Source organism: Nitrospirillum amazonense (assembly GCF_007828045.1).
Classification (GTDB): Bacteria; Pseudomonadota; Alphaproteobacteria; order Azospirillales; family Azospirillaceae; genus Nitrospirillum; species Nitrospirillum amazonense_C.
In genome coordinates this window covers 56493-171835 of sequence record NZ_VITN01000008.1, presented here as the reverse complement: position 1 = coordinate 171835, position 115343 = coordinate 56493, and the positions used below count along the sequence as shown (strand labels likewise).

General features: G+C 69.1%; 91 protein-coding genes, 1 CRISPR repeat array and 1 riboswitch (2 of these 93 cut by a window edge). Of the genes, 54 read left to right on the top strand and 37 right to left on the bottom strand.

What is annotated here, in order from left to right:
• On the top strand, positions 1 to 1293 hold the 3' portion of the coding sequence (locus tag FBZ89_RS14825; protein ID WP_145750745.1) for a tryptophan halogenase family protein. 366 nt of this gene lie to the left of the window's left edge; 1293 of the gene's 1659 nt are visible here — the last part of the coding sequence; the start codon falls outside the window, past its left edge; it ends in the stop codon at positions 1291 to 1293.
• A 159-nt stretch (positions 1294 to 1452) separates the two neighbouring features.
• On the opposite strand, the gene FBZ89_RS14820 is transcribed toward FBZ89_RS14825, so the two are convergent.
• Positions 1453 to 2502 (bottom strand): LacI family DNA-binding transcriptional regulator, encoded by a 1050-nt coding sequence (locus FBZ89_RS14820; RefSeq protein ID WP_004274201.1) that lies wholly within the window; start codon positions 2500 to 2502, stop codon positions 1453 to 1455.
• A 280-nt stretch (positions 2503 to 2782) separates the two neighbouring features.
• Here FBZ89_RS14820 and FBZ89_RS14815 point away from each other — a divergent pair, with 280 nt between their 5' ends.
• Positions 2783 to 4309, top strand: a complete 1527-nt coding sequence (locus FBZ89_RS14815) for an MFS transporter (protein WP_186457374.1) — start codon at positions 2783 to 2785, stop codon at positions 4307 to 4309.
• On the opposite strand, the gene FBZ89_RS14810 is transcribed toward FBZ89_RS14815, so the two are convergent.
• The gene (locus FBZ89_RS14810) at positions 4253 to 4756 is read right to left on the bottom strand and encodes a PaaI family thioesterase (RefSeq protein WP_246172224.1); all 504 of its coding nucleotides are present in this window, start codon (positions 4754 to 4756) and stop codon (positions 4253 to 4255) included. The genes FBZ89_RS14815 and FBZ89_RS14810 overlap by 57 nt on opposite strands.
• Positions 4757 to 4955: 199 nt before the next feature.
• Between FBZ89_RS14810 and ppk2 the strand changes: the two genes are divergently transcribed.
• The 3 genes from ppk2 (at position 4956) to FBZ89_RS14795 (ending at position 6702) form a co-directional block, all read left to right on the top strand.
• The gene (ppk2, locus tag FBZ89_RS14805) at positions 4956 to 5939 is read left to right on the top strand and encodes a polyphosphate kinase 2 (RefSeq protein WP_246172222.1); all 984 of its coding nucleotides are present in this window, start codon (positions 4956 to 4958) and stop codon (positions 5937 to 5939) included.
• A 116-nt stretch (positions 5940 to 6055) separates the two neighbouring features.
• A complete protein-coding gene (locus tag FBZ89_RS14800) occupies positions 6056 to 6301 on the top strand; it encodes a type II toxin-antitoxin system Phd/YefM family antitoxin (RefSeq protein WP_145750742.1) in 246 nt (81 codons plus the stop codon).
• Positions 6301 to 6702 (top strand): type II toxin-antitoxin system VapC family toxin, encoded by a 402-nt coding sequence (locus FBZ89_RS14795; RefSeq protein WP_145750741.1) that lies wholly within the window; start codon positions 6301 to 6303, stop codon positions 6700 to 6702. The genes FBZ89_RS14800 and FBZ89_RS14795 overlap by 1 nt, the downstream gene beginning before the upstream one ends.
• A 30-nt stretch (positions 6703 to 6732) precedes the next feature.
• Here the strand turns inward: FBZ89_RS14795 and FBZ89_RS14790 are convergent, their stop codons facing one another.
• Complete coding sequence (locus FBZ89_RS14790; RefSeq protein ID WP_246172220.1) at positions 6733 to 7521, bottom strand: class II aldolase/adducin family protein; 789 nt, start codon at positions 7519 to 7521, stop codon at positions 6733 to 6735.
• A 141-nt stretch (positions 7522 to 7662) separates the two neighbouring features.
• On the opposite strand from FBZ89_RS14790, the gene FBZ89_RS14785 reads away from it, so the two are divergent.
• The 11 genes from FBZ89_RS14785 to FBZ89_RS14735 all read left to right on the top strand — a co-directional run bounded on the left by FBZ89_RS14785 (position 7663) and on the right by FBZ89_RS14735 (position 19818).
• Positions 7663 to 9444 (top strand): ankyrin repeat domain-containing protein, encoded by a 1782-nt coding sequence (locus tag FBZ89_RS14785; protein ID WP_145750740.1) that lies wholly within the window; start codon positions 7663 to 7665, stop codon positions 9442 to 9444.
• Between the two features lie 3 nt (positions 9445 to 9447).
• Positions 9448 to 10143, top strand: coding sequence for a Crp/Fnr family transcriptional regulator (locus FBZ89_RS14780; RefSeq protein ID WP_145750739.1), 696 nt, complete (start codon positions 9448 to 9450; stop codon positions 10141 to 10143).
• Positions 10144 to 10173: 30 nt separating this feature from the next.
• Complete coding sequence (locus tag FBZ89_RS14775; RefSeq protein ID WP_145750738.1) at positions 10174 to 11088, top strand: LysR family transcriptional regulator; 915 nt, start codon at positions 10174 to 10176, stop codon at positions 11086 to 11088.
• Between the two features lie 198 nt (positions 11089 to 11286).
• Positions 11287 to 12711 carry a 3-isopropylmalate dehydratase large subunit gene (gene leuC / locus FBZ89_RS14770; RefSeq protein WP_145750737.1) on the top strand — a complete coding sequence of 475 codons (1425 nt, stop codon included), beginning with the start codon at positions 11287 to 11289 and terminating at the stop codon, positions 12709 to 12711.
• Positions 12711 to 13325, top strand: coding sequence for a 3-isopropylmalate dehydratase small subunit (gene leuD, locus FBZ89_RS14765; RefSeq protein ID WP_145750736.1), 615 nt, complete (start codon positions 12711 to 12713; stop codon positions 13323 to 13325). Before leuC ends, leuD begins: the two co-directional genes overlap by 1 nt.
• A gap of 266 nt (positions 13326 to 13591) precedes the next feature.
• A complete protein-coding gene (locus FBZ89_RS14760) occupies positions 13592 to 14623 on the top strand; it encodes a retroviral-like aspartic protease family protein (RefSeq protein WP_186457373.1) in 1032 nt (343 codons plus the stop codon).
• Positions 14624 to 14968: 345 nt separating this feature from the next.
• Positions 14969 to 16057, top strand: coding sequence for a retroviral-like aspartic protease family protein (locus FBZ89_RS14755; protein WP_186457372.1), 1089 nt, complete (start codon positions 14969 to 14971; stop codon positions 16055 to 16057).
• A 438-nt stretch (positions 16058 to 16495) separates the two neighbouring features.
• A complete protein-coding gene (locus tag FBZ89_RS14750; protein WP_145750733.1) occupies positions 16496 to 17077 on the top strand; it encodes an RDD family protein in 582 nt (193 codons plus the stop codon).
• Positions 17078 to 17161: 84 nt separating this feature from the next.
• Positions 17162 to 18577, top strand: a complete 1416-nt coding sequence (locus FBZ89_RS14745; RefSeq protein ID WP_145750732.1) for a short-chain fatty acid transporter — start codon at positions 17162 to 17164, stop codon at positions 18575 to 18577.
• Positions 18578 to 18687: 110 nt separating this feature from the next.
• Positions 18688 to 19116, top strand: coding sequence for a hypothetical protein (locus FBZ89_RS14740; protein ID WP_145750731.1), 429 nt, complete (start codon positions 18688 to 18690; stop codon positions 19114 to 19116).
• An 84-nt stretch (positions 19117 to 19200) separates the two neighbouring features.
• On the top strand, positions 19201 to 19818 hold the full coding sequence (locus tag FBZ89_RS14735; protein WP_145750730.1) for a GNAT family N-acetyltransferase: 618 nt from the start codon (positions 19201 to 19203) through the stop codon (positions 19816 to 19818).
• A gap of 36 nt (positions 19819 to 19854) precedes the next feature.
• Here FBZ89_RS14735 and FBZ89_RS14730 read toward each other — a convergent pair whose 3' ends face one another.
• Entirely contained in the window at positions 19855 to 20337 is a 483-nt protein-coding gene (locus FBZ89_RS14730; protein WP_145750729.1) for a glutathione peroxidase, read from the bottom strand.
• 115 nt (positions 20338 to 20452) lie between these two features.
• A complete protein-coding gene (locus FBZ89_RS14725; protein ID WP_145750728.1) occupies positions 20453 to 20665 on the bottom strand; it encodes a hypothetical protein in 213 nt (70 codons plus the stop codon).
• On the opposite strand from FBZ89_RS14725, the gene FBZ89_RS14720 reads away from it, so the two are divergent.
• The 4 genes from FBZ89_RS14720 (at position 20655) to modC (ending at position 23759) form a co-directional block, all read left to right on the top strand.
• Entirely contained in the window at positions 20655 to 20837 is a 183-nt protein-coding gene (locus tag FBZ89_RS14720) for a hypothetical protein (protein ID WP_145750727.1), read from the top strand. The genes FBZ89_RS14725 and FBZ89_RS14720 overlap by 11 nt on opposite strands.
• A gap of 280 nt (positions 20838 to 21117) precedes the next feature.
• Complete coding sequence (gene modA, locus FBZ89_RS14715) at positions 21118 to 21933, top strand: molybdate ABC transporter substrate-binding protein (RefSeq protein ID WP_246172219.1); 816 nt, start codon at positions 21118 to 21120, stop codon at positions 21931 to 21933.
• Positions 21934 to 21957: 24 nt separating this feature from the next.
• Positions 21958 to 22659 (top strand): molybdate ABC transporter permease subunit, encoded by a 702-nt coding sequence (gene modB / locus FBZ89_RS14710; RefSeq protein WP_145750726.1) that lies wholly within the window; start codon positions 21958 to 21960, stop codon positions 22657 to 22659.
• Complete coding sequence (modC, locus tag FBZ89_RS14705) at positions 22659 to 23759, top strand: molybdenum ABC transporter ATP-binding protein (protein WP_145750725.1); 1101 nt, start codon at positions 22659 to 22661, stop codon at positions 23757 to 23759. The genes modB and modC overlap by 1 nt, the downstream gene beginning before the upstream one ends.
• 54 nt (positions 23760 to 23813) lie before the next feature.
• Here the strand turns inward: modC and FBZ89_RS14700 are convergent, their stop codons facing one another.
• Positions 23814 to 24161 (bottom strand): winged helix-turn-helix domain-containing protein, encoded by a 348-nt coding sequence (locus FBZ89_RS14700; protein WP_145750724.1) that lies wholly within the window; start codon positions 24159 to 24161, stop codon positions 23814 to 23816.
• Between the two features lie 136 nt (positions 24162 to 24297).
• On the opposite strand from FBZ89_RS14700, the gene FBZ89_RS14695 reads away from it, so the two are divergent.
• The 5 genes from FBZ89_RS14695 to FBZ89_RS14675 all read left to right on the top strand — a co-directional run bounded on the left by FBZ89_RS14695 (position 24298) and on the right by FBZ89_RS14675 (position 28873).
• Complete coding sequence (locus tag FBZ89_RS14695; protein WP_145750723.1) at positions 24298 to 24993, top strand: PadR family transcriptional regulator; 696 nt, start codon at positions 24298 to 24300, stop codon at positions 24991 to 24993.
• Between the two features lie 9 nt (positions 24994 to 25002).
• Positions 25003 to 26382: an MFS transporter gene (locus FBZ89_RS14690; RefSeq protein ID WP_145750722.1), complete on the top strand. Its 1380-nt coding sequence runs from the start codon at positions 25003 to 25005 to the stop codon at positions 26380 to 26382.
• 124 nt (positions 26383 to 26506) lie between these two features.
• Complete coding sequence (locus tag FBZ89_RS14685) at positions 26507 to 26836, top strand: hypothetical protein (RefSeq protein ID WP_145750721.1); 330 nt, start codon at positions 26507 to 26509, stop codon at positions 26834 to 26836.
• A gap of 136 nt (positions 26837 to 26972) precedes the next feature.
• Entirely contained in the window at positions 26973 to 27836 is an 864-nt protein-coding gene (locus FBZ89_RS14680; RefSeq protein WP_145750720.1) for a substrate-binding periplasmic protein, read from the top strand.
• Between the two features lie 83 nt (positions 27837 to 27919).
• On the top strand, positions 27920 to 28873 hold the full coding sequence (locus FBZ89_RS14675) for an NAD-dependent epimerase/dehydratase family protein (protein WP_145750719.1): 954 nt from the start codon (positions 27920 to 27922) through the stop codon (positions 28871 to 28873).
• Here the strand turns inward: FBZ89_RS14675 and FBZ89_RS14670 are convergent.
• Complete coding sequence (locus FBZ89_RS14670; protein ID WP_145750718.1) at positions 28863 to 29750, bottom strand: LysR family transcriptional regulator; 888 nt, start codon at positions 29748 to 29750, stop codon at positions 28863 to 28865. The two genes, FBZ89_RS14675 and FBZ89_RS14670, sit on opposite strands and share 11 nt — an antisense overlap.
• A 145-nt stretch (positions 29751 to 29895) precedes the next feature.
• On the opposite strand from FBZ89_RS14670, the gene FBZ89_RS14665 reads away from it, so the two are divergent.
• The 4 genes from FBZ89_RS14665 (at position 29896) to FBZ89_RS14650 (ending at position 33355) form a co-directional block, all read left to right on the top strand.
• Positions 29896 to 30636 carry an SDR family oxidoreductase gene (locus FBZ89_RS14665; protein ID WP_145750717.1) on the top strand — a complete coding sequence of 247 codons (741 nt, stop codon included), beginning with the start codon at positions 29896 to 29898 and terminating at the stop codon, positions 30634 to 30636.
• Positions 30637 to 30669: 33 nt separating this feature from the next.
• Positions 30670 to 31566 carry an SDR family oxidoreductase gene (locus FBZ89_RS14660; RefSeq protein WP_211115239.1) on the top strand — a complete coding sequence of 299 codons (897 nt, stop codon included), beginning with the start codon at positions 30670 to 30672 and terminating at the stop codon, positions 31564 to 31566.
• Between the two features lie 269 nt (positions 31567 to 31835).
• Positions 31836 to 32117 carry a hypothetical protein gene (locus FBZ89_RS14655; RefSeq protein ID WP_145750715.1) on the top strand — a complete coding sequence of 94 codons (282 nt, stop codon included), beginning with the start codon at positions 31836 to 31838 and terminating at the stop codon, positions 32115 to 32117.
• A 275-nt stretch (positions 32118 to 32392) separates the two neighbouring features.
• Positions 32393 to 33355, top strand: coding sequence for an NAD(P)H-dependent flavin oxidoreductase (locus FBZ89_RS14650; protein ID WP_145750714.1), 963 nt, complete (start codon positions 32393 to 32395; stop codon positions 33353 to 33355).
• Between the two features lie 67 nt (positions 33356 to 33422).
• Here FBZ89_RS14650 and FBZ89_RS14645 read toward each other — a convergent pair whose 3' ends face one another.
• From FBZ89_RS14645 to FBZ89_RS14635, 3 genes are all read right to left on the bottom strand, one after another.
• Positions 33423 to 33767 (bottom strand): hypothetical protein, encoded by a 345-nt coding sequence (locus FBZ89_RS14645; protein WP_145750713.1) that lies wholly within the window; start codon positions 33765 to 33767, stop codon positions 33423 to 33425.
• Between the two features lie 117 nt (positions 33768 to 33884).
• Complete coding sequence (locus tag FBZ89_RS31940) at positions 33885 to 35288, bottom strand: O-antigen ligase family protein (protein ID WP_145750712.1); 1404 nt, start codon at positions 35286 to 35288, stop codon at positions 33885 to 33887.
• Between the two features lie 101 nt (positions 35289 to 35389).
• Positions 35390 to 36364, bottom strand: coding sequence for a glycosyltransferase family 9 protein (locus FBZ89_RS14635; protein ID WP_145750711.1), 975 nt, complete (start codon positions 36362 to 36364; stop codon positions 35390 to 35392).
• A 183-nt stretch (positions 36365 to 36547) separates the two neighbouring features.
• On the opposite strand from FBZ89_RS14635, the gene ygfZ reads away from it, so the two are divergent.
• On the top strand, positions 36548 to 37468 hold the full coding sequence (gene ygfZ / locus FBZ89_RS14630) for a CAF17-like 4Fe-4S cluster assembly/insertion protein YgfZ (RefSeq protein ID WP_145750710.1): 921 nt from the start codon (positions 36548 to 36550) through the stop codon (positions 37466 to 37468).
• On the opposite strand, the gene FBZ89_RS14625 is transcribed toward ygfZ, so the two are convergent.
• Positions 37437 to 38621: a glycosyltransferase gene (locus tag FBZ89_RS14625; RefSeq protein WP_186457371.1), complete on the bottom strand. Its 1185-nt coding sequence runs from the start codon at positions 38619 to 38621 to the stop codon at positions 37437 to 37439. The two genes, ygfZ and FBZ89_RS14625, sit on opposite strands and share 32 nt — an antisense overlap.
• Positions 38622 to 39004: 383 nt before the next feature.
• Here FBZ89_RS14625 and FBZ89_RS14620 point away from each other — a divergent pair, with 383 nt between their 5' ends.
• Positions 39005 to 41377, top strand: a complete 2373-nt coding sequence (locus tag FBZ89_RS14620; protein ID WP_145750708.1) for a HAMP domain-containing protein — start codon at positions 39005 to 39007, stop codon at positions 41375 to 41377.
• Between the two features lie 77 nt (positions 41378 to 41454).
• Here the strand turns inward: FBZ89_RS14620 and FBZ89_RS14615 are convergent, their stop codons facing one another.
• Together FBZ89_RS14615 and FBZ89_RS14610 are read right to left on the bottom strand one after the other, a co-directional pair.
• Positions 41455 to 41901 (bottom strand): hypothetical protein, encoded by a 447-nt coding sequence (locus tag FBZ89_RS14615; RefSeq protein WP_145750707.1) that lies wholly within the window; start codon positions 41899 to 41901, stop codon positions 41455 to 41457.
• Positions 41902 to 42032: 131 nt separating this feature from the next.
• Positions 42033 to 42470, bottom strand: a complete 438-nt coding sequence (locus tag FBZ89_RS14610; protein WP_145750706.1) for a winged helix-turn-helix transcriptional regulator — start codon at positions 42468 to 42470, stop codon at positions 42033 to 42035.
• A 173-nt stretch (positions 42471 to 42643) separates the two neighbouring features.
• Between FBZ89_RS14610 and FBZ89_RS14605 the strand changes: the two genes are divergently transcribed.
• Positions 42644 to 43258 carry an NAD(P)-dependent oxidoreductase gene (locus FBZ89_RS14605; RefSeq protein WP_145750705.1) on the top strand — a complete coding sequence of 205 codons (615 nt, stop codon included), beginning with the start codon at positions 42644 to 42646 and terminating at the stop codon, positions 43256 to 43258.
• Between the two features lie 233 nt (positions 43259 to 43491).
• Positions 43492 to 44235 (top strand): acetoacetate decarboxylase, encoded by a 744-nt coding sequence (locus FBZ89_RS14600; RefSeq protein WP_145750704.1) that lies wholly within the window; start codon positions 43492 to 43494, stop codon positions 44233 to 44235.
• Between the two features lie 53 nt (positions 44236 to 44288).
• On the opposite strand, the gene FBZ89_RS14595 is transcribed toward FBZ89_RS14600, so the two are convergent.
• From FBZ89_RS14595 to FBZ89_RS30895, 3 genes are all read right to left on the bottom strand, one after another.
• Entirely contained in the window at positions 44289 to 45047 is a 759-nt protein-coding gene (locus FBZ89_RS14595; protein WP_145750703.1) for a LysE family translocator, read from the bottom strand.
• 24 nt (positions 45048 to 45071) lie between these two features.
• Positions 45072 to 45170, bottom strand: a riboswitch (ZMP/ZTP riboswitch).
• Between the two features lie 20 nt (positions 45171 to 45190).
• Entirely contained in the window at positions 45191 to 46468 is a 1278-nt protein-coding gene (locus FBZ89_RS14590) for an MFS transporter (RefSeq protein WP_145750702.1), read from the bottom strand.
• 365 nt (positions 46469 to 46833) lie between these two features.
• The gene (locus FBZ89_RS30895; RefSeq protein ID WP_186457370.1) at positions 46834 to 47010 is read right to left on the bottom strand and encodes a hypothetical protein; all 177 of its coding nucleotides are present in this window, start codon (positions 47008 to 47010) and stop codon (positions 46834 to 46836) included.
• Positions 47011 to 47313: 303 nt separating this feature from the next.
• On the opposite strand from FBZ89_RS30895, the gene FBZ89_RS14585 reads away from it, so the two are divergent.
• The 5 genes from FBZ89_RS14585 (at position 47314) to FBZ89_RS14565 (ending at position 53229) form a co-directional block, all read left to right on the top strand.
• Positions 47314 to 47880, top strand: a complete 567-nt coding sequence (locus FBZ89_RS14585; protein WP_246172218.1) for a RidA family protein — start codon at positions 47314 to 47316, stop codon at positions 47878 to 47880.
• 82 nt (positions 47881 to 47962) lie between these two features.
• Positions 47963 to 49564, top strand: coding sequence for a flavin monoamine oxidase family protein (locus tag FBZ89_RS14580; RefSeq protein WP_246172216.1), 1602 nt, complete (start codon positions 47963 to 47965; stop codon positions 49562 to 49564).
• A gap of 12 nt (positions 49565 to 49576) precedes the next feature.
• Positions 49577 to 49999, top strand: coding sequence for a c-type cytochrome (locus tag FBZ89_RS14575; protein ID WP_211115238.1), 423 nt, complete (start codon positions 49577 to 49579; stop codon positions 49997 to 49999).
• A gap of 292 nt (positions 50000 to 50291) precedes the next feature.
• Positions 50292 to 52742 (top strand): TonB-dependent receptor plug domain-containing protein, encoded by a 2451-nt coding sequence (locus FBZ89_RS14570; protein ID WP_246172215.1) that lies wholly within the window; start codon positions 50292 to 50294, stop codon positions 52740 to 52742.
• A 124-nt stretch (positions 52743 to 52866) separates the two neighbouring features.
• Positions 52867 to 53229, top strand: a complete 363-nt coding sequence (locus tag FBZ89_RS14565; protein WP_145750701.1) for a DUF1304 domain-containing protein — start codon at positions 52867 to 52869, stop codon at positions 53227 to 53229.
• Between the two features lie 23 nt (positions 53230 to 53252).
• Here FBZ89_RS14565 and FBZ89_RS14560 read toward each other — a convergent pair whose 3' ends face one another.
• Positions 53253 to 54266 carry a DUF6607 family protein gene (locus FBZ89_RS14560; RefSeq protein WP_211115237.1) on the bottom strand — a complete coding sequence of 338 codons (1014 nt, stop codon included), beginning with the start codon at positions 54264 to 54266 and terminating at the stop codon, positions 53253 to 53255.
• 128 nt (positions 54267 to 54394) lie between these two features.
• Positions 54395 to 56683: a TonB-dependent hemoglobin/transferrin/lactoferrin family receptor gene (locus FBZ89_RS14555; RefSeq protein ID WP_145750807.1), complete on the bottom strand. Its 2289-nt coding sequence runs from the start codon at positions 56681 to 56683 to the stop codon at positions 54395 to 54397.
• Positions 56684 to 56931: 248 nt separating this feature from the next.
• On the opposite strand from FBZ89_RS14555, the gene FBZ89_RS14550 reads away from it, so the two are divergent.
• Genes FBZ89_RS14550 through pnuC form a run of 3 tightly spaced genes read left to right on the top strand, consistent with a single transcriptional unit; the run spans position 56932 to position 60927 of the window.
• Positions 56932 to 59106, top strand: a complete 2175-nt coding sequence (locus tag FBZ89_RS14550) for a TonB-dependent siderophore receptor (protein WP_145750700.1) — start codon at positions 56932 to 56934, stop codon at positions 59104 to 59106.
• A gap of 17 nt (positions 59107 to 59123) precedes the next feature.
• A complete protein-coding gene (locus tag FBZ89_RS14545) occupies positions 59124 to 60323 on the top strand; it encodes a phosphotransferase enzyme family protein (protein WP_211115236.1) in 1200 nt (399 codons plus the stop codon).
• A gap of 25 nt (positions 60324 to 60348) precedes the next feature.
• Complete coding sequence (gene pnuC, locus FBZ89_RS14540; protein ID WP_145750698.1) at positions 60349 to 60927, top strand: nicotinamide riboside transporter PnuC; 579 nt, start codon at positions 60349 to 60351, stop codon at positions 60925 to 60927.
• Between the two features lie 60 nt (positions 60928 to 60987).
• Here pnuC and FBZ89_RS14535 read toward each other — a convergent pair whose 3' ends face one another.
• Both FBZ89_RS14535 and FBZ89_RS14530 read right to left on the bottom strand, forming a co-directional pair.
• On the bottom strand, positions 60988 to 61272 hold the full coding sequence (locus tag FBZ89_RS14535) for a hypothetical protein (protein ID WP_145750697.1): 285 nt from the start codon (positions 61270 to 61272) through the stop codon (positions 60988 to 60990).
• Positions 61269 to 61628: a hypothetical protein gene (locus FBZ89_RS14530; protein ID WP_145608790.1), complete on the bottom strand. Its 360-nt coding sequence runs from the start codon at positions 61626 to 61628 to the stop codon at positions 61269 to 61271. The genes FBZ89_RS14535 and FBZ89_RS14530 overlap by 4 nt, the downstream gene beginning before the upstream one ends.
• 138 nt (positions 61629 to 61766) lie before the next feature.
• Between FBZ89_RS14530 and FBZ89_RS14525 the strand changes: the two genes are divergently transcribed.
• Both FBZ89_RS14525 and FBZ89_RS14520 read left to right on the top strand, forming a co-directional pair.
• On the top strand, positions 61767 to 62255 hold the full coding sequence (locus FBZ89_RS14525) for an Lrp/AsnC family transcriptional regulator (RefSeq protein ID WP_088873899.1): 489 nt from the start codon (positions 61767 to 61769) through the stop codon (positions 62253 to 62255).
• A 61-nt stretch (positions 62256 to 62316) separates the two neighbouring features.
• Entirely contained in the window at positions 62317 to 63108 is a 792-nt protein-coding gene (locus FBZ89_RS14520; RefSeq protein WP_145750696.1) for a substrate-binding periplasmic protein, read from the top strand.
• Positions 63109 to 63218: 110 nt separating this feature from the next.
• Here FBZ89_RS14520 and ppdK read toward each other — a convergent pair whose 3' ends face one another.
• From ppdK to FBZ89_RS14505, 3 genes are all read right to left on the bottom strand, one after another.
• Entirely contained in the window at positions 63219 to 65903 is a 2685-nt protein-coding gene (ppdK, locus tag FBZ89_RS14515; RefSeq protein ID WP_186457369.1) for a pyruvate, phosphate dikinase, read from the bottom strand.
• A gap of 253 nt (positions 65904 to 66156) precedes the next feature.
• Positions 66157 to 68301 carry a glycine--tRNA ligase subunit beta gene (gene glyS, locus FBZ89_RS14510; RefSeq protein WP_145750695.1) on the bottom strand — a complete coding sequence of 715 codons (2145 nt, stop codon included), beginning with the start codon at positions 68299 to 68301 and terminating at the stop codon, positions 66157 to 66159.
• A gap of 3 nt (positions 68302 to 68304) precedes the next feature.
• Positions 68305 to 69219 (bottom strand): glycine--tRNA ligase subunit alpha, encoded by a 915-nt coding sequence (locus tag FBZ89_RS14505; protein ID WP_145750694.1) that lies wholly within the window; start codon positions 69217 to 69219, stop codon positions 68305 to 68307.
• 360 nt (positions 69220 to 69579) lie between these two features.
• Here FBZ89_RS14505 and FBZ89_RS14500 point away from each other — a divergent pair, with 360 nt between their 5' ends.
• From FBZ89_RS14500 to adhP, 4 genes are all read left to right on the top strand, one after another.
• Positions 69580 to 71274: a bifunctional aminoglycoside phosphotransferase/ATP-binding protein gene (locus tag FBZ89_RS14500; protein ID WP_145750693.1), complete on the top strand. Its 1695-nt coding sequence runs from the start codon at positions 69580 to 69582 to the stop codon at positions 71272 to 71274.
• A gap of 6 nt (positions 71275 to 71280) precedes the next feature.
• Positions 71281 to 72255: a DnaJ C-terminal domain-containing protein gene (locus tag FBZ89_RS14495; RefSeq protein ID WP_145750692.1), complete on the top strand. Its 975-nt coding sequence runs from the start codon at positions 71281 to 71283 to the stop codon at positions 72253 to 72255.
• Positions 72256 to 72258: 3 nt separating this feature from the next.
• A complete protein-coding gene (locus FBZ89_RS14490; RefSeq protein ID WP_145750691.1) occupies positions 72259 to 72624 on the top strand; it encodes a chaperone modulator CbpM in 366 nt (121 codons plus the stop codon).
• Positions 72625 to 72716: 92 nt separating this feature from the next.
• Complete coding sequence (adhP, locus tag FBZ89_RS14485; RefSeq protein WP_145750690.1) at positions 72717 to 73745, top strand: alcohol dehydrogenase AdhP; 1029 nt, start codon at positions 72717 to 72719, stop codon at positions 73743 to 73745.
• Positions 73746 to 73823: 78 nt separating this feature from the next.
• Positions 73824 to 75642: a CRISPR direct-repeat array (repeat unit 36 nt; unit sequence GTTGCGGCTGGACCGCAAATCCCTATCGGCTAAACT).
• Between the two features lie 74 nt (positions 75643 to 75716).
• On the opposite strand, the gene cas2 is transcribed toward adhP, so the two are convergent.
• From cas2 to FBZ89_RS14455, 6 genes are all read right to left on the bottom strand, one after another.
• The gene (cas2, locus tag FBZ89_RS14480) at positions 75717 to 76013 is read right to left on the bottom strand and encodes a CRISPR-associated endonuclease Cas2 (protein WP_246172213.1); all 297 of its coding nucleotides are present in this window, start codon (positions 76011 to 76013) and stop codon (positions 75717 to 75719) included.
• The gene (gene cas1, locus FBZ89_RS14475; RefSeq protein WP_246172211.1) at positions 75997 to 76977 is read right to left on the bottom strand and encodes a type II CRISPR-associated endonuclease Cas1; all 981 of its coding nucleotides are present in this window, start codon (positions 76975 to 76977) and stop codon (positions 75997 to 75999) included. Before cas1 ends, cas2 begins: the two co-directional genes overlap by 17 nt.
• Before the next feature lie 42 nt (positions 76978 to 77019).
• Entirely contained in the window at positions 77020 to 80307 is a 3288-nt protein-coding gene (cas9, locus tag FBZ89_RS14470; RefSeq protein WP_145750687.1) for a type II CRISPR RNA-guided endonuclease Cas9, read from the bottom strand.
• Positions 80308 to 80906: 599 nt separating this feature from the next.
• Entirely contained in the window at positions 80907 to 81155 is a 249-nt protein-coding gene (locus FBZ89_RS14465; RefSeq protein ID WP_145750686.1) for a hypothetical protein, read from the bottom strand.
• Positions 81156 to 81341: 186 nt separating this feature from the next.
• Complete coding sequence (locus tag FBZ89_RS14460; RefSeq protein ID WP_145750685.1) at positions 81342 to 82820, bottom strand: class I SAM-dependent methyltransferase; 1479 nt, start codon at positions 82818 to 82820, stop codon at positions 81342 to 81344.
• A 68-nt stretch (positions 82821 to 82888) separates the two neighbouring features.
• Positions 82889 to 83845: a glycosyltransferase family protein gene (locus FBZ89_RS14455; protein ID WP_145750684.1), complete on the bottom strand. Its 957-nt coding sequence runs from the start codon at positions 83843 to 83845 to the stop codon at positions 82889 to 82891.
• Between the two features lie 342 nt (positions 83846 to 84187).
• Between FBZ89_RS14455 and FBZ89_RS14450 the strand changes: the two genes are divergently transcribed.
• Positions 84188 to 86074 carry a glycosyltransferase gene (locus tag FBZ89_RS14450; RefSeq protein ID WP_186457368.1) on the top strand — a complete coding sequence of 629 codons (1887 nt, stop codon included), beginning with the start codon at positions 84188 to 84190 and terminating at the stop codon, positions 86072 to 86074.
• A 67-nt stretch (positions 86075 to 86141) separates the two neighbouring features.
• Here the strand turns inward: FBZ89_RS14450 and FBZ89_RS14445 are convergent, their stop codons facing one another.
• Both FBZ89_RS14445 and FBZ89_RS14440 read right to left on the bottom strand, forming a co-directional pair.
• A complete protein-coding gene (locus FBZ89_RS14445; protein WP_186457367.1) occupies positions 86142 to 89756 on the bottom strand; it encodes a ligand-binding sensor domain-containing diguanylate cyclase in 3615 nt (1204 codons plus the stop codon).
• Positions 89757 to 89954: 198 nt separating this feature from the next.
• The gene (locus tag FBZ89_RS14440; RefSeq protein WP_145750681.1) at positions 89955 to 92450 is read right to left on the bottom strand and encodes a tetratricopeptide repeat protein; all 2496 of its coding nucleotides are present in this window, start codon (positions 92448 to 92450) and stop codon (positions 89955 to 89957) included.
• Positions 92451 to 92577: 127 nt separating this feature from the next.
• On the opposite strand from FBZ89_RS14440, the gene FBZ89_RS14435 reads away from it, so the two are divergent.
• Positions 92578 to 93483, top strand: a complete 906-nt coding sequence (locus FBZ89_RS14435; RefSeq protein ID WP_145750680.1) for a hypothetical protein — start codon at positions 92578 to 92580, stop codon at positions 93481 to 93483.
• Between the two features lie 3 nt (positions 93484 to 93486).
• On the opposite strand, the gene FBZ89_RS14430 is transcribed toward FBZ89_RS14435, so the two are convergent.
• From FBZ89_RS14430 to FBZ89_RS30890, 4 genes are all read right to left on the bottom strand, one after another.
• The gene (locus tag FBZ89_RS14430; protein ID WP_145750679.1) at positions 93487 to 94695 is read right to left on the bottom strand and encodes an MFS transporter; all 1209 of its coding nucleotides are present in this window, start codon (positions 94693 to 94695) and stop codon (positions 93487 to 93489) included.
• Positions 94696 to 94818: 123 nt separating this feature from the next.
• Complete coding sequence (locus tag FBZ89_RS14425; RefSeq protein WP_145750678.1) at positions 94819 to 95406, bottom strand: nucleotidyltransferase family protein; 588 nt, start codon at positions 95404 to 95406, stop codon at positions 94819 to 94821.
• A 150-nt stretch (positions 95407 to 95556) separates the two neighbouring features.
• Positions 95557 to 97827: a TonB-dependent receptor gene (locus FBZ89_RS14420; RefSeq protein ID WP_145750677.1), complete on the bottom strand. Its 2271-nt coding sequence runs from the start codon at positions 97825 to 97827 to the stop codon at positions 95557 to 95559.
• A gap of 185 nt (positions 97828 to 98012) precedes the next feature.
• Positions 98013 to 98153: a hypothetical protein gene (locus FBZ89_RS30890; RefSeq protein ID WP_186457366.1), complete on the bottom strand. Its 141-nt coding sequence runs from the start codon at positions 98151 to 98153 to the stop codon at positions 98013 to 98015.
• 173 nt (positions 98154 to 98326) lie between these two features.
• Between FBZ89_RS30890 and FBZ89_RS14415 the strand changes: the two genes are divergently transcribed.
• From FBZ89_RS14415 to FBZ89_RS14405, 3 genes are all read left to right on the top strand, one after another.
• Positions 98327 to 99523: a glycosyltransferase family protein gene (locus tag FBZ89_RS14415; protein ID WP_145750676.1), complete on the top strand. Its 1197-nt coding sequence runs from the start codon at positions 98327 to 98329 to the stop codon at positions 99521 to 99523.
• A gap of 380 nt (positions 99524 to 99903) precedes the next feature.
• Entirely contained in the window at positions 99904 to 102204 is a 2301-nt protein-coding gene (locus FBZ89_RS14410) for a TonB-dependent receptor (RefSeq protein WP_186457365.1), read from the top strand.
• A 65-nt stretch (positions 102205 to 102269) separates the two neighbouring features.
• Positions 102270 to 103412 (top strand): metallophosphoesterase family protein, encoded by a 1143-nt coding sequence (locus FBZ89_RS14405; protein WP_145750674.1) that lies wholly within the window; start codon positions 102270 to 102272, stop codon positions 103410 to 103412.
• Positions 103413 to 103419: 7 nt separating this feature from the next.
• Here the strand turns inward: FBZ89_RS14405 and FBZ89_RS14400 are convergent, their stop codons facing one another.
• Complete coding sequence (locus FBZ89_RS14400) at positions 103420 to 111954, bottom strand: tetratricopeptide repeat protein (RefSeq protein WP_145750673.1); 8535 nt, start codon at positions 111952 to 111954, stop codon at positions 103420 to 103422.
• Between the two features lie 247 nt (positions 111955 to 112201).
• Here FBZ89_RS14400 and pseB point away from each other — a divergent pair, with 247 nt between their 5' ends.
• A complete protein-coding gene (pseB, locus tag FBZ89_RS14395; protein WP_145750672.1) occupies positions 112202 to 113224 on the top strand; it encodes a UDP-N-acetylglucosamine 4,6-dehydratase (inverting) in 1023 nt (340 codons plus the stop codon).
• Positions 113224 to 114453, top strand: coding sequence for a UDP-4-amino-4,6-dideoxy-N-acetyl-beta-L-altrosamine transaminase (gene pseC, locus FBZ89_RS14390; RefSeq protein ID WP_145750671.1), 1230 nt, complete (start codon positions 113224 to 113226; stop codon positions 114451 to 114453). The genes pseB and pseC overlap by 1 nt, the downstream gene beginning before the upstream one ends.
• 33 nt (positions 114454 to 114486) lie before the next feature.
• Here pseC and FBZ89_RS14385 read toward each other — a convergent pair whose 3' ends face one another.
• A protein-coding gene (locus FBZ89_RS14385; protein ID WP_145750670.1) for a tetratricopeptide repeat protein crosses the window boundary here: on the bottom strand, positions 114487 to 115343 show its 3' portion. 385 nt of this gene lie beyond the right edge of the window; only the last 857 of its 1242 coding nucleotides appear in the window; its start codon lies beyond the right edge, outside the window — the gene reads right to left on this strand; its stop codon occupies positions 114487 to 114489.

The following is a 115343-nucleotide window of genomic DNA, read 5'->3' as shown; positions in this document are numbered from 1 at the left end:
CCCCATATCGGTAACGGACCGGGGGGCAACGGGCCGGAATTGCTGCCCTACTGGCTGCTGGGCGGGGCCGGTGACCTGCCCTTCGCCGAGGCGGTGACCCTGCAGAAGGCGGTGGCGGACGCCTCGCGCGGGCCCAAGCGGCCCGTCGACCCGCCCTATGCGGCGCCACTGAACTACGCCTATCACTTCGACGCCAACCGCCTGGCCGTGCTGCTGCGCACCGTGGCCACCGAGTTGGGCGTGCGCCACCGGGTGGGCACCGTCACCGACGTGGCGCTGGACGGCAGCGGGGCGGTGGCGCGGGTGGAAACGCGCGAGCATGGCAGCCTGAGCGCCGACCTCTACATCGACTGCAGCGGCTTCCGGGCGGAGATCATCGGGCGGGCGCTGAAGGTGCCCTTCAAATCCTATCAGGACGTGCTGTTCAACGACCGGGCGGTGGCGCTGCAGGTGCCCTATGACCGGCCGGACGCGCCCATTCCTTCCTACACCGTGGCCACGGCGCATGAGGCGGGGTGGACCTGGGACATCGGCCTGAACGACCGCCGGGGCACCGGCTATGTCTATTCCAGCCGCCACACCGACGATACCCGGGCGGAACAGGTGCTGCGCCGTTACCTGGGCCCGGCGGCCGAGGGGCGCGACGTCCGCCTGCTGAAGTTCGACTCGGGCTGCCGGACGGCCCAGTGGGTGGGCAACTGTGTGGCCGTGGGCCTGTCCGGCGGCTTTTTCGAGCCGCTGGAATCGACCGGCATCATGCTGATCGAGGTGGCGGCCCACATGATCGCCCAATACTTTCCCTGGGGCGAAACGGGCCTGGACAGCGCCGGGACGGCCGCGTCCATGGCCGCCACCGCCCGCACCTACAACGCGCTGATGGGCAAGCGGTATGAGCGCATCGTCGATTTCCTGAAGCTGCACTACTGCATCACACGGCGTACCGACAGTGCCTATTGGCGGGACAACGCCGACCCGGCCACCATACCGGAGAGCCTGCGCGACCGCCTGGCCGTCTGGGCCCACCGGCCGCCCGGGCGCTTCGACTTCGTGGCCGACCACGAGACCTTCCTGCCGGCCAGCTACCAATACGTCCTGTACGGCATGGGCTTCAAAACCGACCTGGAGCCGGCGCGCGCCCTGCACCGCCGCATGGATGAGGCGCGGCACGAGTTCCGCGGCCTGCGCACGGTGGCCCCCCAGGCCGTATCCAGCCTGCCCACCCATCGCGAGCTGGTGGAGGAGGTCTATAGCACCGGCTTCCGCCCGCCCCAGGCCGCGCCAGGACGGAGGTAAAGCCCGCGGTATGGGACGCAGTCTCGTGCCGTTGTGGGACGCGACTGGGGCCGCCGGAGCACTGCAGGGCGCGGCGGAGAAGCCTATCCGCCGGATGGCGGCGCCCGGCGATTGAGGGACGGCATTTGGGCGGCGCGCTCAAATGCCGTTGGAAACAATTCACGCCTTGCCGGGCGGGCGGGCCGTGGACTGGCGCAGCAGGATGGTGTGGGCCAGCACCTGGTGCGGCACGGGCTTGGGCCAGTCCACCTTACCGCGCTGGGACAGCAGGCCGATCAGGATGTCGGCCGCCGTTTCCGCCATTTCCCGCACCGGCTGGCGCACCGTGGTCAACGGCGGCCACATCATCTCGGCCAGCGGCGTATCGTCGAAACCCACCACCGACAGGTTGGCCGGCAGGCTGAAGCCGCGGTTGTGCGCCTCCGCCACCACGGCGGCCGCCATTTCGTCGTTGCTGGCGAAGATGGCGGTGGGGCGGTGCGGCTGGTCCAGCAGGCGGCGGGCGCAGGCCACGGCGGAGGCGTAGGTGAACTCCCCCTGCTCCACCAGCACCGGGTCCACCGTGACGCCGGCGTCGGTCAGCGCCTCGCAATAGCCGGTGTAGCGCAGGATGGTGGCGGTGTGGTTGGCCTTGCCCTTGATGAAGCCGATGCGCCGGTGGCCCAGGGCCAACAGGTGCTGGGTCAGGGTGTAGGCCGCCTGCCGTTCATCGATGCGGACGGAGGGGGAGGTTTCCGATTCCTGCTGCGGCGTCACGCGGACGTAAGGCACGCCCGCCTCCTCCAAAATCCGCAGCACGATGGGGTTGTCGGTCACAGGGGCCGTCAGCACCACGCCGTCCAGGCGCATCTGGTTCACGATGGCGCTGGCCCGCTGTTCCACGTTGGGGCTGCGATAATCGATTTCCTCGATCATCAGGTGGTAGCCGTGGGCGCGGCAGCGGTTCAGCAGACCCACCTGGATTTCCAGGGTGTAAGGGCCGCCGGCGTCGCCGTAGAGGTGGCCGATGAGGTTGGAGCGTTCGCTGGCCAGGCTGCGGGCCATCATGTTGGGCTGATAGCCCAGCTCGGCCACCGCCTTCTCGATGCGCTCCTGCATGTCGGGGCTGACATAGCGTTCCTTGTTGATGACCCGCGACACCGTCTTGATGGACGCCCCCGCCAGGCGCGCCACATCGATGATCGTCGGCTTGCGGTCAGGCCCCGCCATATGTCCACTCCCATCCCTATATCGGTGCCGCTTCCCCATCCCTGGGGCCGGCGCGGGCTCACAATCGCCCAAAGCGCCGGGCTGCGGCAATCCTGCATCGATGGCGCAAAAAAGCGCGCCCGTCCATCATTTGACCGCCACCGCCCGAAAGGCATGCTGGCGTCACCGCCACCGGATGTTGTTTCCTGGGGTTGGCCTGGGGCGGAAGCGGGAGGACGGCACCGCTGTCATTTCCGCCGCCGCCACCCTGGCCCCAAGAGAAGAATTCCCCGGGGGGAAGATGGCATACGGACAGGCGCCCGTCGCCTTGAAGACCAAGCTGGGCTACGCCATCGGCGACTTGGGCCTGAACCTGCACTGGCAGGCGATGACCCTGTTCCTGGCCTATTTCCAGACGGATGTGCAGGGCGTGCCCCCGGTGTGGGTGGGCGTGGGTTTCCTGGTGGCCGCCATCGCCGACGGCCTGGCCAACCCCCTGATGGGCGTGTGGGCCGACCGCACCAGCACGCGATTGGGCCGCTACCGCCCCTTCATCCTGTGGGGCGGCGTGCCGCTGGGCGCCGTCATGGCGGCCTGCTTCACCGCGCCGGGCCTGGGCCAGGGCGGTCTGATCGCCTACGCCATCCTGAGCCACATGGCCTGGCGCGGCGTCTACACCATCGTTTCCATCCCTTACGCCTCGCTGTCCGCCCGCATCACCCAGGACGCGGAGGAACGGTCCAGCCTGACCGGCTATCGCATGACCTGCGCCTTCATCGGCGGCATCACCGTGTCCTTCCTGCTGCCGGCCCTGGCCACACGCATCGACCGGATGGCGACGGGGGGACATGGCGGCGCCTATGGGGGGTTGGGCTACAGCATCAGCGGCCTGGTGGTGGGCACCCTGTCCGTCGCCTTGTTCTGGCTGTGCGCCAGCGTGATGAAGGAAGAGCCGTACCCGGCCCTGACGCCCGCCTCACGCGCCACGCTTGACAGCGATGTCACCGGCTTCCTGCGGACGCTGGGCCGCTCCGGCCCGCTGATGCGCCTGCTGGTGTCCATCGGCCTCATCCAGGTGGCGGGCGCCCTTCAGTTCCGCAACCTGGTCTATTTCTTCAAGTACGACGTGGGCGACATGGACCTGGCCGCCTACGCCATGCCCGCCTTCTCCGCCGCCAGCGCCGTGAGCGTGCCTTTCTGGGTATGGCTGTCCCGCCGCACCAGCAAAAAGGTGTCGTGGCAGATGGGAACCGGCCTGGCGGCGTTGTCCTCCCTGGCCTTCCTGATGGCGCCCAGCGACCAGCCCGCCCTGGCGGTGGCGGCCATCGCCGCCCTGTTCGTGGGCTGTACCGTCCACGCGGTGGGCTTCTGGGCCATGCTGCCCGACCTGGTCGATTACAACGAATGGCGCTTCGGCCGGCGGGACGAGGCCAAGATATTCGGCGTGGCCTCGCTGGCGCAGAAGGTGGCGCTGGGCCTGGCCGGCGCCCTGCTGGGGTGGCTGCTGTCCGCCATCGGCTTCGTACCCAACGCCACCCAGTCAGCGGAAACCTTGAGCGGCCTGCGCCTGCTGATGTCCCTGCTGCCCTGCGGCCTGTTCGCCGGCACCCTGGCGCTGATGGCGGGTTACCCGCTGGACGGCGCCCTGCACCGGCGCATCGTGGAGGAACTGGGCCAGCGAGCGGCGGGCGACGTTCCACCCCAGCCCCCCATGCCTGCCTCCCCCCTGCCTGCCTCCCCCTTGCCGGCCAACCATCCGGGTGCCGGCGGCTCAGCCCTTGGGCGGCCGGGGGTCGAACACCAGGCACGTGGTGGTGCCGTGGGCTAGCAGCCGGCCGTCGGCGTCGATCAGGCGGCCTTCGGAGGTGGCGGTGCGGCCGCCGGCATGGATGATGCGGCCCTCGGCCCGTACCGGGCCGGTGGCCGAGGTCACCGCGCGGATGTAATTGATCTTCAGTTCCAGCGTGGTATAGGCCCGCCCGTTGGTCAGCGTGGTCTGCACGGCGCAGGCCATGCAACTGTCCAGCAGGGTGGCGATCCACCCGCCATGGACCGAGCCGATGGGGTTGTAATAGGCGTGGGCGGGCGTGCCGGTGAAGACGGCGTAGCCGTGCTCGGCATGGCTGAGCGTGAAGCCCAGTGTGTGGGAGATGGGCGGCGGCGGCAGGTCGCCCGCCATCATGGCGCGCAGGAAATCCAGCCCGTCCATGCGGGCCAGCGCCGCCATGCGTTCCGCCCCGCCCACCTGCTTGTCGGCGTCACCCAGGGCAACCATCGTTGATCCTCTTGATCGTATCCGTGTCACCGCCATCTTGCCCCTGTGACTTTCATTATGCAATCCGCATAACCGAAGGGCACATTGACATGGCGCAAGGATGGGGCGCCCATTCAGGGACAAGGTGCCTGGCAAGGAACCGCAACGGTTCACCAGCGCATATGACTGGCGCGCACATCACGGGGAGGCCTGAGACGCCATGGCCGGCAAGTCCAAGAAGCATGCGAATCAGAACACGCAGCACACGAATGGCGCCGCCCAGCGCGGCGAGGCGGGCGAGCCCACACCGGAAGAGATGGCGGACATCAGCCCGGCCCCGCCGCTGGACGGCGAGATCCTGCGCAACGCCAAGGAACATAAGCGCATCGAGGACCGCTGGAACATCCTGGGCCCGGGCAAGCCGGGCCGACCAGCCAAACACTACAAGTATATCGATGAGCTGGCGCGCCTGCAGTTCGAGCTGTTGAAGCTGCAGGAATGGGTGCGCATCCAGGGCCTGAAGGTGGTAGTGCTGTTCGAGGGCCGCGACGCCGCCGGCAAGGGCGGCGTGATCAAGCGCATCACCGAAAGCCTGAACCCCCGCATCTGCCGCGTGGTGGCCCTGGGCACGCCGACGGAACGGGAAAAGGGCCAGTGGTACTTCCAGCGCTATGTCCAGCACCTGCCGGGCCCCGGCGAGATGATCCTGTTCGACCGCAGCTGGTACAACCGCGCCGGTGTCGAGAAGGTCATGGGCTTCTGCACCGAGGATGAGTACCAGGAGTTCCTGCGCGCCTGCCCCCTGTTCGAGGAGATGCTGGTGAAATCCGGCGTCATCCTGATCAAGTACTGGTTCTCGGTCAGCGATGAGGAGCAGGAGAAGCGCTTCACGGAGCGCATGCACAACCCCATGAAGCGCTGGAAGCTGTCGCCCATGGACCTGGAGTCGCGCGGCCGCTGGGTGGAGTATTCCAAGGCCAAGGACGTGATGCTGGCCCACACCGACCATGCCCACGCGCCCTGGTACATCGTGGACGCCGACAACAAGAAGAAGGCGCGCCTGAACTGCATCGCCCACCTGCTGCACCAGATCCCCTACAAGGATTTGAGCCCGGTGGAATTGCCCCTGCCCCCGCGCCAGCCGGACAACGGCTACAAGCGCCCGAAGAAGTCCACCCAGCACTGGGTGGACGAGGGGTATTGATGGGGGGCAGGCTTGGCGACGGTCTGCCGCCCAGCTTGATCGCGCAAGGCCGATTGATGTTCCGTCGCTTTCCTATAAGATGAATTGGTCGATTCGACTGGTCGAAAGAGAAGGTCATGCGCGAGGTTCAATCGTCGGAAGCGAAAACCCACCTGCCCCAAATCCTGGATGAGGTGGAGCGGGGGGAGACCATTATCATCACCCGGCACGGCCGCCCCATCGCGCGGCTCATTCCTGAAGCGGAAAGCCGGCAGGAGGAGATCGACCGGGCCATCGAGGGCATCCGCGACCTTCAGCAGAAGACCGGCCCGATTTCCCTGGACGACTTGCTGTCGGCCCGTCACGAAGGGCACAAATATTAATGCCCTTCGTGATCGACGCCTCGGTCGCCGCCTGTTGGGCCTTCAGGGATGAGGATCATCCCGTCGCCACGCGCGCGCTTGAGCGAATTCGCACGGATCGCGCGCACGCCCCCAGCCTCTGGTGGTTTGAAGTCCGCAATACCTTGATCATCAGCGAACGCCGGCGGCGGCTTACTCCGGAGGATACGGCGGCCTTCCTGTATCGGCTCGCCAAACTGGGCGTGATGGTGGACCGTTCCCCGGATGAAACCGCCGTGCTGACCCTCGCGCGCCAGCACCGGCTGACCGTCTATGACGCAGCCTACCTGGAACTGGCGCAACGGCAGGCTCTGCCTTTGGCCACCCTTGACCACGCCCTTACCGAGGCCGCCCGCGCCGTTGGCCTGGACCTGATTTCCTGAGCCGTAGCCACTGCCTGGCATTGTCCAGGATCAGTCCGCATACCCCGGCATCTGGCGGCCCAGGCGGCGCAGCAGGGCCGGCCAGACCAGCAGGTTGGCCGCCTGGGACACACCCATGCGGCTGATCTGGATGTTGCGCTCGATGGCCTCATGCGGGGCGGGATAGAGCGGCCGGCCCATGGTCAGGGTGCGCACCTGCATGGTGCAGGACCGTTCCAGGAAATACATGCGGGTGAAGGCCTCCGCCACCGTGCGGCCCACGGTCAGGGTGCCGTGATTGCGCAGCAGCATGGTGTTCTTGGCGCCCAGGTCGCGCTGCAGGCGCGGGCGTTCGTCATGCTCGAACGCCACGCCCTCGTAATCGTGATAGGCCAGGTCGTCGATCACCAGCTGCGCCGTCTGGTTCAGGGGGAGCAGCCCTTCCTCCAGGGTCGAGACCGCCGTGCCGTCGGCGGTATGCAGGTGAAGCACACAGCCCGCATCCTCGCGCACCTGATGCACGGCGGAGTGGATGGTGAAGCCCGCCGGGTTCACGGGGAAGCCGGTGTCCAGCACCACCTTGCCGTCCATGTCCACCTTCACCAGGCTGCTGGCGGTGATTTCCTCGAACAGCATGCCGTAGGGGTTGATCAGGAAATGATGCTCCGGCCCCGGCACGCGGGCGGAGATGTGGGTGAACACCAAATCGTCCCAACCGAACAGGGCCACCAGGCGATAGGCCGCCGCCAGATCGACGCGCAGCCGCCATTCCTCGACCGAGACGCGGTCGCGTAACGGCGGCTGGTCGGCGGGAGCCAGCGTGGGCGCGGTGTCGAACATGGAATCCTCCCGGTGTTTTTATGATGCGGATACCCTACGCCCGGATGGCTTTCAAGAATGTCGCGGATTTGACAATTACCCCCGTTGTCCCCAGACCGCACTTGCGCTAGCCATGGCAGGCCACAACCTGGGTTTGAAGCCATGCGTCGCCTGTGGGCCCTCACCGCCGTTCTGCTGCCCCTGTCCGTCGCGAGCGTGGGAAAGGCGACGGACGGCCCCAGCTTCGACTGCGCCAAGGCGGCAAGCCCCATCGAGCAGCGCATCTGCGCCGACCCGGACCTGGCGGCGCGGGACCGGCAGATGGCCGACGCCTACAAGCGTCTGCTGAATATCAGCGGCCCCTGGCATGACCGCCTGGTCCTGAATCAGCGGATGTGGCTGAAGGCGCTGCAGCTGTCCTGTGGGCTCGGGGACATGGACCCAGCGGTCATGTCCGCCTGCGTGGGAACGGCTCACCAGAACAGGCTGGAGACCCTCACCCAGTGGATGGAGGGTCTTCGGGGCGGCCAGGACGCCGCCAAGATCGATGAAGATCTGGCCGCCCAGGATGACAAAATCATCAACGCCGCGTTCTCCGAGATGGCGGAGTCGCCGGCCACCGCGACGGCCATCCTGCGGGCCTATCACACGCCGTCGGCCAAGATCGGCTTGGCGACGGCCCTACGGCTAACGTCACGAAACCCCGCCGTCCATGCCGCCGAGGTGCGCCGGCTGTTGCGGGAGGTCGTGGTCGATTTCGGGAAGGATGCCTTCCCCTATCTGCGCGAAGACGCGGAAAAGGACCAAGGCGACGCCAAAAGCCTTATCCCCTTCCTGCATGTGGCGGGAAACGACATCAACCTCTCCTGCAGGCTGTTGTATCAGCACCCGGAATTGATGCGAGCCTTGTCCCCTGAAATCTACACGGCTGAAGCCCGCTACACGCCGATAGCAACGTGCGAGGAGAGCGACTTCCCCAGCACCAGCATCGCCAAATTCCAGGAATTGGTTGGCGCCCATGATGGCGGGGGCTTCAGCATGCCGTGCGGCGGTTCAGAAGGCACCCGGCTCGACGCCCTGATGACAGCGTTCAATTCCCGGGCAATGACCGCCGCCCCTCAGTACCTTGCCCTCAACGTGTCTGCTGGCGGCGGCGAGGTGGACGACGGCCGGGCGTGGCAGCCCCCTCCGGTGCCACTTGAGGCATGGTCCTACCTCAGCGCCTGGAACCGGACGAAATTCCAGGTGATACGAGCCCAGTTCCAGACGGCCACGCGGGAGGTGGCGGCCTACTACCAGCGGCATTTTAATATGCCGGCCGAACAGGCGCGACGCTATGCCTACATCAATTTAAGCGCTGGATACGGCTGGGCCTACGTCAGCGCTCCAGACATCAATGTGGCCATCATGGATGCCAATGCCCAGCCGTCCTTGGCCGACCTGCTGGCGAAAGGCGAGCCCGTGGAGGTGCCGGCGGAGCAGAAGGGCGAACCGCTACTATCCCTTGCCGTCGCACGGCCGGCGGCCATCGCCCCCCTGCTAGCGGCGCACGCCCCAGTGAATGCCGTGAACCCCATGGGCAAGACGCCGCTGATGACGGCGGCGCAGTTCAACAGCCTGGAGGCTCTGAGCACCTTCATCCAGGCGGGAGCCGAGGTGAACACTCAGTCCCTGGCACCGGACAAGATCGCCGACAACTACGAGTGTGCCGCCTATCACATCACCCACGGCCAACGCACCGCCCTGATGTACGCGGCGGCCAATGCCGGGTTGCCGGTCATCCAGGCCCTGCTGGCGGCCGGTGCCGACACCAGGCCACGCGACAGCCAGGGCGCCACGGCGCTGGATTACCTGGAGGGGCGCGGGCCCGTGCCCGCCAACCCGGTGCTGACCGCGGAGGAGCGGGAGACGGCCCGCCGACTGCTGACCCCACCGGCGCATTGACCCATGGACAAGCGGGACGCCGCAGCGGTTTTGGAAACCCGGGGTTGGCTGGCGGAGCAGCCGGCGGACCTGCGCGCCGAGATCCTGGCGCGGGGGCGGCTGCGGGCCTATGCCGACGGCCAGGCGGTGTATCGCGGCGGCGACGCGCCGGATGGGCTGTATGCCCTGGTCGCGGGCCGCATGCGCCTGGCCACGGTGCAGGAGGACGGGCGGGAGGTGGTCATCCTGCATGCAGGGCCCGGCCATTGGTTCGGCGAGGTGTCCATGGTCGATGGCCTGCCCCGGGGGCAGACGGCGGTGGCGCGGGGGGACAGCCTGGTGTTGCATCTGCCGGCCCAGGCCTTCGCCCGGATCGTGGAAGCCGATCCCCGCCGCTGGGCCAATTTCGCCGGCATCCTCAGCCGTCATCTGCGCCAGGCCACGCACTACTTGGGCGAGGTGCTGGCCCTGCCCACGCCCCAGCGCACCGCCCGCCTGCTGGCCCTGCTGTGCCGGCTGGAGGAGGCGCCGCCAGGGGACACGGGAAGCGCGCCCATGCTTCTGCCGTTGTCGCAGGAGGATCTGGCCGGCATGCTGGGTCTCAGCCGCCAGACGGCAAACCGCGCCCTGGGCCGGCTGGAACGGGCCGGCCTGGTGCGCCGGGGCTATGGCGGCATCGAGGTGCGCGATGCCGGCGCGTTGGAGCGTTTTATCGATTAGGGATGGGCCGACTGGGGGCGGGAACCGGATATGGAAGTGGCGTGGCTGGAGGATTTCCTGGCGGTGGTGGCGCACGGCGGCTTTTCCCGCGCGGCGGAGAACCGCAACATCACCCAGCCGGCGTTGAGCCGCCGCATCCGCTCGCTGGAGGACTGGGTGGGCACGCCCCTGTTCCACCGTACCACCCACACGGTGGAGCTGACCGCCGCCGGCGAGTCCTTCCAGGTGACGGCGGAGGAAACGTTGCGCCGCCTGGCCAGCGGCCGGGATGAGGCGCGGGAGGTGGCGCAGGGCCATGCCGAGCTGCTGCGCTTCGCCGCCACCAACGCCCTGTCGCTGACCTTCTTCCCCGCCTGGCTGCGCCGGGTGGAGGCGACGCTGCCCTTCAACATCAATGTCCAGATGGTGGCCAACCATATGGAGATCTGCGAACGCATGATGATCCAGGGCCAGTCGCAGTTCCTGCTGTGCCACCATTATCCGGCGGCCAGCACCCTGCTGGCACCCGCGCAGTTCCGCTCCGTTCATATCGGCGACGACATGCTGGTGCCGGTCAGCGCGCCGGACGGGAACGGGCGGCCGCTGCATACCCTGCCGGGCAGGGCCGACGCGCCCGTGGCCTATGTCGCCTACCGCCCCGAATCCGGCATGGGGCGCATCGTGGCGGCGGCGCTGGAAACGGCCCTGCCCCCCACGCATCTGAAGCCCACCTTCACCTCGCACCTGGCCAAGCTGCTGGTGACCATGGCGCTGGACGGGCGCGGCCTGGGCTGGTCCCCCCAGAGCCTGGTGGCGGAACATCTGGAGCGGGGCGAGCTGGTGCGCGCCGGCGACGCCGGCTGGGACATCCCCATGGAAATCCACCTCTACCGGTCGCGCGCGCGACAATCCGCCGTGGCGGAAAAGTTCTGGTCGCACGTGGCCGGGGGTGCCCCGACGGCATGAGATACAGGCTCATGCCGTTGTAGGCCGCGACTGCGGCCGCCGCAGGTTTCTGGGGGGCGAAGCAGACTGGAAACCGAGGAAGCCAAGCGGCCGGATGGCCGCGCCCGGCGCTTGAGGGGACTTGCATAAGCTTATTACAAGACGGCATTGGGCGGGTGGCGAGCCGGCTTTCATAGTGCGTCCATAGGGAGAAGAGAGATGCCCCGGACGCTCTACGACAAGATCATCGACGCCCATACCGTCTGTCCTCTGGATGACAGCGGACAATTGCTGCTGTACGTCGACCGCACCATCCTGAACGAGTACACCAGCCCCCAGGCCTTCACCGGCCTGCGCGAGGCGGGACGGCCGGTATGGAATCCGGCGGCCGCCTTGATGGTGGTGGACCATGTCAACCCCACCGCCAGCCACCGCACCCTGGAGGTGGCGGATAAAGAGGCGGCGGCGCAGATCGCCTATTTCCGTGACAACGCCCGCGATTTCGGCATCGAGCTGTTCGACATCCTGGACCCGCGCCAGGGCATCGAGCATGTGGTGGCACCGGAGCAGGGGCTGGTCATGCCCGGGATGGTGGTGGCGGCCGGCGACAGCCACACCACGGCCTATGGCGCCCTGGGCGCCCTGGGCTTCGGCATCGGCACCTCGGACATCGAGCATTACCTGGCGACCCAGACGCTGGTGTACCGGCGGCTGAAAACCTTGCGCGTCGTGGTGGGCGGGGCGCTGGCCCCCGGCGTGACGCCCAAGGACCTGGTGATGGAGGTCATCCGCCGCATCGGCGCCGACGGCGCCACCGGCTATGCCGTGGAGTTCGCCGGGCCCGCCATCGACGCCATGAGCGTGGAGGGGCGCATGACCGTCTGCACCATGATCGTGGAGGCGGGGGCCAGGGGCGCCGTCATCGCGGCGGATGAGAAGGTGCTGGCCTATATCCATGGCCGCCCCCGCGCCCCCAAAGGCATGCTGTGGGAGCAGGCGGCGCAGGCCTGGCTGGCCCTGAAAAGCGACGCGGACGCCCTCTTCGACCGCGAGGTCCAGCTGGCGGCGGAGGATGTGGCGCCCATGGTCACCTGGGGCACCAGCCCCGATCAGGCGGCGGTCATCACAGCGACCGTGCCGGCGCCGGAGGGCGAGGCCGATCCCGGCCGCCGCGCCGCCCTGACCCGCGCCCTGGATTACATGGGCCTGGCGCCGGGGGTGGCGCTGGACGGCATCGCCATCAGCCACGCCTTCATCGGGTCCTGCACCAACGCCCGCATCGAGGATTTGCGCGACGCCGCCCGCATCCTGCGCGGCCGGCGGGTGGCGGCGGGCGTGCGCGCCATCATCGTGCCGGGATCGACCCAGGTGCGGGCGCAGGCGGAGCGCGAGGGGCTGGACCGCGTCTTTACCGACGCCGGCTTCGAGTGGCGGCAGTCCGGCTGTTCCATGTGCCTGGCCATGAACGACGACGTGCTGCAACCCGGGGACCGCTGCGCCTCCAGCACCAACCGCAATTTCGAGGGCCGGCAGGGCAAGGGTGCCCGTACCCACCTGATGAGCCCCGCCATGGTGGCCGCCGCCGCCATCGCCGGCCATCTGGCCGACGTCCGCACCTTCAACCCCCAAGAGGAGGTCGCCTGATGCAGCCCTTCATCCGCGTCGCCGGCCCCGCCGCCCCCCTGCCCCAGCCCAATGTCGACACCGACGTCATCATGCCCAAGCAGTTCCTGAAGGGCGTGGACCGCACGGGGCTGGACCGGGGCGTGTTCCATGACCTGCGTTTCGCCGCCGATGGCCGGCCGCGCCCCGACTTCATCCTGAACCGACCCAGTTGGCGGGGCGTCCGCTTCCTGGTGGTGGGGCCCAACTTCGGCTGCGGCTCCTCCCGTGAGCACGCCGTGTGGGGCTTGGCCCAGCTGGGCATCCGCGCCCTGATCGGCACCAGCTTCGCCGGCATCTTCAACGACAACTGCCAGCGCAACGGCATCCTGACGGTGACGCTGCCGGCCGATGTCATCGCGGATTTGATGGCCCAGGTCAGCCGGCCGGACGCCAATGGCCTGATCGTCGACCTTCCCGGACAGACCATCACCGTGGAGGCCGACGGCCGCACTATCCCCTTCGCCGTCGAGGCCTTGCGCCGCGACGCCCTGATCCAGGGCCTGGACGGGGTCAGCGCCACGCTGGCCCGCCATGCCGAGGCCATCCGCGCGTTCGAGGCCAGCCACCGCCAGGCCAACCCCTGGTTCTACTGACCTATCGACCACCGCCTGTCTTGCCGCCCGGGTCCCACCGTGGGGGCGCCTGGCCGCCCTGCACATCGGGCCGCTGCCCCTGCCGATGTTCGCGGCCAAGGGCTGACCCCGCCCCGCGACTCCCTGGTGCGCCGGGGCCGTGCCGTACTATCCTGGCGCCAGAAAACGGCGCCGGGGGGCGCGGCGGCGTCCGGTGGACGGGGATGGGGGCATCTATGGTTCTGACTGTAAGGGGGACGGGACCGGCCGGAGGGGCGGGTCCGGCGATGGCGTGGCGTCGGCTCGCCCTGCTGGTGAAGGCCGGGGTTCTGGTGTGCCTGGGCTTGGCGGCGTCACCCGCCGCGGCGGAAAAGTCGAAATGCCAGCTGCAGCCGGTGAGCAACCTCACCCTCACCATGGACCGGAACATGCCTCTGGTGGACGTGGGCATCAACGGCCAGCAGGTGCACATGCTGCTGGACACCGGCGCCGACACAAACTTCATCACCAGGCCGGCCGCCGAACGGTTGAAGCTGCGCCACGGGTGGGAGCCCGGCATGCATGCCGAGGGTGTGGGCGGCCACGTCGCCCTGTATTCCACCCAGATCGACGACATGACGCTGGGCAACTGGCTGGTCCACCGGGTGGAGATGCCGGTCTTGAGCAACCACGACGTTGGCGACGGGCCGGACGTCGTCGGCGTGTTGGGCGAACGCTTCCTGTCGAACTTCGACCTGGACATCGACATCGCCCACAACCGCCTGGTCCTTTTCCATCCCGAGGATTGCGAACACACCGCCCTGGCCTCCTACTGGGGGGTGCCCTACGACTACACGAAGATCGAGCGCATGCGGGAGGACGGGTCGCCCATCTGGCTGACCGTCCTGGTGAATGGGCAGCCGGTGCGCGCCATCCTGGACACAGGTGCAGAGACCTCGGTCATGACCTTGCAAACGGCGGCGCGGGTGGGCATGACGCCGCAAACTCCGGGCGTCGCGCCCGCCGGCAAGTCCGGCGGCATCGGCAATGACGCGGTCGATGACTACGTCGGCCTGTTCGACAGCTTCAAGCTGGGGGATGAGGAAATACGCCGCGTCCACCTGCGCTTTGGCGAAATGTTCGGCAACGGCGGATGGGACGTGCCGGAGATGCTGCTGGGCCTGGACTTCCTGCGGGCCCACCGCGTGTTCATCTCGCACAGCCAGCACCGGCTCTATTTCGCCTATGTCGGCAGCGGCCCCATCTTCCAGGTCATGGGCCCCCGCCTGCCCCGCGCCGACCAGGCGGCCGACACGGCGGCGGAGACCCAGGGGCGCTGAGGTCCACCGGCCGGAACTTTACGAATCAGAAAAGCGGAGGCGGTACCTCTCGCGGCGTCCGCGATTTGGCAGGTTCCATCTTCCACAACCAACGAGCGTCATGGCATTGTTTGCGCAATGGCCGCGCGTGGTGCGACGGTCCTGGGGATGTCTGACGGTGATGATGGGAAGACCGGCCCCGGGTGGGGATCGGCATGGCTCTGGTGCCGGGGGGCACCGGGCCGACCGCTTGACGGCGACGCCGGCGCGAACCCGCCCGGTGATGAAGACCATCGACGCGATGGCCGGCCCAGGCTGCTCAGCCACCCGGCCAGACCGCCCGCGCCCTTCAATGCAGAAAGAAGCATGACCATGACGACGCAACGCCGTCGCACCCTCCGCCGCCTCGCGGCGGCAACCCTGGGCCTGACCCTGGCCTGCGTCACCTTGGGGACACACGGCGATGCCCGGGCAGGGGAAGACAAGCGCAAGTGCCAACTGCTGCGCGTCGGCACCCTGGCCTTGACCATGGACGCCAACATGCCCTTGCTGGACGTGGGCGTGAACGGCCACGACGGTTACCTGATCATGGACACCGGCGCCGCGTTCGGCACGATCACCAAGCCGGCGGCGCAAAGGCTGCAGTTGTCCGGCCACTGGATACCCGGCATCTATATGGAAGGCGTCGGGGGCCGGGTCACCGTCGAGGAAGCCAGAATCGAGGAATTGCGGTTGGGTGACTGGAAAGCCCATCATATCGACTATCCGGTGTTCACCAACCACGACCTGTCGGACAATCAGAAAATCTTCGGCCTGATGGGGGAGAACTTCCTGTCGAAGTTCGACCTGGAAATCGATATCGCACATAACAAGGTCGGTCTGTTCCAGCCCCAGAACTGCGACGACGTTGCTTTGGCCTATTGGAGTGACACTTACAACGAGGCGGAATTCAGCCGCTTCTCGAAAGAGAACCCGAAGATCTGGCTGAAGGTCTTGATCAACGGCGAGGAAATCCGCGCCATCCTGGATACCGGTGCGTCCACATCAGTTTTGACCGAACGGGCCGCTGCACGGGCTGGCCTGACGCCGGACAGCCCAGGCGTGACGCGCAGCGGCAAGGCCAGTGGCATCGGTGATGACCAGGTGCAGGACTATATCGGCGTCTTCGACAGCTTTCGCCTGGGGGATGAGGAGATCAAGCACGTCCGTCTGCGCTTTGGCGAACTGTTCAGCCATGGCGGGCGCGAGATGCCCGAAATGCTGCTGGGCCTGGACTTTTTGCGTGCCCACCGCATGTTCGTCTCCCACAGCCAACGCAAGATTTATTTCTCGTATGTCGGCGGTCCGGTTTTCCAGGTGATGGGTCCACGCCTGCGCCGAGTGATGCCGGAGGCGGAACCCGCAGCGGACGGCGAATCACCCGGCGCACAGCCGGGCGACAAAAAGCAGCCCTGAGCCATATGCCGGTCACCGCCCAGGGGCATGCCCATCCCTGGCGTTTATGGCGAGTTGCCCGCGAGCGTCCCTCAGGAATTGAAATGCGCCAATTCAGCGCCCCTGGGCGTTGCGCAATCCGTCACAACTTGTCACAAGTCGCCGCACAGTCAACAAATCGTAACGCTCACCCTCTTGCCCTATTGGATAGAGGGTGATAAGAGTCGTCACACAATAATCACAGCGCCATTTACTTGGGATGAACGGCCAATTAACTCGGCAAATCACCCTGATTTAATGTGAACGGCGCTTTAATGGCGACAATATTTCAGGCACTGCCGCCGCCTTCACCGGCCCCGTCTCATTCAAGACGGTGACACTTGTTGTGGCGGCATTGTCCTCGTGCTCCGATGGGCCTACCCTCATGGACCCGCCCCTCCACCAACGGATAGAGGGTACATGAGCGTCGAGACGACCGACCCCACCCTTCCCTTGCAAAACAGTACCATCCCCGTTGGCTGGACCTACGGCGGCTTTTGGCGCCGGGCGCTCGCGGCCCTCATTGACATGTTGGTCCTGCTGGTGGCCTCGCTGACCGCCTCCTTGATCTTCGGCTATCCCCTGACGACACAGGCAACCGCCGCCGGCGAGGCATACCGGGGGGCATTGGGCCTGCCCACGGCAACCGTGGTGAATATCGCGCTGTACCTCACATACCACACGCTGTTCGTCGCCAGCGGCATGCGGGCCACGCCGGGCAAGCGCTTCATGACCCTGGTGGTGGGCCGGCCCGATGGCGGGCGGGTGGGCCCCGGCACCGCCTTCGCCCGCATCGGCGTGCAGGAGCTGTTGCCCCTGCCGCTGCTGCTGATGCAACCCCAGGCCAAGACGGCACCCCTGCTGTACCTGGCGGTGGCGCTGGTCGTCTGCGTGGCCCTGCTGGTCAACTACCTGATGGTGGCCTTCACAGATCAGAAAACCGCCGGCCACGACCGCATCTGCGGCACCCGGGTGTTCAAAACCCCGGACGAGGGGGTATGACGCCCCACCTTCCCGCTGGTTTTCCCCGCCCCCGCCGCTAAGGTTAATGGTGGCCGGGGAAGACCCCGTGTGGAGGAAACGTGAATGGCAATCAATAAGATGGAAAGCGCCGGGGCGGGCGGCGAGGGGGTGCTGGCACGCGGCGCCATCGCCTTCACCCGCTGGGCGGAGAAGTGGTTCCCCGATGCCTTCGTGTTCGTTGTCCTGGGCGTCATCATCGTCGCCGCCGGCAACCTGGCCACGGGCGCACCGGTGGGTGCCGTCGCCACCGGCGTGGGCGACGGGTTCTGGTCCCTGATCCCCTTCACCATCCAGATGTCCATGGTGGTGATCACCGGCTATGTCGTGGCCAGCTCGCCCCCCGTGCTGCGGCTGATCGAATGGCTGGCGCGGGTGCCGGCCACCGGCCGGGGAGCGGTCGCCTTCACCGCCTTCGTCAGCATGGCGGCCTCTTACCTGAACTATGCCCTCAGCCTGGTGCTGGGCGCCCTGCTGGTGCGGGCGCTGGCCCGGCGCCAGGACATCCGCGTGGATTACCGCGCGGCGGGGGCGGCCGCCTATCTGGGCCTGGGCGCCACTTGGGCCCTGGGCCTGAGCTCGTCCGCCGCCATGCTGCAGGCCAACCCGGCCAGCCTGCCCAAGGCGGTGGCGGACATCACCGGCATCATCCCCCTGAGCCAGACCATCTTCCTGTGGCAGTCCATGGTCATGGGCCTGGCGATCCTGCTGGCGTCCGTCGCCATCGCCTATTATTCCGCCCCCGGCGACGCGCGGGCCCGCACCGCCGCCGACCTGGGCGTGGACGTGACGGAGGCCGCCGCCGAGACAGGTGCCGCCACCCGGCCGGGCGATTGGCTGGAGCTGACGCCCATCCTGCCGCTGGTCATCGTGGCGCTGGGCGCCGGCTTCCTGGTGCATGAGTTCCAGAACAAACCGGCCCTCGGCGTCATCTCCAACCTCAACACCTACAACTTCTTCTTCATCATGCTGGGCCTGCTGCTGCACGGGCGGCTGCGCAGCTTCCTCACCGCCGTGTCCAAGGCTGTGCCCAGCACCGCCGGCGTGCTGATCCAGTTCCCCTTCTATGGCGCCATCGCCCAGTTGCTGACCCAGGTGCCGGGGTCGGACGGGCAGTCCATCTCCCACCACCTGGCACACCTGTTCGTCAGCCTGGCCAGCGGCGGCACCTTCCCCGTGGTCATCGGCGTCTATTCCGCCATCCTGGGCTTCCTGGTGCCATCAGGCGGCGGCAAGTGGATCATCGAAGCGCCCTATGTCATGCAGGCCGCCATCGACGTGAACGCCCACAAGGGCTGGGCAGTGCAGGTCTACAACGCGGCGGAAGCCCTGCCCAACCTGATCAACCCCTTCTGGATGCTGCCGCTGCTGGGCGTGCTGGGCCTGAAGGCCAAGGATATCGTGGGCTTCAGCTTTACCCAGCTGCTGTTCCACCTACCTTTGGTGCTGTTCCTGCTGTGGCTGCTGGCACCGGCGGCCTGACAGCGCCACCGGCCCGGTTGCAAGAACGTCGCAGGGTCGCCGTGAAATTGAAGGAGGGCGCCGGCCTGGAGTATCCTGCCGGCGCGCTTCATCTTGCCAAGGGTATTCCCATGAAGACCGCCGCCCTGCTGATGTTCGGTTCCGTCCTTCTGGCCGGCTGCGCCACCCAGCCGCTGACCACAGAGGACGCCGTGCACTACGCCGCCGCCGTGGCCCCGGACGTCTATTCCGACACCTACATCCTGGACGTGGTCGCGACCGGCCGGGAGAATGGCCGCATCTTCCTGAATTCGCAGGAGGATTACCGCGACCCGCATACCCTGACCATCGAGATCCTGCCCAGCGCCGTGCCCGCCTTCCGCCAGACCTACGGCCAGGATGCCGACGCCTATTTCAAGGGCCACCGCATCACCGTGCTGGGTGAGGCACGGCGCGTCACCATCTGGTACCTGAACCAGAGCGGCGAACGCACCGGCCAGTCCTACTACCAGACCCACATCGTGGTATCCGATCCGGACCAGATCAAGATCGAGTCTTGACGGCCCCATATCGCCTTAGCCTTGCCAGGCCCGCGTCCCGTCGGGGAAGGTGGACACGGGACTTGGTGATGGAAGGATGCCTTCATGGCGGATACGGACGCGATACCCGCCCCGATGATCGTGCCTACCCTGGGCGATGGCGTCGTCATCCTGCGGCCCTTGCGCCTGGACGATGTCGTCGCCCGCCTGGCCCTGGCGCGTGATCCGGAAATCCACCACCTTATGGGCTGGGACGGCAGCGGCGCGCCGGCGGGCTATACCCAGGCCGACGCCGATCTATGGATGACCGACCAGTTGAAGTTCCCCTACAGCTGGGCCATCGCCCTGCCGGAACCGGGGGTGACGGGGCCGGACGGTCCCCTGCCCGACCGGATGATCGGCAGCGTGCGCCTGGGCGGGGTGAACGACGCGCTGGCGCCAGGCCTGCGCGCCGCCAGCTTAGGCATAGGGCTGCTGGATCCGGGCGTGCTGAACCGGGGCCTGGGCATGCGCGCCATGCGCCTGTTGTTCCCCCACGCCTTCGGACCCCTAGGGCTGCACCGCATCGGCCTGCGGGTGCTGGCCACCAACACCCGCGCCGTCCATTGCTATGAAAAGCTCGGATTCCAGATCGAGGGGCGGGAGCGGCAGACCTATTCCCTGCTGGGCCAGTGGCACGACAGCCTGGTCATGGGCCTGCTGGCCCAGGAATACCGGGTCTAATGCCAAGTCCAATGCCGCTGGCACCCCGAAGGAGGTTCAACCCCCCAGGGCCGCCTGGATGGCCTGTTCCAGCTGCTCCGGCTTGGCCAGGGGGGCGTAGCGCCTCACCTTGCCATCCTTGCCCACCAGGAACTTGGTGAAGTTCCACTTGATGGACTTGCTGCCCAGGAAGCCGCGGGCGCGACCCTTCAGGTGTTCATACAGCGGCTCGGCCTTGGCGCCGTTAACCTCGACCTTGGCCAGCACCGGGAAGGTCACGTCGTAGGTCAGGGAGCAGAAGTTCTGGATTTCCCGGGCATCGCCCGGTTCCTGCTGGCCAAACTGGTTGCAGGGGAAGCCCAGGACGACCAAGCCCTGGTCCTTGTACTTGCGGTGCAGGGCCTCCAGCCCCTTGTACTGCGGGGTGAAGCCGCACTTGCTGGCGACGTTGACCACCAGCACGACCTTGCCCTTGTAGGCCGCCATGTCCACCGGGCCGCCGGCCGCGTCCCGCACCGTGTAATCGTAAACCGTGGCCATGGCCTTCCCCCGTTTTCCGCGCTGGCGGGAAGGCCATGGAGTCCTGTGCCTCCAGGGATTCCCGATCGTCCCGCGAGGCTACAGGAATAATTATATTGTGCGCAAGGTAATTTGATTACACCAACATGTTGACGGAACTGATCTGCCCGCCCTGGCCGCCACTGTTGCTGGCGTCGCTGTCGCTGCCCGAACCGCTCTTCCCGGACGATCCACCGCCACTGGCCGACTGGGTGGCCGGAGTGGTGGTCGTGGTGGTGGAACCGTCGGAATAGGTGACGGTGGTGGTGGTCGATCCGTCCGGCGCCGTGGTGGTGACCGTGCTGGTCACCGTCTTGGTCGAGGAGCTGCCGCTGGCGCCGCCGGCCGACCCGCTGCTGTCGGAGGACGCCGTGGCCGAAGACGAAGACGACGCGCCGCTGGAGGCCGCCCCGCCGCCCTGTAGCAAGGAACTGAGCGAGACGGTCATGTTGGTGCCGGATGAAATGCTGGTCATGGCGTAAGCCCCCGATTGGACATGAGACAGGCGCGGAAGAAGTCTCTGCAGAATGGCAGGAGGCCAGGGTGATGCCGCCTCTGAGCCGCCGCCAGCGGCAAGAGGGCATGCGGTCCGCTTGCAAATCGCGCGACAGCCTTTGGCCCGTTCGCCGTTGCGGAAGGCGATGGTCGCACCACCGCGATGAAATGATCGATCCGGGCGGCGGATACGCGTGGCGACGGCCCCAATCACACGCTATATTCATCAGGATATAGCGTGTGATTGCAACGCGAGGGGGCAAGACAATGCGTGAAATGTGGAGCCGGCGGATGCTGGGGCGGCTGGCGATGGCCGGCGCCCTGGCGGTGGCGATTGGCCTGGGCACCGCTCCCGCCCTGGCCCAGGGCGCCGGCCCCCTGGTGTTCGCGGCCGCCAGCCTGAAGAACGCGCTGGACAACGCCAACGCGGCTTTCGTCGCCGGCGGCGGGGCCAAGGCCACCGTCACCTATGCCGCCAGTTCCGCGCTGGCCAAGCAGATCGAGGCGGGCGCCCCCGCCGACGTGTTCATCTCGGCCGATGAGGACTGGATGGACTATCTGGCGGGCAAAGGGCTGATCCAGCCGGCCACCCGGCGGGACCTGCTGGGCAACGAGCTGGTGCTGGTGGCCCCCGCCGACGCCAAGACCACCATCGAGGTCAAGCCCGGCTTCGCCCTGGACCAGGCGCTGGATGCCGCGCAGAAGGGGGGCCGCCTGGCGGTGGGCGACCCGGCCGCCGTGCCCGCCGGCAAGTACGCCAAGGCCGCCCTGCAAAAGCTGGGCGCCTGGGACAAGGTGCAGGACCGCCTGGCCCCGGCGGAGAATGTACGCGCCGCCCTGGCGCTGGTGGCCCGGGGGGAGGCGCCGTTCGGCATCGTGTACAAGACCGACGCGGTGGCGGAACCGGGCGTGCGCATCGTCGCCACCTTCCCCGCCGACAGCCACGCGCCCATCCTCTATCCCATCGCCCTGGCCAAGGAGGCCACCAACGCCCAGGCGGGGGCCTTCCTGGATTTCCTGGCCGGCCCCAAGGCGCGCCCCCTGTTCGAGGCGCAGGGTTTCACCGTACTGTCGGCGAAGTGATTCCTTCCTGACCGCTCGGCCCTCATGAACGACTTCGGTTTTGGTCCGGACGAGGTGGCGGCCATCCATCTCAGCCTGAAGGTGGCCATCTGGGCCACCCTGGCGTCGCTGCCCCCCGGCATCGCCGTGGCCCTGGCGCTGGCCCGCGGCCGGTTCTGGGGGCGGGACCTGTTGAATGGCGTCGTCCACCTGCCCTTGATCCTGCCACCGGTGGTGACGGGCTACGCCCTGCTGCTGCTGATGGGGCGCCAGGGCTGGGTGGGCAAGCCCCTGGCCAGCATCGGCATCGTTTTCGCCTTCAATTGGACGGGCGCGGCGCTGGCCGCCGGCGTCATGGGCTTCCCCCTGATGGTGCGGGCCATCCGCCTGTCCATCGAGGCGGTGGACACCAGGCTGGAGCAGGCGGCCGGCACCCTGGGGGCACCACCGGTGTGGGTGTTCGCCACCGTGACCCTGCCCCTGATGCTGCCTGGCGTGCTGGCCGGCGCGGTGCTGGCCTTCGCCAAGGCGCTGGGCGAATTCGGCGCCACCATCACCTTCGTCTCGAATATCCCTGGCCGCACCCAGACCCTGTCGGGTGCCATCTACGCCTATACCCAGTCGCCCGGTGGCGACGCCGGCGCCTTGCGCCTGGTGGCGGTATCGGTGGTGCTATCGCTGATGGCATTGCTGCTGTCGGAAACGCTGGCGCGTAGCGTCAGCCGGCGCATCGGCGGGATGTCGTGATGAGCGCGCCCCCCGCCCTTGACCTTGATGTCACCCTGCGCCAGGGCGACTTTGACCTGCAGGCGCAAGTGACGGCCGGCCGGGGCCTGACCGTGCTGTTCGGCCAGTCAGGCTCAGGCAAGAGCACCCTCATCGACCTGGTGGCGGGGCTGAAGCGCCCGGACCGGGGCCGCATCGCCGTGGACGGCGTGCCGCTGGTGGACACCGCGGCCGGCCTGTGGCTGCCACCCCACCGCCGCCGCGTCGGCTATGTCTTCCAGGAGGCGCGGCTGCTGCCCCACCTGACAGTGCGGCAGAACCTGCTGTACGGCCGCTGGTTCGCCCGCCGGCACGTGACGGCGGAGGCGCCCACGCTGGACTCGGTGACCGATCTGCTGGGCATCGCCCCCCTGCTGGCCCGCCGCCCAGCCGGCCTGTCGGGCGGAGAAAAGGCGCGCGTGGCCCTGGGCCGCGCCCTGCTGGCCGCCCCGCGCATCCTGCTGATGGATGAGCCGCTGGCCGCATTGGATGAGGCACGGAAGGCCGAGATCCTGCCCTATCTGGAACGGCTGCGCGACCATGCCGGCCTGCCCATCCTGTACGTCACCCACGCGGTGGCGGAGGTGGCGCGCCTGGCCACCACCGTGGTGATGATGAACCAGGGGCGGGTACGCGCGGTGGGCGCCCCCGGCACCCTATGGTCCCGTCCCGACCTGATGGACCTGACGGGCGGGGCGGAGGCGGGGTCGCTGCTGGACGCCGTGGTGGGGGGACGTACCGCCGATGGGCTGTTTCAACTGGACACGGCCGCGGGTCGCATCCTGGTGCCCCACCTGCCGCCCCACCTGGCGTCGGGCGCCCGCACCCGCCTGCGCATTCCCGCCCGCGACGTGCTGCTGTCCGACAGGGCGCCGCAGGGCCTGTCGGCCCTGAACATCCTGCCCGGCATCGTCGCCGACGTGCGGGAGGACGCGGACGGCAGCCGCGTGGTGCGCCTGGAATGCGTGGGCGCACCGGTGCTGGCCCGCGTCACCCGCACCAGCGCCGACGCGCTGAGCATCACCCCCGGCCAACCGCTGTGGGCCATCGTCAAGGCGGTGGCGTTGGATCGGGGGAGCTGAGGCGGCCAACCGGGCGGCACACGGCCTCCGCCCCCCCCCACACGGGCCCCGCCTCTAAGTGCCGGGTGGCCGCAGGCGGCCGGCCAGGCCGGCGCGGATGTCGGCCGTGGCCTCGGCCGCTGCCTTTTCCATGGCGCGATAGGCCGCCACCAATTCCTGCCCGAACTCCGTCAGGGCGGCCCCGCCGCCCCCGCCGCCGCCCACCTGGGTGGTGACCGAGGGCTGGGCGAAGGTCTGGTTCAGGGCGTCCACCAGCTGCCAGGCGCGGCGGTAGGACATGCCCATGGCCCGCCCGGCGGCGGAGATGGAGTGGTGCTCGGCGATGGCTTCCAGCAGACGAATCTTGCCGGGGCCGACGGCGCCCTGATCACCGAAATCGATGCGGAGGGTGAGGCGGTTCATGGGTGCGCATTGAATCGCGGGCGGCGCCCGCCCGCAAGGGGGATGCGCGGAGCCGAACGGAAAACCGTCACGGCCATAAAACCCGGATAAAAAGCCGATTGATAGTTTAATCCAACTAAATTAGTTTGTTTAAACTATGAAAGCGGAACTCCTCATCCTGGGCGTGCTGCAGGGCGGCGACCTGCACCCCTATGAAATCAAGCGGCGTCTGACGGCGGCCCACGTCAACCATTACATCGACGTGGACGTGGGCACGCTGTACTACGCCGTGCGCAGCCTGGCGCGCGACGGCCTGATCGAGGCCAAGGGGGTGGAGGCGGTGGCCCGTGGGGGCGAGCGCACCACCTATGGGCTGACGCCCGCCGGCCGCGCCCGGTTCCATGCCCTGATGGCGGAACGGCTGGCCGACGTCTCGCCCCGCTATCACCCGCTCTATCCCGCGCTGATGTTTCTGCACCACGCCGATCCCGATGCGGTGGCGGACGCGCTGCGCCAGCGCCTGGCCATGCAGCGGGACTATCACCGTCCCCTGAAGGCGCTGGCGGACTATCTGGCGCCCGTCCAATCGACGGGCATGCGGGCCATCCTGGAAAACGGCCTGGCCCATCTGGAAACGGAAAACGCATGGCTGGCCAAGCTGGTCGAAACCATCGAGGCCGGCGACATCCGTCCGCCCGACTATGACCGGGCGCGCCTGATGGGCCTGTTTCCAGCGGGCCAGCCGCCCCTACCGCCGGGATACGCCCAGGCGCCACCGCCAGTACCCCCGCCACCCGCGGCCAAGACCAGACGTCCCCGGGCGGCCAAGCCCGCCAAACCCCTGTTGTCCTGAGGCAAGCCCATGTCCGCCACGACAAAGCCGAAGCGCCCGCCCAATCCCCTGATGCGCAACCGCAATTTCCTGTGGCTGCTGGGTGGCGGCGTCATTTCCATGCTGGGCGATCAGTTCAGCCTATTGGCCATGCCGTGGCTGGTGCTGGCCGTGACCAACGACACCCTGGCCATGGGCCTGGTGCTGGGCTTGATCAGCCTGCCGCGCGCCGTGTTCCTGCTGGTGGGTGGCGCCCTGGTGGACCGCTATCCCGCGCGCAGCGTGCTATTGCTGACCAAGTACGTGAACGCGGTGCTGTTGGGCGGATTGGGCGCTGGGGTGCTGACCGGCACCCTGACCATTCCCGTGCTGTGCGTGGTGGCCTTCGGCATCGGCCTGGCCAGCGCCTTCAGCATTCCGGCCGGCACCACCATCCTGCCCCGGGTGGTTCCGGGCGATCAGTTGCAGGCCGCCAACGGCATGATGATGGGCCTGCGCCAGGCCACCCTGCTGCTGGGCCCGCTCATGGCCGGCGGCCTGATCGCCATGGTGGGCGGCAGCGGCAAGGCCGCCGCCGGCGCACAAGCCCCTGGGGCGCCCAGCGACTTGGCCGGCCTAGGCGCCGCCTTCCTGGTGGATTGCGCCACCTTCGTCATCTCCGCCCTGACCCTGTACCAGGTGCGCATGCTGACCCTGCCGGGTGACGGCCCGGCGCGGAAGGGGGAAAGCCTGGGCGCCGTCTTCCGCTCCATCGGCGACGGCATCCGCCATTTCTGGCGGGATCCGGAGCTTAGGGCCCTGTGCCTCTATTTTTCCGCCACCACCTTCTTTATCGGCGGCCCCTTGCAGGCGGTGCTGCCCGTCTTCGCCCGCGACCGGCTGGCGGATGGCGCCGACGGTTTCGGGCTGATGATGGGGCTGCACGGTGTGGGCACCCTGGTGGGCATGACGGTGTCGGGCGCCCGGCCCAACTTCCGCCTGCGCACCCTGGGCGCCACCATCCTGCTGATCGACAGCCTGGTGGCCCTGGTGTTCATGCCCATGGGCCTGGCCCAGCACACCTGGCAGGCGGCCCTGCTGATGGCCATCGCCGGCAGCCTGGCGGGCTTCATCCAGATCGGCGTCTTCACCTGGATCCAGCGTCGCATCCCGCCCGCCATGCTGGGCCGGGGCATGAGCCTGTTCATGTTCATCGTCATGAGCCTGGCGCCCCTGTCGTCCGCCCTGTGCGGCTGGCTCATGCGCTACGTCCCGCCGCAGGTCATGTTCCTGGGCAGCGGCTTGGCGCTGTGGGGCATCGTGGCCCTGGGCCTGACATCGAAGTCGCTGCGCGCCATCGCCATGCCGGCCCGCACCCCACCGGCGGCGGCACCGGCGGAAACGCCCATCGAAAACCCCGCGGCGGTGTAGCGCCCCGCCGGCGGGCGGCTAGCCCGAACGGCCCTCTCCGTTTGGCAGCCTCCCCCCGGCCGGGGGCCGATGTTAGGGTATCCGCCGTCCCGACCGACCTCTTCTTCCCCGAAGGAACGGCCAGATGACGCCACCCGATATCCCCGATACCGACCTTCAGGCCATCGACCCGGCGCGCGCCCTGTACAGCCAGGATCCCGATGGGGCGGCCGCCCGCATGCGCCATCTGTTCCAGGCCGGCACGGCGGGCCAGGCGGCGGACTGCCGCGCGCTGGCGGAACTGCTGCTGAACGCCGCCACCGATATGACGGCGGGTGACGCGCTGGCGGTGGAGGCCATCCTGGACCGTCAGCCGCCGGAAATGCGCGGCTGGCTGTTGCAGCGCGCGACGGCCCTGGCGGCGGCCAGCGGCGTTGTGCGGCACAAGATCGCCAGCGCCGCAAACCTGCAATGACGCGGGCGGTGGCCGTGCCCCGCCATCGTTAAGAAATTGGAAGGTAATCCCGGCGGACAATGGTTTATTCCGCCCGGCCTCCCTTGTTAGCCCTTCCCGGCGCGGATCTTCCCCGCAGCGTCGCCGCCAGGAAGCGATGTCCCATCCCTCCGCCGCAGTCCGTTCCCCCCAAGCCCGTTCCCCCCAAGTCCGTTCCCTCGGCGCGCGCCGCCCTGTGCGGCTGGCGGCGCTGTGCCTGGGTGCCTTGCTGGGGATGGCGTCGGCGGCCCTGGCAGGAGAGGCGGCGGTGTCCCTGACGTTGATCACCGAGGAAAACCCGCCGCTGAACTATACCGACCCCGCCACGGGGCGGCTGACGGGCATCATGGGCGATTTGCTGCCGTCGCTGATGACGGCGGCGGGCATCGCCTACCAGGTGCAGGTCATGCCGTGGCGCCGCGGCTATCACACGGTGCAGGAGGTACCGGGAACCTGCCTGTTCGCGGTGAACCAGACGCCGGAGCGGCAGACCCAATTCCAGTGGGTGGCGCCCATCGCGCAAGGCGGCGCCGCCCTGTTCGCCCGGGCGAACTGGCTGCACTACGATCGCGCCCATCCCGACGGCACCCACCCCCTGGCCAGCCTGGACGAGGTGAAGACCCTGGCGGCCGAGGCCCAGGCGCGGGGGACGCCGCTGTCCATCCTGGTGCCGGTGGGCACCATGCTCGCCACCACCCTGCGCGACCAGGGGCTGGACATCACCGAGGTGTCACTGGCCAACCAGATGCCCATGCTGGCCGCCGGGCGCGCCGACCTGGCCGCCGCCGGCGCCATCAGCGGCCGCTGGCTGGCCCGCCAGGCGGGGGTGGCGATCGAGCCGGTGCTGACCTTCAGCGTGGCCCCGGTGGGCATCGCCTGCAACCTGGGCACCGACCCCGCCCTGGTGGCCCGTCTGCGCACAGCGCTTGACGGCTTGCGGCGCGATGGCACACTGGATCGCGTTATCCGGAACTATCAGTAAAGCTTGGCGGTTTCCCCCGTTGCCCTGCCGCCCGCGTCCGTGTCATTGAGGCGGAATCCAGGGGCGGACACGAGGAAACGGACATGGCCAAGATCGTGGTGACAGGAGCCACCGGGTTCGTGGGCCGCGCCCTGCTGCCCCGCCTGCTGGCCGGCGGGCATGAGGTCATCGCGGTGGTGCGCAATGCCGGCGTGGGCCTGGCCGCGGGCGTGACCCCGGTAGCCGTGGGCGACCTGGCCGGCCCGGTGAACTGGGCCCCGGTGCTGGAGGGGGCGCAGGCCCTGGTTCACCTGGCGGGCCTGGCGCATCAGCGCAACGTCACGCCGACCGCGCTGCAGGCCCTGAACGTCACCGCCACCGTGCGCCTGGCCCAGGCGGCGCAGGCGGCGGGGCTGCGTCGCCTGGTCTATGTCAGCAGCGTCAAGGCGCAGGGCGACCACAGCCCCGGCCGCCCCCTGACGGAACTGGATCCCGCCTTGCCGGAGGACGCCTATGGACAGTCCAAGCGGGCGGCGGAAGAGGCGCTGACCACCCTGTGCCCGCCGGACGGCCCCCTGTCGCTGGCCATCTTGCGGCCGCCTTTGGTTCACGGGCCGGGGGTGAAGGCCAACATGGCGGCCTTGCTGCGCCTGGCCACGCACTGGCCCGTGGTGCCCCTGGGCGGCATCGTCAACCGGCGCAGCCTGGTCAGTCTGGACACACTGGCCGACGCCATCACCCGGGCGGTGGAGCGAGCCGAAATCACCGGCACTTTCCTGGTGGCCGACCAGCCCGCCCTGTCCACCAGCGCCCTGGTGGCCACCCTTGCCGCCGCCGCCGGCAAGCGGCCATGGCTGGTCTCCCTGCCGGCGGCGTTCTGGAGCCTGGCCGGCCGCCTTCCCCGCCTGTCCGGCATCGCCGACCGGCTGACGGGATCGCTGGAGGTCGACGACGCGGCCTTCCGCGCCGCCTTCGACTGGCAGCCGCCCCTGAACCAGAACGAGGCCCTGGCCCGCACGGTGCGGGCCTATTTGCACGAGACCCGGTCTAGCCTTTGAACAACCCGGCCGCCCAGTCGACGAATACCCGCACGCGCGGCGATAGCTGACGGTTGTGGGGATAAAGGACCGAGACGGGAATGGGCGGCGGCGGATAGAGGGACAGCACCTCCACCAGCCGTCCCGACGCCAAGTCCGGGCCCAGGTGATAGCGCGGCGTCTGGATCAGGCCCAGGCCCAGGCGGGCAACCTCCGTGAAGCTTTCCGCGCTGGCCACGCTGACCCGGCCCGGCAGGGTGAGGCTGCGCATCTCCTCCCCCACCATGAATTCGAAGGGAAAGGGCCGGCCGGTGGCGGAGGAGACGAAGTTCACCGCCTGATGCCCGTTGGCCAGGTCGTCGGGCGTGGCAGGCACGCCGTGCCGCTCCAGATAGGCGGGGCTGGCCACCGTGGCCTGGGGCATCAGGCCGACGCGGCGGGCGATCAGGGCACTGTCGCGCGGCTCACCCGCGCGCAGCACGCAGTCCACGCCCTCGCGCACCAGGTCCACCAGACGGTCGCCCTCGCTGATGTTCAGCTCAAGGCCGGGGTGGCGGGCCAGGAAATCCGGCAGGGCGGGAAACAGGAAGTGCCGCGCCAACTTGCCATGCACGTCCACCCGCAGCAGGCCCTTGGGATCGGTGGCGCGGAAGGCGTCCTCCGCCTCTTCCACATCGGCCAGCAGGCGCAGGCAGCGCTGGTAGAAGGCCTCGCCATCCAGCGTGGGGCTGACGTGCCGCGTGGTGCGGTTCAGCAGCCGCGTGCCCAGCCGTCCCTCCAGCTGTTGCAGGGTGTGGGTCACGGTCGCCCGGGGCATGCCCAGATCCTCCGCCGCTGCGGTGAAACTGCGCCGTTCCACGATACGGGTGAAGACGCGCATGGCGTCGAAGCGGTCCATGGGTCTGCTGGCCGATTGTTGATCATTTCTGGATAATGATGGCAAACGTACGCCATTTATCCAGGAACAGCCAGAGCGCACCTTTCCTTCATCGAATGCAGCGGCCCGCGACGATGCGGGCTGAACCGAAGGAAAGGATCACGTCATGACCACGAACACGAAGAAGGTTGCGCTGGTGACCGGTGCGTCCCGCGGCATCGGCGCCGCCATCGCCGAGCGGCTGGGCCGCGACGGCCACACCGTCATCATCAACTACGCCGGCAACGCCAACGCCGCCGAGGCCGTGGCCGCCAAGATCGAGGCCGCTGGCGGCCGCGCCCTGACCGTGCAGGCCGACGTGGCCGACGCCGACGCGGTGAAGACCATGTTCGACCGGGTGGAGGCCGCGTTCGGTGGCGTGGACATCCTGGTCAACAACGCGGGCATCATGACCCTGGGCACCATCGCCGACATGGGCGACGACGCCTTCGGCAAGCTGGTGGACATCAACCTGAAGGGCACCTTCAACACCCTGCGCGAGGCGGCGCAGCGCCTGCGCGACGGGGGCCGGGTCATCAATTTCTCCTCCAGCGTCGTGGGGCTGTACCCGCCCACGTACGGCGCGTACGCCGCCACCAAGGCGGCGGTGGAGGCCCTGACCGCCATCATGGCGCAGGAGATGCGCGGCCGGTCCATCACCGTCAACGCCATCGCCCCCGGCCCGACCGCCACCGAGCTGTTCCTAAACGGCAAGCCGCAGGAGGTGGTGGACCGCCTGGCCAAGCAGGCCCCGCTGGAGCGGCTGGGCCAGCCGGAGGACATCGCCGCCGCCGTTTCCTTCCTGGCCGGCCCGGATGGCGCCTGGATCAATGGCCAGGTGCTGCGCGCCAACGGCGGCATCATCTGAACCGGCACCTGAAGGAATGAGGAGCACGCGATCATGAGCCAAGTCATCGTCATCACCGGCGCCTCCAGCGGGTTCGGCGCCCTGGCCGCCCGCGCCCTGGCCCAGGCCGGCCACACCGTCTATGCCACCATGCGCGACACCCGGGGCCGCAACGCCCCGCAGGTGGAAAAAGCCAAGGCCTACGCCGCCGAACATGGCGTGGACCTGCGCACGGCGGAGATGGACGTGCAGTCCGACGCCTCGGTCGAGGCCGCCGTCGCCCAAATCATCAATGAGGCCGGCCGCCTGGACGTCATCGTGCACAACGCCGGCCACATGTCCTTCGGCCCGGCCGAGGCCTTCACCCCGGAGCAGTACGCCGAGCTGTTCGACATCAACGTGCTGAGCACCCAGCGGCTGAACCGGGCGGCGCTGCCGCACCTGCGCCGTCAGGGCAAAGGCCTGGTGGTGTGGGTGTCCAGCAGCAGCACCCGGGGCGGCACCCCACCCTATCTGGCGCCCTACTTCGCCGCCAAGGCCGCCATGGACAGCCTGGCCGTCAGCTACGCCTCGGAACTGACCCGCTGGGGCATCGAAACGGCCATCATCGTCCCGGGCGCCTTCACCAAGGGCACCAACCACTTCGCCCATTCGGGATCGCCGGCCGATACGGACCGCGCCGCCGAATACAACCAGGGGCCCTATGCCGATGTGCCGGATCGCGCGCTGAAGGGCCTGGCGGCGCTGGAGCCGCCGGACGCTGACGCCGCCAGCGTTGCCGAGGCCATCGTGCGGGTGGTGGACCTACCCCATGGCAAGCGCCCCTTCCGCACCCATATCGACCCGTCGCAGGACGGGGCCGAGGTGGTGAACGGTGTCGCCGACCGGGTGCGGGCCGAGATGTTCCGCCGCATCGGGCTGGAGGATCTGCTGTCGCCCACGGTGGCGTGAGCCTGGGGCACCTAACCCGGCGCTGTAGTTTCCTAAACCAACCCGCGTAGACCGGATGGGGGTGCCTTAATACTAGGGCACCCCTTTTTGTCGTGGGAAAGCAGAACACTAGAATTCATTCTCCTTTCCGCCTACGTCGGACTGCTTCATGACAGGTGGCGGTGCCCATGCTAGCGTTCCACCTATGATTGGTGATTTGCAGTCTCATTTCCTGATCCGTGAAAAAGACTTGGGGGCGTCGTTGAAACCCTTGCTGACCGGAGGAAATCTTGAAGAATAATCGTCCCCGTTTCCTGTGGCGCGGCCTGCTGGCCGTCGCCGCCCTGACCACCGTCGCCGCCTGCGGGACGTCCCGGCCCGAGCGGGTGGACCTCAGCCACAGCTACCGCATGGTGGATGAGCGCGGCCGCACCGCCGGCCAGGTGGTGTTCTATCCGGCTGGCGGCGGTGCTGTTTACGACGCCGACAACAACCTGATCGGCAGTGTCGCCCCGCCCAACTCCACCACCATGGCGCCGCCCCCGGCGCCGGTGCCGCGCAACTATCCCTAAAGTTCTCCCGGCCCTCAGACACGTGGTTCCCCCTCCCGCCTGAGGCTCCTTGGGTGGGGACGGCAGCCCCCGTCCCCACCCATTTTCCTGCGCGCGTGCCGCGAAAAATTTCTAGGCGCGCGGCAGTGGGCTGCGCCTGGGCTTTAAGCTTTTCGGCGGAAAAGCGGCCCCTTCCCCGCATTGACGGCCCTCCGACCCCATGGCATTGAGGCTGGATCGGCCCTGCGCGGCCGCTCAAGAAATACCGGCCAAGAACTTAGGGGAGACGCCGTTCCATGAGCCTGCCGCCCGTCCTTGCCCAGAACCTGGCGCTGCCGGTCATCGCGTCGCCCATGTTCATCGTGTCCAACCCGGATCTGGTCATCGCCCAATGCCTGGGCGGCATCGTCGGGTCCTTCCCCGCGCTGAACGCCCGGCCGAAGGAGGCGCTGGACGACTGGCTGACACGGATCGACACCACCCTGGCCGACGCCCGCGCCGCCCATCCGGACGCCAAGATCGCGCCCTATGCCGTGAACCAGATCATCCACCAGTCCAACGACCGGCTGGAGCATGACATGGAGGTGTGCGTGCGCCACAAGGTGCCGATCATCATCACCTCCCTGCGGGCGCCCGGCGACATCGTGCCTCACGTCCACGGCTACGGCGGCTTGGTGTTCCATGACGTCATCAGCCTGCGCCATGCGGAAAAGGCGCTGGAGGCCGGGGTGGACGGGCTGATCCTGGTGGCCGCCGGCGCCGGCGGCCATGCCGGGGCGCTGAGCCCCTTCGCCCTGGTGGGGGAGGTGCGGCGCTTCTACGACGGCCCCATCATCCTGTCCGGCGCCATCGCCACCGGCGACGCTATCCTGGCGGCCCAGGCCATGGGGGCGGACCTCGCCTACATGGGCACCCGCTTCATCGCCACGGCCGAGGCCAACGCCGCCGCCGGCTACAAGCAGGCCATCGTTGACGCCAGCGCGTCCGACATCGTCTACACGCCCTTCTTCACCGGCGTCGCCGGCAACTACCTGAAGTCCAGCATCGTGGCCGCCGGCATGGATCCGGACAACCTGCCCCAGGTGGACCGCAGCAAGATGAACTTCGGCGCGGCCGCCTCGGGCGCCAAGGCCTGGAAGGACATCTGGGGCGCCGGCCAGGGCGTGGGCGCCATCGGCAACGTGTTGCCCACCGCCGACCTGATCGCGAAGCTTAAAGACGAATACGCGACCGCCAGGAAGCGCCTGCTGGGCCTGTAAGAGTCCTCATGAACGGAGAAGGGGGGCGCCGGCCGGACCGGCGCGCCCCTTTTGCTGCGGAGGAGGCTTAGTGGTCGGAACCGTGCAGGATCTGGCCACGGATGCCGGTGTCGTAGGCCAGACCCGTTTCGGTCACGATGGCGGCGTTGGGGAACTGCGACTTGATCAGGCCCTTGCGCTCCAGCGCCACCCAGGCAGCCTCGTTGGACAGGCCGGTGGCATCGGCCGACATCACGGTGTAAGGCCCCAGATGGAAGTGGTTGCCGTGCGCGTGGGGGAAGCGGTCGACCATCACGCCGCCCTCGACCACCGGCTGGCCCACGCCCTCGAGCCCGGCCAGGACCTGAAGCAGGGTCAGGGTCTTCAGCTGCAGGGCGTTCAGGTTCAGCGGGTTCTTTTTCACGGGCGGCATGGGCGGTTCCTCAAAGGAAAGGCGGTTGGGCAATGGATATGGGGCTGCCATTTACCCCCGCCAGCCCGCCGGGGGCAAGCCGTCAGCAATGCTGGCTCAAATGCTGGCCCGCCCGCGTCAGGTCTTGCCGGCCCGCGTCCACCATCCCGCCGGCAGGTTCAGTTCCAGCAGACCCGCCGCCAGCATGATGCCGCACAGCCACCAGGTCTGCCACACGCCGTAGGAGAAGCAGCCCACCGCGACGGTGGCGGCGATGGCGGCCAGCGCCGTGGCCTGGGCATAGGCCGGCAGGCGCCGCGTGCCCCACGCCAGGCCCACGCCCAGCCATGTGTAGAGCAGGCTGCCCACCACCCCCAGCTCCAGCAGCACCTGCAGGAATATATTGTGCGGATGCAGGGGGATGATGGGGGATTCGGGGTGGAACTTGGAAACCTCGCCCTCATCCGGGATGTTGCGGGAACTGTCCAGTCCCCAGCCGACCAGGGGCTTTTCCAGGATACGGCGGGCGGCCACGTCCCAGATTTCCACCCGGTGGCGGAAGCTCCACGGCATGCGCGCCTCTTCCGTCAGGCCGGCGCGGTGCAGGGCCAGCGAGATGGGGATGGACAGGGTGGGACCGGCCACCAGGGCCACGATCAGCACCACCCGGGCCGTGCGCGCGGAAAGCCGCGCCAGGCCGTAGAACACCAGGCCCATGCCCAGGCCCACCTTGGCCGAAGCGCTGGTGCCGCCCAGCGCCGCCAGGAAGAAGGCCGCCGGCATCACCCAGGCCCACGGCATGGCCCGCCCCACCGGCGGCAACCTCATCGCCGCCAGCGCCGGCAGGCGGGCGATGGCCCCCCGGCCGGTGACCCAGGCCAGGCGTGCCAGGCCCAGACCCAGGGGCCAGGCCAGCGTGGCGAACAGCACGGCGGGCCGGTTCAGCGCCCGGTCATGGTCGACTTTCGTGCCCTCAAGCGCCTTTTCCAGGCGGTAGATGGGCTGGTCGCCGACCACCTCGACGGCGAAGATGGCCAGGCCCACCAGCATGCCGATGACGGCCCAGCGGATGAGCAGCCAGCGTCGCTGCTCATCCACCTCGCGCAGGGTACCGATCCAGAACAGGAAGGGCACCACGGTATAGAGGAAGGTCAGCAGTTGCCCCACGCCGTCCTTGCGCACAGGCGTCCACAACACGGATGCCGCCCCCAGCAGCAAGCACAGCATCAGGGGCAGCAGTGGCGTGGCGCGCCAGGTCGCGCGGGCGGTCAGCAGGGTGGGCAGCCGGCGGGCCGTGAGCGCGTAGAGGATGCCGCCCAGGAAGGACAGGCTGATCAATGCGGGCGCCGTGCCCAAGGGCAGCAAGGCGCAGACGAAGCCCAGCACGGTCAGCAGGAACAGCGTCAGGCCCATCCAGGCCAGGCTGAAGGGTGCCGTTTTCCGGGAGACGGCGGTGGACTCGGCCGCCGGCGGGGCGGCGGGCAAGGGGGACATGACCGGTGCACTGGTTCGCAGTTCGCGCGTGGTCTGGGTGGACGACATCTTGCTCCAGTATATCTCTTCGGCGGCCCAAGGCCCCCCAGCCTGGCCACCAAGGCCCCCACCTTTTACTCGGGAACTGCGATGGTCCTAGCGCTTTTTCATCAGGTCACAGGATAGGCATGGGGATGGCCCGTCACCTGGGCCAGCAATTCAACCGCAGCGTCCGCCACCTGGCCAAGGGAAAGTGCCGCCATCCGGGCCTCGGGCGATGCTCCCGGCGCGGCCGGCGGCGCCACCACGGCCCGAGCCCGGGAACCCCACGGCGCATAGAGGTGCGAGGGGGTGGGCCCGAACAGCCCCAGCGTGGGCGTGCCAGCCGCGGCGGCCACGTGCATCAGGCCGCTGTCGTTGCCGACGAACAGCCGCGCCCGTTCCAGGCAGGCGCCCGCCAGCAGCGGATCGGTGCGTCCCACCAGGTCGATGACCCGGCCAACACCCAACGCGACCCCCAGGGCGTCCAGCACCGGCGCGCAGCGCGACCGTTCCGCTTCCGCCGCCAGGACCATGACCCGGGCGGGACAGGGACCGGCCGCGAGCGGGCCGGCCAGCATCCGTAAGGCCAGCGCGGCGAAGCGATCCGCCGGCCATTCCTTACCCGTCCAGTTGGCGGCGGGGCCCAGCGCCAAGATCGGGGCCCCGGTGTCGGGTCCTAAAAGGACGCGCGCCTCGTCGCGGATGGCGTCATTCAGGAACAAGCGGGGGTTGGGCGGCGGGTCCAGCCCCAGCACCAGGCCCAGGGACACGACCTTGGGCTGGCGATCGTCACCCCCCCGGAAGGTGGCGCGGCGACGGGCCAGGATCAGGCGGGACACGGCGCTGTCGCGCAGGTCCACCACCAAATCCCAGCGGCGGCCCGCCACCTGCCGCCACAGGTCCAGCCAATGGCCGGCCAGGCGCCGCTTGGGCATGGCAATGATCTCGTCCAGGCGGGGCATGGCGCGGAACAGGGGGGCGGCGATGGGACCGCAGGCGATGGTGAAGCGCGCGTCCGGCATCTGGTCCACCAGATGCCCCAGCAGGCCGGTTGTCAGCACCGCGTCGCCCAGACGGGTGGAGGTGATGAACAAAACCCGCAACAGACTGGCCCCCAACCCACGGCATGACCCCGGCGACCGGCCCCTTATACAAGCGCCCTCAGACGCTTGCCAATGCGGCGATGGCGATCGACCCTTGCATACGGGTGGGAACCCTTGCGGCGGGACGCGCCACCCCTTACCTGTTGAAGCACCCCTTTGGGAAAACTGTTCAGGTCCGGCATCATGACTGAAGGCGTCGCATTTTCCTGGTCCCTGGTCGCCCACGGGGCGGCGGGCCGGCTTGCCGACCGGGGCGTGCTGGCGCTGACGGGGCCCGACGCCCGCACCTTCCTGCAGGGGCTGATCACCAACGACGTTCGCCGCGTCAGCCCCTCTCACGCCATCTACGCCTTGTTCCTGACCGCCCAAGGCAAGTTCCTGCACGAGCTGTTCGTGACCGCCCAGGTGGATGCCGACGGCAACGAAACCCTGTTGATCGAGACGGAGGCGGCGCGGGCGCCCGACCTGCTGCGCCGCCTGTCGATGTACAAGCTGCGGTCCAAGGTGACCTTGGCCGATGTCAGCGCCCAGTGGGCCGTGGGCGTGGCCCTGGACGGGGCGGCGGACGCCGCGCCTGGTACCGCGGGGACCATGGAAACGCCGGAGGGCCCGGCCATCGCCTACGTCGATCCGCGCCATGCCGGCCTGGGCTTGCGCCTGCTGCTGCCCCGCCCGGTGGCGGAGAGCCTGCCCGACGCGGCCGACGCCTACGCCCGGCGCCGGCTGGGCCTGGGCGTGCCGGATGGCAGCCGGGACCTGGTGCCGGAAAAGTCCATTCCGCTCGAGAACGGCATGGACAGCCTGTCCGCCGTGGCCTTCGACAAGGGCTGCTACATGGGTCAGGAACTGACAGCCCGCACCCACTATCGCGCCCTGATCCGCAAACGCCTGATGCGGGTGACGGCAACCGACGGGCAAGCCCTGCCCGCCGCCGGCACGCCGGTGCTGTGGGGGGAACGCGAGGTGGGCGAAATGCGCAGCAGCCTGGGGCCCCTGGGCCTCGCGGTCCTGCGGATCGAGGACGTGGAAAAGCCCGACGTGGCCCTGAGCTGCGGCGGCGTGCCGCTGACGGTCAGTGGCCCGGTGCCGGCGCCCCGGCCTTGAGCGCGGCGGCCGCCGCGGCCTCGGCCGAGGCGATCAGTTCGGCGTAGAGCCGTTCCAGCGCCTCCAGGCTGGTGGCCTGGTTGTAGGCGGGCAGCTCCGGCCGGTGACGCAGGCGGAGCCCGGCCCCACGGGCCTGCGCCATCGCCTCCAGCGCCACGTTCAACTGCTCCGCCAAATCATCGGCGTCGCCCAAGGCCGCCAGGGGAGCCAGGGCCAAGCCGCTACCCGTTCGTGCCCCATCGGCCGCGCTGAACACATCCCCGCCATCCTGCGACGGCGGCTGCAGGATGGTGCGGGCCCCTTCCGAAGCGGAGGCTACCACAGGCACACCGGCGTCCAGCGCCTCCAGGAACACCAGGCCGAACGGTTCGAACCGGGAGGGGGAGCAGAACAGGTCGGCGGCGTGGTAGAAATCCTTCACATCGCCCCGAAAGCCCAGGAAGCGGATGGCCGGGCAGTCCGCCGCCTGTTGGCGCAGGGCCCCCATCTCGGGCCCATCGCCAACGATTGCCAGCTTGAGGTGCGGGTGGTCCAACCCGCGCACCGCGCTGACCAACAGGTCGAAGCCCTTTTCCCGGATCAGCGGGCCCACACCCAAGGCCAGCACGTCGCCCGGCAGTTCCGCACCCATTTCCGCGCGCAGCGCGGCGATGCGGCCGGCATGCGGGATGGGATGGGCCTGCCGCCACAGGTTCACGCGGGCGATGCGCCCCTCGAATCCGCCCAGCTTGGCCTCTTGCGCCTGCCAATCGGTGGTGGCGACCACGGCGTCGTGGTTCTGGTACCACCGGCGGCGGTAGTCGGGGTGCATGGTGGCCAACAAGGACGGGCGGCCCGGCAACAGCGGCCGCAGACGGCCCACGGTCTGGCCCGCGCGGCCGCCATGGCAATGGATGACATCCGGCCGGAAGCGGCGGATATGGCTCCAGATCCCCGGAGCCATGAGGCCGGGGCCCACCGTCACCACCCGCAGTCCCGGCAGCGCGCCCGAGGGCGGCAGCTGGTCACGGATGGAACGGCCGCCCGCGTCGGCGCAGTCAGCCCGGACGATCAGCAGAACGTCATGGTGGCGCGCCTGGGCCATCGCCAGTTCCGCGACATGGCGTTCCGCCCCCCGGAACCCTTTGGACAATATAATCTGGACGATACGCATACAGGCCCTCGATACGAAACCCGCGCAGCCACAACGGCGCAGACAACCGGGCCTCCTCACCCAGGATCCAGGCGCACCAACCTCGCCCGACCTGACCCTTCCTACGCCCTGCCCGGCGTGGGGGCAAGCCCCCGCCCCGCGCCCGGCATTAAGGTCGCAATCGCCGCACCCAGGTCGCGCGGTCTTGGTACGCGCCTGATGACGCCAACCCATCATCATGCCAGCCGGCGCAAAGTGCTTAAGTACAAAGTCATTGACGAAGATGGGGCGCCCTCCCACACCATGCGCCCTGGGCCGGGGCGCCCTGGGCCGGGGCGCCCCGGCAACCGGCGTGTGTGGAATGGCCGGCGTGTGTGGAACGGGACGACAGGCAGGTGGGGGGTATGAGGTCAGGGGTCAATTCATCGCACGGCGCCGCCAGAGGGGGCCACGCCGGCAGCCTGCGGCGCGCCAGCGGCTGGATCGCCGCCCTGGTCGTTGCCGCATCGGTCGCCCTGGTGGCGGCCGCGACCTACAACATGGCCCTGTTCAGCCGTGTCGACCGGTCGCTGGATGAGACGCCGGCTGCAGCCGCCGCCAAATCCCGCGCCCTGGATGAGGCGCGGTCGGCCCTGGGCAACGGCGGGCTTCTGAACGCGCTGGCCGTATACGCCGAAACCGGCAGCGCCCAGGCGCGGACCGACATCGCCCAGGCGCTGGAGACGGCGGACCGCAACGTCCGCGCCTTCGAAGGCAACCGCCTGACCACGGCCGAATCAGATCTGGCGCGCGACCTGCACCGCCTGATCGACCGCTATCGCGCGGCGGTGAACGCCGCCGGCGACAAGCCGCAGGCCCTGTCCGGCGCCACCGGCCTGTCGCTGATGACCCTGCACGCCGCCGTGGCCGACCGCATCGCCCAGCTGCGCCGGCAGGAGGTGCAGACCACGGCCGACGTGCTGGCCGCCCCCGCCCGCGCCGGATTCTGGCTGGGAATCGCCGCCGTGGGCGCCATGCTGGCCACGGCGGCGGCGACCCTGTGGCTGATCCGTCTGCGCCTGCTGGTGCCGCTGGCCCAGTTGCGCGACAGCGTGGGCGGAGTCGCCCGGGGGGATTGGCGCGTGCCCGTGGCCGGCACCGACCGCGCGGACGAGCTGGGCGACATGGCCCGCGCCATCGAGGGCTTCCGCCGCCAGGTGGCCGACCTGCCCGACGTGTCCATCATCACCGAGAACGGGCGCGTGCGCCTGAAGTTCGATGGCGACGCCGGCGATCTGTTCGACCAGCTGACCACCCGCCTGCGCAGCGCCGGCGACACCCTGGCCGGCAACGGTGACGCCGTGTCCACCCTGGTGGCCGACACGCGGCGCGACCTGACCGGCCTGCTGAGCGGCACCCGGCGCGACCTGACGGAATTGCTGGGCGACACCCGGCAGGAGCTGACCGACAGCGTGCGGCGCATGGGCGAGCTGTGCGGCGTCGTGGCCAAAGCCGCCGGCGACAGCAACCGCGAGATCAAGGAGGCGACGGAGTTGCTGAGCCGCGCCGCCCTGCAGGTCCACGCCTTCGACGACCGGGGCGGCGGTGGCGGGCTGGACAACCTGGTGGAGGCGTTGCGCCGCAATGCCGACCTGGTGGCCAACACCGTGTTGACGGCCGGCGAAGACGTGGGGCGCGTCGTGCGCGGCCTGTCGGAGACGGAGGGGGAGCTGCGCCGCGCCACGAGCGAGGCGCAACAGGCCAACGAGCGCATGAACAGCGCCATGGGCGACCTGCAGAACAAGCTGCTGGCCTCGGTCAAGCTGCTGCGCGCCTCGGGCGAGATGCTGGCCAGCAGTTCCGCCGAGGCCACCGCCGGCCTGACGCGCGCGACGGAGGCGGTGGGCAACAGCGACCGCAACCTGCAGGCCGCCCTGGCCCACGCCGGTGATCGGCTGGAACGGGTGACGGGCCGGGTGGAAGGTTCCGCCGAAATGCTGCGCGGCACGGCGGACGAGGTCACGCGCAACCTGTCGGGCGCGCTGGACGGCCTGAACCGCGCCAATCGCCTGATCGAGACGGCGGCCGAGGCCAACAGCACCCGCCTGGAGCCGGTGGCGGAAAGCCTGGCGGCGGTGCAGCGCGACCTGGCGGGGGCGGCCGCGGGCGTGGCGCTGCGCGCGGGCGAGATGACCCGCACCCTGGACAGCCTGGGCAAGATATCGGAGGCCATGCGCGCCGAGCTGGAGCGCCGCAGCGCCGACCCCGACCAGAAGGCCGCCGCCGACGAGGCCATCGCCCGGCTGGAGGTCACGGCCCACGCGCTGGGGGACCGGGCCGGCAGCATCGGCGACACCGCCACCCGCCTGTCGGACATGCTGGCCGCCGGCCTGGGCGACGCCGGGACGCGGGTGGAGGAAGCGGTGCGCGACCTGCGGCGGGAGGCCACCAGCCTGGCGACCGACGCCAGCGGCGCCACCAACGCCCTGAACCGCGCCCTGGCCCGCCAGGATGAGGCGACGGAATCTCTACGCGCCCTGACCGGCGGACTGACGGAGGCGTTGGCGCCGCGCATCGATCCCAACCTGGCCACCGTGCAGTCCCTGGCCGACGGCCTGCGCATCCGCATGGAGGCGGCCGACCGCACCATCCGCGGCCTGCTGGACCTGACCGGCGACCTGAAGGCCCTGGTCGACAGCAGCCGCGCCCACGAGCAGGCCAGCACCGCCGCCACCAAGGATCTGGGCGATCGGCTGGCCGCCATCGCCGAACAGCTGCGCGCCACCGCCGGGGGCTGACGACCGTCCGGCGCGGCGCCATAAAAAAGGGCGGGGGCCATACAGCCGCCGCCCTTTTGCTTTTCCAACTGCTCCGCTTACTTCGCAGCTGGGGCGGCTGGCGCCGCCGGGGCGGATGTCGGAGCCGGGGCGGCGGTGCCCACCGGCACCAGGGTGACGTTCACCGTACTGTCGTACTTGTTGTCGGCACCGCTGGCGCTGTCGATGGCCCAGCCGATGCCGCCCCCGGCCAGGATATTGCCGACGGTGGCACCGGCGGTGCCGGATTTGTTCAGGAAGGTCGCTTCCTGGAAGCCATCCTTGCTGCAGCGGATGGTGATGTCGTGCTTGGTCTTCTTCACCGTGGCCGACGCCGGGGTCTGACTGACCCGGGCGATGACCGTGCCCTCCCGCTCCAGCGCGCAATTGGCCCCGGCCGGGTTGGTGTTGACGGTGATTTCCTGGGAGGTGCCCTCCATGATGGAGGAGCAGGCCGACAGGCTGAATATGGCGAAAGTGGCAGCAAGCGCCAACCGAATATGCATATGGAGTCACCACTAAAGAGATAGTAATGGCCGGAGCATATTGGTTGCTGATTTGTGAATCATCGCATGAATATGGTTAAGGACGTCGCGATTGAGCGACATAGTGTCGCAGCGGCGCGGTGCCTCAGCCGTCACGCGCCGTCGTCGCCGGACGCGGCATCATAAGCCCGGCGGCTGGCGCGGATGGCGGGCTGGTGCAGGGCGGCCCATTGGGCCAGGTGCGCCAGATGGGTGGAGAAACTGCGGCCCAGGTCGGTCAGGTCGTATTCCACTTGCGGCGGGGTGGTGGGGAACACCGTACGGCGGGCCAGGCCGTCGCGTTCCAGCTTGCGCAGGGTCTGCGCCAGCATGCGTTGGGAGATGCCGTCGATGGCGCGGCGCAGGGCGTTGAAACGGGCGGGGCCCCCATCCAGGTGACGAATGACCAACACGCTCCACGCGTCGCCCAGGCGGTCCAGCACGTCGCGCACCGGGCAAACGCCATCCTCCGCGTCGGGGCGATATCCGGCGGCCACCACGTCCTCGGCGATGACGGGTTCCACGGCTGCTTCGGGCGTGCGTCCGTCCATGAGTATCTCCGTCCTGAGCGCCAATCCATACCGGCGCCGGTGGTAATGCCGCGGTAACCAGGGCACCGGAACATGCCTTCTTCAAACCTGGCAGCCAAAATGGCATCTGGTTACCGAACGTAACCTAGTCCGCTGCGCGACGGTTCGCCAGCGCTTAAACCGGAGACATCCCCATGAAGATCGCCCTGATCGGCGCCACCGGCAATGTCGGCACCCGCATCCTGGCGGAGCTGCGCCGCCGCGGCCACACCGTCACCGCCATCGCCCGCGACGTGGCCAAGGTGCGGCCCCAAGACGGCGTGACGGCCAAGGCCGGCGACACCGGCGACGCCGCCGGCCTGGCCCCCCTGCTGGCCGGCCACGACGCCGTCATCAGCAGCACCCGGTTCCAGGGCCTGGACCTGTCCTCGCTGCTCAGCGCCATCAAGAGCGCCGGCGTGAAGCGCCTGCTGATGGTGGGCGGCGCCGGCTCGCTGGAGGTGGCGCCGGGCCTGGCGCTGATCGACACGCCGGAATTCCCGGCCGCCTACAAGGTGGAGGCCGGCGCCGGCCGCGACGTGCTGAACGCGCTGCGCCAAGGCGACACCGGAGTGGAGTGGACCTTCCTGTCGCCGTCCGCCTTCTTCTTCGCCGGGGACCGCACCGGCCGGTTCCGCCTGGCCGACGACCAGCTGCTGGTCGATGCCACGGGCAAGAGCCAGGTCAGCTACGAGGATTTCGCGGTCGCCCTGGTGGATGAGGTGGAGAATCCCGCCCACGCCAACCGCCGCTTCACCGTCGGTTATTGATAAGACTGGGAAAACGGGGTGCGGCCATCCGCCGCCCCCGTGCCCCATTGTTTTGATGCGGCGCAACAAAAATTACTCGGGCAGGGAATGGTTTTCCGGGAATGCATCCGCCATCCTGGCCATCCCTTTGTCCGGGTATCGGTCCGCCGCCAAGGTCCAGCCACCATCCCGCCTGTCGACCGATCCCGGTGCTTCCCCCCTTTAGGCCCCGAACGCCTGGGAGTAGTGCCGACATGAATCGTGACGAGATCCTCTCCGCCAGTTCCATGCCCCTGTTCAGCCCCAGCTATCCCCGGGGCCCCTACCGCTTCATTCGCCGCGAATATCTGATCATCACCTATGAAAGCGATCCGGAGGCCATCCGCCGGGCCCTGCCGGAACCGCTGGAGCCGGCGCCGGGCAACCTGTGCTTCTATGAATGGATGAAGATGCCGGACAGCTCGGGCTTCGGCGATTATGAGGAGAGCGGGACCGGCATCGTCGCGCAATTTAATGGCGAACCGTGCAATTTCTCCGTCCAGATGTACCTGGACGATGAGCCGCCCATCACCGCCGGCCGCGAGATCTGGGGCTTCCCCAAGAAGTATGGCATCCCCCGCCTGAAGGTGCAGAAGGACACCCTGACCGGCACGCTGCACTATGACGAGGAGCGCGTGGCCATGGGCACCATGACCTACAAGCACTTCAGTCTGGCCGACCGGCTGGATGAGGTGGCCAAGGGCATCGGCAAGCTGAACGTGAACCTGAAGTTCATTCCCGACGTGGACGGCGGCCCCAAGGTGGCCCAGCTGGTGGGCTACAACCTGACCGACGTGCATGTCCACGGCGCCTGGGACGGCCCGGCCCGCCTGCACCTGATGCCCCATGTCAATTGCCGCGTGGCCGACCTGCCGGTACGCCGCATCGTCGGCGGCCGCCACCAGGTCGTGGACTTCACCCTGCCCTTCGGCCGGGTGTTGCACGACTACCTGGCCTGATACGGCTCGGGTGGGCGCGGACGCGCCCACCCCTTCCCGACCCAATCGCGGCGTCAGCGCGCCAGGGCCGCGTCGCGCACGGCGTCGGCCATCAGGCGCAGACCCAACGCCCCCATGACGGTGCCGGTCACGCGGTCAATGCCGCCCTTGGCCCTCAGATAGGCCCGGCGTGGCGCTTCCAGCGAAAAGGCCAGGGCCACGACGCTGTACCAGCCGGCTTCGATCAGGAAGATGACCGGCGGCAGGAACAGCGGCAGGTGGGGCGGCGGCCCCCCAAACTCGGACTGGGTGGGCAAGAGGGCGGCGAAAATGCTGGCGTAGGCGATGGCGGTCTTGGGATTGCTGAGCTGGGTCGCCAGCGCCACGACGAAGGCCCGGGCCAGGGACGGCGCGCGGCCGTCGGCCGGCGTGCCCGCGCCCGTGGCCGGGGGCGTGCCCGCAGCCTTGCCCAGGGGCGTGCCCGCAGCCTTGCCCAGGGGCGTGCCCGCAGCCTTGCCCAGGGGCGTGCCCGCAGCCTTGCCCAGGGGCGTGCCCGCCCCGCGCCACATGCGCAGGGCGAGATAGAGCAGATAGAGGCCGCCCGCCAGGCGCAGCGCCATGTTCAGCCATGCCACCTGGGTCAGCAGCGCGGTCAGGCCCAGCAGGGCCAGGGTTCCGAAGAAGGTACCGCCCACACCCATGCCCACGGCGGCGGCCAGGCCGTTGCGGCGAGACTGGGTGACGGCGGTGCGGGTGACCAACACGAAGCTGGGGCCGGGGGCCATGGCCCCCAGCAGCAAAGCGACGAGGATGGGGATCAAGCTGGCAAGCATGGGGCGCCCTTTCCCTTCAAAGGGGTGGATGGCCCAGGCGTGCGGCACGAAGGTGCGTCCGCGCTTCCCGATGGTGCCCCATCCAGCCCCGTTCCGGGGCCTGCGCCAGTCACGCGGAGGGAAGGAGCGTAACCGCCGCGACCCTAGCCCGCAACCGTGGTGTGCCGGTCCGCCCGCCGGCCGAAAATCAGTGCCGTGCCCAAGATGACGGCGCCACACACGGCCATGACCAGGGGTGTGGGCAGGAGGTTCAGCAACGTCGGTGCCGCCGTCATGGCCACCAGCGTCCCCAGGCAGTCCAGCACCAGAAACAGGCGGAAGACGGCGGCGATCTCGCCCCCGCTGAATCGCGTCTGGCGGAGGGTGGTCAGGGGGATTTGGCACACCGGGCCGCCCGTGGCCGTGGCCACGGCCGACAGCGCGATGGCGGGCAAAGTCCATGGCGCCGGCACGAACGTGGCCAGCGCCATGAGGACGAAGCCGCCGCCCACCAGAACGTCGCCCGCGATCACCAGGGCCATGGGCCGGCGGGTCAGCACGCCCCCCGGCGGCAGGCTGCCCACCACCAGGTTGCTGACCAGGTTGCCGGCGCCATAGGCCGAGAACAGCAGGGCCAGGGCGGACAGGCCGCTGAGGCCGAATCCGGCCAAAGCCCGCTGGCTCACCAGCAGCGGTAGCGCCAGCCAAATGGTCAGCGTCCACAGGCCGCCGGTCAGGCCGCTGCGCCACAGCAGATAGGTGAAGGGCGGCTCGCGCCGCACCAGGCGCCAGCCGGCCAGCAAACGCCCCGCGAGGGTGTCCGCCGCCGCCGCCGCGCGCGCGGGCGCCCTCTCGGCGGGGTCGGCGATGTGCGACCGGACACTGAACACGGCGCAGGCCGATGCCAGGAAGCTGAGGCCGTTCACCCCCATCAGCGCCACCGGCGGCATCAGCGTCGCCAGGGCACCCGCCAGGGTGGGACCGACCAGGCGCGCCAGACGCAAGGTGCCATCGAACAGGGCGTTGGTGGCGGCCAGCAGGCTGCGATCCGTCGTCAGCCGCGGCAGCGAGGCCTGCAGCGCCGGATCGAACAGCCCCGCCAAAGCGGACAGCGCCACCGACGGCACCACCAGGGTCCACAGGGTGAGATGGCCGGTCAGCGCCGCCAGTACCGGCACCGCCGCCAAGCCGGCGCGCGCCAAGTCGGCCGCCATCATGACGCTGCCTTGGTCCCAGCGTTCCACCCAGGCGCCAGCCAGCAGCGCCACCGCCATCAGCGCCACCGTGTCGGCCGCCGCGACATACCCGGTGTCCGGCCCCACCAGCCCCACGGCCAACCAGACCAGCGCCATTTGGTGCAACTGGTCCCCCACCGCCGACAGCGACAACGCGCCCCATAGACGGGCGATGGGGCCATGGGCCAAAGGTTTCAGCAGGCGCATCGAAAGGGCGTCGGGAATAGTGGTCGCGTGGGGTTCCTTTCTGCTTACAGCAGGCGACCGGACTGTCCAGTGTCGTTCCCGACAGTCAGCCCCCCACAGCCTAAAGCTTTACAGGCCTGCCGCGTCTGCACAGCTTTGCGGCAACATGCCTGTAACAATCCTGAATTGCCCAATCGCTGTGCGCCCGGTTCGCCGCCGCCTCGGCCGAAATGCCTCATATCGCAGCCGCGAACGAACTGGCCCGGTTATTGCTGATAAACCCTGACAGAGTGAAAACGGTCTCATCCCCCTGAAATGGGGGCTGGAACCAGGGTTTTGGCAGTTGGGTCGATAAAGAGAAACGCGAGCAGACTTCCATCCACTCCTCAATTTGACAGAGACGCATGACGAAACGGGCCGTCACCATCATTGTCAAAAATATTTTCCGGACTCCAGGTCGCGCTGATCTGGTGATTGGCCGGAACGCCGGCAAGATTCTGCCTCACGATACGCTCTATCTTTCTAATTATATTGCGGATATGGCCGTCCACGCGGGCGGCCATTCATATTTTCGGCGATCATTTCCCGTTACACCCCCATCAACCATAGCATGAGGACATGCCCCGGGAGCCGCGCGCGGCGCTGACCCGGCAGCGCACCCCTGTACCGGCGACATCACGGAAATTGTGCGACGCACACATCCGAAGCCGCCGCCAACTACCCCACTCCGCCCGCCGGGCCCGGCCCGGCGGGCCGGAGACGACAAGTCCCGCCACTTGAAATCAAAAGTGGCATGGGCGCACGCCGTCAGGCGGCAGGCGTCCGTCGATACAGGACCATAAAAAACGGAACAGGAGAGCCTTGCCTTGACCACCCATTCCACCCGCAGCCCCGAGCGCCGCATGGCCCGCTTCCTGGGTGCCCTGGCCCTGACCGCCGTGCTGGCCGGCATCATCACCGAAGCCGGCATCATTTCATCCAGCGGAACGGCGACGGCCAAGCAGCCCATCACCCGCACCGACGCCGCCGGCGGCTTCCCCATCTCCGCGGCCATATCCGTGCCGGCGGGATCGGATGTGGTGTACCTCAGCGGCATGACGCCGTCGGTGGCCGACCCCAGCGCGCCCAAGGGCAGCCCGCAGGCCTATGGCGACACCGCCACCCAGACCGTCAGCACCCTGAACAAGATCAAGGAGGCGCTGGCCGCCCAGAAACTGACCCTGGGCGACGTGGTCATGATGCACGTCTATCTGGTGGGCGATCCGGCCCATGACGGCAAGATGGATTTCGCCGGCATGATGTCCGGCTACACGCAGTTCTTCGGCACGGCCGAACAACCCAACAAGCCCGCCCGCACCACCGTGCAGGTGGCGGGCCTGGCGGCCCCCGGCCTGATGGTCGAGATCGAGGTGATCGCCGCCCGCGCGCCCTGACGCCGTTCCGGCGGCCCAAGGGCTTGGTGACGCCCGCCGCGAACCGGCGGACGGTCCCGCGATGCGGACAAGGAGGGTGCATATGCCTGCCATGACGGACCTGCCCCGCGCCGGGGTGACACGGCGCCATTTTCTGGAAAAGGCGGCGCTGCTGGGCGGCAGCGCCATGGTGATGACGGCGCTGAACGCCTGGGGGGCGGGGATCGCCTCCATGACCAGCGCGCCGCCGGCCCTGCGCGGTTCCGGCGCAGGACACAAGCTGCTGATCCTGGGCGCCGGCGTGGCCGGCATGACGGCGGCCTATGAAATGTCCAAGCTGGGCTATCAGGTCACCATCCTGGAAGCCCGCGCCTTCGGCGGCGGCCGCTGCCAGACGGCCCGCAAGGGCTTCAAGATGACGGAACTGGGCGGGGAGGAACAGGAGTGCAAGTTCGATGAGGGCCTGTACCTGAACCACGGCCCCTGGCGCATCCCGTTCTGCCATCGCTCCACCCTGCACTACACCAAGACTTTCGGCATTCCGCTGGAGGTCTTCGTCAACGAGAACGACGCCAGCTACGCCCAATTCGACACGGTGAAGGGCCCCCTGGCCGGCAAGCGCGTACGCCAGTTCGAGGTGCGGGCCGACATGCGGGGCTACACATCGGAACTGGTAGCCAAGGCGGCCACCTCGGGCAAGCTGGACACCGGCCTGGCCAAGGATGACGTGGAACTGTTCATCGAGTATCTGCGCGGCGAAGGCTATCTGGAGAGCGACCTCAGCTATCGCGGCACGGAAGGCCGCGGCTACAAGGTCAACCCGGGCGCCGGCATCGACGACCCCGGCCCCGGCGTGCCCAGCACCCCCTACGCCTTCCCCGATCTGGTGCAGTCCCGGCTGTGGCGCATGGTCCAGTCGGTCGGCACGTTCGACCAGCAGCACACCATGTTCCAGCCGGTGGGCGGCATGGACCGCATCGCCAAGGGCTTCGAGAAACACGTCGGCCACCTGATCAAGTACAACGCGGAGGTGGAGCGCATCCGTCAGTCCGACAGCGGCGTGACGGTGGACTACCTGGACACCAAGACCGGCAAGCGCGCCACGGTCAGCGCCGATTACTGTCTATGCACCATCCCGGTCAGCGTGCTGCGCACCATCGATGCCGACTTCTCCGACGCCTACAAACAGGCCATGGGGCAGTTGTCCTATGACCCGGTGTGCAAGATCGGCCTGCAGATGAAACGCCGCTTCTGGGAGGAGGACGACGCCATCTATGGCGGGCATGTCTACACCGACGCCCCCGGCATCAATTTGATCAGCCTGCCGTCATCCGGCTGGCAGTCGGCCAAGGGCGTGCTGCTGGGCTATTACATGTTCGGCACCGACGCGACGGACATGAGCGGTAACACACCGGCGGAGCGCGCGGCCATCGCGCTGGAGGCGGGGCAGCGCATCTTCCCGCAATACAAGGACAGCTTCGAGACCGCCTTCTCCGCCTCCTGGCACCTGATCCAATACAATCTGGGCGGCTGGGGCAATTGGAGCGCGGAGGCGCGGGCGACCGCCTATCCGGTACTGGTCAAGCCCGACCGCCGCATCTACCTGGCGGGGGAGCATATCAGCTACATCGGCGGCTGGCAGGCCGGGGCCATCGAGTCGGCCTGGCACCAGATCGCCCAGATCCATCAGCGCGTGGCGGCGTGAGGAAGGGGAGAGATGCGCAAGACCATCAACCTCACCGCCGTCCTCACCGGCGCTGTCCTCACCGCTGGCGTCGCCGGCTTGGGCATGATGTCGCCGGCCCTGGCGCAGGACGTGGCCAAGGGCCAGGATCTGTTCAACCACAAATGCGCCGCCTGCCACCAGAAGACCGGCCTGGGTGTGAAGGGCGCCTTCCCGGCGCTGGCGGGCGACCCCTTCGTGCAGGGCGATCCCGAGCCGATGGTGCGCACCGTGCTGCAGGGCCGGGGCGGCATGCCCACCTTCGCGGCCCTGCTGAGCGAAGAGCAGTTGGCCGACATCATCAGTTACGTCCGGCAGGCCTGGGGCAACAAGGCGCCGGCCGTGGACCCGGGCTTCGTCGCGCAAGTGAAGGCGAACGCCCATCCGCAGGACAAGGCGCCAACCGTCACCCACTGATCGGGGCGGTCGGCCTGGAACTCAACGGGTCTTGAAGGACACCTTTCCTGGATGGGGGTCGGGAAGCCCTGAAATCCAGGAAAGGGTCCGGAAGGGCCAAGACAAGGGAAAGGAATACGACTGTAAGTCAAACTGCCTTTCAAAAAGGCAAATCTACTTCCGCATCGCAATCGATGAGGATTTGAAAAGAGGCGACCGGGGCAATGAGTCGCTTCGTTTCATAAAATTTGCGGGGAATCGCGCCATCAAGCTGCCGTGATCTAACAAAATATCCAAAGATCAGGGGGCCAACATGACGCTTACAAACAACACCAACGCCATAAGTGCGCGTAAAGCCTTGGGTATCGCCCTGCTGTGCTCAGCGGGATGGCTGGCCATGGGCACCGCTAACGCCGCCACGGCGCCGGCCCCGGCGGCCGATGCCGACGCCTTGTCGGAAATCGTGGTGACGGGCAGCCGCCGCGTCGACCGCTCGGTCGCCGACAGCCCGTCGCCCATCGACGTCTTCACACCGGAGGATCTGGCCCACCAGGCCGGCGGCGACACCAACGACCTGCTGCGCCAACTGGTACCGTCCTTCAACGTCGCCCGCTTTTCCATCTCCGACGGGTCGACCTTCGTGCGCCCGCCGACGTTGCGCGGCCTGCCGCCCGATGAGACGCTGGTGCTGATCAACGGCAAGCGCTTCCACCGCTCGGCCCTGGTGCAGATCGGCGCCAATGGCCTGACCCAGGGGGCGCAGGGGCCCGACCTGGCGCAAATTCCGGCCATCGCCATCAAGCAGCTGGAAGTCTTGCGCGACGGCGCCGCCGCGCAATACGGCTCGGACGCCATCGCCGGCGTCATGAACTTCACCCTGAAGGACAGCGCCGACCAAGGCACGGTGGTGGCCCAGTGGGGCCAGACCTACGCCGGCGATGGCGGCAGTGCCCACATCCAGGCCAATTCCGGCCTGCCCTTGGGCGACCGCGGCTTCGTCAACATCAGTGCCGAGTATGTGAAGAACGATCCGACGTCGCGCGGGACCCAGCGTCCCGACGCCGCCGCCCTGGCGGCCCAGGGCCTGACCATTCCCAACCCCGCCCAGCGCTTCGGCGACCCGGCGGTGGAGGCGGAGCGGCTGTTCATCAACAGCGGCGTCGATCTGGGTGACAATTCCAAGATCTACCTGTTCGGCAACTTCGGCCACAGCTACGCCAAGGAAAGCTTCAACTACCGCAACCCCACCACGGTGTCGTGGCTGATCACGCCCATCACCCTGGACAGCGGCGCCACCTTCAAGTGGAACAGCGTCTTCCCCAACGGCTTCACGCCCTGGTTCTACGGCGACATCCTGGATAGCAGCATCACCGGCGGCTACAAGACGACGCTGAAGTCCGGCCTGATGATCGACGCCAGCGCCAGCTACGGCAAGGACGAGCTGCGCTACAGCATCCGCAACACCGTCAACCCCTCGCTCGGGCCCAGCAGTCCCCACCAGTTCTACGTCGGCACCCAGATTCAGGAGGAAACCAACCTGAACCTGGACTTGACCTACCCCGTGAACATCAGCTGGCTGGCCAGCCCGCTGACCCTGGCGGGCGGCGGTGAGTACCGGCGTGAGACCTACACCATCAAATCGGGCGACGTGGCCTCGTACCAGGCCGGCAAATACTACACCTACGGCATGCCCATCGGGTCCAACGGCTATCCCGGCTTCACCGCCACCGACGCCGGCCAATACCCGCGCGGCAACTACGCCTTCTATGCCGACGCCGAAGCCGACATCATCAAGAACCTGAGCGCCGGCGTGGCCCTGCGCTATGAGGACTTCGACGATTTCGGCGACACCACCAACTGGAAGATCTTCGGCCGCTATCAGTTGACCGACTGGGTGGCCGTGCGGTCGTCCATCAACACCGGCTTCCGCGCCCCCACGCCCGGCCAGTCGCACATCAGCAGCACGCAGACCACCTTCAAGGCGGGCAGCCCGGAACCCATCGTGCTGGGCACCTTCCCGGTGGACAGCGTGGTCGCCCAGTATTACGGCGCCAAGACGCTGAAGCCCGAAACCTCGTTCAACATCGCCGGCGGCCTGGTCTTCGACCTGCCGGGCGGGGTCAACCTGACCGTCGATTACTACAACATCAAGGTCGAGGATCGCGTCGGCATCACCAGCGACTTCACCGTGTCCGCCGCTGATCAGACCAGGCTGGCGGCCTTGGGCGTGGTGGGCGCCAACACCCTGGGCAACGTCAACTACTTCGCCAACGCCTTCGACACCCGCAGCCAGGGCGTGGACATCGTCGCCAACAAGACCTTCGAAGTCTATGACGGCGACCTGCACCTGACGGCGGCGGCCAACATCAACCACACCGACGTCACCAAGTACGACGCCAGCGTGATCGACGCCAACCGCAAGGCGGATATCGAGAACGGCCTGCCGCATTACCGCGTGAACCTGACCGCCACCTACGACATCGGCGCGTTCAGCTTCATGTACCGCGGCAGCTACTACGGTGCCTGGCAGGACAACTCCAGCGCCGGCCAGCATTACGATCCCAATTGGATCTTCGACGCGGAGATCGCCTACAAGGTGACCGAGGACCTGACCGCCACCGTCGGCGCGCAGAATCTGTTCGACACCTATCCGCAGAAGAACCGCAGCGCCGGCCGCCTGAACTATGGCGACCAGTACCCGGACACCTCGCCCTTCGGGTACGATGGCGGCATGTACTATTTCCGCATGGCCTACAAGTTCTGACGGGCGCGGCCATCGCCAGGGGAAAGCCGTCCGGGAAACCGGGCGGCTTTTTCTTTGGGTGATCGCGGTCTTTCCCGTCATAGTGGTGACTATAAGAACTCAAAAAATTGGGAACGTCCTTTTCATGAGCGTGATCGCGAACATCCTGGTGGCCATCGTGGCCCTGCTGCACGCCTGGTTCCTGGTGCTGGAGATGGTGCTGTGGACCAAGCCGCTGGGCCTGCGCACCTTCCGCAACTCCCCGGAAAGGGCCGCGCAAACCGCCGTGCTGGCCGCCAACCAGGGCCTGTACAACGGTTTCCTGGCGGCGGGCCTGCTTTGGGGCCTGGCCTATCCCGATCCGGCACCGGCGCTGCACATAAAGACCTTCTTCCTGGTGTGCGTGATCGTGGCCGGCGCCTACGGCGCCTGGTCCGTCAGCCGCCGCATCCTGATGATCCAGGCGATGCCGGCGGCCGTGGCCCTGGCCGCGCTGTGGCTGGCGTGAAAGCCTGATACGGCGGGGCGGCGTCAGGCGCCGGACTTCACGGCACCTTGCGTCGCGTCGGCGATGACGCGGCGGGCCTCGGCGATGGCGTCCGGGGTGGTTTTACCGCCCTTGGCGATGCTGTCGGCCAGGCCCATCAACGCCTTGCCGGTGACGGAGCCGTTGTTGGCCTCCTCCGTCACGCTCAGCCCCTGGTGCTGGGCGATGGCCTGGTCCCAGGCGGCACGCACAGCCGCCCAGTAGGTGGACGTCTTGGCCCAGTAATCATCGGCCGCGGCGATGGGGAAGTCGCTGAAGCGGGCGTAGGTGTTGATCACCGTTTCATGCACGAAGGTCACCAACGTGCCGTCGCGGGGGCCCAGCTTGGCGTTGTCCTGCTCATGCACCCAGCCAGCGGGCGTCAGGGCATGGCGGTTGGTGCCGCTGTAACGGTCGTAGGGCGGGTGCCGGGTGGCGTCGCGGCGGGCCAGGGGGCGCCACGTCTCGTCACTGGTCCAGCGTGAGACGCCGGCATCATGGCGCCAGCGTCCGACCCCGCCATAGCGCGGAGAATCGTCGGTCTGCCACACGGTCTGCGACCAGGCGCCCTTGCCCACGGCGGCGTCCACCGGGGTCAGGGACCAGTGGCCGGTGCCCCGGTAGGTCAGTACCGCGGCCGGCTGATAGACCCAATCCTGCCGCCAATGCTTGACCACGACGGGCAGGCCATCCTCGCCATCCACCACCAGGATGTGCTGCAGGCGGATGACGGACCCTGAGTCCTCCACCACCCGCACCACCTCCTCCCCGCCGCTGACCTTGGGCGCGATGGGTGTGTAACCGGCCAGGAAAGAGGTGGTCTCGCGGAAATCGAAGGTCACCTTGTAGGTGCCGGCCATGCCCAGGATGGCCTTCCTGTCCTGCTCCGGCGCCGTGCCAGTGGTAGGCGCCATGTCGGCGGCGAATGCCGCCGTGGGCAGGCTGGCGGTCAAACCCAGCAGGGCGGTGCCGGCCAGGAAGGCGCGGCGGCCGGTTTCAAGCGTGTCATGCGTCATCATGGGATGGCCTCTCGGGGTAGGTCATGCGATCGGGGAGGGAAGTGGCGGCGGGCACGGGCGGGGCCCGCCGCCACCGGGATCCGGCCTGGCATCCCCCCGCCGGCCGGATCGGGACCAGAGCTTTGGAATCAGAGTTTCAGGGTCAGCGAGGCGCCGAAATTGCGGCCCGGCTGGGTCCAGGCGTCCAGCACGGTGGAGGTGGAGGCCTGGCCCCGCACGTCGCCCCACCACCAGTACTTCTCATCCGTCAGGTTGAAGATTCCGGCGCGGATGCTGGCATTCTCCGTCACGGCCCAGTAGGCGGTGGCGTCCAGGATGGTGAAGGCCTTGGGGATGAAATAGCTGGCGCTGCTGACGTCGGATCGGTCCTTGGCCCCGGAGTGGGTCATGGTGACCTGGCCGCCGAAGCGGCCCGCCGGATCGCGGTAGGTGACGCCCAGCACCAGCTTCCACGGGTCCACGCTGTCCAGCGGCGTGGTGACGCCGCCCGACGTGCTGTCGCCGTGGGTGTAGGAGAAGGCGGCCAGGGCGCCGATGCCCGAGTTCAGGGTGACCTGGCCCTTGGCCTCCGCCCCCTGCAAGGTCACCCGCGACAGGTTCACATACTGGTAGACGGCCGGGTTGGCGGCGGTGAAGGTGCCGCCAACCTGCACCTGGTCGATGAAGTCACGGTAGCGGCCGGCATAGCCGGTGAGGCTGGCGTCCCAGCGGCCGCCGCCCAGCAGGGCGTTTTCGCCACCGTTGCCCCCGGCCTTTTCACCCCAGCCGCCCCAAGAACCGTTAAACTTGAACCCGCCCTCGATGGTCTGGCTGGTTTCCGCCTTCAGGTTGGGGTTGGAGACGGACTTGTAGTTCTGCGTGGGGTTGGCGAAGCCGTTGTTGACCTGCGACGGCGCCGGGGCCTTGAAGCCCTCGGCCAGATTCACGAACACCCCCACGTCGGGCAGCAGGTGATAAAGGATGCCCAGCTTGGGCGAGACGTGGCTGTCGTCCTTGGAGATGGGCGCCAGCGCCGTGAACAGCGGGTCGTCCTTCTTGGGCGACAGGTCGTAATAGTCGAAGCGCACGGCGGGATAGAGCGTCAGCCGCCGGTCGAAGGCGTTGATTTCGTCCTGCAGGAAGATGCCCGCCAGCGTGTAGTCGGTGGTGGGATAGGCGCGCGACGGGAAGGCGTCGCCGGCTGACGGCACCGTTCCGGCGCGCAGCGACTCCTGGTGGGTGACCGAGTAATCGCCGCCGTACACGAAGGTGTGCGTCAGGTCGCGGCCCAGGGTCTTGCTCTGCGCCTGGATGTCGATGCCGTAGACGTTGGTATCGAAGGTGCTGTCGCGCGTGCGATCGACGGCGGTGTTGCGATCCTCCGCCCCGTACTGGGTGGCGTGGGTTTCCTGGTAGTAGGCCGTCCAGTGCAGGCTGTCGATGATGTCCGCGCCGATGTCGTAGCGGTGGTCCAGGCTGACGCGGTTGCGGTCCTGACGATCCCGGGCGATCAGGCCCAGCACGCTGGTGGCGGCCAGCGGCGGCTTGGCGATGGCGCTCAACACCGTTGTGTTGGTGTGGTTGTCATCATGATCGAAGCTCAGGCGCAGGCGGTGCGCGTCCGATGGCTCAAACACCACCTTGGCCAGGACGGCGTTGGACTGCAGGTCCTGCGGATTGGCGGTGGTGCGGTCGGTGTTGGCGGCGTTGTTGGAGCCGTCGGTCGCGCTCTCGTTGCCGTCGCGGCGTGTGTACGCCACCAGGGCCTGCAGCTTGCCCACCCTACCGGCGGCCAGCGCGCCCTTGGACCAAGCCCCGTCGGTGGAGGTGTAGCCGACGCTGCCCTGGGCGGCCCAGTCTTTACCTGCTGTCAGGAAATCGTCGGGATCCTTGGTGATGAAGCTGACGGCGCCGGCGACGCCGTCGCTGCCGTAGAGCGCCGAGGCCGGTCCGCGCAGGATTTCCACGGACTTCAGCAGGCCCAGGTCGATATAGTCGCCGCGCCCCATGTTCTGGGCGCCGAAGCTGTAGGCGTCGGGCACGCGGATGCCGTCGGTCAGCATCAGGACGCGGTTGCCCTCCAGCCCCCGGATGTTGAAGCCGCTATCGCCGTCACGACCGGTGGCGCCGCCGGCCAGGGTGAAGCGCGCCGGGCTTTTGCGGACGGAGACGCCGGGCTCATAGCGCACCAGGTCCTTGATATCCGTCACCAGTTGGTCGTCGATCTGCTGGCTGGTGATGACGCTGACACTGGCCGGCACGTCGCTGATGTCCTTGGCCGTGCGCGTGGCGGTGACGGTGACCGTCGCCGCCGGATCACCATCGGCGCCGTCAGCCGGCGCGACCTCAGGCGAGACCTCTGCCGGCGCCGCATGGGCCAGCGGGGCGCCCCCCAGCGCCGCCAACAGCCAAAACGGAACGGTCGCCTTCAACAGCATTCGCCGCATTCTTGTTTTCCCCATCAGGTTGGTTCCTGGTGCAGCTATATGACGCATGAAATTAAGAATCAATCGCATTCTCATTGCTGAGTCCAGCACTGCGCAACCCGGCCCTGAGCAGGCAGAGGTTTGACCCGGCGGCGAGAATCCGCCAAAAAGCCGCCAATCCCAATGCTGTTCGTGGCTTGCCCCACCCCGCGCGTCCAGCGGCGGGCACGGCAGTGCCGCCCTTTCAGGATGACAGTCCCGTGACGATTTTCTCCCGCCGCCTGGCGCAGTCCGTGGCGACCATCGCCCTGGTGATCAGTGGTGCGGCGCACGCCGACCCGGCGGACCAGCCCAACACCGTCATCGTCACCGGCGTGCGCGACCAGGGCTTCCGCGCCACCGACACCCAGTTCGGCGCCGCTGGCACGGTGCTGGACACCCCGGCCTCGGTCAGCGTCGTCACCCGCGACCTGATGGACGACCAGCAGGCCCGGCGGCTGAGCGACCTGATCCGCAACGACGCCTCGATCGGGGAGAACTACGCGCCGGAGGGGTATTACGAAGACATCGCCATTCGGGGCTTCCCCCTGGATCTCGCCACCGGCCTGCGAATCAACGGCCTGACCATCGCCGGTGAACAGCCGGTGGCGCTGGAAAACAAGGAACGGGTGGAGTTCCTGAAGGGTTTGGCCGGCGTGGATGCCGGCGTGGTGGCCCCGGGCGGCCTGGTCGATTACGTCACCAAGCGGCCGGCGGATGTGGCCAGCCTGACCCTGGGCACCGACAACCGGGGCGGCCTTTACAGCGCGGTGGATGTCGGCAGCCTGTTCGGGGCGCGCAAGCAGTACGGCCTGCGCCTGAACGCGGCGCATGAGGACATCGCCAGCTACGTCGATCATGCCGACGGCTACCGCAATTTCGGGTCCATCGCCGGCGACTGGCGGGCGACGGAGGACGACACCTTCACCCTGGATCTGGAATACCAGCGCCGGGTGCAGCACTCCGTCTCTGGTTACCAGCTGCTGGGCGGCACGGCCCTGCCGGCGCTGGATACGGTGTCACCCTCCCGCATGCTGGGCGCCCAGTCCTGGACCAAGCCCGTCACCATCAACGCGCTGAACCTGTCCGGCCAGTATGAGCATCGCTTCAGCGACGACTGGCGCCTGAAGGTGCAGGTGGGCCACAGCCGCACGGTCATCGACGACAACGTGGCCTTCGCCTACGGCTGCTATTATGTCGCCAGCTGCGCCGCCGGCGAGTCCCCCGGCTACTACTTCGCGCCCAACGGCGATTTCGACGTCTACGACTACCGCAGTCCCAACGACGCGCGCGAGGATGACCAGGCCCAGGCCCTGCTGCTGGGCAAGGTGGCGACGGGCGCCATCGGCCACAGCCTGACCCTGGGCGCCAGCGTCTTCCGCCGCACGGTGACGCAGACCGACTATGTCTATGACTATGTCGGCAGCGACAACATCTACAATCCCACGCCCCTGGCCTTCGCGCCGTCCCCCAACAATCCGGGCGCCAATTACGAAAGGCTGGACAGCCGCCAGTATGCCATCAACGCCATGGACCGCATCGACCTGGGCGCCCTGGTAACGGGGCTGGAGCTGGATGCCGGCGTGCGCACTGTCTTCCTGCGCGAGCGCGCCTACGACATCGACCACACCACCGTCCGCAACACGGCGGAGACCCTGCCCCTGCCGCAGGTGGCCCTGGTCTACAAGCCGCTGTCGGCCATCACGTTCTACGCCAGCCATGCGCGCGGCCTGTCCTTGGGCGGCCAGGCGCCGGCCTGGGCCACCAACGCCAGCGAAATCCTGTCGCCGTCCCTGTCCTGGCAGGACGAGGTGGGCGCCAAGTACGACTGGAACGGCCTGCTGCTGGGCGCCAGCGTCTTCCGCCTGAGCAAGGCGTACGAGTACGCCAAGCCCGACGACAGCGCCTACGGCTTCACCTATGTGCGCCAGGGAACGGAGCGGCACGACGGCCTGGAACTGAACGCCGCCGGCCGGGTGACCGAGGCCCTGCGCCTGACGGCCAGCGCCACCTTCATGCACGCCGTGGCCTATGGCACCGGCACTCCCAGCTATGACGGCCACCAGGCCATCAACGTGCCGCATGTGCGCACCGCCCTCTATGCCGATTATACCTTGCCGCACCTGGACGGGCTGGCCCTGCTGGCCGGCTGGCAGTATGTGGGCGAGCGGGCGGCGGCGCGCGACGCGGTGGCCACAGCGCCGGCCTATCATCTGTTCAACGCCGGCCTGCGTTATGCCCCCAGCGCGCTGGACAACAAGCTGACCCTGCGGCTGTCGGTCGACAACCTGTTGGATCGGCGGTACTGGAAAGATGTTGGCGAGAGCGCTGGCGACGCCTATCTGCATCTGGGGGCGCCGCGCACCGCGCGCTTCACGCTGCAGTATTCCCTGTAAGGTCTCCTCCCCGCTTCATGAGCGCCTCCCCCGCCCGGTCCACTCTCGACAGCTTGCATCACGCCCATGGAATGGCCCATGGGATGGGGGTGGGCGCGGTGCTGCCCGACTGGCCGCCCCTGACGGTGGTGGAGGTGGCGGGCCTGCTGCGCCACTACCCCGATGCGGGCGCGGTGCGCGGTATCCTAAGCCACAGCCCACGCCCCTTCTCCGCCGCCTCGGTGGTGGCGACGGCGGGTGGCGCGCGCGCGGCGGTGTTCGTGAAGCGCCACCATGCCCGGGTGCGAACCTCCGCCCAGTTGGAGGATGAGCACGCATTCATGGACCATCTGCGCCGGCGCGGCACGCCCCTGGGCGTGCAGATCTGCGACGTGCTGGCGACGGCGACCGGCGACCGCGCCCTGACCCTGGGCGAGTGGACGTACGAGGTCCACGGCCTGGCGCCGGGCCTGGACCTGTACCGGGACGCCTTGTCCTGGACGCCTTTCCGCGACCTGGGCCACGCGCGTGCCGCCGGCGCCGCCCTGGCCCGCCTGCACCAGGCGTCCGAAGGGTTCGACCGGCCGCATCGCCGGGGCCAGGCCCTGGTGTCGGGCTTCACCCTGTTTTCCAGCGACGACCCGCTGGCGGCCATGGCGGACTATGTGGCGGCGCGGCCGGCGCTGGCCGATTACCTGTCGACCCGCCCCTGGCGGCGCGACACCCAGCGCCTGCTGCTGCCCTTCCATGACCTGCTGCGGCCGCACCTGAACCAGTTGTCCAGCCTGTGGACGCACAACGATCCGCACGCCTCCAACCTCACCTGGACGGATGCGGGCCCCACCGCCGGCGTTGCGGCGGTGCTGGACTTCGGCCTGGCCGACCGCACCACGGCCCTCTATGACCTGGCCACGGCCATCGAGCGCAACACCGTGGAATGGCTGGCCCTGACGGAGGGGCGGCAGCCGGGGGTGCACCTTGACCAGGTGGCGGCGCTGATGGCGGGATACCATGCCGTCAGTCCCCTGGACGCGTCCCGGCGCCAGGCGCTGGCGGCCCTGCTGCCCCTGGTGCATGCGGAATTCGCCCTGGCGGAGACCGACTATTTCCACGGCATCACGCACTCGGTGGAGAATGCCGGCCTGGCGTACGAAGGCTATTTCCTGAGCCACGCCGCCTGGTTCCACGGGGCCGACGGCCAGGGCCTGCTGGCCTTCATCCGCGACCTGACCCTGTAACCCCGAACGGCGGCGCCCTTCCCCCATGTCCCCCTTGGAAATCGTCGCCGTCATCGTCAGCGCGCTGGCCGTCTGGACCACCACCCGCCGGTCCTTGTGGTGCTGGCCCCTGGGCCTGGCCTCCGTCGCGCTCTATGGCGTGGTCTTCCTGGACGCCAAGCTGTACTCCGACATGGCCTTGCAGGCCGTGTTCGGCGCCTTCCTGGTTTATGGCTGGGTCTGCTGGTGGCGGGGGGTGCGCGACGACGGCCACGTGGTGGTGCGGCCCCTATCCGCCCGCGACGCCATCCTCGGCCTAGCCGCCGGCGGTGTCGCCAGCGTCGCGCTGGGCCTGGCCATGGCCCGGTGGACCGACGCCTCCCTGCCCTACCTGGACGCCACCCTGGCCGGCTTCAGCCTGGTGGCGCAATACTGGACGGCGCGCAAGCACATCGCCAACTGGTGGCTGTGGATCGCCGTCGACGTGGTCTATGTCGCCATGTATGTGGTCAAGGACCTGTACCTGACCGCCGGCCTTTACGCCGCCTTCATCGTCCTGGCCATCCTGGGCCTGCGCAGCTGGCGGGTTGGGACGGACGCACCGCCCGCGGTACAGCCGTCATAGGCTGTTCCCTCCGTCGCCGGGCGCCCGCATCCGCGGGCTTGGCTTCCTAGTTTTCTTTCCTTAAACCGACCCCGCGACCGCGTGCACGCCCACTACGCCGCGGAACAGGGCGGCCACGCGTTCGCTGTGGGCCGACGCGGTGTCGGGCAGCTGGATGTCCACCTCCAGCATGTCCTCGCCCGGCAGGTCGGCGCGCCGGCGGGCATAGACGTGCAGGGGCACGATGTCCAGGCGGGCCAGGGTGCCCATCAAGCGGGACAGCAGGCCGGGGCTGGCGTCGGCAGCCACCGACAGCATGACGGGACTGACGTTCAGCGGCGCGGTGGTGGCAACGGTGGCGGTCATACCCGCGTCTCCGGCAATCCTGCGACCGGCACGGCGGCCACGGCCACGGCACGGCGCACGGCGGCCTCGGCCGCATCTCCCTCATACCCGACGACGACAGCATGGGCCGTGGCCCAGGGTCGGCCGGCGCGGCGGTCGGCCTCGCCCCGGTGGCGGGCCACCGACAGGGCGTAATCGATGGCGGCATCCAGGCCGTCGGTGTTCTCCAGCGGGTCCAGGCGGCTCCAGTCCAGGGTCACATCCACCGGGCCGGCGCGGTTCACGGCCAGGGCCACGAAGCCATCGCCGCTGCGCACCAGCGTCAGGGTGGGATGTAGGACGGCATAATCGGCGGGGGAGCAATCCAGGGGGGGCATGGCGGCGGCTCTTCAACAAATCGTGTTCGGATGAGAGCAACAATAGCGGCCAAGGCGTGCATAGTCTTTGCGAAGACTGTTTGAAATCGCCATTATCAACATGACTCATGTTTTGAACTGGCAATATGGAGATGGATCATGCGGCACAAGCTGGACGGGCTGGATTGGAAGATCCTGGACGTGCTGCAGCAGGACGGCGCCGCCTCGGCCGCCGACGTGGGCGACAAGGTGGGGCTGTCGCAATCGCCCTGCTGGCGCCGCATCCAGCGGCTGGAGGAAACGGGGCTGATCCGCCAGCGCGTGGCCCTGCTGGACCGGCGGGAGCTGGGCCTGAACTTCCTGGTCTTCGCCCATGTGAAGCTGGAGGCGCACGCCGGCGACAGCCTGGACGCCTTCCGCCGCGCCATCGCCGACATACCGGAGGTGCTGGAGTGCTTCGTGCTGATGGGCCAGGTGGATTTCCTGCTGCGTATCGTCGCCAAAGATGTCGAGGCCTATGAGGCCCTGTTCTTCAAGAAGCTGTCGCAGTTGCCGGGCGTGCGCGAAATAAATTCGATGATGGCAGTATCGACCGTCAAGGAGACGACTGCACTGCCGTTAGGGCAGCTGCGCGCCGAATTGGGGTAGTCCAGCCAAGGGGCCTTGACCATCTAACCGGGCAAATCCCCCCGCCGGGCGCGCCCACACCATGACCCCCACCCGCCGCACCATCCTGTCCCTTTTGCTGGCGCTGCCCGCCGGAGCCGTGGGAACGGGCATCGCGGTAGCGCAGACGGCGCCCCAGCCCATCCGCGTGCTGGTGCCGGAACTGCCGGTGCTGGGGGAGCGCGGCGCCGACGGCCAGGCCAGGGGGCTGGTGGTGGAGCAGGCGCAGGCCATCCTGGACCGCGCGGGCATCCGCGCCACGGTCGAGCTGCTGCCGGTGGTGCGCGTGTATGCCGAACTGGCGCGGGAACGGCCACCGGGCGGTCCCAAGGTCTATGGCATGGTCGCCGTGCCCATCCGCGACCCGTACCGGGCCATCGTACCCCTGGCCCTGACCATGGGGACACAGCTGGTGGCGGTGGCGCGTCAGGGGGTGACGCTGGCGAAACCCGATGATCTGCGGACGGTGGGCCCGGTGGCCGTGACGGCCACGGGTACCCAGGCCCTGGTCCCGGTCATCCAGCAATACGGGATCACCGTGCAGACGGTGCCGTCCACGCTGAACGGCCTGCGCATGTTGGCCCACGGCCGGGTGAACGCCGTGATGGGCATCGCCTCCGTCATCGACGTGGTGGCGCGGGAAAACAACCTGACCGACCAGCTGGGCGACCGCGTGCAGGTCAGCACCATGGAGGCCTGGCTGTCCTGCGACCCCGCCACCCGCGACGCCCCCGAGACGGCGATCCTGCGGGACGCGGCGGAGGCCCTGTACCGCGAGGGCCGGCTGGACGCCATCGCCCGCCAGCATTTCCAGAAGGCGGCCACGGGAAGCTGAAGCCGCCTCCCCGGACACCCCAAAGATGGCGGCCCAAAGATGGCGGCCCAAAGATCAAGGGCGGCAGGGTCGCCCCCGCCGCCCTCGACCCTTCGATGCGGAACCGCCGCTTACGCCTCGCTGGCGGGCTTCTCGCCCATCAGGGCCGCCTGCGCCGCCGCCAGGCGGGCGATGGGCACCCGGTAGGGGGAGCAGGAGACGTAGCTGAGGCCCACCTTCTCACAGAAGTAGACGGAGGCCGGGTCGCCGCCGTGCTCGCCACAGATGCCAAGCTTGATCTCCGGACGGGTCTTGCGGCCCCGCTCGGCGGCGATGGACACCAGCTCGCCCACGCCCTCAGTGTCCAGGGTCACGAAGGGGTCGTGCTCGAAGATGCCGGCCCGCTGGTAGTCGGGCAGGAAGCTGGCGGCATCGTCGCGGCTGATGCCGAAGGTGGTCTGCGTCAGGTCGTTGGTGCCGAAGCTGAAGAACTCGGCCGACTGGGCGATCTCCGCCGCCCGCAAGGCGGCGCGCGGCAGCTCGATCATGGTGCCGACCAGATAGTCGACATGCACGCCCGAGGCCTGCTTCACCTCGCCCGCCACCCGGTCGATGACGGCCTTCAGGATGTCCAGTTCCTTCTTGGTGCCGACCAGGGGGATCATGATCTCCGGCGTCACGGTCTGGCCGTCCTTGCCCACCTGGACCGCCGCCTCGAAGATGGCGCGGGCCTGCATTTCATAGATTTCGGGGTAGGAGATGCCCAGGCGGCAGCCGCGATGGCCCAGCATGGGGTTGGCCTCGTGCAGTTGCAGGGCGCGGTGGCGCACCCGCTGGATGTCCGTGCCGGCGGCCTTGGCCACCTCGTCCATCTCCGCCTCGCTGTTGGGCAGGAACTCGTGCAGCGGCGGGTCCAGCAGGCGGATGGTGACCGGCAGGCCGGCCATGATGCGGAACAGCTCCACGAAATCCTGGCGCTGCATGGGCGCGATCTTGGCCAGGGCGGCGCGGCGGCCGGCCTCCGTCTCCGCCACGATCATCTCGCGCACGGCGATGATGCGCTCGGTGTCGAAGAACATGTGCTCGGTCCGGCACAGGCCGATGCCCTCCGCCCCGAACTTCACCGCCGTGCGGGCGTCCAGCGGGGTTTCCGCGTTGGTGCGCACCTTCATGCGGCGGAAGCGGTCAGCCCAGCCCATCAAGGTCGCGAAGTCGCCGGACAGTTCCGGCTGGATGGTGGGCACGTGGCCCAGCATGACCTCGCCGGTCGATCCATCGATGGTGATGACGTCGCCGGCGGCGATCTTCTCGCCCCGCACGGTCATGACCCCGCTCTTGTAGTCGATGCGCAGTTCCCCCGCGCCCGACACGCAGGACCGGCCCATGCCGCGCGCCACCACGGCCGCGTGGCTGGTCATGCCACCACGGGTGGTCAGGATGCCGGCGGCGGCGTGCATGCCGTGGATGTCTTCCGGGCTGGTTTCCACGCGGCAGAGGATGACCGCCTCGCCCATCTGGGACTGGCGTTCGGCCTCATCGGCGGAGAACACCACCTTGCCGCAGGCCGCCCCCGGGCTGGCCGGCAGGCCCTTGGCGATGATCTTGCGCTCGGCCTTGGGGTCCAGGGTGGGGTGCAGCAGCTGGTCCAGGGACTTGGGCTCGATGCGGCGCACGGCCTCGGCCTCGTCGATCAGACCCTCCTGCGCCATGTCCACGGCGATCTTCAGCGCCGCGGCGGTGGTGCGCTTCCCATTGCGGGTCTGCAGCATGTACAGCTTCTTCTGCTGCACCGTGAACTCGATGTCCTGCATGTCGCGGTAGTGCCGCTCCAGCTTCAGGCGCACGGCGTCCAGCTGCTGGAACACCTCCGGCATGCTCTCTTCCATCGCCGGCAGGTCGGAGCCATTGGCCTGGCGGCCGGCGACGGTCAGGTGCTGCGGCGTGCGGATGCCGGCCACCACGTCCTCGCCCTGGGCGTTGATGAGGTATTCGCCGTAGAAGGCGTTCTCACCCGTGGACGGGTTGCGGGTGAAGGCGACGCCGGTGGCGCAGTCGTCGCCCATGTTGCCGAACACCATGGCCTGGACGTTCACCGCCGTGCCCCAGCTGGCCGGAATGTCGTGCAGCTTGCGGTAGGTGATGGCGCGCTGGTTCATCCAGCTGCCGAAGACGGCGCCGATGGCGCCCCACAGCTGTTCCTGCACGTCCTGCGGGAAGGGACGGCCGAGCGCCTCCTGCACCACGTCCTTGTAGCCCTCGATCACCGCCTGCCAGTCGCCGGCGTCCAGATCGGTGTCGTAGGTCAGGCCCCGGTCGCGCTTGTGGCTGTCCAGGATTTCTTCGAAATGGTGGTGGTCCACGTCCAGAACGACGTTGCCGTACATCTGGATGAAGCGGCGGTAGCTGTCATAGGCGAAGCGTTCGTCGCCGGCGCGCTTGGCCAGGCCCCGGACGGTGACGTCGTTCAGGCCCAGGTTCAGCACCGTGTCCATCATGCCCGGCATGGAGGCGCGGGCGCCGGAGCGTACCGACACCAGCAGCGGGTTCCCGGCATCGCCGAAATTGGCGCCGATGATGCCCTCCACCGCCTTCAGGCCGGCGGCCACCTGGTCCTTCAGTTCGGCCGGATACTGGCGGCCGTTGTCGTAGAACCAGGTGCAGACCTCGGTGGTGATGGTGAAACCGGGCGGCACGGGCAATCCCAGATTGCTCATCTCCGCCAGGTTGGCACCCTTGCCACCCAGAAGGTTCTTCATCTCGGCCCGGCCCTCGGCCTTGCCATCACCGAAGCTGTACACCCACTTGGACACGCTCATGGTTCCTCACCCGATGAGTTCGGCGGAGCCGCGGCCGGTTCACTCATGGGCCGCCGCTCGCCAGTTTCCCCGAAGTTTTTCACTGCGATTTGTGTTTTTTCAGGGTCCGGTCAAACCGGGCCCCGTTTTGTCACGCGTACTGAAATCAAAGCCTTGCAGACATCCCTGGGCAACGGAAGGGCCAAGATTGTGACCGCCCCCAAGGTTCCGGGCGCCAAACGAAAACGGGGGCCGGTTTCCCGGCCCCCGCGACTCACCCCTCGATGACCGAGAAATCCGCCACATGGTTCAGCGTGCGACGTATACCGGCCAGCAGACGCAGCCGGTTGGCCCGCAAGGCCGGATCGTCGGCGTTCACCGTCACCTTGTCGAAGAAGGCGTCCACCGGGCCGCGCAAGCTGGCCAGCGCGGCCATGGTGCCCACATAATCCTCGGCGGCCAGCGCCGGCTCCGACGCCGTGCGCGCGGCATCCAGCGCCGCCGCCAGGGCCTTTTCCTCATCCACCCGCAGCAAGGCGGCGTCCGGCACGCCGTCATGGGCGTGGCCGTCCTTCTTCTCCTCGATGCGCAGGATGTTGGCGGCGCGGCGGAAGGCGGCCAGCAGGTTGGCGCCGTCGTCCGTGTTGACGAAGCCGGCCAGCGCATCCACGCGGGCCAGCAGGCGGACCAGGTCACCCTCGGCCCGGCCGGCCCCAGTTCCATGAGAGAGCGCCGCCGCGATCAGGTCGTGGCGCACGCCCTTCTCGCGCAGGGCCACCACCAGGCGGTCGGCGAAGAAGGCCAGCAACTCGCCATCCAAGGCGGCGTTGTCGAGAGCCAGCTGGCCGCGCGCCACCAGGAACAGGTCGCCGAGGTCCAGGCGCAGGCCGTTCTCCACCACCAGGCGGATGACGCCCAGGGCCGCGCGGCGCAGCGCGAACGGATCGCGGGAGCCGGTCGGCTTCTCATCGATGCCGAAGAAGGCCACCAGGGTGTCAATCTTGTCGGCCAGGGCCACCGCCACGGAAACCGGGGCGGTGGGGCAGCTGTCGCTGGGGCCCAGGGGCTTGTAATGGTCGGCGATGGCCTCGGCCACGGCGGCACTCTCGCCCTGCTCATAGGCGATGTAGCGGCCGACGACGCCCTGCACCTCGGGGAACTCCCCCACCAGGCCGGTCACCAGGTCGGCCTTGGCCAGGCGGGCGGCACGGCGGGTGGCGTCCACGTCGGCGTGGATGGCCCGGGCGATGACCGCCGCCAGGCCTTCCACCCGGTGGACCTTGGCCGCCGTGGTGCCCAGCTTGGCATGGAAGGTGATGTCGGCCAGCTTCTTGGCCTGGTCTTCCAGCGGCACCTTGCGGTCCAGGTCCCAGAAGAACTTGGCGTCCGACAGGCGGGCGCGCAGCACGCGCTCGTTACCCGCCACCACGGCCCGGCCTTCGTCCTCGGTGGTGCGGTTGGCCATCAGGATGAAGCGGGGCGCCAGATTGCCGTCAGCGGTTTCCAGGGCGAAATAACGCTGGTGCGTGCGCATGGAGGTGGTCAGCACCTCGGCGGGCACGTCCATGAAGGCCTGGTCGATGGTGCCGATCAGGCCCACCGGCCATTCCACCAGGCCCGCCACCTCTTCCAGCAGGCCCGGGTCGTCGCGCAGGGTCAGGCCCTCGGCGGCGGCCAGCCTGTTGGCCTGTTCCAGGATGCGGGCCTTGCGCGCCTCGCGGTCCAGCACGACGAAGGCGCCAGCCAGCTTTTGCTGATAGTCGGCGAAGTCGGTGATGGTCAGCGCGTCGGGCGCCAGGAAGCGGTGGCCGCGCGTGGTGTTGCCGTAGGGCAGGGTGACGGCGGTGGGCTCTCCCCCTAAGCAAACGTTGCCCTCCGACGCCTCGGGCGCCGGTTCGGCCGTCCTCAGGGTCAGGGTGCCCGGGACCACGGCGCCGTCGAACAGCGCCAGGATGGACTGCAGCGGCCGCACCCAGCGGAAGGTGTTGTTGCCCCAGCGCATGGATTTGGGCCAGGGCAGCTCGCGGATGGCAGCGTCGATGATGCCCGGCAGGGCATCGACCGTGGCCCCGCCCGGCCTTTCCACCACAGCGAACCAGAACACGCCCTTGCCGGTGTCGCGCTGTTCGCACTGATCCAGGCTGGTGAGGCCGGCACCGCGCAGGAAGCCCTGCACCGCCGCGTCAGGGGATCCCACGCGCGGGCCCTTGCGCTCATCCCGCACGTCGGCCTGGCGCACCGGCAGTCCAGTGACGGCCAGGGTCAGGCGGCGCGGGGTGGAATGGGCGATGGCGTCCTGGAACGCCAAGCCGGCCTCGGCCAGCTTGATGGTCACCAGGCGCTTGAGGTCATCGGCCGCGCGCACCTGCATGCGGGCGGGGATTTCCTCGGAAAACAGTTCGATCAGCAGCTCGGCCATGGTTCAGGCCCCCTTACCGGAAACGGGCCCAGGCAGGGTCCAGTCCACTTTCTTGTCCCCCGCCACCCAGGCCTCGCAGCAGGCCTTGGCCAGGTTGCGGACGCGCAGGATGTAGCTCTGCCGCTCCACCACCGAAATCACGCCGCGCGCGTCCAGCAGGTTGAAGTTGTGCGAGGCCTTGACGCACTGCTCATAGGCCGGCCAGGCCAGGCCGCGCTTCAGCAGCTCGGCGCACTCATGCTCCGCGTCCTCGAAATGGCGCAGCAGCATGGCGGTGTCGGCGACCTCGAAGTTATAGGCGCTCTGCTCACGCTCATTGCGGTGATAGACGTCGCCGTACTTCACGCCCTGGCCGTTGAAGTCCAGGTCGTAGACGTTCTCGACGTTCTGGATGTACATGGCCAGGCGTTCCAGGCCATAGGTCAGCTCCGCCGCCACGACCTCGCACTCGATGCCGCCCACCTGCTGGAAATAGGTGAACTGCGTCACCTCCATGCCGTCGCACCACACTTCCCAGCCCAGGCCCCAGGCGCCCAGCGTGGGGCTTTCCCAGTCATCCTCGACGAAGCGGATGTCGTGCCGCGCCGGGTCGATGCCCACGCGGCGCAGGCTTTCCAGGTAGATCTCCTGCACGTTGGCCGGCGAGGGCTTCAGGATCACCTGGTACTGGTGATGCTGGTGCAGGCGGTTGGGGTTCTCGCCATAGCGGCCGTCCTTGGGCCGGCGCGACGGCTGCACGAAGGCGGCCTTCCACGGCGTGGCGCCCAGGGCGCGCAAGGTCGTGGAGGGATGGAAGGTGCCGGCCCCCATCTCCATATCATAAGGCTGGAGGATCAGGGCCCCCTGCTCCGACCAGAACTGGTGGAGCGTCAGGATAAGTCCCTGGAAACTGAGCTTCGCCGCGCCTGAGGCCGCCATTGCCTGACCGTCTTCACCCTGGAAGGGCGGAAAAGGAACTTTTGGGGTTCGAAAACCCGTCCTCCCCGGCCCTTTGTTGCGTTGCGGCGCACCTTACAAGGCGGGCGAACCCCAAATCAAGGCGGCGACCGGCGCGTTTCCCGCATGCGCGCCCCGTTTTGACGCGGGTGTGGCACGCGTGTTCCGCAACGGGGCGGGTGTGAATCTCGCTGTGCGGGTTCCGCGATGGAATGAGCGCACCGCCGCTTGATCCCGCTCAAGGCGGCGGAACCGCCGGGTGGCCTATGCTTTTCTCTCAACAGAGCCCGCGGCACGCCGTCGCCCGGGTTCCGCCTTTCCGCAATCAGGGAGTCTACCGCCATGGACGACCAGACCGAGACGCTCGCCTTCCTGACCCATCCGGAATCCTTCGGGGCCCGTGGCCGGGTGGAGCGTATCGACACCCACATTTCCCACGTCTTCCTGGCCGGCGACCGCGCCTACAAGCTGAAGCGCGCCGTGCGCTATTCCTATCTGGACTATTCCACGGTGGAACGGCGGCGGCACTTCTGCCTGGCGGAGCTGGCGGTCAACCGCCGCTTCGCCCCCAACCTGTACCTGGGCCTGCGCCCCGTCCTGCGCACGCCAGACGGCCTGACCCTGGGACCGGAATGGGCGGCGGGGGAGGATGAACCGCCCCTGCCCGGTGCCCAGGTCGTGGACTGGTTGCTGGTCATGCGCCGCTTCGACCAGGACGCCCTGCTGGACCGCATGGCGACGCAAGGCCGGCTGACGCCGCAGCTGATGCTGGACCTGGCCGACCGCCTGGCCCGCCTGCACCGGGCGCAGCCCGGGCGCACGGAGGGCGGCGGGGCCGAGGGGCTGGGCGAGGCCATCGCCATCACCCGCGCCAACCTGAAGCCGGGCGACGCCTTCTCGGCCGCCGACATCCGCGCCTGGAACACCAAGGTGCAGGCCGCATTGTCGGCGCAGGCGGCCTTGCTGGACGCGCGGCGCGGCGCGGGCCGGGTGCGCGACTGCCACGGCGACCTGCATCTGGGCAACGTCTGCCTGGTGGACGGCACGCCCACACCCTTCGACGCCATCGAGTTCGACCCCGCCCTGGCCTGCACGGACGTGCTGTACGATCTGGCCTTCCTGCTGATGGATCTTTGTTTCCGCGACCGCGTGGATCTGGCGAGCCTGGTGCTAAACCGCTACCTGGACCTGACGGGAGAGGATATGGCGGGACGGGAGGGCCAGGCCCTGGGCGGGCTGTCGGCCCTGCCCCTGTTCCTGTCGGTGCGGGCGGCGGTGCGGGCCCAGGTGACGGCCGCAGCCGCCCGGCGCCAGACCACGCCCACGCAGAAGACCGCCGGGGCGGTGGAGGCCGACCGTTACCTGCAGCTGGCGCTGGATTTCCTGCGCCGCGACCGGCCGCGCGTCGTGGCGGTTGGCGGCTTCAGCGGCACGGGCAAGTCCACGCTGGCCCGGGCCCTGGCCCCCCTGCTGGGCACGGCCCCGGGCGCCCGCGTGCTGCGCACCGACGTCATCCGCAAGCAGCTGTTCGGCGTGGCGCCGGAGCAGGCGCTGACCCATGAGGCCTACAGCCCGGCGGTGAGCGCCGCCGTCTACGACCGCCTGCGCACCCAGGCCGCCGCCTGCCTGGCCGCCGGGCGCAGCGTCATCCTGGACGCGGTGTTCGCCGACCCCGCCGAGCGGGCCCTGACGGCGGAAGTGGCGGCCCAGGCCCATGCGCGTTTCACCGGCCTGTGGTTGCAGGCGCCGGAGGCCGTGCTGGCGGACCGGTTGAGCCGGCGGGGCCAGGCGACGGCCCGGGACGCGTCGGACGCGGATATGCCCGTCTTGCTAAGCCAGATGCGCAAGGGCGCCGGCGAGGTGCGCTGGGCTATCCTGGACGCCGGCCCCACCCCGGCCACGGTGCTGCGCCAGGCGGAAGCCCTGCTGCTGCCCCCGGCGGGGGAGGCCGGCCGTCCCACCGCGGGAAGCCCAACGGGTCGCCCCAAGGCCGGCCGCATGATCGCATCCCCTGGTCCCTTCCCTGGAATGAGGTAGCCTACGGTGGATCCCTACGCCTTGCTGGGCGTCGCCCGCGACGCCGATGAGAAGACCATCCGCAGCGCCTATCGCGCCCTGGCCAAGAAGCACCACCCGGACCTGAACCCGGGCAAGCCAGAGGCCGAGGCCAAGTTCAAGGAGATCGCCGCCGCCTACGCCCTGTTGTCCGACGCGGACAAGCGCGCCCGCTTCGACCGGGGGGAGATCGACGCCACCGGGGCGGAGACGGCCCCGCGCGGCCCCGCCGGCGGGGGCGGCTATTACCGCCAGTACGCGGGCGATCCCTTCGCCAGCGGGCCCTTCGCCAGCGGGCACGGCCGCTACTCCGCCGGCGCCGAGGACCTCGGCGGCTTCGACCATGATGACCTGGAAAGCCTGCTGCGTCGCGCCTTCAACCAGGGCGGCGGCACCGGGGGCGCCCGCGCCGGCGGCTTCCCGCTGAAAGGCCAGGACGCCCGTTATTCCCTGACGGTGGATTTCCTGACCGCCGCCCGGGGCGCCACCCGCCGGCTGACCCTGCCCGACGGTCAGGTGCTGGACGTCACCATCCCCGCCGGCCTGAAAGACGGCCAGGCACTGCGCCTGGCGGGCAAGGGTGGGCCGGGCATGAACGGCGGCCCCCCCGGCGATGCCTTCGTGGAGGTGGCGGTCTCGCCCCACCCGCTGTACCGCCGCGACGGCGACGACATCATCATCGAACTGCCGGTGACGCTGAAGGAGGCGGTGCTGGGCGCCAAGGTCAAGGTGCCCACCATCCACGGCAGCGTCATGTTGGCCATCCCGCCCCGCTCCAGCAGCGGCACCCGCCTGCGCCTCAAGGGCCGGGGCATCCGCGAGGGCCACCAGGTGGTGGAGCTGAAGGTGGTGTTGCCGCCGGGGGAGGAGCCGGAGCTGGCGACCTTCCTGGAAGGCTGGAAACCCCGGCATGACGCCGATCCGCGCGCCGGCCTGGCCGATCTGCATCATGAGGGAGCTTGAGCCATGGGCACGCTGACCCTGTTGACGCTGGAGGCCGTGTGCGCCCGTTTCCCCGACGTGGGCGAGCAGGACATCCACTGGTGGGTGACGCAAGGCTGGGTGCGGCCAGACGGCACCCCGGCGCCGGAGCATGCGGCCGACTGGCGCTTCCACCCCGTGGATGTGGCCCGCGTGGGCCTGATCCGCGATTTGCGCCGCGACATGGGTGTGGCCGACGACACCCTGCCCCTGGTGCTGGCGCTGATCGACCAGGTCTACAGCCTGCGCGCCGCCCTGCGCGGCGTGGCCGGCGTGCTGGACAGCCTGCCGCCCGAGGTGCGCCAAACGGTGCTGGCCGTCACGAAAGAGGTAGATCCGTCCGGTCCTTGACCCATCTCAAAGCTGCGAGCGGCCCGCCGGTATCTTCTGTCGGCGAACGAACGGCCACCGCCGTTCGCCCCCGACAGGAAGGACCGTTCCCCATGTCTTTGCCCCGGACCATGAAGGCCGCCGTCGTCCACACCCTGGGTAAGCCCCTGGACATCCGCGAAGTGGCGGTGCCGGAGGTCGGCCCCGGCCAGATCCTGGTGCGCATCCAGGCCAGCGGCGTCTGCCACACCGACCTGCACGCCGCCGACGGCGACTGGCCGGTGAAGCCGCAACCGCCCTTCATTCCCGGTCACGAGGGCGTGGGCTACGTCGCCGCCGTGGGCGCCGGCGTCACCAATGTGAAGGAAGGCGACCGCGTGGGCGTGCCCTGGCTCTACACCGCCTGCGGCCATTGCGAGCATTGCCTGACGGGGTGGGAGACGCTGTGCACCGCCCAGCAGAACACCGGCTATTCCGTCAACGGCGGCTATGCCGACTATGTGCTGGCCGACCCCAACTTCGTCGGCCACCTGCCCGACAGCGTGGGGTTCGAGGAGATCGCCCCCATCCTGTGCGCCGGCGTCACCGTCTATAAAGGCCTGAAGGAGACGGAGGCCCGGCCCGGCCAGTGGGTCGCCATCTCCGGCATCGGCGGTCTGGGCCACGTGGCCGTGCAGTACGCCAAGGCCATGGGCCTGCACGTGGCCGCCATCGATGTCGCCGACGACAAGCTGGACCTGGCCCGGAAGCTGGGCGCCGACCTGACGGTGAACGCCCTGAAGGAAGATCCGGCCAAGCGCCTGCACAGCGACATCGGCGGCGCCCATGGCGTGCTGGTCACCGCCGTCTCCCGCCCCGCCTTCACCCAGGCCGTGGGCATGAGCCGCCGCCACGGCACCGTGGCCCTGATCGGCCTGCCGCCGGGCGAATTCGGCCTGCCCATCTTCGACGTCGTGCTGAACCGCATCACCGTGCGCGGCAGCATCGTCGGCACCCGCGCCGACCTGGCCGAGGCCCTGGCCTTCGCCGGCGAGGGCAAGGTGAAGGCGGAGGTGGAGGTCCAGCCGCTGGACGCCATCAACACCATCTTCGACCGCCTGCGCGCCGGCACCGTCAACGGCCGCGTGGTCGTGACGCTGTGATCATTCACATCTAAGCCGAGGGGTTGCTGAGTGGCAGCCCCAATCGGCTAAGCTCTTCGGCTCCACCGTCTGCGCCAGGTTGTAGCTGGACCGCAAATCCCTATCGGCTAAACTAGCGCGTCCGCGATCACCTGTTCCAGGTGCGTTGCGGCTGGACCGCAAATCCCTATCGGCTAAACTCCGAGATGTTGATGGACGGAGCGCGCCAGAGTTGCGGCTGGACCGCAAATCCCTATCGGCTAAACTAAGATGTCCACCGCCGTTGCCGGTGTCGCAGTTGCGGCTGGACCGCAAATCCCTATCGGCTAAACTGGTGTAAGGGCGGCCCCTGCGCGCGTGCGCGTTGCGGCTGGACCGCAAATCCCTATCGGCTAAACTGGCACCGGCTACATGAACATCGACGGCGTCGTTGCGGCTGGACCGCAAATCCCTATCGGCTAAACTGGGTCCTTCGCCAATACGACGATCGGCCGGGTTGCGGCTGGACCGCAAATCCCTATCGGCTAAACTTTCTAGGGGTGAAGAGTACGAGGAGATTCAGTTGCGGCTGGACCGCAAATCCCTATCGGCTAAACTACCCTCATCCCATCCCCCTGCCCTCCCCAGGTTGCGGCTGGACCGCAAATCCCTATCGGCTAAACTCGAGCTGGTGCACCACTACCAGAACGTCTAGTTGCGGCTGGACCGCAAATCCCTATCGGCTAAACTTGGTCCGATGAAGACGAGCTGAGATCCCTTGTTGCGGCTGGACCGCAAATCCCTATCGGCTAAACTATGCGAATGTGGCGGGACACGGACCTGGAAGTTGCGGCTGGACCGCAAATCCCTATCGGCTAAACTCGCCGCCGCCACGTCCTTGCCGAAGACGGCGTTGCGGCTGGACCGCAAATCCCTATCGGCTAAACTTGCAGGTCGGTGATGTTGTCGCTTGGGCGGGTTGCGGCTGGACCGCAAATCCCTATCGGCTAAACTATGGCGAGAAACATATGTCGCGCGCCCTTAGTTGCGGCTGGACCGCAAATCCCTATCGGCTAAACTTCATGACCGAAGTTGCCGGCGTCGGCCAGGGTTGCGGCTGGACCGCAAATCCCTATCGGCTAAACTGGGGTTCAGCCGCTCGTTGCAGAGGCTGCAGTTGCGGCTGGACCGCAAATCCCTATCGGCTAAACTCAGGTCAACGCGCTCTATGTCCGGCAGATGGTTGCGGCTGGACCGCAAATCCCTATCGGCTAAACTGAACTCGCGCCAAGTGCGGTTGACGGCGCGGTTGCGGCTGGACCGCAAATCCCTATCGGCTAAACTACCTGCTTAGGCTACGCCATCGCGTGTTTTGTTGCGGCTGGACCGCAAATCCCTATCGGCTAAACTAGCGTCTCCGTACATCCAGAAACGACATAGGTTGCGGCTGGACCGCAAATCCCTATCGGCTAAACTTGAATCTCCGTGGCCCCACCACTTATCACGGTTGCGGCTGGACCGCAAATCCCTATCGGCTAAACTTATAACCAACGTCCTCACGTCGCGTAACCATGTTGCGGCTGGACCGCAAATCCCTATCGGCTAAACTGTTTCGCCAGCAGTATTTGGACCCCACACTGTTGCGGCTGGACCGCAAATCCCTATCGGCTAAACTCCCTGTGAGCTGAACAAGCCCAACTGGCCCGTTGCGGCTGGACCGCAAATCCCTATCGGCTAAACTGAAAAAGCAAAGTGAGAGGTGGAGAAATTAGTTGCGGCTGGACCGCAAATCCCTATCGGCTAAACTACGGGCAGCTACAACCCCACGGCCCATGCTGTTGCGGCTGGACCGCAAATCCCTATCGGCTAAACTCGCTGCGGCCAGTGCCAATGGAGGAGGGGCGTTGCGGCTGGACCGCAAATCCCTATCGGCTAAACTCGGACCGGAGATAACCCTTTGAAAGAAAGGGCAATATCCGGCCCTCATCCTTGGTAGAAACCGTCCGCGTCGCCCTAAAACAGGGCGAGTTGGGCGGGGTTTTGGTTGGCCTTGCGGCGTTTTCCATCATAGGTGCCGATGTTCTGGTACTGTTTGTCAGTGATGGTGACGATCTGCACGCTGCCCTTGGATGGGATGTTGGCGGCCACCTTACGCGACAGCGCCTCAACCTGCTCCTTGCCGACGCACCAGCGCAGATAGACGGAGAATTGCGCCATGTGAAAGCCCTGGTCCAGCAGGAACAGGCGGAAGCGCGAGGCGGCGCGCCGCTGGGGCTTGGTCAGCACTGGCAGATCAAACAGCACCATCATCCACATGATCCTGTACCCATTCAAAGCCATCCTCATCCCCCTGGGTGGCGCCTTGGGATCGATCCGGGCCACCGGCGACCAGATCGAGGGGCAGCGGCGATAGCGGCAGGTCCAGATCCGGCCGTCCGGTTTCAAACGCCAGGGCCAGTGACGCCGCCAGACGCACGATGCAGGTGGACAGGGGCGTGGTGCCACGCGCGGTGGTCATGTCCATAAGCAGCACGGCGGCCAGGTCGCGCTTGGCTTCCGGCGTCACCTGGCCCACGCCCCGGCGCGCGAGATCCACCACCACCGCGTCCACCAGCGGTCGGAAGGGTTCCATGACATCGTCCACCAGGCACAGCGGGTTGCCGCGGTTGGCATGGTGCACGCCGATGGAGGGGTGAAGGCCCGCCGCCAGCACCGACCGGGCGGCGGCGGCGCGCAGGACGGCATAGCCATAGTTCAACAGAGCGTTGACGCCCTCCGCGTCCGCGTCGCGCCGGAAGTCGGCGCCCATCAGCAAGGGCCAGTAGCGACGGGCCGCCTGGGCCTCGATATTGTCCGGGTCGCCGGACCGGACCGCCCGCGCCAGGGTGGCGAAGGCTCCATGGGGAGCGCCCACATGGGCCAACACCGCCCCCTGGTTTTCCACCTTGGCCCGGACCAGGCCCTGCCACAACCGCTTGGTCAGGGGCTTGCCCGCCTCGATCTGGTCGCGCACGCGCCCGGCCTGGGCATGGTGCCCCACCACCGGCATCAGAACGGACACCGGCTGATGGTTGGTGCCGCACACCACGAGGCCCACGCCCCGTTCCGCCAGCGCCTGAACCAGGTTGGCGGAGAAGGTCAGCGCCCGGGCGCTGGCGATGACCGCCTCCACATCATCCAAGGGCACGCGGCCGACCTCGGTTCCGCGTTCCTCCACCACCAGGAAGCCGCGATGCACGGACAGATGCCGGCCGTCGGTCGCGATGTCGACCACGCGTCCTGGCATCCGGCCCGGCCCGCGCCCCGCCATGGCCGCCTACTCCACCGCTGAGGAGGCGGGCGCCAAGAGGGCCGGCGCCGAGGGGGCGGGATCGGCCCCGGAAACCGCGTCCGGTGGCGGGCCGGGGTCGCGCAGGCGTCCCGAGGGCGTCACCACCACCTTGCGGGCGGCCTTGCGCCGCAGGGTGTCGAAGCTGGCGAAGGTCCAGCGGAAGGGATCGTCCGGGTCGTTGTGGCGCTTGTCCATCTCGCCCCCCTCCTGATGAGGGGCCAGGCGCAGGCGCTGGTTCGCCACCTCCAGCCGCCAGACGCGCATGACCTGAAGCCGTCCGTCCTGCACCAGCCGGATCATGTCGCCCTTGTACACGCGCATGACCACGTCCGGCCCCGGCGGATGCAGGCGGCCACCGGAACCGGCCTGGCGCGCGGCGGCGAACAGGGTGACGGCCTGGCCCATCCACCTGCCATCCGGCAGGCGCACCACGTCCACGCACAGGTTGTCGCCGGGGACGATGGCGCGGTAAGGCGCGCCGGTGCGGCGGTGGCGGATGACCTCGAACGACGCCTCGGGCTTGGTGAGGCGCACATGGCGCAGGCCCTGCCAAGCGTGGTCCGTCCGTTCGACGAAGGTTTGCAGGGCCTGGCGATGGTCGCGGCCCTGGATGGCCTCGCTGGCGATGTGGGTTTGCAGGGCTCCCCGCAGCAACGGGTCGCGGATGCGCGCCACCTCCGCCGGGGTCAGGGTGTCGAAGCCCTTGCGATAGACCAGGGTGTGGCCGGCCCGGACATAGGGCGCCCTCTTCCCCTCCGGATCATCCTCCGGCCTGGCGGCGGGCAGGATACCGTAGTTGGTGTCCTCATGCAGGCGGCCGGTGACGCCGTGATCCGGCTTCACCGAGACGACGATGCGCGCCAGATGGTCGCGCACGTGATCGCGGAACCAATTGTGGCGGGGATCGAAATCCTCCAGCAGGCGGTCCAGGTCCTTGTCCTCCGCCACCTTGGCCGCGCGCTGCACCGCCTGGATGGTGCCCTGGTCCAGGATGGCGATGACGGCGGCGTCCACGGCGTGGTGGCGCTGGTCGTTGCGGTTCTTTTCCCCGTCCAGAGCCAGCAGCGCGTTCAGCCCCCATTTGCGGCGCAGCAGCCCCACCAGGGTGCCCGGCATGGCCCGGACCCGCTCCCCCTCCACCCGCAGGTCGTAAAGACAGCCCAGGTACTGCCGCGCCAGGCGGGAGAGATAGCGGGTGTCGTTCATGTGCCGCTCCAGGAACCGGTCCTGATCGTCGAAGCGGTCCATGGCGTCAGGCTGGAAGCGCCATTGCTTGTTGCGCGGCAGCCGCCACACCCGGTCCAGGATGTCGGCCCAGTCATAGCCCGCGCGGCGACCGTCGCCGTAGGCCTCCCACGGGGATTGGTTGCGCTTGTCCCGGTTGGCGTGGCGCACGCACAGGATGCGGTTGGCCACGCTGTCGTCCAAGGTGCGGCTGTAGGGTAGGATATGGTCGATGTCGATATCGCCGTCGAACAGCCGCGTCAGGCCGATGGGTTCCCCCGTATAGACGCAGCGCCGCTGCACCCCGTCGAAGGGCAGTTCGTCATAAAGGCGCAGGCGGATCAGGTTGTCCCCGGTCACTGGCCGCCCCAGGTCGGCCAGTTGGCGGCGGCGGCGGTCGTTCGCCCGCTGGTTCTCCGCCTGCTCCCGCAGCCGCTTGCGCCGGTCCTCCGCGCTGTCGTTCAGGTCGCGGGCCAGTTCCACCACGATGTCATGCGGCTTGCCATACTCGCGGATCAGGTCGTTCACCAGGGTGCGGATCTGGTTCAGGCCGATATGCACCGTGGGGTTGGCGATGCGGCCGATGCGGACGAAGGGGTCCTGGTCCTTCTCCTCCCCCGTGCCGAAGGACAGGAAGCGCTCCAGCGCCGGCACCTCGGCATAGGGCGGCAGGGTGGCCAGACCCTGCCCCGTGCCGCGCAGGTCGGAATGGTGCAGGCCGATGGCCGCCGCCGCCTTGGCGTAATCCTCCCCCTGCTCCTCCATGCGCGGCAGCAGGGCGGTGATGGCGCGGCGGCCCAGGCGGCAATGCCCCTCCGGCAGGGGGGCGGCCGACACGGCCTTGGCTTGGTCCTCCGTCAGGCCGAACCGATCCCGCAGCCAGGGCAGCAGGTCGTCCTCCCGCTCCGTCTCCAGCAGGCGGCGCACCACCTCGTCCTGGTCCTCCGGCGCCAGGCCGAACCACAGCTTGCCGAAAGCCTTCTTGGCCGACAGCGCGGCGGAGGTGCCGTCGCCCGCCAGCCGGTCGCGCCGCTCGTCCGACAGGTTCAGCACCTCCCCCTCCGCCAGGCCCAGCAGGCTGGCGATGGCGGTGAAGGTCAGATCCTTCTTCACCGCCAGCCGGTCCAGCAGGGCGGTGCGCTGTTCCGGCGCCAACTTGCGCGGGGGGCGGCCCCGGGCCAGCACCCGCAGGTTCGCCACCTCCTGCACCATGCGGAAGCGCTGGGCCACGGGATGGGCCCAGGCCAGGCGCATATCCTCGGGGAAGAAGGTGCAGCGGCCGGGGTCCACCGGCTTCAGCGGCCGCTGGTGGAAGATGACACCGCGCAGATGGTCCCAATCCTGCGGCGTGATGGCCGGGTGATGGAGCGCCTGGGCCTGACGGATGTGGTCGAATTCCCGCTCGGCCAGGGTGCGGGAGGGGTAGAAACGGTACTGCGCCTTGGCGCCCGCCCCCTCCAGCCTGGCACGGACGGTGTACAGCGCCTTGTCCTCACCGGGGCGCAAATCGGGCGTGCGCCGCCGTCGCCGGACCGCCAGCCAGGCGCCCAGGGTGGCGACACCGGCCGCCGTGATCTGGTCCTCCAGCCGTGACACGCCCTCGGCGATCTTGCCGGCCTCGTCCGGCGCCTCCCCACCCTTGCGGGAGGAGCGGAACCCCCGCCGCTGGTTCAGGTGGAACAGCACGCGGCCCAGTTCCAGGGGCGCCAAGGCCCGCTCCAGCGCCGCCGCGCGCAAGGCATAGGGGTCCAAGGCCGCCTGCGCCGTCCGCCCCACCCCGTCCGCCGGTACCAACTTCAGACGCACCAGCGCGGCCAGCAGGCGCCGCCGGCGTTCCAGGAACCGGTCCCGCCGCCGCCGCGCGCCCCGCGCCAGGCGCCGGTCCATGGCCAGGCTGGTCCCCGACTGCGGGTCGCGCCCATCGGGGAACACCCGCACCCCCATGCGCAGGATGCCCGCCGGCTCCAGCTTTTCCGAACCGAGTTCCAGCGCGCACCAGCCGATGGAGGTGGCGCCCACGTCAAGGGCGAGGCGGTAGGGTTTGGGCATCAGGCGAAGCACCGTGCAGCAAGCGGAATATACATCTTGTGCTTGTATCTTGTGCCTTTAACACATCATCTTGCAATAGCCTGGGATTGACTTTTTCTTGCACGCGCATGATGGCGCTGGTACAAAAAAGGCCGTTCGTTTCCGCGAAAAACGAACGGCCTAAGTAGGCTTTCCCCTAACGTCTTAATTGGGATGTTAGGCGCCGCGTCAGGGGGCGAATGCTCTTCTGGTGCTGGTCAGCCAGACCATGGAACCCTCCCTTCTTGCAGGAACCAGATCTAACCGATTTGGTTCTTCAACGCAAAGAAGTTTGCTAGTTCCCAGAATTTTTATGCTAGCTTATGGGGCAGTTTCACCGTCAAGACGAGATGCTCGCGTGGCGGGAAACTAGTTGCGGCTGAACACGCAGAACACGCCTTGTCACGTGGCAAGGGCTGGATTAAGTTTTGAGACAGGATGTCTGCTCTCAGTCTTAGCCGATAGGGATTTGCGGTCCATCCGTTAACACGTGCTGGGCTCGTCCCATGCGCACCGAATGCGGGGCGGCCCTTCGGGGCCGCCCCCTTTCGTTTCGGGGTTTGCGTACCGGAAAGGGGGACTCAGCGCCGCTGCGGGCACTCGGGCTTGCCGCAGGGGGTGGAGCCCCGGGCGACGTAGGCGCCGCAGATGGCGCAGGCGTGCAAGTCCTCGGCGGCGGGTTCCGGCGCCCGGGGGGCGGCGGCGCCACCGGACGCGCGGGGCGCGGGCGCCCCACCAGCCATCTTGCGCCGCTGCGCCAGGGCGCCCCACTGATAGGCCTTCCACACCAGGACGACCAGTCCGACCAGGACCACCAGCTTCGCCAGCATCAATGGCCCCGCATGGTGGTGAAGGGCTGGAGGAAAGGATGGTGGGTCATGGATGGCGCGTCTTGGGGCAACGGGGCAAGGCGGCGGAGCTTAAGCCCCCGCCGCGTGGGCGTCAAAGCGGCATGCGCCGCTGGGGCGTCAAAGCGGCATGCGCCGCTGGGGCGTCAAAGCGGCATGTCGTTGCCGTCACAGCACGCCCAGGCGCGCCAGGCGGGACAGGGCGTCGGGGGGCATGACCATTTCGCCCGCCCAATGGGCGGCCAGGGCGCCCATCTCCTCCACCGAGGCCATGACGCCACCGCCGGTGACGGCGGAGGCCAGGCGTTCCGGCAGGCGGGTTTCGGGGTCCAGGGTGGCGCCGGCCATCAGGCTGTCGGCCAGCAGGGCCTGGTTCAGGCGCCGCACGCCGGGCAAGGCCGCCTGGATCTGGGCGTCGGCCAGACAGGGGGCCAGCACATCGCCCGCCACCAGGATGGCCAGGGCCCGCAACAGCCAGCCGGCGCTGTCGGGGCCCCAATCCGCCACCGTGCGGGCCAGATGCTCCACCAGGTCCGCCAGGGTGGCGGGCCCGCCGGCCAGCACCGCCAGCACCGGGTGGAACAGGCGTGAGACCTCAGGATCGGGCGGCCCCAAGGGCAGGGTGAAGTCCGGCAGAGCGGCGCCCGGTTCGCCCAGGGCCACCAGGCGCAGGGCGCCCAGGCGGGCCACCCGCTGGCGGGCGTCCAGGGCCAATGGTCCGCGCACGAAGATGTCGCGGCGCAGCGGCTGGTTGGTGACGTAGTCCTTCACCGTCTCGGCCAGGGCCCGGGTGGGGGCCGCCGCCGCCATGTCCTGCTGCGCCCGGGTCATCATCAGGTCGGGGAAGTTTTCCACCCAGGCGGCGCTGCCGGCGTAGCTGAGCTTGGCGGCCGCCAGGTCGTCGGCCACCTGGGCGTGGTAGGCCGGCTGCCAGCCGCTGTGCATGTATTCGTGCACCAGGTAGGGCGCCGTCGCGCCGCGCAGCCGGTCAGCCCGGGCGCTGGCGGCCGCGTTGCCGCTGAAATAGCCGGCACCCTGGTTCAGCAGGTGCAGCAGCAGGTCGCGCGCCTGGTCGCCGGCGGCGGCCTTGGGGCCGGGCAGGGCCTGGCCGTAAGCGTTCAGCAGGAACTGCACCGGCATGGCCGCCGCCCATCCCGGCAGGCAGTTGTAGCTGAGATAGGCCGCCCCGCCTGGTTTCAGCCGGCGGGCAATGAGCCGGGCGATATGCCCCCGGCTCTCATCCCCCACCCAGGTATAGACGCCGTGCAGGACGACGTAGTCCAGGGGCGGCAGCAGGCCGGTGGTGTCGTTGGGCCCATCGGCCGCCAGCTCGGCGAAGTCGGCCTCGATCAGGCGGATGTTGGCCAGGCCTGCGGCCTGGGCCAGGCGCTGGGCGCCATGAATGTGGGTGGGGTTGAAATCGACGGCGATGACCGTCATGTCCGGCCGGGCCGCCGCCAGAGCCAGGGCCGAGAGGCCGTGGCCGCAGCCCAGTTCCAGCCATACCGGGCCACGCTCCCCCGGTTGGGGCGGCGCCACACCCGCCAGCACCAGCGCGGTGTCCAGCCACAGGGGCGACAGCTCCCGGTACCAGCCCCGGGTATAGTCGATGTCGGAGGCGTAGCCCCGGGTCCAGTCGGTGGTCATGCGAAGGAAACTCTCAGCGCCTGAAACACGACTGATACGGCGCGGCCCTGGCGGCGGCAAGCCCGGCTTTAGGGGTGCGGACGCCGCGCCAGGCCCTGCCACACCCCCTGCCACAGCCCGCCGGCGAAGGCCGCCAGCTTGGGCAGCCGCCCGCGTTCCATCATCGCGATCTTCACGGCGGTGGCGGCCAGGATGCGCAGGGTCCAGCCGGTCAGCGCCGGCACCGCGCGCCGGTGCAGCCGCCAGGTCCACAGCGCGTTGCGCGCCTGGAACCAGCGGCGGCGGGCGGCGTGATGGGTGATCGCCAGCGCCCGGCCGCCCGCCTGGACGTGGGTGACGGCGCCCAGCCGGTGGTCCACCAGGGCGTCGCGCACCGCCACCAGGCGAAAGCCGGCACGGCGCAGGCGCAGGGCGTATTCCACATCCACCCAGTCGATGAAGAAATCGTCGCGCAGGGGGCCGCAGGCCCGCGCGGCCCCGGCGCTGACCAAACTGCCGGATGCGGGGGCCAACAGAAGGTCGGGCAGCAGCGGACCGTCGAGTCGACGCACCACTGCCCAGCGCCGGCCATCGGAACTGACCACCCAGGGCGAGTCGGGCCCGCCATCCGGTTCCACGTTACGCGCGGCCAGCAAGCCGGTGTCCGGCGGGGCGGCTGCCAAGGCGGCGGCATAGGCAGCCCGCAGGCCGGGGCGCGGCACACTGTCCTGGTCCAGGAACAGCAGCCAGTCGGCCCCCTGGGCCAGGGCCTGGTCCATCAGGCGGTTCTGCGCCGCCGCCAGGCCGATGTTGGCCGGATCCGTGAGCAGGACCGCACCCGTCGCCGCCACCGCCCTGTCCACCCGGGCGTCATCGGCCGCGTCCCGCCCCCGCTCCTGCTGGAACAAGTGGACACGGTCGGCCGCGCCGGCGGCGGCGGCCAGGCAGGCGGCGAGGCCGTCATCGGCCCGGTAGGCGACGACCAGGGCCGCGATACGGCCGGGAAACGGGGCTGCGGAGGCAGGGGTGGGGACATCCATGGCCATCTTGGATAGCAGCCGCCCCCGGCCTTGGCGACACCCCTTCTAAGCTGCCCACCACCGGAGGGAGGCACCCCGCATTGCCGCTTGACCCGGGGGCGCGCTGTCCCCCATGAATCGCCTGATAACGACATGGGCGGCCCCGATGGGATGGGGGACCGGCCGGTTGGGGGAGCGTCGATCAGTGCCGGGTTGAACCCGGGCGCGGGATTGGCGCTTTGTTGTTTCTGGGGACCGGGGCGCCTGCGGGCGCCGACGGGACCGAAGCTGTTTTCCAAGAGGCGGGGCAACCGGCACGTGGATCAGAAGAACCCGGACCACCCCCCGGCAAGGGGATCGCAAGACGCGGTGGCCGCGCATGACCTTGAAGGGGCGCCCCTGGGCGCATCCCCCGGCAGCATGCACGTGCCCGGCACGGCCATAGACGCGGCCCCACCCCCGCCCACGAAGCCCCTGCGCGGACCCACGGGCATGGCCCTGGTCCGGGCGTTGAGCCGCATGGTGGCCCATGGTCAGTTCGGCGACGTGGCCAGCCGCCTGTGGCAGTCGCTGGCACCCCGGTCGTTCTACCGCGCCTGGACCCTGCGCCGCGACGGACCCCGCCGCACCGAGGCCGGCGAGATATCCGTGGCCCTGGCCCGCCTGCCCGCCCCGCCGCGCGTCAGCCTGATCATGCTGGGGCCGGAGAACAGCGGCCTGAAGCCCGCCGCCTGGGCCGTCGCCGTGCGTCGCACGGTCGACAGCCTGACCCGCCAGATCCACGACAATTGGGACCTGTGGCTGCCGGCCGATACCGCTGCCGATTTCCGCGACCCGCGCGTGAAGCGCCGGGGCGCCGGCCTGCCCGTCCTGAGCCAGGTGGAGGGCGATACCGTCGCCCTGCTGTCGCCCGGCGACCTGCTGCCCCGCCACGCCCTGGCACTGTGCGTGCTGGCCATGGCGCAGAACCCTGACACGCAGATCCTCTACACCGACGAGGAATGGACCGACCGCCTGGGCCATCCCCTGCGCCCGGTGCTGAAGCCCGCCTTCGACCCCGACCTGCTGTACGGGTCCAGCGGCGTCTATCCCGGCCAGCTGCTGCTGATGCGCACCGCCTTGGCGCGCCGGGCCATGGCGGTGGGCCAGCAGCCGGGCCGGCTGGACCGCTACCGTCTGTTGCTGGAGGCGACGCACCTGGCGGGACGGCAGCACGTGCGCCACATGCCGCGCGTGCTGATGCGCCACCGCCGACCCCTGCCCGTGGGCGGGCTGCCGGCCCTGCAGTCCTTCCTGGCCACCTACCATCCGGGTGCCGTGGCCGAACCGGTGACGGAGAAGGACCCCAAGGGCGGGGGCCACACCGCCCGCCGCGTCATCTGGCCCCTGCCGGATCGCCAGCCCGTGGTCAGCCTGCTGATGCCCACCCGGGACCGGGTGGACCTGCTGCGCCCCTGTGTCGAGGCCATCCTGGGCGAGACGCGTTATCCCGCCTTCGAACTGCTGGTCATGGACCATGAGAGCCGCGACCCGGAGGCCCTGGCCTATCTGGAGTCGCTGCGCGACCGCCCCGGCGCCCGGGTCATCCCGCATCGCGGCCCCTTCAACTTCGCCGACATGATGAATCGCGCCGCCGTCACCGCCGCCGGCGAGGTGCTGGTGTTCCTGAACGACGACATGGAACCGCAGCACCCCGAATGGCTGCGCGAGCTGGTGTCGCAGGCCCTGCGTCCAGACATCGGCGCCGTGGGGCCCAAGGTGCTGTCGACCAACGGCACCATCATGCACGGCGGCATCGTGCTGGGCCTGGGCAACGGTCCGGGTGCCGCCCGCCTGGCCGGGTCGCGCTTCGCCGGGCGGCCGGGTGATACCGTGGGCGACCTGGGCATCGGCCTATGCGCCCACCGCGTCAGCGCCGTGGCCAGCGCCTGCATGGCCATCCGCCGCAGTTGCTTTGAGGCGGTGGGCGGCTTCGACGCCGACACCTTCCCTATCGCCTTCAACGACGTGGACATCTGCCTGCGCCTGGAACAGGCGGGTTACGCCACGCTGTGGACGCCCCACGCCGTCCTGACGGCGCTGGAGCCCTATGCGTCCGACCGGCGGGAACGGGTGGAGCAGGAGCGCCTGGCCTTCCTGGAACGCTGGGGTGCGGCCATCGGCCACGACCGGTCCTGGAACCCCGGCCTGTCGCTGGACGGTCCGGAGGATTGGCTGGCCCTGCCCGGCCTGGTGCACGGGCCGGTGACGAGATAGCCATTCGGCGGCCGTCAGGCGCCGGGCGCGTCCAAAATCGTGAATGGCCCGGTATCGCCGGCCTGGATCAGTTGGAGGCTGCTTTTGGCAGGGTGCCGTCGGGCGGCACGTCCTCGTCCGCGCCGGTGACCGGCCGGTCGTAGGTTTCGCGTTCATAAGGGTCGACCAGCGTGGCGTCACCCAGGCCGGCCAGCCTCGCCAGCGGCTCCAGCGGCGGGGTGTCGGCCACCAGCGCCGCGGCGGCCTCATCCCCCGAAGGGTCGCCGGACGGGACGATGGCCCAGCCCATGCGGGCCCCCCGTTCCACCTCGTTATAGGCCAGCACGGTGCGGTTGCGGCCACCCTTCTTGGCCTGGTAGAGGGCGCCGTCCGCCCGCGCCAGCAGATCCTCCAGCGTCTCATCGGGGCTGCGCCACTGGGCCACGCCCAGGCTGGCCGTCACCTGGGCCACCTGCCCGTCGTAGGCAACCTCCATCTCCGCCAGGTTGGTGCGGATGCGTTCCGCCACCACCTGGGCGCCGGCGATGTCCGTCTCGGGCAGCAGCAGCATGATCTCCTCGCCGCCGAAGCGGGCCAGCAGGTCCACGGTGCGGCAGGCCTTGGCCGCCACCGCCACCGCCGCCCGCAGCACCTCGTCCCCCATGAGGTGGCCGAAGGTGTCGTTGATGCGCTTGAAGTGGTCGAGGTCGAACAGGATGACGGAGAAGGCGCGGCCGTAGCGGCGGGAGCGATCGCATTCCAGCCGCGCCAGTTCGAAGAAGCGGCGCCGGTTCAGGACGCCGGTCAGCGGATCGGTGCTGGCCAGCTGTTCCAGCTTGGTGTTGGCGGCGCGCAGGTCGCGGGTGCGGGCGGCGACGATGCGGCCCAGCGCCCGTTCGCGGCGCAACTGCGCCTCCGTCCGGATGGCCAGCACGCAGGCCATCAGCGCCACCAGGCCGAAAACCATCAGCAGCCGGAACCAGGCCTGTTCGTACCAGTGGGGCAAGACCCTGATATGAAAGGCCAGTTCGGCCATGGGCGGGATGGACAGCGCGTCCGCCGTGTTCTGGCCGGGCTGCGCCACAGGTTCGGCGTCAGGATCGAACCCGGCCGTCGCCTCCTGCCGGTTGGACAGGGCCAGGCCTGGCAGGTCGGTCCAGGCGCGCACCCGGAAGGTGTAATCACCCTGCGGCAGGTTGGTGTAGACGGCCTGGGGCTGGGCGCTATTCACCTCCACCCAATCCTCGTCGAACCCCTTCAGGCAATAGGCGTAGCGGGTGTCGTGCGGGGCGCGGAAGTCCAGCAGCGACAGGGCCAGCCGGATGGTCTTCACACCGGCGCCCAGGGTCAGGGTGCCGCCCGGCGCGGGCAGGCGGCCCGGGGGCTGCGCCTTGTGGTTCACATCCAGAGCGGTGACCGCCAGCACGCCAACGGGCACGGATGGACGGAGCATTCCGGGCCGCAAGACCGTCAGACCGCCCATGCCGCCGAACAGCACCTGGCCCCCCGCGCCACGGGTCGCCGCCTTGATGTTGAAGGCGCGGACGATGACACCGTCGCGGGCGCCCAGAACGCGGGGCGGGAAGCCGGGGCCGTTGAACTTCACCAGGCTGGCCGCGGCGGCGGCCCAGACGCCGCCGTCGCCGTCCACCGCCAGCGCGGATACGGCGTTGTTGGCCAGGCCCTGCGTCTCATCCACCACCAGCGGGGCGATTCCCGGGCGCCCGGCCAACGCGTCCCGCATCTGCGCCGGCGTCAGCACGGCCATGCCCCCGCCATAGGTGCCGGCCCACAGATTGCCGGCCCCGTCCAAGACGACATCGTTGACCACGTTGTGCGGCAGGCCGCCTATCGCGCGCCCCTGCGACGCGCGCCGCAGCGTGTGGAAGCGCGGGCGCGGCAGGCCCGCCAGATCAGCCACCGCCAGGCCGCCGGAGGTGGCCAGCCATACCGTGCCCCCGGAGGCCGTACCCCCGGAGGCCATGCCCCCGGAGGCTGTGCCCTGGGGAGCATCGGCGCCGGGCGGTACCACCAGGATCTTGTTCACCTGGTCGGCGGGCAGGCTTTCCGCATCGGCCGGATCATGGACCAGGTGGGTCAGGGTGCCGTCGGGTTGGCGGATATAGAGCCCGTCATAGCCGCCCAGCAACACGGCGGTTCCGGCGGGCGTGGCCGCCGTCGCCAGGGACAGGACGACGACGCCATCCAGCGCCGGTATCCAGGACGAGGTGCCGGCCAAGGTGGCGGGATCGATGCGGGTGACGCCGCGCCCACCGGCCAGCACCGCCCCGTCGGGCAGGACCGCCAGGCTGTAGATGTCCCGCCCCTGGTCCACCCCCGGCAGAACGACGTGGTGCAGGATGCCATCGGCGGGGTCGACCACATCGACCAGACCGCGCCCAAGGCCCAGCCACACCCGCCCCCGCGCATCCGTGGTCAGGGCATGCACGTCGGCGTCCGCCAGGCCGACGCCGCCCGGCGGGGCGGCCTGCACGGTGGAAACCAGGCGCTGCCCCGCCTCCACGCGGTCGGCGCCCCGCTGGGTGCCCACCCAGACATTGCCGCTGCGGTCACGCAGGAAGGCGCGCACGACGTCGCCAGCCAGCGAGGTCGATACCATTTCGGAATGCGCCAGAACGCCTACCCGAACGCCCACCCGCTCGTCGGCATCCAGCGTCAGGATGCCGACGCCGTCGGTGGCCAGCCACAGGGGGCCGCCGGGCCCTTCCGGTTCGGTGATGGCGCGCACGGTGTGGCGCGCCGCCAGGCTATCCGCGCCGCTAAGGCCCCTGATCGTGAACGGGCGGCCTGTGGCGGTGTCCAGGGCGAAGGCCCCATTCTCGCCCGTGCCCACCCAGACGCGGCCCTGGCCGTCCTCATACAAGGCCCAGACGTCGTCGGCCAGCGCACGCGCCAGGATAGGGTCGTCCACCGGGGCGGCCACGCGGGTGAACGCCGTCTCACCCGCGCCGCGCCGGAACAGCCCGGGATGGCCGCCCAGCCACAGGGCGCCCCGGCTGTCCTCCAGCACGGCGAACAGACGGGGGCTGACACCGCCGGCATCCGCATCGGCCACGGGCGATGCCGTGGCGGTACGCGGGTCGTAATGGTCCAGCCCCTGGTCCGACAGCACCCAGGCGCCGCCGTCGCGGGCCTGCCCCAGGGCCATGATGCGGGCGGCGGTGGCACGGTGGGCGATGGGTACGGGCCGGAAACCGTTCGCGTCGATGTCGAAGCGCACCAGGCCGCCGGCGTTCGTGCCGATCAGCAGGCCGCCGTCGTCGATGTACAGCAGGCTGCGCACATAGGCATCGGGCAGGACATAAGTGGGCGGCGGCGCGCCGGCCCCCGGCTTGCCAGCCGGCGAGCCGCCGCCAGCACTGGCGTCGGGCGAACCCCGGTATATCTGGGTGCGATAGCCGTCGAACCGCACCAGGCCACCGAAGGTGCCGAACCAGACCACGCCGTGGCGGGTCTGCGCCAGGCTGGTCACCACATCGCTGGGCAGGCGCAGGGCGGCGGGAAAATGGTCGAACTCGGGGCCGGAGAGGCGGGCCCAGGGATCAGGAGCGCCAGCGGGACCGGAGGGTTGGGCGGCAAAGGATGGCGCGGCGGCGCAGGCAAGCAGCAGCGCCAGGCCCAGCCCAGCCCCCAACCGCCCTGCCAGGGCGCCCCCCGCCCGCAAAAAGCGTCGCCCAATCATGACCGGGTCCGCAATCCCTTCCCAAGAAATCGCCCCGGCGGGCGACCCACCGGCCATGGTTAACGCCAAATGATTACCAAATCCTCGACAACCAGGCGTCCGCCCCCGTGTTCCCGTCGATTTTCTGCCTGGAGCGCGGCGCGAAGGCCAGGACCGGCGCGTACCAGAACCGGCGCGTACCGGGACCGGTGCAAAAGGTTAGGCGTCCGCCAGCGGCGGAATCTGGAAAAACGCTTCCAGCACCTGCCGTCCCGCACCCGCCCGCAACGCCGCCACCGCCTGGTCCAGACGCGCGTCGATATCGGGCAGGGCCTTTTCCGGCACGATGGGCACGAACATCGCCGGCCCCGCGCCGGCGCCGCCATCCAGCCGATAGACGCGCCCGGCCCGGTGGACGGGAAGCAGGCGATCGGGCGTCAGCACGAAACGGACGCCGGCCACCAGGGCCACCTGATCCAGGAAATAGCCCAGCACCGGACCCCCTTTGCGGCTGCGGTCCCAATGATACAGCAGCAGGTCGGCCACGCCCTGGGCGAAGGCCCGGGCCACGTCCCCCGGCCCGACCACCACCAGGCCACCGCCGACCGCGTCGTAGGGGGCCGCCAGGTTTGCGGGGCCCCAGGTGGCCGCGACCGGGCGGCCGGCGGGCAGGGCCGCGACGAAGCGGGCGGGGTCGGACAGGAAAGCGGCATCGATGTCGGCGACCACCAGCGGCGCGCCATAACGGTCCTGGATTTGAGGCAGCCGCAGGAAGCGCGCGGCGGTTAGATAGGTAAGGCGTGTTTCATGGTGGAGATCCGCGTCCAGCGCCTCCGTCGACCATCCCAGGCGCAGGCCGGGCGCCGACGCCGCCAGGAAGTCGAGGTCGTCCGTCGCCGGGCCGCAGATATGGACATGCAGGCGGGCGACGGCGGCGACGGCGGCGATGGAGGCCGCCAGGAAGGGCAGGAAGCGGCGCACATAGCCGCTGTCGGCCGCCACCAGCACCACGGGCTCGTCGGCGTCGCCCGGCGCCGTCCGCCCCCAATGCAGCGTGGCGTCGAAGCCGGCGCGCAGAGGGGCGGCCGCGGCGGTCCAGCGTTGGAAATCATCGCCCAGGGGAACCTGTGCCGCGAAGGGCAGGGCCCGCTCCAAGCCGGCGAAACAGTCCCGCGCCCGGCGCTCGTGCCCCAGGCGCAGGGCGACGCATCCATCCAGGAAGATGAACCAGGGATCCAGCAGAGGGTCACGTCCCATGGCCGCCGCCGTCACGGCCGCCACCAGCCGTGGCAGGCGCGCCGCGCCATCGGGTTTGCCCAACAGATGGTTGCCGGTCTCCAGCGCCAGGTAGTAGGCGCTTTTCCAGAAATAGTCCCGCGCCCGCCATTCCGTCGCGACCCAGGCGACCAAATGGCCCAGGGCGTCCCATGCCTGATCCGTCACGGGCGCGACGTCGGCCAGCAGGCGGGCCAGGCGGTGGCAGTCCTCCATCCCCGCCGCCCCGGTGCCCGGAACCAGGGCCTGGATGTCGGGCAGCAGGGCCGCCGCCGCCGCGATCTCGCCGCGGGCGACCAGCAAGGTGGCGTGGTTGCTGGCCGCCGCCGCGCGCAGGTCCGGCGCCAGATCGCCCATGGCCAGGAGGGCCGCGTAAGCGGACACCGCCTCGCCATCCCGCTGGGCCTGGCGCAGCAGGCGGGCGCGGGCGAACAGCAGGTCGGGGCGGTCTGGCGCCAGTGCCAGGGCGCCATCGAGGACCGCCAGCGCCTGGTCCGGCCGTTCCTGCCGCTCCCGCAGCTGCCATAGCGCCTCATGGGCCATGAGGTTAGCGGGCCCCCGATCCAATACCGCCTGGAAACAATCGGCGGCGGCCTCCAGCCGGCCCAGACCGGCCAGCACCTGACCCAGGCCGAAGCGGGCGGGCAGCAGATCCGGCGCCAGCACCAGCGCCGCCTCGTAGGCCGCGGCGGCGTCCTGCGCCCGGTCCCGCTTGTGCAGCAGCGCGCCCTGCGCCTGCAGGCCTTGCGCCGCCATCGACGGATCGCTCACAGACAGCCCGGGAACGGACAGCCCGGCCTGGTAGGCCGCCAGCGCCGCGTCCTCCTGCCCCTGCGCCTCCCGCACGCGGCCCAGCGTGATGTGGGCCCCGGCCGCGATCGTCCCCGTCGCCAGGGACAGGGCGCGGGCCAAGGCGGCCGCCGCCGCGTCCAGGCGCCCCAGGGCGTGGAGGCAGCGCCCCTGGTCCAGGGCCAAGGCCGCGTCCTCTGGCACCAGCCGGGCGGCGCGTTCGAACAGGCCGGCCGCCTCATCCTTGTCCCCTGGGTCCCCTCCACCTGGGCCCCCTGGGCCAGCTGCCTCGCCCCGGCCGGCCAACAGCCGCGCCAGGGCGGTCAGGGCCTCCGCCTGGTCCGGCTGCCGGGCCAGGACGGCGCGGAACTGCGGGATGGCGGCCGCCGTCCGGCCGGACGCCATCAGCGCCTTGGCCAGGGTCAGGCGATAAGCCACGGCCTCCGGCCGCAACACCAGCGCCCGCTCCAGCCCGGCCGCCGCCGCGTCGAAGTGGCCGGCCTGCGCATCCAGCACGCCCAACAGGTAAAGGGCGTCGGGGGTATCGGGCGCAACGGCCAGGATCCGGCCATAAAGGATGCGCGCCTCGGCCAGACGGCCCGCCTGATGATGATCCAAGGCGGCCTGCAGCGCCTCAGCGATGGTCGCCACGGCGACACCCCTTTCCCCAAAATGCCCCAGAGAGCCCCTTCCCCCACACCGCTGGCGCGGGGGTCGACTTATGGTAAACTAACGATTGTTGACGCAGTCTCGACCAAAGAGGCCAGGCCGCACAAGCATGTCCAGGGAAACGGCGTCACCGCCGGCCCCGATCCCCGATGTCCGGCGCCGTCCCCAGGAGGGGCGGCGGCCGCGTGACGCTGACCAATCCCGCCGCTATCGCGCCACCCGCCAGAAGATCGCCCAGTTGAACGAGGCCGTGCGCGCCCTGGGCGCCGATTGCGCCCGCACCCTGGCGGCGGAACCGCACGTGGACGAGGCGTATGCCACGCTGCGCCGCCTGTCGCCCCTGTTCAGCGAGGTCCTGTCCTTCGTCGCCGTCATCGGCACCCAGGTGGACGCACTGGAGGAGCCGCGCCGCACCGAGGCGATGGAACAGCTGGCCCTGCTGGAACGCCACTTGGCCCGGCTGGAGCTGGAGACCAGCGCCACGCTGATGGACCAGCTGGCGGCCTCGACCGCGCCGCGCGCCCTGGGCACGCGCCATGTCATGGAGCGCTGGCTGGCGGGGATGGAAGGCCTGGAGGCGAAGCTGGACCAGGACGGCCAAGCGCGGCTGGAGCATATGCGCGCCCAGGCGCGGGCGGTGGCCGACGGCTGCCCCGCCCTGCCCGACTTCTCCACGGCGCAAATGCCGTCCGGCGAGGGCGGGCGGGCGGATACCGTCCCCTTGCTCGCCCGTGCGCCCGCGGCGTCCCGGCCGGACACCGGCGCCGTGCGGCTGGCTTTCCGCACGGGTGAGAAGGGGGTGCATATCGACCCTGGCCAGTCGCACAACCTGGCGGCGGAGGTGCGGCGGCTGAAGCTGCAGGTGGCCATCGCCGCCGTGCTGGACATCACGCCTGCCAACGTGGCCCTGGTGTTGACCGGGCATGACCCTTTCCGCGCCGTCCAGGCCACGGCCTTGGCCGATGTGCTGCGCCGGTACATCGGCGCCGACCGGCTGGTGGTCAGCGGGCCTTGAGCCTCACACTTCCTCGCGGCGGGCATGGGCCAGCAGCCAGCAGCCCAGCAACGCCAGGGCGACGGCGCCGCCGGTGGCCGACACGGCCAGCCAGCCGCCCAGGCCCCACGCCAGGCTGGCCACGGCCGAGCCGCAGGCGCCGCCCACGAAATAGGTCGTGAGGTAGACCGTGGTGACCCGGCCCCGGGCGCCATGATTGCCCGCGTAGATGACGCTCTGGTTGGTGATCTGCAGGCCCTGCACGCCGATGTCCAGCAGCAGGATGCCGGCGGTCAGCGCGATCAATGACCAGTGGGTCAAGGCCATCAACCCCCAGGCCGCCAGGCAGGCGGCGGCGAACAGGCCGGTGGCCGCGTGGGCATGGCCCCTGTCGGCCAGGCGGCCCGCCCGGCTGGCGGCCAGCGCGCCGGCCAGGCCCGCCAGACCGAACAGGCCGATGGTGGCCTGGTCGAAATGATAGGGCGCGTCGCTGAGCACAAAGGTCAGGCCCGTCCACAGCACACTGAAGCCGGCGAAGCCCAGGGCCCCCATCAGCGAGCGCCAGCGCAGCACCGCGTCCGTGCGGGCCAGGTGCAGGACGGAGGCCATCAACCGGCCGTAGGGGATGCTGGGACGGGCGGGGTCGGCCGGCAGCGCACGCGCCAGCAGGGCGCCCAGCACCGTCATCACCACGGCGGCGGCGATATAGACGGCGCGCCAGCCTGCGTAATGGGCGATGGCGCCGGCGATGGTGCGGGCCAGCAGGATACCCAGGATGAGGCCGCTCATGACCGTGCCCACGGTGCGGCCCCGGCTGTGGTCCGGCGCCAGGGACGCGGCGAAGGGCACCGCCACCTGGGCGGCGCAGGACAGCACGCCCACGCCCAGCGACGCGGCGGCGAAGGTGAGGAAGCCGGGGCTGGCCGCGGCCGCGAGCAACAGGACGATACATAGGGCCAGCAGCGTCAGGATCAGGCGCTTGCGATTGTGGGTGTCGCCCAGCGGCACCACCAGCAGCAGGCCCAGGGCATAGCCCACCTGGGTCACCGTCACCAGCATGCCCGCCGACCCAATGCCCACCTGGAAGCTGGCGGCGATATCGGCCAGCAGCGGCTGGACGTAATAGATGTTGGCGACCACAGCGCCACAGGTGATGGCGAACAGCACGGTCAGCCCGGCGGACAGGCCGCCCGACGCGGTTTGGCGAAACGTGCTTTGGGGGGACACGGTCATGGGACGGCGGACCTGTGCTGGGGACAAGGGCGGCCGTTTTCAGTACCGGGGATCGGTTAAATAGGAAACGGTTAGTTGCGAAAACCAGACCCACCCCGGACGGGGGCTTGACGGCGGCTTAATTCAGTCCGCGTCCACCACCCGCAGCAATGGCCAGCGTTCCAGCCAGCGCTTCTCGCGCACCCGCTGGCGCAGAATTTCGTACTTGGCGCCCCGGAAGGTGGGCGTAGGGCGGATGAGGCGGCCGAACAGGTCGTCCAGGCCAAAGGGCGCGAGAATCTCCAGCGCGTCCTCCGGCGTCAGGCGTATCGCCACGGCCGTGGCCGTTTCCGGCCAGTGGCACAACGCATCGGCGCAGCCGGCATAGGGCGCGTCGCCATTGCGGCAGTGCATGCGGGCCTGGTTTTTCACCGACCAGGGGACATCGGGCGCCAGGGCCAGTAGGCGGTCGGTCAGGTCGCGATCCACCGCGATGGACGGGCGCGCGGCGTCGAACCACACCACATCCACGTCGCTGTCGGGCGCCCCGCCCGCCGGTTCGGGGATGGCCTGCGGACGGTGCAGGTGGTCCCACACGGCGTTGCGCACGAAGCCGGCGCCAATCCAACAATCCGGCAGGTCCAGGGCGCGGACATGGGCCAGCAGCCGCATGCGCCGGGCATCGTCCCGGATCACGGCCTGCAGGCGATCGCCATAAGTGAGCTGGTGCATGCGACCCTTCCCCATCCTGCGCGGGAAAAAAGAATGGGCCCCGCCGGTTAGCCGGCGAGGCCCCTGAAAGATATAGGTCTTTCCTCATAAGGGGTGAGACCGCAAAAGGTCACACCCCCAAAATTTCGCATTTATGCAAATTACGCGATCTTAGAACTTCTTGCGCACGGAGACGAACACGGCGGCCGGGGCGCCGGCCTGCAGCGTCTGGAAGGAGCCCGTCGGGTCGCTGACGGTGTAACCGTTGGTGCCGATCGACGAGACGTAGTGGCGGTCGAACAGGTTGGTGACGTTGCCCTGGATTTCCAGGTCACGCTGCCAGCCGCCACCCTGGAAGCGGTAGCCGAAGCTGAGGTCCACGGTCATGTAGCCCGGGACCTTGCCATCGTCGATGTAGGTGTAATAGCGCTCGCTCATATAGTTGCCCGAGATGGCGCCGAACAGCATGCCGTTGTCGAACGACAGTTCGGCCTTCACCATGTTCTGCGGGCTGTCCACCGTGATCTTGCCCTTGGTGGCGGCGTACAGGGTGCCGTCGCCGTTCAGGGTATCATCGTCGTAGGTGGACTTGTTGTACGAATAGGAACCGTACAGCGACCAGTTCTTCACGAACTTCCAGGTGCCGGCCAGCTCGATACCCTTGGAGGTGACGCCGCCCACGTTGGACAGGGCCGACGGGTTGCCCTGGATGCCCGAGCCCACGGTGGTGGCCAGCAGGCGGTCGTGGAAGCTGACGTAGTAGGCCGCGGCCACCGCCTCGAACGTATCGACGTGGGCGCGCGTGCCCACTTCGAAGGCGTCGGAGGTTTCGGGCTTCAGCTTGTCCTTGATGGCGTTGAAGCCGGACTGCGTGGTCGAGAACGGACCGTCGGTGTGCGAGCTGACGAAGGCGCGGGCGTTCTTGGCGTAGTCGCCGAACAGCTCGGCCTCGTCCGACAGCTGGTAGTTGAAGCCCACCTGCGGCAGGAAGCCCTTGGACGTGTCGATGGAGCCGTTGATGATGTCGCTGGCCGAGGTGTAGCGCTGCGTCTGGCTCTCGTTCTCCACCTTCATCGACTTGAAGCCGTAGTTGATCTTCAGCTTGTCCAGGGCCTGCCAGGTGTCCTGCAGGTGGAACACGTAGGTCTTGGTGTTGAAGGTGTACTGCCACTGGGTGGCGAAGGGGTTCTCCTGGAACTCATCCGCCGTGCGGCCGGGGCTGTTGATGCCCAGGCCGTAGAAGCGGCGGGCCTGGTCGAAGTCGTTGTTCTCAAACCACAGGCCGCCTTCGATGGTGTGGTCGGCCAGGGTGTAGGTCAGGCTGTCCACCGTGCCGATGCGCGACACCGTGTATTCGGTGGTGCGCATGGAGATGGGGGAGCCGCCGAAGGCGGCGGGGGTCGCCAGGTAGGGCGTATCCCAGGTGCCCATGCCCTTGTCATGGTGGCCGTAGACCATGGCCTTCAGCGACAGGCGGTCGTTGATGGGGTATTCCAGCTGGGTCGAGCCGATGATGTCTTCACGGTTGCCGGCGCCGTCGAAGTAGACGTCATCGGGCGTGGAGTAGGGCGCCGGAATGGGCTTGCCCGCCTGGTAGGCGGTCGCGATGGCCTTGGCCAGCGTGTAGTTGTCCGAGATGTTGTCCAGCTTGTAGCCGAACTTGCCGATCAGGGCCAAGGACAGGTCCTGGTAGTCGTTCTCATGCCGGTCGGAGTAGTTGACCATGGTGGTCAGCGTGCCCTCGCCCACCGGCTGGACGAACTTGCCGTTGGCCTGCTGCTGCCACTGCTCGCCCTGGCCCTTCCACTTGTTGCCGTGCTGGTAGTCGTAGCTGAGGTAGCCGCGGCCGCCGCCGTCGATCTCACCCGTTTCAATGCGGCCGAAGGCGCGCACCGTGGCGTTGCTGCCGTAGCTGACGGCGGCCAGGCCACCGGCGGTGGTCTCCGGATCGGCCGACTTGAACTTCAGCGTGCCGCCCAGGTTGGAGGTGGAGGCGGTGTCCAGGGCGCCGGTACCCTGGGCCATCTGGGTAACGCCCAGGTTCTCGGACGAAATGGCGCGGCTGATGTGCAGGCCGTTGTCGTTGGCGTAGCTCATGTCACCCAGCGGGATGTCATCGAGCGTGAAGCCCAGCTGGTTCTGGTTGAAGCCGCGCACGGAGATGCGCACCGCCCATTCGTAGGCGCCGTACGGGTCGGCGGCCTGGTAGTTCACGCCCGGCAGCTTGGAGATCACCTTGATGGGGCTGGCGCCCGGAACGGCGATCTGCATGTCCATGGGCGTGATGGCCTGCACCTGGCGGGTTTCGCCCCGGCCGAACACGACGATTTCCTGCATCGCATCGGCATCCGCCGCGGCGTCCGGCGCCGTCTGCGCGAACGTGGCGCTCGAAATACCGAGGATGAGCAGAGACACACCCGCCAACAACCGATTCTTCAGCATCGAATTTCCCCCTTCGATTTATTTAAAATCTTCCCCATCCGGTAATACACAGAAGTGATATGGTCACCTTTATGTCCGGCTTGAAAGCGCATGCTGCATAGCAACGCGATGTGAATATTTTAAGACAGTGCGATTACCGATCCGTTTACTGGCAACGGTGTGACATTTCGGTATACGGCCTTCCGTCACACGGGCTGCGGGCGCTTCACCCCGGGGTGGTCGTGGCCGGTGCCTGCCAGCGACTGAGCGTGCGCGTCCATCGCCGGCGGGGCGGCGGCGCCCAGCAGCAACGGCGATAGGGCCCGGCGGCGGCTCACCAAGATCATGGACGATCATCCAGCGAGGGTTGGGAGAGCGTCCGTTACGCCATCCGCTTGAAAAGACGGCGACATATTGGTTAACGATTCATGACCGTCTGGGCACCGGTGTCCGACGCTGGCGTCACCAGCCCGGCTGGGGCACCTTAGGCGCCAAGGGCCGGCGCGCCAGGAGAGAGGTCATGCGTATCGTTCTGTTCAAGGGCCAGTCGCAGTACGGCTCGCTTCGGCTGCATATCGACCAGCTGGCGGCGGCCCTTGCGGCCATGGGACACGAGGCCATCGTGGTCGACCTGTTGCTCCCGGACGGAATGGCGCGGCTGAACGCCGCACTCAGCCAGCCGGTGCAGTTTTTCTACTCCCTGAACGGCATGGGGGTGGATATGCGCGTCGGCGACCAGACGCTGTACGATGCCGTCGACAGCCTGTTCATCACCCTGCATGTCGACCATCCGGTGCATCTGTGGCCCCGGCTGGAAATCAAGATGGACCGGCGGCTCATCGTCAGCTTCCTCGACGAAAGCCATGTCAAGCTGGTGCGCGACAGCTTTCCCCCCGAACATTTCGCCGCGCTGTCGCTGATGCCGCCGGGCGCCAACACCAGCATTCCGCCAGCCATGCCGGACGAGGAAACGCTGTTCCAGGACTGGGCGGCGCGGCGCGACATCCCCCTGCTGTTCACCGGCACCTACCGGGGCACACCCCGGCGGGAATGGCACAGCGCCGAGCGCAACTTCGTCACCACCCTGTTCGATGACGCCGCCGACCTGGCGCTGAGCCAGGACACGCTGTCGCTGGAGGATGCCATCGACCAGGTGATGGCCGTCCGCGACACCAGCCTGACCCCCGCCAGCCGAACACAGTTGATCCGCAAATCACGCGAGGTCTACCGCTATGTGGAAGCCTATCGCCGGCACCAGTTGCTGGTGACCTTGAACGCCGCCGGGGTGCCGCTGGTGGTTTACGGCAAAGGATGGGAGGACCGGCCCTTCCCCGCCTTCGATTGGCGGGGCGAAGGCAGTTTCGAGGAGACGTTGCGCCTGCTGCGCCGCACCCGCATGGTGCTGAACAGCAACAACAACTTCGTCGCGGGCGGACACGAACGGGTGTTCGCGGCGCAGGTCAACGGCGCCGCCGTCGTGTCCGACACCAGCCGCTACTACGACCGACACTACACCGACGGGCGTGACATGTTGTTCTATCGCTGGACCGCCCTGGAAACCCTGCCCGGCCGCATCGAGGCGGCACAGGCCGACCCGGCCGGCTTGGCGGCCGTAGCCCGGGCGGGCTTCCGCCAGGCCGCCACGCACCACACCTGGGACGTCCGCGCCCGCCACATCCTGGATTTATTCGCGGCCGTCAACATCCTGACACGCTAAATCCCGATCCGTTCAATCTTGGTCCACCGACCGGGGGCGGAGTCCATGACCCGCTGCGTCATAGTGGCGCAGCGGGCGCGCCGGCGCGCCATGAAAATCATTATCAGTATAAATCTGATGCCGCTCCCAAAATTCATGTCAAACCACGATCGGCGTCAAAGCCAGATCAACAGGAACCAAGTGGTTCCGCCGGATTCCCGCGCCCATCGCATCAAAACTAACAGAATGTTTAATTTATAACGAGATCGTTAATCGACTAAAGCCCGCGACGATTTCTTCTCCGGTAATAATACGGAAATAAACAATCAACCAAAATTTAACGTGCACCCCCAAGGCGCGAAACCTAGTGAAGCGCCACGTTTTTCATGGGGAGCCGAAAAATGTTCAACAAAACAAGAAGCAGCCGCCGTTTCCTCCGCGCCGCTTTACTGGCCGGCAGCGCCGTGGGCATGGCCTGGGCCGGCGGTGCCTGGGCGGCGCCCGCCGATGCCGCCGCCGACGCCAATGGCGACACCAGCGGGGGCGCCAGCCGCTCCACCGCCGGCACCGGCTCGGAAGGTGTGGACGTGGACACCATCCTGATCGAGGCGGAGCGCAACCGCGCCGCCGCCGAGGCGCCCGTGAAGGCGTCGCTGGACCAGAGCCAGCCCAAGTCCATCATCAGCCGCCGTTACATCGAGCAGGCGACGCCCGAGACCGGCGACTTCACCACCACCGTCCTGATCGCCCCCAGCATCGGCGGCATCGCCTCCAACGGCGGCGGCGTTGGGGAGACCAACAAGGTCACCCTGCGCGGCTTCGCCGACGGGCAGTTCAACATCACCTACGACGGCATGGCCTTCGGCGACACCAACGATCCGACGCACCACCCCGCCTCGTACTTCCCGGCGTCCACCATCGGGTCGGCCGTCGTGGACCGCGGACCGGGCGCGGCGGGCGACCTGGGCCAGGCCAACTTCGGCGGCGCCATCCACTATTTCTCGCCCACCGTGGACGACACGTTCGGCCTGTCGCAGAAGATCACCTTCGGTTCGTTCAACACCCAGAACTTCGTCTCCACCATCCAGACCGGCAAGCTGGATGAGCTGGGCGGCACCAAGATCCTGCTGAACTTCGATGAACGGCAGTCGGACGGCGAGCTGAGCTTTTCCGGCGGCGACGCCCAGAACCAGCTGATCAAGATCCAGGTGCCCATCAGCGAGAAGTGGCAGGCGACGCTGTTCGCCACCCATAACCGCACCCACTTCTACCAGTCCGACGCCGGCCCGGGCGAAACCTGGGCCCAGGTCGTGGCCTACGGCAAGGATTTCGCGCTGAACGACAACCCCAAGGACGAGCATTACTACAAGTACAATCAGCAGCGTAAATCCAGCGACTTCGACTATGTCAACCTGAAGGGCGACCTGGGTGACGGCTATAGCGTCGACAACGACGCCTATACCAATTTCTATTCCAACCAGACAGAGTCGGTGAACGACGTCACGGGCCTGGTGGGGGCGGCCAACACCTCCGCCGTCGGCAACAAGAACCTGCCCAAGACCGACATCGGCGGCTACAGCAAGGGCAACCGCTACCGCGTCTTCGGCGACATCCTGCGCGGCAACAAGGACTGGACCTTCGGCACGCTGAAGGTGGGCGGCCTGGTGGAAACCTCCAGCACCGACCGGCACAACCTGCTGCAGGACCTGACCCAGGGTATCGACGACCTGAAGTATTCCAGCCTGACGACCCCGGTGGTGAAGAACATCTCCAACGTCAAGACGCTGGAGGACAGCTCGTGGTTCCAGTACCAGCTGTTCGCCGACTTCGAGCTGCGCCCCATCGAGCGGCTGACCATCACCCCGGGCGTCAAGTACGTGAACTTCGACCGCACCGTGGACGCCGCCATGGAGAACAGCGGCGTCACCAACTTCACCCGCGGGCCGCTGCACGGCGACAACGTCTATGACAAGACGCTGAAGTTCCTGACGGCCAACTACAAGATCACGCCGGACGTGGCGGTCTACGCCCAGTACGCCACCGGCTTCCTGATCCCGTCGCTGTCCACGCTGTACGTCAACAACCTGGACCTGAACGCCCTGAAGCCGCAGGAAACCACCAACTACCAGCTGGGCGCGGTGTGGAGCCGCGACAACGTCACGGTCGACGCCGATATTTACAAGATCGACGTCACCAACCTGTCGGTCGCGGACCCCACCGGCCAGTTCTACGTCAACGCCGGCAACGCCCGGTACAGCGGCGTGGAAGGCCAGGCGGCCTACAGCTTCGACAACGGCGTGACCTTCTTCGTCAACGGTTCCATCAACGCCGCCAAGGACCTGACGGCGCACCAGGGCCTTACCAAGGTGCCGAAGTGGACCGACGCCATCGGCGTGCTGTTCAACCAGGGCCCCTGGCAGATGACGCTGAGCCGCAAGCAGGTGGGCCGCCAAGTGGTGGCCTACAACGGCAATACCGCCACCACCACCGCCGACGGCACCTTCCTGGCGCCGGGCCAGGCGTGGGAGATCCCCGAGTACACCACCACCGACGCTTCGGTCTCGTATGACTTCGGCATGGTGCGGCTGAAGCTGGCGGCCTTCAACCTGGCCAACGACCGGGCCATCACCACCTATGGCGGCGGCCTCTACACCTTCCAGGCCGGGCGCCAGATCCAGGGCACCATCCAGGTCAAATACTGAGCCTAGGCGCAACCGTCGGGGGCGGCCGCCTGGTCGCCCCCCTTTCCCATTTTCAGGATTCCCCCATGATCCGCCCCGCCCCCCTGCTGGCGCTTGCCGGCGCCTGCCTGTCCGCCGCCTTGCCCGCCGCCCCAGCCGCCTGGGCGGCGCCCGCCGACGACCCGGTGGTCTTCCATTTCGCCACGGTGGGCGACAGCCGCCAGGATACGGACGACCCACGCCTGACGGTGCACGACGCCCCGTTCCTGCAGGCGACACGGCAGCTGGCCCGCATCGGCCGCGAGGTGCAGGCGGCCCACGCCCAGGCCTTCATCTTCCTGGGCGACATGGTCATGGGCTACACCCCGGACCGGCCGCTGCTGGACCGCGAGTACGCCTATTGGCGCGGCATGATGGCACCCTTGATGGAGACGGGCACCTACGTCCTGCCCGTGGCCGGCAACCATGAAACGGAAAGCAAGGTCAAGCAGCCCAACGGCAAGACCCTGAAGCTGGCCAACACCGCCAATGAGGACGCCTGGCGGGCCAACATGGGCGACCTGGTGCTGGACGCCCCGCTGTGGCAGCGGCTGACAGGCATGCCCGCCACCCATTGGTCGGTGGACAACACGCCGGCCAACGGCACCGACCGCATCACCAGCGACCAGCGCCAGCTGACCTACAGCTTCGACACCGGCCCGGTGCACATCGCCGTCATCAACACCGACCCCAGCGGTGCCGACGGCACAGCACCCGTCGCCTGGCTGGAGGCCGACCTGACAGCGGCCGAGGCGCGCGGCGCCACCCATGTCTACATCTTCGGCCACAAGATGGCCTACAATTACGACTTCCCCGTCCCGAAGGACAAGGTGGGCAAGGCCGAGAAGGAAACCGGCCTGGAGACGGGCGGCGAGGTCCTGCGCGACACCTTCTGGGAGATCGTGGAACGCCACCACGCCACCTATTTCTGCGGGCATGAGCACATCTTCCACGCCTGGCAGCCGACCAAGGCCCAGGGTGGACAAGCTTGGCAGGTGATCATCGGGTCCGGCGGGTCGCCCCTGGCGGCGGTCAAGGCTGGCGGTACGGGAGAGATGGACCGCCTGTACGCCTGGGCCGAGGTCTGGGCCTACCGCAGCGGCCGCACCCACGTCGCCATCCACGGTTTCGACGACGGCGACGCCCCCAGCCGCACCCTGCAGGAATGGGACATTCCCGCCGGGCGCTGACCCGGGCTTATCCCACCAACCCCCGGAGCTGCATGGCCATGGCCCCCAGCGCCAACGCGGGTTCCAGCTGGTATTTCTCCAGCGCGAACAGGCGGTGCGACGGAAACCACGGCCGCACCGGGGTGCCCAGGGTCGTCCAGTCGCGCGAGGCGAAGCGCCAGCAGGGGGTGCCCACCGCCCCGGCCATCTCCCCCACCGCCGTGGCGGCGCTGATGACCAGGTCGCAGGCGGCCGTCAGGGCCGCCGCCGTTTCCAGGTCGTCGCGCAGGTCGGCGTCGGCGAAGCGGTGGACCGTCAGGCCGTGGTCGCGCTTCAGCGCCGCGATCTCCTCCACCGCCGGCTGATAGTGCAGGCTGACCGCCACCACCCCCGGCAGGGACAGGAGGGGCCGCCACTGGGCCAGCGTGGAATAGGCGCGCGAGCGTTCGGTGCTGAGCTGGCCGGAACGCCAGGCGATTCCCACCACCAGGGCCGGCCCCGAAGCCAGTTCCGCCAATCGGCCCCGCCAGTGGGTCACCCGCCCGGGATCGGGCAGCAGATAGCCCGCCGCCGCGCCATCACGGGCGAAATCCGCCAAGGCGGGCGCCAAAAGGGCCGCCAGGTCGCCCGCCGCCACCACCAGGTCGGCGCCCGCCGGCTCCAGCGCGGCCGCCCCCTGTCGGCGCGGCCGTGGCAGGAAGCGCAGGGTGGGGAAGCTGCGCGCCAGCAAACCGGCCAGGCGCGGATCGCATTCCACCAGGACGGCCGTGGCCCCTTGGTCGGCCGCCCGCGCGGCCAGGGCGGGATAGAGGCTGGCGAACAGCAGCTCATCCCCCAGTCCCTGTTCATGCCAAACCCGCAGGCTGCGCCCGGCCAGGGTTTCCCCGCGCCAAGCCGGCCGGTCGAAGCGGGGGGCACCGCCCTTGTCCTCGGCCGCGAAGCGCCAGGCATAGCCCTGCCAGCCCCGGTCCAGGGTGCCCAGTTGCAAATCGACCAGGCCGCGGTTGAAGCGCGCCGTGGCCAGGGCCGGATCCAGGTCGATGGCGCGGGCGTAGCTGTCGCCGGCGGCGGCATAGCGGCCGGCATCGTTCAGGCAGCGGCCCCGGTTGTTCCACGCCGTCGCCTGCTCGGGCGCCAGGGCCACCGCCCGCTCCAGCCAGGGCGGTCCGGCGAAGATGTCGCCAGCGCGGCGCAGGGCCTCGCCCAGGCCGCAGAGGGCGTCGATGACCACGGGATCCCGGGTGTCCGGCACCTCGTGCGGCAACAAGGCACCGCCCAGCGCCCGGCGGAAGGCGTCGATGGCCGCCGCCGGTCGGTCCAGCGCCAGCAAGGCCGTACCCAGGTTGGACGCGGCCGCCGCTAGGTTCGGCGCCAACTCCAGGGCCCGTTCCTGGCAGGCCGCCGCCGCCGCCGCGCGCCCCTGGGCCAGCAGGGCGTTGCCCAGGTTGGTCAGCACGTCCGGCCGGTCCGGCTCCGCGTCCAGGGCCAGGCGGTAATGGCCCTCGGCCTCCGCCGCACGCCCCAGGGTCTGCAGCACGTTGCCCAGATTGGACTGGGCGGCGGCATAACCGGGCGCCACCTCGACCGCCCGGCGCAGGAAGGGCAGTCCCGCCTCCGCCCGGCCCAGCTGCGCCAGGGCCAAGCCCAGGAGATGCAGGGCCACCGGCTGGTCCGGCTGACGGTCCAGCACGGCGCGATACGGCGCCAGGGCGCCGGCGGCGTCGCCGGCCTGATGGCGCGCGGCGGCGTCGGCCAGCAGGCCGTCCACATCGGAAGGGGACGGTTGCGGGGGCATGGGCATCCCACGGCTCAGCCGATCCACGGCGGCCGCCACCGTCGGTACCACGTCGGCGGCGCGACCGTCGGCCGGGGCCGGCACCACCGCCATCGCGGCGAACCAGGGCCGCACGGCGGTGCCCAGCATGGACCAGTCCATGCGCGTGCCCACCCGCCAGACCGGCACGCCCAGGGCGCCCGCCAGTTCGCCGACGGAGGTGGGGGCGGTGACCACCAAATCCAGGCAGGCGGTCAGGGCGCCCGCCGCCTCCAGATCCTGGCGCAGGTCGGTGTCGGCCCAACGGTGCAGGGTGACGCCCAGGGCGGACTCCACCGCGCGCACCTCCTCCTCGACCGCGCCATATTGCAGCATCACCGGGATGACGCCTGGCAGGCGCAGCAGGGGCGCCCAGTCGGCCAGGCGGGTGTAGGCGCTGTCGCGGTCCAGGTCGCGCACCATGCTCTGCCAGCACAGGCCCACACGCAGGCCCGGCCCCAGCGCGTCCACCCGTGCCCGCCAGACGGCCAGGCGCGCCGGATCGGGCCCCAGGTAGGCCCGCCCCGTGAAGGCACCCAGGCCATCCCGCAGCAGTTGGGGCAGGTCGCCAGCGGGGATATGCAGGTCGGCGCCGGCGGCAGCGGCGGTGATGAAGTCCGGCGCCACCATCACCCGATCGTCCCCCCGCGCCACGAAGGCGCGGGTGAAGTAGCCGGCCAGCCGGGCATCGCATTCCAGGACGAAGCGGGCCTCGGGATGGGCGGCGATCAGGTCGCGGTACAGGCTGGCGAACAGCAGCTCGTCGCCCAGGCCCTGTTCCCGCCATACCAGCAGGCGGCGGCGGCCCAGCGCCTCCCCCTGCCAGCGGGCCTGGGGGAAGCGACGATCGGGCAGGGCCTGGCCGGCGTCGAAGCGGGCCTGGTAGCCGGGCCAGCCGGCCGCCAGCCGCCCCTCGGCCAGGTCCAGGATGGCCAGGTTGTAGCGCGCGGACGGGAAATCCGGCCGCAGCGCCAGGGCCCGCTGGAAGCCCGCCCGGGCCCGGCCCTGGGTCTGGCGAATGGCGTCCCGCGTGGGGCCGCGTTCACCCAGCCAGGTCAGGGCCAGGTTGTTGGCGGCCTCGACATAGGTGGGGTCCAGGGCCAGTGCCCGTTCATGGCACGCCCGCGCCAGGCCCCACATTTCCTCCGTCCCCAGGGCCAGGCCCAGATTGGTCAGGGTGTATGGCGTCTCCTCCGCCGCCACGGCGGCGCGCGCGGCGGCCAGGCCCTCCGCCGTGCGCCGCAGGCCGGCCAGGGCGCGGGCCCGCTCCACCAGGGCCTTGGCGTAACCGGGACGCAGCGCCACGGCGCGATCCGCCGCCGCCAGCGCCGCGTCCCAGGCGCCCCTCTCGGCCTGGACACCGGCCCGGTTGCCCCAGGCCTCGGCATAATCCGGCACCAGCTCCGTGGCGCGGCTGAAGGCGGCCAGGGCGCCGGGCAAATCGCCGGCGGCCCGCAGGGCGCCGCCCAGGCTGTTATGCGCCTGGGCGAAGGTGGGGTCCGCGGCCACGGCGCGGCGCAGCAGGCCGGCGCCCTCATCCACCCGGCCGTCCTGCACCATCACCACGCCCAGCAGATGCAGGGCATCGACATCGCCGGGTGCGCGCGCCAGTACCGCCCGATAGGCTGCCTCCGCCCCCGCCAAATCGCCGGCGCGATGGGCGGCCATGCCGGCCTCCACCGTGGCCGCCATGTCCGTCGGGGGGGCGGGCGCCGCCTCCGCCCTCAGGCGCAACAGCGCCGCGCGCATGGCCGGCACCACCACCTCCGGCGGGCCCCAGCCGGAAAACCACTGGCGCTGCGCCGGAAACCACGGCCGCGCCCCGGTGCCCAGGGACGCCCAGGCGGGCATGTGCTGGAAACGCCAGGTGGGCACGCCCAAGGCCGCCGACAGCTCACCCACCGCCGTGGCGGCCGACACCACCAGGTCCAGCCCCGCCATCAGCGCCGCCACCCCGTCCTGATCGTTCCGCAGGTCCAGGTCATCCCACAGGTGCAGGGGCACGCCGGTGGCGGCGGCGACCTCCGCCATCTCCGCCGCCGCATCGCCGGCATGGGCGTCGTACTGCAGCACCACGAAATGGACATCCGGCACGGTCAGCAGCGGCGCCATCTGCATGAGGGTCAGGTACAGGTTGTGCCGCCCCAGGCTGCGCAGGCCGCTGCGCCAGCACAGGCCGATCTTGAGGCCCGGCCCCAAGGCGGCCAGACGGCCGCGCCAAAACGCCGCCCGCTGCGGATCGGGACGCAGCCAGGGCGGCGGATCCGCCGGGAAGTCCCCAAGCGCGCGGCGCAACAGGGCCGGCAGGCCGCCCAGGGGCACATGCATGTCGGCGTCGCGTGGCGCGTCGGAACGGCCGCGCACCACCAGCTCCAGGCCCGCCGGCGCCTGCGGCTCCAGCGCCCGAGACAGCAGGCCGACCAGCCGGGCGTCCACCTCCACCACCAGGCGGCGGCAACCGCGCGCGCCCAGCCAGCGCAGCAGGCCGGGCAGGCAGCTGGCGAACAGGATTTCATCGCCCAGGCCCTGTTCGCCCCATACCAGCAGGGCGCGGTCCCGCACGTCGCCACCGGTCCAGGCCGGCAGCACCAGGTCACGCCGGGCCGTGCTATCGGGCACGGCGAAGCGGGCGGGGTGGTCCCGCCAGCCAGTCTCCAGATCACCCAGCTCCAGCGCCAGCATGGACAGGTTCAACCGGGCCTTGGCCCAGCCGGGACGCAGCGCCAACGCGCGGCGGTAATGCGCGCGCGCCTCCTCCACCAGCCGCAAGTCGAACAGGGCTCGGCCCAGGTTGAGGTGGGTGTCGGCGTCATCGGGCCGCGACGCCAGCACGGCGCGCAGATGGACGACAGCGGCCCCGGGGTTGCCCAGCAACTGGCACAGGTTGGCCAAGCCCATCAAGGCCGCCGCCGATCCAGGCTCAATCGCCAGCGCCCGGTCGAAGGCCTCCAGCGCGGCGTCGGCCTGGTTCAGCCGGGTCAGGGCGACGCCCAGGTTGACCCAACCGCCGATCCAGCCGGGCTCGACCTCCGTCGCCCGCCGCTGGGAATCGGCGGCCCCGGCATCATCGCCCAGCGCGGTCAGCGTCAGGCCGCGATTGGCATGCAGGGCCGCCCGGTCCGGCGCCAGCTGTACCGCCCGGTCGTGACAGCGCAGGGCGTCCGCCCCCTGGCCCAAGCCCTGAAGGGCGAGGCCCAGGCCGGACAACGCCTCGGCATTGTCGGCGCGCAGGCGCAGCAGCTGGCGGTATCGGTCAGCCGCCGCCGCCCAGCGCTCCTCCCGTCGCAGCAGGCCGGCCAGCGCCGTAAGGGCGCCGGCATGGCCGGCGTCCGCCGCCTGGCCCAGCCTCTCCACGGCCAGGTCCACCCGGCCCGCGTCGCGCGCCGCCAGACCGTCGGTATACAGCGTGTCGGGTGACGGTGCCGGGGGCGAAGACGCGAAGCCATCGGCAATGGTGGTCCGGGCCAAGTCGGCCAGCCGCCAGGCGAGGTGCGGCAGCACCATGCCGATGACCTCGCCCTCGGGCGGGAAGAAGGGTTGTTGCGCGGGGAACCAGGGCCGCGCCCCGCTGCCCAGCCGGGTCCATTCGAAGGTGGCGCCCAGCCGCCAGCACGGCACGCCCAGGGCGCCGGCCAGTTCCGACACGGCGGTGCCGGCCGTCACCACCAGATCCAGGCCGCTGATCAAGGCCGCGACGCCGTCCAGGTCATCGCGTAAATCCAGGTCGGGCCAACGGTGGACGCGGATGCCCAGGCGCGCCTCTGCCGCCATCAACTCGGGCTCCGCCGCCGCGCCGTCATACTGCAGGCTGACAAAGTGCACATGCGGCAGCCGCAGCAGCGGGTCCCACTCATCCAGCTGCGGGTACAGCAACCGGCCGCGTTCCTCCGTCCGCAAGCCGCTGCGCCAGCACACACCCACCTTGAGCCCCGGGCCCAGCGCCGCCAGGCGGCCGGTCCACAGCGCCGCCAACCCCGGGTCGGCGGTCAGATAGGCCGCCGGCCCCCCGATGAAACCGGCCAGATCCGGCCGCAGCAGGGCCGGCAGGTCGCCCGCCGACAGGGCGGCGTCGGGCACCGGGGCGTCGCCACCATCGAGCGTCCGGCCCGCCGGCGCGATGACGGCCCCGGGAAAAGCGCGGGCGAACAGCGCGGCCAGGCGCGGGTCGCAGTCGATGACCAGTCGGCCCACCTGTCCCGCCAGGTCGGGGTAGAGGCTGGCGAACAGCAGCTCATCCCCCAGGCCCTGTTCTCGCCGCACCAGCAGGGTGCGTCCCGCCAAATCCCGCCCCCGCCACGGCGGCGCCGGTAGCGGAACCGCCGCCGCCCCGCCCAGGTCGCGGCGGGCATAGCCCTGCCAACCCGCCACCAGGTCCCCTTGCGCCAGGCGGGCCAGGCCCAGATTGAACTGGATCAGCGGCTGACCGGCGTCCAGCGCCCCGGCCTCGGCCAGGTGGCGCGCGCCCTCTCCCAGACAGCCCTGGGCCACCAGGGCAGTACCCAGGTTGCCATGCGCATGCGCCATTCCCGGCGCCAGGGCCACCGCCCGGCGCGCCAGGGATTCCGCCTGCCACGGGGCCCCCAGGGCCGTCATCGTGCCCGCCAGGTTGACCAGCGTTTCCGCCCGGTCGGGGGCCAGTCTCAAGGCGTGAAGCAAAACGGCCTCCGCCCCCGCCAGGTCGCCCCGGTCGCGCAGCAGCGCCCCCAGGTTGGACGCCGCCGCCGCCAGGGCCGGGTCCTGCGCCAGCGCCCGCCGGTAGGCGGCCTCCGCCTCGGCCAGGCGGCCCAGCTGGCGCAGGACGTTGCCCAGGTTGTTGGCCGGCATGGCCGATTGCTCCGGCGGCAGCAACGCCAGCGCCTGGACGATGGCGGGCACCGCCCCGGCCGCATCGCCCCCCTGGAAGCGTGCCAAGCCCAGAAGGTGTAGCGCCTGGCCCCGGGCGGCCGGCGCCAATTCGCCCCACGCGATCAGCGCGTCCAGGGCGGCCACCGCCTCTGTCGTCCGGCCGGCCGTCAGCAGATCGTAGGCTTGGGCCAAGGTCGGCAAGTTGGGGGGCCGGGAAGCCGCCCGGGGTGCCGCCTCAAGATCATTCGTTTCGATGCCGAAATCAGTGAGCGTAAGCAGGGCCGTCCGCACCTGGTCCAGGGCATCGGCCACGGTCGCCGCCGGGAAGATGCGCATGGCCGGGTACCAGGGGCGCACCCGGGTGCCGAGCATGGACCAGTCGCCCGGCAATTCCATGCGCCAGATGGGCACGCCCAGGGCCCCGGCCATCTCGCCCACCGAGGTGGGGGCGGTGATGACCATGTCCAGGGCGGAGATCAGGGCGGCGACGCCCTCGATATCGTTGCGCTGGTCCAGATCGGTGAAGCGGTGCGGCAGGCGAAGCCCCTCCGCCGCCGCGGCCTGCCGCTCCGCCGTGACGTCGCTGTATTGCAGATCGACCCAGGTGATGCCGGGCAGGGACAGCAGCGGCGCCCACCGCGTCAGCCCCAGGTAATTGGGGTCGCGGTGCGGCGCCTTGATGCCGGAGGTCCAGCACATGCCGATTTTCAGCCCCGGTCCCAGATCGGCCAGGCGCTGGCGCCAGTGCGCCACCGCCGGAGGATCAGCCGCCAGCCAGCCACCGTCCCGCCCGGCATAGTCGCGCAGGCGGGCGCCGAACAGGGCGGGCAGGCTGCCGGCGGGCAGATGCACATCGAAATCGTCGCCGCCCAGCGGTTCGGGCCGAACTTCCACCCGGTCGGCCAGATCCGCCAACTCGCGCCGCAGGTAGCGGGACATCAGGCCGATCAGCCGGGGTTCCGTCAGGATGACGACACCACCGCCGGCAGTCCCGCCCAGCGCCGCGCGGAGGGCCGGGACATAGAGGGGGGAGAACATGAACTCATCGCCCAGCCCCTGTTCCCGCCACAGCATGAGGCGCCGCCCGTTCAACGGGTCACCCGCCCACTGAGGGCGATCAGGGTAGCGCCAAGGCTGGATGTTTCCGGTAGCGAAACGAATGGTGTAATCGGCCCAGCCGTCCGGCAGCCGGCCCATGGCCAGCCGCACGTAGGAGCGGTTGTAGCGCGGCGCCGGATTCTGGGGGTCGAAGTCCAGCGCGCGGGTGAAGGCGGCCTCCGCCGCCGGCAGATCGCCCACGACCTGAAGCGCGTTGGCCAAGGCCATGTGCCCGGCGGGATTGGCCGGTTCCAGCGCCAGCAGGCGCCGGGCCATGATTTCCGCGCCCTCGCCATCGTAGCGCTGGCGCATCAGGTCACCCAGGTTCAGCAGGGCGGGCACATGGTGGGGCGCGATATCCAGCAGGCTGTGATAGGCGGCCATGGCCGCCGAAAGATCCTTCAGCTCGGCATAGGCCAAGCCCAGGGACATCCAGGCGGAAACGCTGCGGGGATGCAGGCGCAGGGTATGCCGCAGCAGGGGCACCGCCGCCGCCGTGTCCCCCTGTTGCACCAGCAGCAGGCCCAGGTTTTCCAGCGCGCCTTGGTCGTCCGGCCGCGCGGCCAGCGCCCGTTCCAGCAAGGCGCGCCCCTCGACCGAGCGTCCCTGCTGATGGCAGGTCACGCCGCAGAGGTTCAGCGCGTCGGCCTGCGCCGGATCCAGCGCCAGGATACGGCGGTACAGCGTCTCCGCCCCCGCCAGGTCGCCCGCGCGGTGCCGGTCCATGGCCTGGGCCAGCAAGCCGGCGACCTGCCCGCCGGCCTGCCGGTCGCCCTTCGCCCCCGTGCCGGCGCCGCCATGGACCATTCATCACCTGTCAGGAACATTGTTCGGAGTTTTAACCACCGTTCCGCCGCCAACGGAACAGCCCACCCCGTGTAACCACCCCGTTAGGATAGCAGTTGTGGGGTGATTACATAAACCACACAGATTGTTGATACTTGCCGGGATGTTGGCGCTATACTCCCCCTGACCATCCGGCGACCGTCCTCTCCGGGCGATCTCCGCGATCTTTCAGGCCGGGGGGACGGTTCCCCTGGCGGCGGGGGCAGACATGACGTCGAAGTTCCTTAAATCGGCCCTGGCCGATTTCAACGGCGCATCCATCCTGATCACCGGCGGGACCGGATCCTTCGGCCGCCAGTTCGTGCGCTATCTGCTGGAACACGCCAAGCCGCGCCGGATCATCATCTTCTCCCGCGATGAGTTCAAACAGTATGAAATGCAGCAGCAGCTGGGCGTGGCCCACGAGGGCGTGCTGCGTTTCTTCATCGGCGACGTGCGCGACCGGTCCCGGCTGGAAATGGCGATGCGCGAGGTCGAATACTGCATCCACGCCGCCGCCCTGAAGCATGTGCCGACGGCGGAGTACAACCCCATCGAATGCATCCGCACCAACATCTACGGGGCGGAGAACGTGGTGCACGCGGCCCTGGCGGCGGGGGTGCGCAAGGTCATCGCCCTGTCCACCGACAAGGCCGCCAGCCCCATCAACCTGTATGGTGCCAGCAAGCTGGCGTCCGACAAGATCTTCGTGGCCTCGAACAACCTGTCGGGGTCGGTGGGCACCCGCTTCGCCGTCGTGCGCTACGGTAACGTGGTGGGGTCGCGCGGCAGCGTCATCCCACTGTTCCGCCGGCTGATCGCCGAGGGCGCCGGCGAACTGCCCATCACGGATGAGCGCATGACGCGCTTCTGGATCACCCTGCAGCATGGGGTGGAGTTCGTGGCGTCCTGCTTCGGCATGATGCAGGGTGGCGAGATCTATGTGCCCAAGATTCCCAGCATGCGGGTGGGCGACCTGGCCCGCTGCATGGCGCCGGACCTGCCGCACAAGGTCATCGGCATCCGCCCCGGTGAAAAGCTGCACGAGGTCATGATCACCGAGGACGACAGCCGCCAGACCTTTGAGATGGAGGATCGCTACGTCATCGAGCCGGCCTTCAACTGGTGGACCCGCCAGGCCTACGTCAAGCTGGGGGCCAGGCCGGTGCCCGACGGTTTCAGCTATCGCAGCGACAGCAACACCGACTGGCTGACCCCTGAACGCCTGGCCGTGCTGCTGCAGAGGCCGTGATGGCTGCCGGTCCGCCGTCTTCGCCGCCCTATCTGCCCTACGGCCGGCAGGCCATCGATGAGGACGACATCGCCGCCGTCACCGCCGTGCTGCGCGGCGACTGGCTGACGCAGGGGCCCACCGTCACCCGGTTCGAGCACGCCTTCGCCGAAGCCGTGGGCGCCCGCCACGCCATCGCCTGCGCCAATGGCACCGCGGCGCTGCACCTGGCCTGCATGGCGCTGGACCTGCACCCCGGCGACGCCGTGGTGGTGCCCAGCGTCACCTTCCTGGCCACCGCCAACGCCGCCCGCTACTGCGGGGCGGAGGTGGCCTTCGCCGATGTCGATCCCGAAACCGGCCTGATGGGCCGGGCGGACGCCGAGGCCGCCATCGCCCGCGCCGAGGCCGCCGGCTGGCGCGTGCGCGCCCTGGCGCCGGTGCACTTCGCCGGCCAGGCGGCGGACCTGGACGCCCTGGCCGACCTGGCCGAGGCACGCGGCCTGGCCATCATCGAGGATGCCTGCCACGCCGTGGGCAGCCGGCGCGCCAACCGGGCCGGAGCCAGCATCGCCATCGGCGCCTGCGACCGCTCCGCCATGGCCTGCTTCTCCTTCCACCCGGTGAAGACCATCGCCGCCGGCGAGGGCGGCATGGTCACCACCAATGACGACGCCCTGGCGCGCAGCCTGCGCCGCGATGTCAGCCACGGCATGGTGCGGGATCCGGCGGCCTTCCAGGACAGGAAGGCGGCCTTCGGCGCCGACGGCGGCGCCAACCCCTGGTATTACGAGATGCCGGCGCCCGGGTACAATTACCGCCTGACCGACATCCACGCCGCTCTGGGCCTGAGCCAGCTGGGCAAGCTGGACCGTTTCGTCCGCCGGCGGGCGGACATGGTGGCGCGCTACGATGAACGCCTCGCGCCTCTGGCCCCCTTCATCCGGCACGCGGGGCGCAGCGGCGGGAAGCCCGCCTGGCATCTTTATGTCGTCTTGATCGACTTCGCGGCCCCGGGCCGGGACCGTGCCGCCGTCATGGCGGCGCTGAAGGCCCAAGGCGTGGGCAGCCAGGTGCATTACATCCCGGTGCACCACCAGCCCTATTACCGGGAGCGCTATGGCAGCCTGGACCTGCCGGGCGCCGACGGCTGGTACCAAGCCTGCCTGTCCCTGCCCCTATTCCCGGCCATGACCGATGGCGATGTCGACCGGGTGGTGGCGGCCCTGGAACACCTGATCAAGGCGTGACCGGATCAGCCCGCCTCCGTCAGCCCGCCTCCGTCAGCCCGCCTTCTGGGCCAGCTTGGCCACACGGTCCTGGTAGGCGGGCGGGTAAAGGGTCAGCTGACGGTGCATCAGCGCGCCCCCTTCCGCGTCGGCCTCGCGATAGGCGGCCACCGCCTCGGCCCCCTGCCCCGCACCGTCCAACACCATGGCCAGCAGCAGCTTGGCCAGCGGCTGGTTGGGCGCCTGGGCGCTGGCCTGCTTCAGGCTGGCGACGGCCTCGGCCAGGGCCCCGGTCTCAAACTCTACAAGGCCGCGGCACTGGTTGGCGAAATAGTTGCGCGGCTCGCGGGTGCAGCCCGCCTGGGCGAGGGCCGCCGCCTGGGCCGTGTCGCCCCGGCGCAGCGCCACCAGGGCGCGGTGGCTTTCCGGCAGGGCCCAGCCGGTGTCAACCTGGGCGCAACGGCTGAAATGCTCATCCGCCGCGGCCAGGTCGCCGGCCGCCAGGTCACGCATGCCCCATTGCAGCAGCAGGTTCTTGTCATCCGCGGCGCCCGCGCCCGCCAGGGCGACGTAACCCTCGATCTCGGGCACCGCCTCCTGCGGCCGCACCAGGCGCACCAGGCAGCGGATGATTTGGAAGCGCAAATCCGGACGGGTGGGAACCAGCCGGCCGGCGACCCGCGCCGCCGCCAGCGCCAACTCCGTCCGCCGCGCCTGGTCGTCCTGCCACTGCGCGAAAAGGGTGTTGGAGATATCGGCCAGCGCGCTCGCCAGGTCGTTGGCTGAACTGGCCGGGATGTCGCTCGCCATCGTCAGGGCGTGCGCCCAGGCGGCCAGCGCGTCGGGGGCACGCCCTTCGACGTGGGCCGCCAGGCCGGCCAGCGCCGATACGCGGATGTCGGTAGCGGGCG

Excerpts from the sequence above, each read along its gene's own strand:
- FBZ89_RS14820 (WP_004274201.1), bottom strand. The coding sequence starts at position 2,502 with ATGGCGGGGCCTGACCGCAAGCCGACGATCATCGATGTGGCGCGCCTG.
- FBZ89_RS14815 (WP_186457374.1), top strand. The coding sequence starts at position 2,783 with ATGGCATACGGACAGGCGCCCGTCGCCTTGAAGACCAAGCTGGGCTAC.
- FBZ89_RS14810 (WP_246172224.1), bottom strand. The coding sequence starts at position 4,756 with ATGGTTGCCCTGGGTGACGCCGACAAGCAGGTGGGCGGGGCGGAACGC.
- ppk2 (WP_246172222.1), top strand. The coding sequence starts at position 4,956 with ATGGCCGGCAAGTCCAAGAAGCATGCGAATCAGAACACGCAGCACACG.
- FBZ89_RS14800 (WP_145750742.1), top strand. The coding sequence starts at position 6,056 with ATGCGCGAGGTTCAATCGTCGGAAGCGAAAACCCACCTGCCCCAAATC.
- FBZ89_RS14795 (WP_145750741.1), top strand. The coding sequence starts at position 6,301 with ATGCCCTTCGTGATCGACGCCTCGGTCGCCGCCTGTTGGGCCTTCAGG.
- FBZ89_RS14790 (WP_246172220.1), bottom strand. The coding sequence starts at position 7,521 with ATGTTCGACACCGCGCCCACGCTGGCTCCCGCCGACCAGCCGCCGTTA.
- FBZ89_RS14785 (WP_145750740.1), top strand. The coding sequence starts at position 7,663 with ATGCGTCGCCTGTGGGCCCTCACCGCCGTTCTGCTGCCCCTGTCCGTC.
- FBZ89_RS14780 (WP_145750739.1), top strand. The coding sequence starts at position 9,448 with ATGGACAAGCGGGACGCCGCAGCGGTTTTGGAAACCCGGGGTTGGCTG.
- FBZ89_RS14775 (WP_145750738.1), top strand. The coding sequence starts at position 10,174 with ATGGAAGTGGCGTGGCTGGAGGATTTCCTGGCGGTGGTGGCGCACGGC.
- leuC (WP_145750737.1), top strand. The coding sequence starts at position 11,287 with ATGCCCCGGACGCTCTACGACAAGATCATCGACGCCCATACCGTCTGT.
- leuD (WP_145750736.1), top strand. The coding sequence starts at position 12,711 with ATGCAGCCCTTCATCCGCGTCGCCGGCCCCGCCGCCCCCCTGCCCCAG.
- FBZ89_RS14760 (WP_186457373.1), top strand. The coding sequence starts at position 13,592 with ATGGCGTGGCGTCGGCTCGCCCTGCTGGTGAAGGCCGGGGTTCTGGTG.
- FBZ89_RS14755 (WP_186457372.1), top strand. The coding sequence starts at position 14,969 with ATGACCATGACGACGCAACGCCGTCGCACCCTCCGCCGCCTCGCGGCG.
- FBZ89_RS14750 (WP_145750733.1), top strand. The coding sequence starts at position 16,496 with ATGAGCGTCGAGACGACCGACCCCACCCTTCCCTTGCAAAACAGTACC.
- FBZ89_RS14745 (WP_145750732.1), top strand. The coding sequence starts at position 17,162 with ATGGCAATCAATAAGATGGAAAGCGCCGGGGCGGGCGGCGAGGGGGTG.
- FBZ89_RS14740 (WP_145750731.1), top strand. The coding sequence starts at position 18,688 with ATGAAGACCGCCGCCCTGCTGATGTTCGGTTCCGTCCTTCTGGCCGGC.
- FBZ89_RS14735 (WP_145750730.1), top strand. The coding sequence starts at position 19,201 with ATGGCGGATACGGACGCGATACCCGCCCCGATGATCGTGCCTACCCTG.
- FBZ89_RS14730 (WP_145750729.1), bottom strand. The coding sequence starts at position 20,337 with ATGGCCACGGTTTACGATTACACGGTGCGGGACGCGGCCGGCGGCCCG.
- modA (WP_246172219.1), top strand. The coding sequence starts at position 21,118 with ATGCGTGAAATGTGGAGCCGGCGGATGCTGGGGCGGCTGGCGATGGCC.
- modB (WP_145750726.1), top strand. The coding sequence starts at position 21,958 with ATGAACGACTTCGGTTTTGGTCCGGACGAGGTGGCGGCCATCCATCTC.
- modC (WP_145750725.1), top strand. The coding sequence starts at position 22,659 with ATGAGCGCGCCCCCCGCCCTTGACCTTGATGTCACCCTGCGCCAGGGC.
- FBZ89_RS14700 (WP_145750724.1), bottom strand. The coding sequence starts at position 24,161 with ATGAACCGCCTCACCCTCCGCATCGATTTCGGTGATCAGGGCGCCGTC.
- FBZ89_RS14695 (WP_145750723.1), top strand. The coding sequence starts at position 24,298 with ATGAAAGCGGAACTCCTCATCCTGGGCGTGCTGCAGGGCGGCGACCTG.
- FBZ89_RS14690 (WP_145750722.1), top strand. The coding sequence starts at position 25,003 with ATGTCCGCCACGACAAAGCCGAAGCGCCCGCCCAATCCCCTGATGCGC.
- FBZ89_RS14685 (WP_145750721.1), top strand. The coding sequence starts at position 26,507 with ATGACGCCACCCGATATCCCCGATACCGACCTTCAGGCCATCGACCCG.
- FBZ89_RS14680 (WP_145750720.1), top strand. The coding sequence starts at position 26,973 with ATGTCCCATCCCTCCGCCGCAGTCCGTTCCCCCCAAGCCCGTTCCCCC.
- FBZ89_RS14675 (WP_145750719.1), top strand. The coding sequence starts at position 27,920 with ATGGCCAAGATCGTGGTGACAGGAGCCACCGGGTTCGTGGGCCGCGCC.
- FBZ89_RS14670 (WP_145750718.1), bottom strand. The coding sequence starts at position 29,750 with ATGGACCGCTTCGACGCCATGCGCGTCTTCACCCGTATCGTGGAACGG.
- FBZ89_RS14665 (WP_145750717.1), top strand. The coding sequence starts at position 29,896 with ATGACCACGAACACGAAGAAGGTTGCGCTGGTGACCGGTGCGTCCCGC.
- FBZ89_RS14660 (WP_211115239.1), top strand. The coding sequence starts at position 30,670 with ATGAGCCAAGTCATCGTCATCACCGGCGCCTCCAGCGGGTTCGGCGCC.
- FBZ89_RS14650 (WP_145750714.1), top strand. The coding sequence starts at position 32,393 with ATGAGCCTGCCGCCCGTCCTTGCCCAGAACCTGGCGCTGCCGGTCATC.
- FBZ89_RS14645 (WP_145750713.1), bottom strand. The coding sequence starts at position 33,767 with ATGCCGCCCGTGAAAAAGAACCCGCTGAACCTGAACGCCCTGCAGCTG.
- FBZ89_RS31940 (WP_145750712.1), bottom strand. The coding sequence starts at position 35,288 with ATGTCGTCCACCCAGACCACGCGCGAACTGCGAACCAGTGCACCGGTC.
- ygfZ (WP_145750710.1), top strand. The coding sequence starts at position 36,548 with ATGACTGAAGGCGTCGCATTTTCCTGGTCCCTGGTCGCCCACGGGGCG.
- FBZ89_RS14625 (WP_186457371.1), bottom strand. The coding sequence starts at position 38,621 with ATGCGTATCGTCCAGATTATATTGTCCAAAGGGTTCCGGGGGGCGGAA.
- FBZ89_RS14620 (WP_145750708.1), top strand. The coding sequence starts at position 39,005 with ATGAGGTCAGGGGTCAATTCATCGCACGGCGCCGCCAGAGGGGGCCAC.
- FBZ89_RS14615 (WP_145750707.1), bottom strand. The coding sequence starts at position 41,901 with ATGCATATTCGGTTGGCGCTTGCTGCCACTTTCGCCATATTCAGCCTG.
- FBZ89_RS14610 (WP_145750706.1), bottom strand. The coding sequence starts at position 42,470 with ATGGACGGACGCACGCCCGAAGCAGCCGTGGAACCCGTCATCGCCGAG.
- FBZ89_RS14605 (WP_145750705.1), top strand. The coding sequence starts at position 42,644 with ATGAAGATCGCCCTGATCGGCGCCACCGGCAATGTCGGCACCCGCATC.
- FBZ89_RS14600 (WP_145750704.1), top strand. The coding sequence starts at position 43,492 with ATGAATCGTGACGAGATCCTCTCCGCCAGTTCCATGCCCCTGTTCAGC.
- FBZ89_RS14595 (WP_145750703.1), bottom strand. The coding sequence starts at position 45,047 with ATGCTTGCCAGCTTGATCCCCATCCTCGTCGCTTTGCTGCTGGGGGCC.
- FBZ89_RS14590 (WP_145750702.1), bottom strand. The coding sequence starts at position 46,468 with ATGCGCCTGCTGAAACCTTTGGCCCATGGCCCCATCGCCCGTCTATGG.
- FBZ89_RS30895 (WP_186457370.1), bottom strand. The coding sequence starts at position 47,010 with ATGGCCGCCCGCGTGGACGGCCATATCCGCAATATAATTAGAAAGATA.
- FBZ89_RS14580 (WP_246172216.1), top strand. The coding sequence starts at position 47,963 with ATGCCTGCCATGACGGACCTGCCCCGCGCCGGGGTGACACGGCGCCAT.
- FBZ89_RS14575 (WP_211115238.1), top strand. The coding sequence starts at position 49,577 with ATGCGCAAGACCATCAACCTCACCGCCGTCCTCACCGGCGCTGTCCTC.
- FBZ89_RS14570 (WP_246172215.1), top strand. The coding sequence starts at position 50,292 with ATGACGCTTACAAACAACACCAACGCCATAAGTGCGCGTAAAGCCTTG.
- FBZ89_RS14565 (WP_145750701.1), top strand. The coding sequence starts at position 52,867 with ATGAGCGTGATCGCGAACATCCTGGTGGCCATCGTGGCCCTGCTGCAC.
- FBZ89_RS14560 (WP_211115237.1), bottom strand. The coding sequence starts at position 54,266 with ATGATGACGCATGACACGCTTGAAACCGGCCGCCGCGCCTTCCTGGCC.
- FBZ89_RS14555 (WP_145750807.1), bottom strand. The coding sequence starts at position 56,683 with ATGCTGTTGAAGGCGACCGTTCCGTTTTGGCTGTTGGCGGCGCTGGGG.
- FBZ89_RS14545 (WP_211115236.1), top strand. The coding sequence starts at position 59,124 with ATGAGCGCCTCCCCCGCCCGGTCCACTCTCGACAGCTTGCATCACGCC.
- pnuC (WP_145750698.1), top strand. The coding sequence starts at position 60,349 with ATGTCCCCCTTGGAAATCGTCGCCGTCATCGTCAGCGCGCTGGCCGTC.
- FBZ89_RS14535 (WP_145750697.1), bottom strand. The coding sequence starts at position 61,272 with ATGACCGCCACCGTTGCCACCACCGCGCCGCTGAACGTCAGTCCCGTC.
- FBZ89_RS14530 (WP_145608790.1), bottom strand. The coding sequence starts at position 61,628 with ATGCCCCCCCTGGATTGCTCCCCCGCCGATTATGCCGTCCTACATCCC.
- FBZ89_RS14525 (WP_088873899.1), top strand. The coding sequence starts at position 61,767 with ATGCGGCACAAGCTGGACGGGCTGGATTGGAAGATCCTGGACGTGCTG.
- FBZ89_RS14520 (WP_145750696.1), top strand. The coding sequence starts at position 62,317 with ATGACCCCCACCCGCCGCACCATCCTGTCCCTTTTGCTGGCGCTGCCC.
- ppdK (WP_186457369.1), bottom strand. The coding sequence starts at position 65,903 with ATGAGCGTGTCCAAGTGGGTGTACAGCTTCGGTGATGGCAAGGCCGAG.
- glyS (WP_145750695.1), bottom strand. The coding sequence starts at position 68,301 with ATGGCCGAGCTGCTGATCGAACTGTTTTCCGAGGAAATCCCCGCCCGC.
- FBZ89_RS14505 (WP_145750694.1), bottom strand. The coding sequence starts at position 69,219 with ATGGCGGCCTCAGGCGCGGCGAAGCTCAGTTTCCAGGGACTTATCCTG.
- FBZ89_RS14500 (WP_145750693.1), top strand. The coding sequence starts at position 69,580 with ATGGACGACCAGACCGAGACGCTCGCCTTCCTGACCCATCCGGAATCC.
- FBZ89_RS14490 (WP_145750691.1), top strand. The coding sequence starts at position 72,259 with ATGGGCACGCTGACCCTGTTGACGCTGGAGGCCGTGTGCGCCCGTTTC.
- adhP (WP_145750690.1), top strand. The coding sequence starts at position 72,717 with ATGTCTTTGCCCCGGACCATGAAGGCCGCCGTCGTCCACACCCTGGGT.
- cas2 (WP_246172213.1), bottom strand. The coding sequence starts at position 76,013 with ATGATGGTGCTGTTTGATCTGCCAGTGCTGACCAAGCCCCAGCGGCGC.
- cas9 (WP_145750687.1), bottom strand. The coding sequence starts at position 80,307 with ATGCCCAAACCCTACCGCCTCGCCCTTGACGTGGGCGCCACCTCCATC.
- FBZ89_RS14465 (WP_145750686.1), bottom strand. The coding sequence starts at position 81,155 with ATGCTGGCGAAGCTGGTGGTCCTGGTCGGACTGGTCGTCCTGGTGTGG.
- FBZ89_RS14460 (WP_145750685.1), bottom strand. The coding sequence starts at position 82,820 with ATGACCACCGACTGGACCCGGGGCTACGCCTCCGACATCGACTATACC.
- FBZ89_RS14455 (WP_145750684.1), bottom strand. The coding sequence starts at position 83,845 with ATGGCCATGGATGTCCCCACCCCTGCCTCCGCAGCCCCGTTTCCCGGC.
- FBZ89_RS14445 (WP_186457367.1), bottom strand. The coding sequence starts at position 89,756 with ATGATTGGGCGACGCTTTTTGCGGGCGGGGGGCGCCCTGGCAGGGCGG.
- FBZ89_RS14435 (WP_145750680.1), top strand. The coding sequence starts at position 92,578 with ATGTCCAGGGAAACGGCGTCACCGCCGGCCCCGATCCCCGATGTCCGG.
- FBZ89_RS14430 (WP_145750679.1), bottom strand. The coding sequence starts at position 94,695 with ATGACCGTGTCCCCCCAAAGCACGTTTCGCCAAACCGCGTCGGGCGGC.
- FBZ89_RS14425 (WP_145750678.1), bottom strand. The coding sequence starts at position 95,406 with ATGCACCAGCTCACTTATGGCGATCGCCTGCAGGCCGTGATCCGGGAC.
- FBZ89_RS14420 (WP_145750677.1), bottom strand. The coding sequence starts at position 97,827 with ATGCTGAAGAATCGGTTGTTGGCGGGTGTGTCTCTGCTCATCCTCGGT.
- FBZ89_RS30890 (WP_186457366.1), bottom strand. The coding sequence starts at position 98,153 with ATGATCTTGGTGAGCCGCCGCCGGGCCCTATCGCCGTTGCTGCTGGGC.
- FBZ89_RS14415 (WP_145750676.1), top strand. The coding sequence starts at position 98,327 with ATGCGTATCGTTCTGTTCAAGGGCCAGTCGCAGTACGGCTCGCTTCGG.
- FBZ89_RS14410 (WP_186457365.1), top strand. The coding sequence starts at position 99,904 with ATGTTCAACAAAACAAGAAGCAGCCGCCGTTTCCTCCGCGCCGCTTTA.
- FBZ89_RS14405 (WP_145750674.1), top strand. The coding sequence starts at position 102,270 with ATGATCCGCCCCGCCCCCCTGCTGGCGCTTGCCGGCGCCTGCCTGTCC.
- FBZ89_RS14400 (WP_145750673.1), bottom strand. The coding sequence starts at position 111,954 with ATGGTCCATGGCGGCGCCGGCACGGGGGCGAAGGGCGACCGGCAGGCC.
- pseB (WP_145750672.1), top strand. The coding sequence starts at position 112,202 with ATGACGTCGAAGTTCCTTAAATCGGCCCTGGCCGATTTCAACGGCGCA.
- pseC (WP_145750671.1), top strand. The coding sequence starts at position 113,224 with ATGGCTGCCGGTCCGCCGTCTTCGCCGCCCTATCTGCCCTACGGCCGG.